Genomic DNA, 115,343 nt, shown 5'->3' with positions numbered 1-115,343 from the left:
ACTTTCTTTGCAACAATTGCAGCGGCTACGCCAATACTCGCACCAATCAGAACATGTTTTAACTTCAACGTGCTGCACCTCCGTATTGCTGTTTTTTCCATTATACAAAACTCGTCCAGCGATGTTAAGAAATCCGAATACTTGAAAGCATATTCAAAATTTCTGGAGAGATACTTGGAAAACCGAAAGAATTCTTATAGTATAAAGTGAGTGTTATTTTTATAGGAATTTATATGGTCATTACATAGAAATGAGGGTAACTGTCAAATGAACGAAGAAACAATGTCGCTTTTCCGAAATTTAACAGAACTACAAGGAACTCCAGGTAATGAGCACCATGTGCGTGCTTTTATGAAAAAGGAACTTGAGAAATATTCCGATGAACTCATACAGGATCGTCTTGGCGGAGTGTTTGGTGTCCGTAAAGGCCCAGAGAACGCGCCGAAGATTATGGTGGCTGGTCATATGGATGAAGTCGGCTTTATGGTGTCATCCATTACGAAAAACGGAATGATTCGTTTTCAAACACTTGGCGGCTGGTGGAGTCAAGTGATGCTTGCGCAGCGTGTGGATGTTCATACGGATCACGGGCCAATTCCGGGCGTTGTATCGAGCACACCTCCTCACCTTCTGACACCAGAACAAAAAAGCAAACCAGTAAAACCGTCAGATATGCTGATTGATATTGGTGCAGACAGTGAAGAAGAAGCGAAAGAGCTTGGTGTTCGCCCAGGGCAGCAAATCGTTCCTGCAACGGTCTTTACCCCAATGGCCAATCCGAAAAAGATTTTAGCCAAAGCTTGGGATAACCGCTATGGGTGCGGACTTGCCATTGAATTATTGAAAGAATTAAAAGACGAAGCTCTTTCATGTCAGCTATATTCAGGCGCCACCGTACAAGAGGAAGTAGGGCTCAGAGGGGCTGAGGTAGCTGCGAATATGATTCAGCCTGATCTGTTCTTTGCTCTAGATGCGAGTCCCGCAAATGATGTGACGGGAGACAAATCACAATTTGGCCAGCTTGGAAAAGGTGCACTTCTTCGTATTTATGATCGCACGATGATTACGCATCGAGGCATGAGAGAATTTGTTCTCGATACAGCCGAAACAAACAATATTCCATATCAATATTTCGTATCGCCAGGCGGTACGGATGCTGGACGTGTCCATATCTCAAATCAAGGTGTACCGTCTGCTGTTATTGGTGTATGTGCGCGTTACATTCATACAAGTCACTCTGTCTTGCATGTGGATGATTATGCAGCGGCAAAAGAATTAATTGTTCGTCTTGTTAAAAATTGTGATCAAAGCACGGTGGATTCGATTTATCAACAAGTGTAAACGATAAGAAAAAGGCTGCCTCTTTTAAGAGCACAGCCTTCAGCGTGTAGACAAATCCTCGCATTCTTTGTCAGTCCTGCGTGCGGGTGCTCACGAATGTCAAATTCGCTCCGCACCGGTACTCGACCTTCCTAGGGCTGCAAAGGTTTTCTATCACGCTGAAAAGAAGAAAAAGGGCTAAAATCAAGTTCATTTTAGCCCTTTTTCTTATTCTTGTTCAAACACGTATGACAACGCCTTAATTGCTTGATTCACTGTTTCGACAGTGATATTTGCTTTGTTTGATAGTTCCTTTAGTGGATGATGTAATTCTTTAGGACGAATCAAAATAAGGGGTTTTCCTTTGGCGATGGCAGAAGAAGCATCCATTGCCGTGTTCCACTGTTTATATTTCTCACCAAAGCGGGCGATGACAACGTCTGCCTTATTTAATAAGAGTTCGGTGCGGAAATTGTTCAAATCAGAAGCCGCATCGTCTTTCAAGATGGCATTTGGCTGCCCGCCTAAAATATCTTCTCCGATGTTATCTGATCGGTCATGATTCTCCATTGGACCAACAAACGTCACTGGCAGTTTCAAAGACTGGCTTTTTTCCTTAATTTCATCACGCCACTGGCTATGAATTTCTCCAGCTAAATAAACCGTTAATTGCATAACAATCTCCTCCTTGTGCACAAACTTAGTAAAGGTTTGCCCTGTTTCTTTTCATGTTACACAAGAAGTGCTTGATAAAGCAAAAAAAATATGATTATGATATTCATGGTAGAGACTATTTTTCATCGTAAGAAGACTACATATGGAAGGACAGGCCTCTTCGTCTTTCCTATGAGAAAGCAGGAAGACGACGTTGATGACTTATTTAAAAAGAAAGGGTATTTCCCTTTCGCCAAAGGTGTATTTTATTGATGCACTCTCTTATATGGCTTTAGGTCTATTTGCTACATTAGTGGTAGGGCTGATTTTAAAAACAGCAGGCGGTCTGTTATCATTTCCTCTCATCGTGGAAATGGGAACGCTCGCAATGGGGCTGATGGGACCAGCAATTGGCGTAGCGGTTGCTTATCGCTTAAACGCTTCTCCTTTAATTATTTTCGCAAGTGTTGTTTCAGGTGCTGCTGGAGCAGAGCTTGGGGGACCTGCTGGAAGCTTCGTGGCTGCTCTCATTGGTGTGGAATTAGGCAAACTGATCAGTGGTGAGACAAGAATTGATATTATTTTAACGCCGCTTGTGACCATTATCACAGGTTTTCTCACTGCTGCTTTCATCGGCCCTGGGATTCAAGCGGTGATGACAGGGCTCGGCAGGCTGATCGTATGGGGGACTGACCAAAGTCCACTCATCATGGGCATGCTGGTTGCAACCATTGTTGGACTTGCTCTTAGCTCACCGATTTCAAGTGCTGCGCTTGCGCTGATGCTTGATTTAAGCGGTCTTGCTGCTGGTGCGGCAACGATTGGCTGCTGCGCGCAGATGGTCGGCTTTGCTGCTGCAGGATTTAGAGAAAATCGTTTTGGCGGTCTTGCTGCGGTAGGCATTGGAACATCAAAACTACAGCTGCCGAACATTGTGAAAAATCCGCTCATTCTCATTCCGCCGACGATTGCAGGACTGATTCTTGCGCCAATTGGTATCATTGGCTTTGGGATGGTCAATAATGCGGCAGGAGCGGGTATGGGAACGAGCGGTCTTGTCGGCCAGCTCATGACACTCACAGTCATGGGATTTCATCCATCTGTTTTCCTTGCAATTGCTCTCTTGCATATCGTTGGCCCGGCAGTGATTAGTTTGGTAGTATCAGAATGGATGAGAAAGAAAGGCTATATACAATTCGGAGATTTAAGTATACAAACTGGAGGAATCAAACATGAAAAAAATTGAATCAAACGAAGAATTACAAAAAGTGATTCAAGAAGACTTAACTGTATTACTATTTTCAGCTGACTGGTGCCCGGACTGCACATTTATTGAGCCGTTTTTGCCAGAGCTAGAAGCAAACTACCCAGAATTTGAATACTTCTATGTGGATAGAGATCAGTTCATCGACACTTGTGCAGAGTGGGAAATTTACGGAATTCCAAGCTTTTTAGTCTTTAAAAACGGACAAGAGATCAACCGTTTTGTCAGCAAAGATCGTAAGACAAAGGAAGAGATTGAAGCATTTTTAACAGATTCTCTTTCTAAATAACGAAAGGAGAGTCTTATCATGGCGAAAATGACATCAAGACAGCTTGCCAATCAATTGAAAAGCCGTCTGACGAACGACAGCTGGACCCACCAGTTCGACAGGGAAAAAGATACGCTTCGTGTGGAAGATAAACATACAGGAAAGGGCATCACGCTTGAGCTCCCGCCGATTATTGCAAAGTGGGAAGTAAAGCCTGATGAAACACTGGATGAGATCGTTTATTATGTGAAAGAGGCGCTCAGCGCAATGAAAGGTGAAGCGCAGCACATCTCAGGCAAAGAGAAGCACATTTATCCGGTCATTCGTTCAACGTCCTTTCCAGAAACATCAAGTGATGAGATTCCGCTCGTTTTTGATGAGCATACAGCAGAGACAAGAATCTACTATGCACTTGACCTTGGAAGCACCTACAGATTAATTGACGAGAAGATGCTGCAAAAGGAAAACTGGACAAAAGAACGAATCAGAGAAACCGCAAGTTTTAACGTCCGTTCACTAAAGACTGTGGTGAAAATGGATGAAGTGGCGGGCAACCGTTTTTATTTCTTCCGTGCAAACGACGGGTACGATGCAAGCAGAATTTTAAATGAATCGATTTTACAAGAATACGCGCAAAAAGTAGAGGGGCAAATGGCCATTTCCGTTCCCCATCAAGATGTGTTCATCATTGCAGATGTACGCAATGAATCAGGCTATGATATTTTAGGGCAAATGTCGATGAGCTTCTTCGCCAGCGGCACGGTTCCGATTACGGCCTTGTCATTTTTATATGACGAAGGCAAGCTTGAACCGATCTTTATTCTTGCAAAAAGCAGACCAAAACAGCAGTAGAAGGGAATTTTGAAGAATGAACGTTTTTTATAATGCAGAAGGTGTCGGCGACACACTCCTTATTTCATTGAAAGATGTAACAAGAGAAGAAGTAGGTCATGAAACGTTTGGAGATGTCGTAAGAATCTTCAATCAAGACACAAAAGAAACAACAGGTTTTAATATTTTCAATGCATCTACTTACATGAAAATTGAAGAAAACGGATCTGTACCGCTTTCTGAAACGCTTGTTCAAGATATCAATGAAATTTTAAACCGCAACGGTGTCAGTGAAACATTAACAGTGGATCTATCACCTAAGTTTGTGGTCGGTTATGTGAAGGAAAAAGAAAAACATCCGAATGCAGATAAACTGAACATTTGCCAAGTAGATGTTGGCGATGAAACCTTACAAATCGTGTGCGGTGCACCAAACGTTGATCAAGGTCAATATGTTGTGGTTGCAAAGGTCGGTGCTGTGATGCCGAGCGGTTTGGTGATCAAAGATGCTGAACTAAGAGGTGTTCCTTCAAGCGGAATGATTTGTTCTGCAAAAGAATTAGATCTTCCGAATGCGCCTGCTGAAAAAGGAATCCTTGTTCTAGAAGGAAGCCGCCAAGCTGGCGAACCATTTGAAGCGTAACCTCCCATAAACGGGTACAAATGAGCGAAGAATGTGTTATACCAAAAGTCACTAAGTACGTACTTAGTGACTTTTTTTCATCTACAGACAGCATGAACAGCAAAGCGTAGCACTTTTCTCGCTTTTCTGCATGAAAAAGCAATGGTATACTAAAAATCGCCCAAGAAAACGTAAGGGGAGTTAAAGTGAGTGATAAATGATGAGTTGGTTAGATAAATTTTTTAGTGTATTTTTAGGAGAAGAAAAAAAAGAAGAAAAAGCTGAGAGGCCTGAAACAGGTCCGATTGCACCAAAGCAGCCAGCTGTTGAACAACATAAAGAATATAAAAAAGTTGAAGATACGAAAGTGTATTATGAATATCCAAAAGGCAATTTCCGCTTTCCTCTCGTTCCAGATGAACCTGCACGTGAGGCAGCAAAGCAACAAGAAAGAAGGCGCACGCGGCCAAGTCAGCCAAAGGCAAAGCAGACGAACTATCAGCCAAAACAAACAGTGCAGCCTGATCTCAATAAAAAGCCTTTTAAACCAGAGCAAATCCCTTCACCTATCTATGGCTACCACCAGGATATGCGTCCAAAACATGCAGCAGCCAAAGAAGACACATCTTCTGTCAAAATGAAATCGGCAGAAGAAACGTCACAGCGTGTCACACTGTTATCAGAAGAAGCAGAGCGTGAACGGAATGTAAGACAGCAAATGAACATCCCGTCTATACGAAAAGAACAACGTATGGAAGACATGATGTCAGCCCAAAGAGCAGAACAAGTAGAGAAGCAATCTGTCACGACGCCGCTTACTTTGCAAGAGGAACTCGATTATCAAGATCACGTTCAATCAACGATGGAACGTTTATATGACGAGCCTTTCAGTGAGACAGAGGATCAAGATCAAGCTTTGTCACAGACCAAAGACGATCGAGAAGCATCCTTACATATGGAGCAAGCTGAAGCATCTAACGAGCCTCTAGAGATGGAGCAAGAACAGGCAGTCACCGTTGAACAAGAAGAGCCGATGATTCCGCTTGAAGATGATGCTGAGAAAAAAGAGAGCTTTACATTTGAAACAGCTTTAAGCGCATCACCAGCACTCGACATGGAGATAGAAAGCCCGGTAGAAGAAACTGCGATGCTGGAAGAGAATGAAGTAGAGGCTATGGAGGAAACAACAGAGGCTGCATGGATAGAAGAAAGTCAAGCAGACGTGTCAGTGGCAGCATTTGAACAAGAAGAACCGGTGATCATACAAGATTCGCAAGATGATGATTCTCTGCCGGAAGAAAAATTAACAGATGATGAAGTCATGCCAGTTGAAGAAGCATCAGATGAATTTGCTGACTCTGGACAAGCAGAGATCGCCGGGGATATGGCAGAAGAGCTTGAGGAAACACCTGAAGAAACGCCTGAAATAAAACGTGAAGAACCAAAACCGTCTTCTCCACAGCCAAAGCGCTCAAGCGGTCAAACCTCCACCGTTCCTTTTAACGTCATGATGTTAAAAAGTGATCAGCGCGTGCAAGGACAGAAGAAAACGGCAGATGCACAAGGATATGTATTTCCGAGTTTAGCCCTTCTAGACGTTCCGCCAGCACAAAAAGAAGAGGACGGAACATGGGTGAAAGAACGGGCAGAACTGCTCAATGCCACACTGAAAAATTTCAATGTCAGAGCAAGTGTTGTTCATGTGACGCAAGGTCCTTCTGTTACAAGATTTGAAGTGCATCCTGAACCAGGCGTGAAAGTGAACAAAATTACAAACCTGTCAGATGATATCAAACTCAGTTTGTCTGCAAAAGATATTCGCATCGAAGCGCCGATTCCTGGGAAGAACACGATTGGAATCGAAGTGCCGAACCTTCACAGTAAAATGGTTTTCTTGAGAGAAATGATCAGAAGCAGTGCCTTCAGAGACAATCCATCTCCATTAACGGCGGCGCTCGGATTGGATATTTCCGGTCAGCCCGTTGTGGTTGATTTGCAAAAAATGCCGCACGGCTTAATTGCCGGAGCAACAGGTTCGGGGAAAAGTGTCTGTATTAATACCATTCTCGTGAGCCTGATGTTTAAAGCCTCACCTGATGAAGTGAAAATGCTGTTAATCGACCCTAAAATGGTCGAACTGGCGCCGTATAATCACATTCCGCATCTTGTGAGCCCAGTTATTACTGATGCCAAGACAGCAACAGCTGCCCTGAAATGGGTAGTAGATGAAATGGAAAGACGCTATGAACTGTTTGCACACTCTGGTGTGAGAGAAATCAAACGATTTAACGAACTGGTGAAAGAAAAACAAATGGGCGAAAAACTGCCATATCTCGTCGTTGTCATTGATGAGCTGGCTGATTTAATGATGGTCGCACCAAATGAAGTCGAAGAAAGCATTTGCCGAATTGCCCAAAAAGCAAGAGCATGCGGGATTCACTTACTCATTGCGACGCAAAGACCTTCTGTTGATGTCATTACAGGCCTCATTAAAGCAAACATCCCAACAAGAATTGCTTTCTCTGTTTCAAGCCAAGTGGATTCAAGAACGATCATTGATATGGCAGGTGCTGAAAAGCTTCTCGGAAAAGGAGACATGCTGTTCTTAGAAAATGGCTCTGGCAAACCGACAAGGCTACAAGGGAACTTTGTATCAGATCGAGAGATTGATGAAGTGGTAGCGCATGTGAGAAAACAGCGCAAACCTGTGTTTCTTTTTGAACAGGAAGAATTGATGCTCCAAGGCTCTGCCATTACAGACGAAGATGAATTGTTTATGGACGCATGCCGATTTGCCATCGAGCAAAATAGTGCAAGTACATCCAGTTTGCAAAGAAGGTTTAGAATTGGCTACAATCGAGCAGCGAGATTGATTGATATGATGGAACGTGAAGGGATGATCTCTGGGGCAAAAGGCAGTAAGCCAAGAGAGGTCCTCATGACACTGAGTGACTTAGAACAATTGATCTAAACAAACCACTTCATTTTTTTGATAAACATGGTATGATAGCACATAGGTGCAATTTTTGAATTGGACGCTTTTCGCATGCCTGTCTGAACGCTTTTTAATGAAAATGAGCGAAAGCAGGTGTTAGAAATGGGAAAGTTGTCGGATACTAATCATAGTTAATATTGATTAGAATAGGAAGATCGGAAAAAAATCTTTATTTGGAGCTGCGATTTGTGATCAGCTAGAGACAAAAATCACAAGTTGCAAATTGAAATGAGCGTCATATACTGTAAGTCAGATAGACGTTTGTTGGAGGTACAATTATGACTGTTTATCATTTTGTTGGAATAAAAGGGACAGGTATGAGTCCACTGGCCCAAATTCTTCATGATACTGGGTATACTGTCCAAGGATCGGATATCGAAAAACATATCTTTACACAAAAAGCATTAGAAGAACGAAATATTAAAATTCTTCCATTTGACCCAGATAATATTCAACCAGGGATGACGGTGATTGCAGGAAATGCATTCCCAGATACACACCCTGAGATTGAGCGTGCTCTTTCTGAAGGGATTCCTGTTATTCGTTATCATAAATTTCTTGGAGAATACATGGATTCATTCACAAACGTTGCAATTACTGGTGCTCATGGTAAAACATCGACAACAGGTCTGCTTGCACATGTGATGCAAGCGGCAAAACCAACTTCCTACTTAATCGGTGATGGATCTGGAATGGGGAAAGAAAACAGCGAGTATTTTGTATTTGAAGCGTGCGAATACCGCAGACATTTCCTCAGCTACCATCCAGACTATGCGATCATGACCAATATTGATTTTGATCACCCTGATTATTTCACGGATATTGATGACGTGTTTGATGCGTTTCAAAACATGGCACTTCAAGTGAAAAAAGCCATTATCGCCTGCGGTGATGATGAGCATCTTCTCAAGATCCAAGCAAAAGTACCTGTTGTGTACTACGGATTCAATGAAGAAAATGATTTCCAAGCACGAAATGTTGTGAAAAACACAGAAGGCACCACATTTGATGTATTTGTACGTAATACGTTTTATGATACCTTCTACATTCCTGCTTACGGAAACCACAATGTCCTTAACTCATTAGCGGTTATTGCATTATGCCACTATGAGGCCATTGATGTAGAGCTCATCAAAGGTGCTTTAACGACATTTGGCGGTGTGAAACGACGCTTTAATGAAAAAGTAGTCGGTGAACAAGTCTTAATTGACGACTATGCGCACCATCCGACTGAAATTGAAGTCACGATCGAAGCAGCTCGCCAGAAGTATCCAGACCGTGATATTGTAGCAGTCTTCCAGCCGCACACTTTCACTCGTACACAGCAATTTTTAAGTGAATTTGCAGACAGTCTGAAAAAAGCGGACTATGTGTACCTCTGTGATATTTTCGGTTCAGCTCGTGAAAACATTGGGAAACTAAGCATTGAAGACTTGCGGGAAAAAATTCCGCAAGCCCAATTGATTGAAGAAGAAGAGACATCTGTGCTGAAAGCACATGAAAATGCGATCTTGGTCTTTATGGGCGCAGGAGATATTCAAAAGTATCTTCGTGCTTATGAGAAAGTCGCAGTATAATTGCCTGTCAAAAAGTGCCGATTCAATCGGCGCTTTTTTATTTTGAATAAAATGTGACAAAGGGGCTAAATGTGACAAGATGTGCCGCTTTTTTTCGTTCGCTGTGGACAGGAATTGGCGAATAAGTGTAGAATTATTATTCAATCGGTCATTCTAGGCGATGTTTGAATGATACAACGAGAGGGTATTGAATTGAATATGCCCGCAGCAAAGGAGGTATCAGATGATTATTATTCTCTATTTAAGCGTTGCACTCATCGCAATCGCTTTCCTCATTCTTGTCATCTACTTGTCCAAAACATTGAAATCCTTACAGCTGACATTAAAGAATGTCGCATCAACTTTAGAAGGTCTTGAAGGACAGATGCAAGGCATCACCACAGAGACAGCACAGTTGCTACATAAGACCAATCAGCTTGCTGAAGATATTCAAGACAAATCGGCAAAACTTAACACAGTTGTGGATGCGGTGCAGGGAATTGGTGGCTCGATCAACCAATTTAATACAAGCATAAAGCAGGCAGCTGGTGCGGTTTCTTCATCCGTTGAACGAAATCAAGAGAAAGTCACGGATGTGGTAAGCTGGAGTAACGCAGCACTTGAAATCTATAAAAAATGGAAACAGCGTAAACAACAATAAACAACCATTTTCGCATAGGAGGAATAATCATGAGCAAAGACGGAATCAATAGCAAAGACTTTTTGATCGGAACACTTATCGGTGGCATTATCGGTGCAACAACGGCATTATTTTTAGCACCAAAGTCAGGGAAAGAGCTTCGCGATGATTTGAACACCCAAGCGAATGCCCTAAAAGAAAAAACAGATCGTCTTACAACAGATGCAAAGGAAAAAGGCACTGAATATGTGACGATTGCGAAAGACAAAACATCTGAATTGTCTCAGCTCGTAGCAGAGCAGTCAAACCAGATTTTAGACAAAGTAAAAGACATAAAAGATCGTACAGCTGGAAAAGCTAAACAAGTAAAAAGCGAAGCAGAAGATGCTGCAGCAAATATTGCAAATGAAGCTTCAGATGTAGCAGATGAAGCAAAAGTAAGAGCACAAGAAGCAAAAGCAGACATTGAAGACGGCATCAAAGATGTCAAAGAAAAAGTAGAACAATCTACGAAAGGCTAACTCGCTGCTTAAGTTAGGAAGGAGCACATCATGTCTAAACAACTCATAGAAACAGAAGAACAGTTTGATCAACTAACGAATCAAGACGGAACCTTTGTCTTTTTTAAGCACAGTTTGACATGTCCAATCAGCCAAGCTGCTTTTCAAGAGTTTGAAGCGTTTGCGTCAGAACATGAGGATGTTCCTGCTTATTTCTTGCAAATTCAAAACACAAGAGAGCTTTCATCCTATGTGACTGAAAAGTCAGGGATCAAGCACGAAAGCCCGCAGGCACTCATCTTTAGCGGTGGCAAAGTAAAGTGGCATGCTTCTCACTCAAGCATTACAAAAGAAGCGCTTGAACATAACATGTAGAAAAACGTCAGCGATTGCTGACGTTCAAGATTGTGGACAAAGGGCTAAAATGAATTTTATTTTAGCCCTTTGTCTTCTTTTCAGCGTGATAGAAAACCTTTGCAGTCTAGGAAGGACGAGCACTGGCACGGAGCGAATTTGTCATTCGTGAGTACCAGCGCGCAGGACTGACAAAGAATGCGAGGGTTTGTCTACCCGCTGAAACGTCAGCGATTGCTGACGTTTTTTTTATAAAAAGGGTTTACTTGCATCAAAAGTATGCTATAATCTTACACATAATACTTTATCGCTTAAAAGCGTTTGGGTAATAAAGAATTTTTTCGTGACAATTCCGAAATCTTTGTTTATAATAAACCCTATTATAAGAGATCAAAAATAAAAAGCGAGAGCGGGCAGAGGAAAGGATGACAAAAATGAGCAACAATGAATTGGAACAATTGAGACAGCAAGCAGATGAACTAAATCTTCAAATCTTAAAACTGATCAATGAAAGAGGAAACATTGTAAAAGAAATTGGAAAGGCAAAAGAAGCGCAAGGTGTCAACCGTTATGACCCTGTCAGAGAGCGCACAATGCTTAATCAAATTCTTGAAGAAAATGATGGCCCATTTGAAAATTCAACGATTCAACATATTTTCAAAGAAATTTTCAAAGCAGGTTTAGAGCTTCAAGAAGATGACCACAGCAAAGCACTTCTTGTTTCTCGTAAGAAAAAACCTGAAAATACAATTGTAAATATCAATGGAGAAGCGATCGGTGACGGAAAACAACGTTTCATCGTTGGGCCATGTGCCGTTGAAAGCTACGAGCAAGTTGCAGAAGTAGCGGCAGCAGCGAAACAGCAGGGACTAAAACTTCTTCGTGGTGGCGCATTTAAGCCTCGCACAAGTCCATACGACTTCCAAGGACTTGGCGTAGACGGTCTAAAAATTCTAAAACGTGTAGCAGATGAATACGGTCTTGCAGTTATTAGTGAAATCGTGAATCCTGCTCATATTGAAGAAGCGATTGAGCATATCGATGTCATCCAAATTGGAGCACGTAACATGCAGAACTTCGAGCTTTTAAAAGAAGCTGGATCAGTGAACAAACCAGTTCTTTTAAAACGCGGTTTAGCAGCAACAATTTCAGAATTCATCAATGCAGCTGAATACATCATCGCACAAGGAAATGACCAAATCATCCTTTGCGAGCGAGGCATCCGCACATACGAAACAGCCACAAGAAATACACTAGATATCTCGGCTGTGCCAATCTTGAAACAAGAGACACATTTACCAGTCTTTGTTGACGTGACACACTCAACAGGACGCAGAGATCTACTTCTTCCAACAGCTAAAGCAGCTCTTGCGATTGGAGCAGACGGTGTGATGGCAGAAGTGCATCCAGATCCATCTGTTGCCCTATCTGATTCAGCGCAGCAAATGGACATTCCACAATTCGAAAAATGGTTAGATGCGTTAAGACCACTTGTCAACATTCACGCGTAACCATAAATAGAAAAGCCGCCGGATGACAGCCCGGCGGTTTTTTCATGAAAAAATACGATCAAGATTGGCAATGAAAGGAAAAGAGCACATTGCAAGCTAAAAATACGCTTGTTCACAATGTTTTCATTTTTAAAATTCGATAGAATCTGCTAAGATCATTGTCATAGCTGACGTTCGCAACGATTTTTGGTGAAATATGATTCAATTTACAGGTAACAAGCTCATTAAAGTTTGTTTAATTTAGTTATAAAAAGAAAGGGAACGTTTTCATATGAAGAAAAAACGTGTATAATTTCATAAAAGAATGTCATTTTGATGTAGATTGAAAAATTATGTGTCTCTTTTCATCGTTTTAATGACAAATAGGATATTATTTTCCTCGTATCTGACATGTCTCTATCCAATTGGTGAATGCTATAGATATGAAGTGTATTTGAAGGAGTGATTTATGTGAATAATGTTACAATATATGATGTAGCAAGAGAAGCAAACGTAAGTATGGCAACGGTATCACGCGTTGTTAATGGTAATCCAAACGTAAAACCAACAACAAGAAAAAAGGTGCTTGAAGCAATTGATCGTCTCGGCTACCGTCCAAACGCAGTCGCACGAGGCCTTGCAAGTAAAAAGACCACAACAGTTGGGGTCATCATCCCTGATATTTCAAGTATCTTCTATTCAGAGCTTGCACGAGGAATTGAAGATATTGCGACGATGTACAAGTACAACATTATTTTGAGCAACTCAGACCAAAATACTGATAAAGAACTGCATTTGTTAAACACAATGCTTGGCAAACAAGTAGATGGAATCGTTTTTATGGGCGGAAACATTACAGATGTGCATGTGGAAGAATTTAAGCGCTCTCCTGTACCCATTGTACTTGCTGCATCTGTTGAAGAGCAGGCACAAACACCATCAGTCAACATTAACTATGAACAAGCCATTTATGATTCAGTTCAGCTATTAGTTGAAAAAGGACATAAACGAATTGCGTTTGTATCTGGACCAATGTCAGAACCAATTAACTCTATGAGAAAGCTTGCTGGTTATAAGCGTGCGCTTGAAGAAGCTGGTATCGCGTTTGACGAAGCGCTTGTTGCTGAAGGAGACTACTCATATGACTCTGGTATTGAAGCGCTCGCTAATCTGCTTGATCAATCTGACAAGCCGACGGCTGTGATTGCAGCTACTGACGAAATGGCGCTAGGTGTCATTCATGGAGCTCAGGACAGAGGCGTATCAATTCCTGAAGATTTAGAAGTGATTGGTTTTGATAACACAAGACTATCCCTCATGGTTCGCCCTCAATTGACAACAGTTGTTCAGCCGACTTACGATATTGGCGCTGTTGCGATGAGACTTTTGACAAAGCTCATGAACAAAGAACAAGTAGAAGATCAAATTGTTGAATTGCCACATAGAATCGAAGAAAGACAATCGACGAAATAAAAAAGAAAGCAGGCTCACTTGATCAGTGGACGCCTGCTTTTTTTTATGCCTTTTTCTTTTCTCGTCGAACAGGCATGAGTGCTTTTTCTACCGTTTGTGCATTTTTTTCTGTAATTTCTGCTCTTCTTGGAATCGGTGGATATAAATCGTCAGGATCTAGCCATGTGGATGGAAGCGGAACAGGCGATTGTTTTTCCCATGCCCGAATCCATTCCTGAGGAAGTGCATCTGGTGGTGTAATGCCTTTCATCTCAAGCCAAATGCGGCTCCATGCTCTTGGGACGACACGCCAAATATCATAGCCGCCTCCGCCCACAGCGATCCATTTTCCATCACAATATTGATGCGCCAGCTCATGGGCAATTCTAGGAATTTCCTCATATATTTTCATGGTAGCAGATAAATGTGTCAAAGGGTCATAATAGTGGGCATCTGCTCCATTTTGCGTCAAAATGACATCTGGTTTAAAAAAAGCAGCAATCTCTGTCACTGCTGTTCGATAGGCTTCTAAAAATGATTCGTCTTCTGTAAATGCGTCAAGCGGGATATTATATGCATAGCCATAGCCTTTATCATGCCCCCTTTCCTGTACTTGTCCAGTTCCAGGGAACAAATAGCGCCCTGTTTCATGAATGGAAACAGTACATACCTCTGGATCATCATAGAAGCTAAACTGTACACCATCGCCATGATGAGCATCTGTATCAATATATAAAATTCTAGCGCCATATGTCTTTTGAATATACTGAATGGCTACAGAGCTGTCATTATAAATACAAAAGCCAGAAGCACGCCCTTTAAATCCATGGTGAAGCCCGCCGCCAAGATTGAGCGCATGCTGCGAATGCCCAAGCATCACTTGATCAACCGCTGTTAATGTCCCGCCAACTAGGAGAGAAGCTGCCTCATGCATCCCTGCAAACATCGGGGTATCCTCAGTGCCAAGACCATAACGTTCCCCCTCTGCGGTGGACAGTTTTCCTTCACTTGCCCGCTGTACTGCTTGAATGTAGTCTGCTGTATGGACAAGCTTTAATTCCTCCAGCGTCGCCATACGAGGTGCGACAATCTCATCATCCGTTAATGCCTTCATTTTTTGAAGAAGATCATAAGTTAAGTAGACGCGAAGCTGATTGAAGGGATGATCTTGGTGAAACTGGTACGTTTGAAAAGATGGTGAAAAAACAAAGGTCGCTTCCTTCATTTGATCGTCTGCTCCATAGGCCAGAGCACTTTATAGCCTTTTGCACGAATCAGCTTCATCACATGATCTACATGCATCGTTTGAAGGCGGAAGACGAGCACTTTAGAGGCTTCATTGGCATGTGGGTACACGAGTACACTCAGCATTTGAATATGCTGCTCTTTTAAAATGGACGTAATGTCTGCAAGACCCTCTGTCACTTGCGCTACTTCAACCTCTAAATGTGATCCAGGCTGATCTGCACCTGTTAGTCTTACAAACGTACGAAGTAAATCTGTTTTTGTGATGATCCCTACAAGCTTGCCACGTCTCACAACGGGAAGACAGCCAATTCCGTGTTCAAAAAAGACACTTGAAATCTCCTCAACGAAATCAAGCGGATGAGCGGTAATCGTCTCTAGCACCATGATGTCTTCAACCGGCCGCTGAATAAAAAGCTGCCTTTTCTCTGTTTCAAAAATACTTGGACTGGCATTTTTAATATCCCGATCTGTCACCATCCCAATGACAGATCCCTGCTCAGATACGATGGGAATATGCCGAATGTGATGTGCACTCATTTTTTGAATGGCCTCTTCAATCGTATCGGTTTTGCGCAGCGTGATCACATCACGCTCCATAATTTGTTCAATCATCATGTTTACCAATCCCCTTTGCCAAAAAACGAATTGAACGTTAATACATAAAGCGCTGATGGAAGCGAAGACGATCGAAACGCTCGATCGAATCAGGACTCACATGTTTTCCAATTCTGGCCATTAAACAATTGGCTGGATGTGAGCTAATCTCTGGCTCGTCTGTTGCAAACCAGACAAGACCGCCTGCGTTCATCATTTTCTCCATCATTTTGCGGTACTCCCACACGTTTTTCTTTGTCCCCTTTAAATCCCAATGCCAGTAATATTCAGTTGTAATGATAATGTAATTCTCCATTTGCTCATCCATCATGCTCACATCCAGTAAATGCTTGCCAAGTGAGCAGCCTCTGAATGGAGGAGCGACTTCAATGGCACCGAGCTCAATTAAATTGTCCATGTTGCCTTCTGACCAGCGTTCAAGCGGATCAGGGTACAAATACGTGACATAGCCTACGACAAGCTCATCCACCCTAGCAATGATAATACGTCCTTCAGGAAGATCTGCTATTTCAACAAGTGCTTGTTTCTGTTCCTCAGGCGTGCGAAATGCCGTTAGTCCTTCATGAAACATATAGTTCGCAAGCTCTGATGCAGGTACCGGTCCTTCAATCAGGATGGAACCTGTTTCTCGCTCAATGGTTTTTGAATAATAAGTTTTAGGATGCTCCACGTATCCACCGCCTCAAATTCTAGTGAGTCGTCTCTATTCTATCTTAAATCTTGCAATAATTAAAACGGTTTCATCAGAAGTTTTTTAAAAATTGAGAAAAAAAGTCATCTATACTATAATGGTCATTGTAAACGTATGCAAAGGGGGACTGTTTGATGAAAGTGGAAACGCTACCATCAGTAAAAGGGGACTATCATTTAAATGATTATGAGCAAGCATACAAAGAATTTTCATGGGAGGAAGCGAGAAAAAATTTCTCTTGGTATGAAACAGGAAAAGTAAATGCAGCTTATGAAGCGATTGACAGACATGCGGACTCGTTTCGTAAAAACAAGGTGGCGCTTCACTACAAAGATTCAGAGCGGGATGAAAAGTATACGTTCAGGGATATGAAAATCAAGACAAACAAAGCAGGAAATCTATTAAGAGAACAGGCACATGTGCAAAAAGGGGATCGCGTGTTTATCTTTATGCCAAGATCACCTGAGCTCTATTTTCTACTGCTTGGTGCTGTCAAAATTGGTGCGATCGTCGGTCCGTTATTTGAGGCATTTATGGAAGGTGCCGTCAAAGATCGTTTAGAAAATAGTGAGGCAAAAGTGATTGTGACAACGCCTGATCTGCTTGAGCGGATTCCGTTTGCAGAACTTCCAAAGCTTGAATCCGTCATCATTGTCGGCGGTGAAAAAGAGGATGCAGGTGATGTGCGGACGATTCACTTTGAAGAAGCATTTGAACAGGCAGCGAAGGAACTTGAAATCGAGTGGATGGATGAAAAAGATGGATACCTGCTTCATTACACGTCAGGGTCCACTGGTACGCCAAAAGGTGTGCTCCATGTTCATGGCGCAATGGTGCAGCAAGGCCAGACGGGTAAATGGGTACTTGATTTGAAAGAAGAAGATGTCTACTGGTGTACAGCTGATCCAGGCTGGGTAACAGGGACGGTGTACGGTATTTTTTCTCCGTGGCTGAATGGAGCGACGAATGTCATTTTAGGCGGCAGGTTCAATCCTGATACGTGGTACGAAACCATTGAATCGCTTGGTGTGACCGTTTGGTACAGTGCACCGACAGCCTTCAGAATGCTGATGGGAGCAGGAGACGATCTCATTCAAAAATATGATCTCAGCTCACTCCGTCATGTGTTAAGTGTAGGAGAGCCACTTAATCCAGAAGTGATTCGCTGGGGAGACGCTGTATTCGGTAAACGAATTCATGACACTTGGTGGATGACAGAAACAGGTGCACAGCTGATTTGTAACTATCCATGCATGGATATCAAACCAGGTTCGATGGGGAAACCAATTCCAGGCGTTGAAGCTGCGATTGTAGATAATGCCGGAAATGAACTTCCGCCATACCGGATGGGGAACCTTGCCATCAAAAAGGGCTGGCCGTCTATGATGCATACGATCTGGAACAATCCTGAAAAATATGAATCTTACTTTATGCCGGGAGATTGGTATGTTTCAGGAGATTCAGCTTATATGGATGAAGATGGATACTTCTGGTTCCAGGGACGTGTCGACGATGTCATTATGACGTCAGGAGAGCGGGTCGGTCCATTTGAGGTAGAAAGTAAATTGGTGGAACATCCGGCCATTGCAGAGGCTGGTGTCATCGGAAAACCAGATCCTGTGCGCGGTGAAATTATTAAAGCATTTATAGCGCTTAGAAGCGGATACGAACCGACAGATGAGCTGAAAGAAGAGATTCGTACGTTTGTGAAAAAAGGACTCGCTGCACATGCAGCACCGAGAGAAATTGAGTTTAAAGACAAACTGCCAAAAACACGAAGCGGTAAAATTATGAGACGTGTGCTAAAAGCGTGGGAACTGAATTTACCTGCTGGCGATCTCTCGACAATGGAAGATTAATCGCTTCCGTCAGTTGACTTGATATCAAAAGTATGTTAAAAATGACTTTAGTTGAATACGAAAAGGTTTTGACTGAGATTCAGTAGAATCATCTTTCCCTGTCCAAGAGAGCTGACGGCTGGTGCGAGTCAGTACAAAGAGATATTCGAATTACCCTCACGAACCGCTTTTACGAAAAGGAGCATGCATGTTGCCTGATTAGTGAAAGAACGGATCTGTCCGTTATCAGTGTAAGTGAAAAGACGTGTTGTTTTGTCTTTTAAGCAGGGTGGTACCGCGATATATATCGTCCCTTCGTTCATTCGAAGGGGCGTTTTTTATGTTGAATTGTAAAAAAAGGAGATTTGGATATGAGTCAATTGATGGAAGAATTATCGTTCAGAGGATTAATTCAGCAACAAACAGATGAAGAAGGTTTAACAAAATTATTAGCAGAAGAAAAAATCAAGCTATACTCCGGCTTTGATCCAACAGCTGACAGCTTGCACATTGGTCACTTACTGCCAATTTTAACATTGCGCAGATTCCAAGAAGCAGGCCATCATCCGATTGCACTTGTTGGCGGCGCAACTGGACTGATTGGTGACCCAAGTTTCAAAAAAGCAGAACGTTCATTAAACCCAGCAGAAATCGTCGAACAGTGGTCAGAGAAAATCAAAGGCCAGCTTTCTCAATTTCTTGATTTTGAAGCAGGCGAGAATCCAGCCGTTATCGTGAATAACTACGACTGGATCAGCCAAATGAATGTGATCACTTTTCTTCGTGATATTGGGAAGAACTTCGGTGTGAACTTCATGCTCGCAAAAGATATCGTCAGCTCCCGTATTGAAACAGGGATTTCGTACACAGAATTCAGCTACGTGATTCTGCAATCGTTAGACTTCTTGAACCTTTACAGAAATGAAAACTGTAAGCTGCAAATCGGCGGAAGTGACCAGTGGGGAAATATCACATCTGGACTTGAGTTGATCCGTAAGTCTGAAGCAGAAGGCGCAAAAGCATTCGGTCTCACAATGCCGCTTGTGACAAAAGCAGACGGCACGAAGTTTGGGAAAACAGAAGGCGGTGCCATCTGGTTAGATAAAGAAAAAACATCACCATATGAATTCTACCAATTCTGGATTAACACAGATGACCGTGATGTCGTGAAATACTTAAAATACTTTACGTTCCTATCAAAAGAAGAGATCGCATCGTACGAAGAAAAAGTGCAAACAGCCCCTGAAAAGCGTGAAGCACAGCGCCGTTTGGCAGAAGAAGTCACAACACTTGTGCATGGCCGTGAATCACTAGAACAGGCTGTCAACATCTCAAATGCGCTATTTAAAGGTGAGATTAAATCTCTTACAGCAGAAGAAGTGAAAGTAGGCTTTAAAGATGTGCCATCAATGGAGAAAGACAGTGCAGAAGAATTAACACTTGTTGATGTTCTTGTCGAATCAAAACTGTCTCCATCAAAACGCCAAGCACGTGAAGATATCACGAATGGCGCAGTTTCCATCAACGGAGAGAGACAAACCGACAAAGACTACGTCCTTTCAGCTGAAGATAGAATTGAAAACCAATTTACCGTCTTAAGAAGAGGGAAAAAGAAATATTTCCTTGTGACGTATAAATAAATCCTTATGAAACAGTAAGTATCATGAAAAGCACCTCAATTGTTCATATACATTGAGGTGCTTTTCTTTTTTATTCAGAAGTAGGAATTAAGCTTTTACAGAGCGGTTTTCTCTCATTTGTCTGTTTCTTATTCAAGAAGTGAATCTTCGTTTGTATAAGCATGTTCTACCTTACAAATTCGGGTTGTATAGGATTCATACCAATCTTTTTTTCCTTTTTTTTGAACACGCTGATGTGCTGTATGTGCTTTCCATTCTTTGATGGCTGCTAATGAATCCCAGTAAGAGACAGTGATTCCAACACCATGTTCATCTCGTACACTTTCTATTCCAAGAAACCCGTCTAGTTCTTTCGCTAATTCTTCCATTTTTTGAGCAGCCACGGCGTATTCTTTCTGCTCGACATTTGTTCGTTTTGATGTGAAAATCACGGCATAATAGGGTAGTGCAGGTGTTTGAGTAAACAGCATCTAGCAGAACCTCCTTTTGTCTATTCACATTATATATGAAAGATAGAGGGGCTCGTAGTCTTTTTGTTTTAATTTAAAAAAGTCCAAGGTGCTTTATGATTATTTATATTTCTGTAAAATCATCTTATAAACATTACCTTGTTCACTTTTCTGACATATTTTTCTTGTATAAAATAGAGTCGAATAAGATGAATAAGGGGGAATGAAAGTGATTCGATTTAAGAAAAAGAGTTTGCAAATTCTTGTTGCCCTTGCCTTAGTGCTAGGTTCAATAGCCTTCATCCAGCCGAAAGAAGCCAAAGCGGCTGAGCATAATCCGGTTGTAATGGTACACGGCATGGGTGGTGCGTCTTATAACTTTGCTTCGATCAAACGATACTTGGTATCACAGGGATGGGATCAAAACCAACTTTTTGCAATCGATTTCATAGACAAAACGGGCAATAACCTGAACAATGGCCCGAGGCTCTCTAGATTCGTCAAAGATGTACTAGCCAAAACGGGCGCCAAAAAAGTAGATATTGTGGCTCATAGTATGGGCGGTGCGAACACGTTATACTATATTAAAAACCTAGACGGCGGAGATAAAATTGAAAACGTCGTCACACTTGGTGGAGCGAACGGACTCGTTTCACTCAGAGCATTACCAGGCACCGATCCAAATCAAAAAATTCTTTACACATCCGTCTATAGCTCAGCCGATCTCATTGTCGTCAACAGCCTTTCGCGTTTAATTGGCGCAAGAAATGTCCTGATCCACGGCGTTGGACATATCGGTCTATTAACCTCAAGCCAAGTCAAAGGCTATGTGAAAGAAGGATTGAATGGCGGAGGACAGAATACGAATTAATATAAAAATGGCCAGCTTCCAATCATGGAAGTTGGTTTTCTTTATTTTCACCAGTAATTATTCTTAATGAAGAAACTGGAGTAACTATTGATTAGTCGATAAATTAAAAGTAATCTGTGTGAATACTCGAAATGATTGTCGATGAAATGAGACTATGGTACGATGAATATATATTAAAAAGTAATTCGTACGAATTACTAAATGAGGGCGGGATATGAAACTTGAACAAATCATAACGATCAAAATGGGGAAAAATCAATCAAGAAAAAACGAACATGATTATGCTGACTTATCTACATATTCTTATGAAGATTTAATGAAAGATTTAGATGGTGCTTATTTAGACTCCATTGTAAATGAAAAAGAAAGCACATTATTAACCGTTGATCCGTACTTAACAACCGTTTGTGATGTAGTCTTCAGCTTTGTTAGTTCTGTTGCGGGCATTGTCAGTATCGAGACTCAAGGTAAAGTCATGAACCAGAACTTTGCCAAACTCATAATTGATACCGATAAGTTAGATAAGCATTATTTATGTTATGTTTTAAATGAATCTCAATTTATGAAAAAACAAATGGCAGTTTCTATGCAAGGAAGTACGGTTCCAAAATTAACACCTGGCATTTTTCGTGGATTAGAAGTGCGGCTTCCTTCTATAGAAAAACAAAAAATGATAGGAAGAGCCTATTTTCATTTTAGAAAGCGTCAAGCGCTTATGAAGAAACAAGCAAAATTAGAAGAACAACTATTTTTAGAAGTATTAAAACAATATGATCAATAAAGAAAAGTGAGGAAATAACGATGGCTGACTTACATACAACATTATTTAGTGCCGCAGATGACCTTAGAAGCAAAATGGATGCTTCAGAGTATAAAAACTATTTATTAGGATTGATCTTCTATAAATATTTATCTGATCGATTATTAGAAAAAGTGGTCGAAGTTGCAGATGAACCACTGGAAAAATATGACACGAAGGATAAACAAGCGCAATTATACAAAGAGTTGTTATCAGATGAGGATATTCAAAAAGACTTAATTGAAACATTAGTCGATACGATAGGGTATGATATCGAACCAACGTATTTATTTAGTGAGTTAGCGAGTCAGGCAAAACAGAATATCTTTCAGTTGAATGATTTGAATAAAGCATTCATTGATTTATCGACGAAATATCTTCAATTTAGTGGCTTGTTTGATGATGTGGATTTGAAATCGAAAAAACTAGGGTCAGATGATCAACAGAGAAATATTACCATTACAGAGGTATTGAAAAAATTAAATGATGTCGATGTTATTGGTCATAATGGAGATGTCATTGGAGATGCTTATGAATATTTAATCAGTCAATTTGCCTCTGAAGCAGGGAAAAAAGCAGGCGAATTCTATACACCACATGAAGTGTCTATCATGATGGCACGTATTGTGGCAATGGGACAAGAGGAGAAAAAATTATTCAGCGTGTATGACCCTACAATGGGTTCGGGTTCTTTAATGTTAAATGTTCGTAATTACATTAAGTATCCAGAAAGTGTGAAATATCATGGGCAAGAACTGAATACGACAACTTTTAATTTAGCAAAAATGAACTTAATTCTGCACGGTGTTGATTACGAGGACATGCGCCTGCGTAACGGGGATACACTAAATAAAGACTGGCCAACCGATGAGCCATATACATTTGATTCAGTTCTAATGAATCCGCCATATTCAGCTAAATGGTCAGCAGACGATACATTTTTAGATGATTCACGCTTTAATCGCTATGGGAAACTAGCACCGAAATCCAAAGCGGACTTTGCTTTTCTTTTGCATGGCTTATATCATTTAAAAGATTCTGGAACTATGGCGATTGTCCTGCCACATGGAGTTCTTTTTAGAGGTGCAGCAGAAGGTGTCATCCGTAAAAAATTACTAGAAGATGGACATATTGATACGGTAATCGGTTTACCGGCAAACTTATTCTTTGGTACTAGTATTCCAACCACTGTCATCATTTTAAAGAAGAACCGTACAACGCGCGATGTACTATTTATTGATGCGAGTAAAGAATTTACCAAAGGAAAAAATCAAAACAAATTATCAACTGACCACATTGATAAAGTAGTAGAGACATATCAAAAACGAGAAGATGTAGAAAAGTATGCACATGTGGCAAGCTTTGAGGAAATCAAAGAAAATGACTTCAACTTAAACATTCCAAGATATGTCGATACATTTGAAGAAGAAGAGCCTGTCGATATGACCGCCATTGGAACAAAAATCCAAGAGATTCGAAAAGAAAAAGAAGAGCTAGAGTCTAATTTATATGACATGATTTCTTCCATGCAGTTTGATGAGAAAGACGCAGAATGGATGAAAGGTGCGTTAGAGGTGTTTAAACGTGGGAAGTAAGAGCGTGCCGGAAGTTAGGTTTAAAGGGTTTAGTGGGGAATGGGACGAATGTAAAATTGTTGACGTGTTGAATATAAACTCGGGCAAGGATTATAAACATTTAAAAAAAGGAAATATACCAGTTTATGGTACTGGTGGGTATATGCATAGTGTTAATGATAAGTTATCAGATGATGATGCTATTGGAATTGGAAGGAAAGGTACTATAAATAAACCGCAGTTGTTATTAGCACCTTTTTGGACGGTAGATACTTTGTTTTATATGACAGTTAAAGGGAAAAATGATTTGTATTTTCTGTACTCACTAGCTAATAGAATTGATTGGAAGAAGTACGATGAATCAACTGGGGTACCTAGCTTATCAAAAATTAGTATTTATAAAATTTCTATTAATGTGCCCCTATTAAGGGAACAAACACGAATCGGAAACTTCTTCAAACAACTAGACGAAATAATTGCTATTCAACAACAAGAACTAGACACCTTAAAACAAACGAAACAAGGATTCTTACAAAAAATGTTTCCGAAAGAAGGAGAATCTGAACCTGAAATTCGTTTTCCTGGGTTTAGTGGGGAGTGGGGAAAGAAAAGATTAAAAGATTTAGCTACTTTTGCTAAAGGAATTGGTTATTCTAAAAGTGATCTAGTAGAAGAAGGAGATCCTATAATTTTATATGGCCGTTTATATACTAAATATCAAACTGTAATAGAAGAAGTCGATACATTTACTAAAGTAAAAGAAAAATCTTTAATTAGTAAAGGTTATGAGGTAATTGTTCCTTCATCTGGTGAAACATCTGATGATATTGCTAGAGCATCTGTAGTAAGAAGACCCAATATTATTTTGGGTGGAGACTTGAATGTTATTTACCCCTGTGACGAAATTAATTCGATTTTTTTAGCACTCACTATCTCAAATGGTAAACAACAAAAAGAACTAAGTAAGAAAGCACAAGGTAAATCAGTTGTTCATCTACATAACTCTGATTTAAAAGAAGTGAATCTATATTATCCAAAAAGAGAAGAACAAACTCAAATAGCGAGCTTTTTCAAACAACTAGACAAAACAATCGCTCTACACGAACAAGAACTAGATATCTTAAAACAAACCAAAAAAGCCTTTTTACAAAAGATGTTTGTCTAAGCAAAAGGGGGAAATAGAATGGAGAAGAATGAACATAGAGATGAAACAGAAATAGAACGTCTTTTAATTGAGGTAATGGGCGAAGGACATAATCAATGGAACTATCGTCCGGATTTAAAATCAGAATCCGACTTATGGCAGAACTTACGAAAGATCATCACACAAAACAACTTATCAGAAATTGGGGAACATCCGATTTCTGATAAGGAATTTGATAAAATTAAAACGGAAATTTTAAATAAAACGCAAACACCTTTTGATGCAGCAAGGTGGCTAAAAGGTGAAAATGGGATTGCTCGCATTACGATTGAACGAGATGATGTGTCCCTAGGTTCGATGTCACTCGTTCTTTATTCAAATCATGATATCGGTGGGGGCATTTCTACATATGAAGTTGTTCATCAAATTGCGAAAAAAAGAGCGAACATTGACGAACGTGACAGGCGTTTTGATGTGACATTATTAATCAATGGGTTACCCATTGTGCAAATTGAATTGAAAAAAGTTACGGCAAAAGATGGTGTGTTTCAAGCATTCAATCAAGTGAAGAAGTATGCAGAGGAAGGGCTATTTCGTAATAATATTTTTTCCACTCTTCAGTTATTTGTCATTTCAAATGAACAAACGACTCGTTATTTTGCCAATGCTCTGCCAAAAGATATGCATAAGAAGTTTGTTTTTAGTTGGCGGACAAAAAATAACAGTAAAGTTAACAATCTCTATGAATTTGTGAAACAAGTATTGAACATTCCAGATGCCCATCGATTGATCGCTCAATATACCGTTGTGAGCGAAGAAAATGATCAAAAAGCGTTAATGGTTTTACATCCATATCAAATACATGCAATTGAAGCATTGTTTACCGCAGCCATGAAGCATGAATCTGGATATGTATGGCATGCAACAGGGTCAGGAAAGACATTAACGAGTTTCGTTGCTACCAAATTATTAGCAAGGAAACCAGGCGTTGACCGGACAATTATGCTCATTGACCGAAAAGATTTAGATAATCAAACCACCACAGAATTTACAAGGTTTGCGTCTGAATTTAATACAGGAATCTCTTCAGATAAGGTAAAGTCTAATAGTTTAATTATTGGAACAAAAAGCGCACGAAAACTTAGTGAAATACTATTAGCGGATGCCAATTCAAATACCATTATTATTACGACTCGTCAAAAACTAGAGAATGCCATCAAATATGCAAAAAAACAAGAAGAGCAGGATGGTAAGAACCGATTTCAAAAACTGATCGGTCAACATATTGTCTTTGTCGTTGATGAATGCCATCGAGCATTAAGTGCGGAGGGCATGGAGTCTGTGAAGAAAACGTTCCCTAATTCTACTTGGTTTGGTTTTACTGGAACACCTATTTTCGATGTTAATAAAAAACAACCAAAAGGACAGTTAGCACGAACGACTCGTGATCAATACGGTGAAGAGCTTCATACATATACGATTAAAAACGCCTTAGATGATGGTGCAGTTCTAGGATTCCAAGTAGAACATGAAGATACGATTGAACCAAACTCTCTTAGCAATCATATTTTTTCTCGGCTTCGTCAAAATGACAAATACGCTCATCTTAGTGATGATGAATTAAATACGTATATTGATCAAATGGATGGGATGGAGAAGGAATCCCATTTGCCATCCACTATCTATGAAAGTGATGAGCATATTCAAAAGGTCATCCATAAGATATTTCGACCGGATAATGCTTATACAAAGTTTGATTTCAAAAACGGACGACCGCAAAAGTCCGCTATTTTGACAACAAACTCTATTGCGATGGCCAAACGATATTATGATGCAATAAAAAGGATGACGAAAGATCCTGATTGGATGGCAAAAGAGTTTGAAGGTCATCCGATTCGTAAAGGGCGAACGATAGAGGATAAGGATTTTCCTAGAATCGCGATCACCTACTCATTAAATGATAATGAAGAAACTTCAAAACTAGATCAAGAAGATATGATAAACATCATCAAAGACTATAATCAATCTTATGATACCGCTTGGTCGATTCAAGATATTGAGCGGTATAATGGGGACATTAACAACAGATTAGCCCGAAAAAAAGCGGAGTTTAAACAATTTGGTAAGCATATAGATTTAGTGATTGTGGTTGATCGCCTTTTAACTGGCTTTGATGCGCCGACCATACAAACTCTTTTTGTGGATCGACTACTAGAGTATGCGGGTTTAATTCAAGCTTTCTCGCGAACAAATCGTACATATCCTGGTAAAACAAAAGGGCTCATCATGACGTTTAGAAAGCCGTGGACGATGGAGTGGAATGTAGAGGAAGCGACCAAGACATACTCTAACGAACAGGAAGAAACGAATCTTGTGTACCCAACTTATGAAGAATCATTGAAACGATTTAAAAAGGCACATAAAACCTTAAAGTCACTTGATATCAATCTTTCTGAATTGGACGAGCATTCGCCAGTAGAGGAACGTGTTGAATTTGTTAAAGCATTCCAAGAGCTGAGTAATGCTTATGAAGCTCTCGTGACGTATGACAATTACAACGATGATATGGAAGCATCAAAAGCCTTGCGAGAACAAGTGATGATGATCGAAGAAAATATCGGTATATACAATACAATCAAAGGCTCACTAGTAGAAGAAGGGACGAAAGAGAAAGAAGAGAAAACACCCAACTTCTCGGATATTGAATTTTATGGTGAGAATTCTGTTAAGCTATACGACATTGACTCTGCCTTTATTGATCAACTGTTAGGAAATTACTCTGCCAATAATCATGATATCCGTCAAGAAATCGAAAAGGCACTTCAAAAATTGAAAAAAGCTGAAGTTGTAAAAGAGGTGTATCGAGCGATCCTCAATGAAATGGACAATAAACAGGTGAATCCAGATGAAGATATATTAGTGGTCAAACGAACATTCTTTACAAAAAAGAAAAATTCCCATATTAAAGAATTTGCTGAAACGTGGTTCGTGGATGAGAACGAACTCCATTTATCATCTATTCAATATATGATAGGAACTGATCCTATTCCGAATATAGGGAACATCATTGATAGTAAACAGTTTGATCAATACAAAGCAATTCATCCGGATGCGAAACCATTAAAATACGGGCCTGAAATGAAACGTGCGTGGAGAAGATTGTTAGATGAAGTGATTGTTCCTCTGGATGATGAATTAAGATAATCTTGATAAGGAGTTTCAAATGACGCAAAAACTCAAACAATATTTCTTAGGCTACTTTCTCTATTTCCCATGTTCATTTCTGATCATCTATATGATCTGGATGGCAATCGTCAAATCAGTGCAATGGGCAGAAGTCATATCTAATTGTACATCCATCATTGGTATCTATTACTTAATAGCCAGTGTGTGGTTTGTCTTTTTACTGCAAAAACAGACAAAACATCGTACATAGCCAAATAAAAACATGTACAAATCAACCGCCATTCCTTACACTACATATAATGAACGAGAATCTTCGGAGGTGGGTATTTGTGCAACAACATCAAAAGGCTTTGATTATGGTCGATGTACAGAAAGCATTCGAGCACGAAAAATGGGGAGAACGGAATAACCTAGATGCAGAGAAGAATATCAGTCGTCTATTGACGTTTTGGAGAGAAAAAGGATGGACAGTCATTCATATTCAGCATACATCGGATCAGCCGCACTCCTTATTTTATCCAGCAAATGAAGGGCACTCCTTCAAAGAGATCGCCAAACCGCTAGATGAAGAAACGGTCATACAAAAGAAAGTCAACAGCAGCTTTATAGGCACAAACTTAGAGGAACAACTAAGATCAAACGAGATCGACACTGTTGTGATTGCTGGACTCACAACACCACACTGCGTATCTACCACAACAAGAATGAGTGGAAACCTAGGCTTTGAGACATACCTCATGTCAGATGCAACAGCCGCTTTTGGTTTAACAGATCAAACCGGTACATACTATGACCCAGAAACGATCCATCGCCTTTCACTTGCAACACTGCATGACGAATTTGCGACTGTCCTGACAACAGAGCAGCTGATCACAAATTGGGCAAGCAAAAGCTCCTAGAAATCATCTCTAGGAGCTTTTTGCTTGTTCATCCAGCGGCTGTTTTCGTTGTTCAATACTTGAGTAGATGAGATCAATTCCAATAAATAAGAAGCTGACAAAGAAAGATAAAATGAGTGTGCCGTGCTCCCAAATGGAGACATTGACTATGTTCATATTAAGTACAAACTTAATTGAGGTATGCACAACGATCCATGAGAGTAAAAATTCAAAGATAAACGTGAACCATTGAGGAAATCTTAGCAAAGAGGAGATTCCTTTACCAATGAATACTAAAAAGATCGACCAAAAAAGAACAATCCCACTGACGAATAGACAGAAGGTCAATAATGAAAGAAATGATGCATAGGTAATATATTCTCCAAAAAGAAAATTCACTCCTAATGAAACAACATAAAGTACAGAACTTGGAATGATGATGACAAAACTAATCGAAAAAAAGATGAGTAAAATGAGGAGAATTTCAGCGATAGCTCCAGGTGCTTCATCGACAACTTTTGTCTTTCTCAAAACCGCATAGATAACAATTGAAATGAGCATAAGTGCTAACATAAATGAAATGATCGACAAATTGTTTTCCTCCTTAACGTTCCTTACATTATTGTTTTAAGTTGTGAGTTATCCAGTAAATGTAATTGTAAGAGGAAAACGAAAAAGAGTAAAGAGTAATCGGTGTTCTAATTTTCTTGTGTGCAAATAAGTTATTTGTAGCTAGAGAGTATCGTACAAAAGACCAAACAAAAAACCCTAGAAATCCTTGAACAATCAAGGTCTCTAGGGTTTGTTTGATCACTCTCTGAGAGAGTCATGAAATTAACGAGAGTAGAACTCAACGATTAGTTGTTCGCTGATTTCAGGCGCTAATTCAGAACGCTCTGGAAGACGAGTGAAAGTTCCTTCAAGCTTTTCAGCATCGAAAGTAAGGTATTCAGGTACGAAGTTGTTCACTTCAACTGATTCTTTCACAACTGCAAGGTTTTGAGATTTCTCACGAAGAGCAATCGTTTGACCTGGTTTCACAGAGAAAGATGGGATGTCTACACGGCTTCCATCAACAAGGATGTGACCATGGTTTACTAGCTGACGAGCTTGGCGGCGCGTACGAGCAAGGCCAAGACGGTATACTAGGTTGTCAAGGCGAGTTTCAAGAAGGATCATGAAGTTTTCACCTTGTTTACCAGGAAGTTTAGCAGCTCTGTCAAATAGTGTACGGAATTGACGTTCGTTGACACCGTACATGTGACGAAGCTTTTGCTTCTCTTGTAATTGTAAACCGTATTCAGATAGTTTTTTGCGTTGTCCTGGACCATGTGGGCCTGGAGCGTAAGGGCGTTTTTCAAGTTCCTTACCTGTTCCGCTTAATGAAATGCCTAAACGGCGGGAAATCTTCCAACTTGGACCTGTATAGCGAGCCATAATGTGACTCCTCCTTATTGTTTTTATTTGTGAAAAATAAAAACCGTCTGTTCTTTGTCTTTTCCGTCATTATGTTTTCATGCATCCTCGCTCCAGCAGCAGGGAGTTACAAGATGCACCTCCATATAGAAGGAACAAAATGATACAAAAAAGCCGAACAAAAAGGCTGCCATATTTCACACAAACTCTATTATATGACGCCAGATAGGAGAAGTCAACCTATTTAAAGAGGAGAATATCAAACGTGGTCGGCATTCATCCGGGAAGAAAGTAAAACAAAAAAGCAGACACATTGTCTGCTTTTCAAGCATCATGACGCATCAGTAGAGGCTGATAACGCATTTTGGAGAACCTCTGTAAATTGAACTAAGTACGTTTCATCCACTTCATTGAATCGATCTTTCACTGGACTGTCAATATCGAGTACCCCAATGATTTGTCCATTTACTTTAAGTGGGATCACAATTTCAGATTGCGATGCTGCATCACATGCAATATGACCAGGGAATGCATGGACATCAGCGATACGCTGTACATCACCTGTCGCAAATGCTGTACCGCAAACCCCTTTTCCAGAAGGAATGCGTACACATGCGGGCAGTCCGTTGAATGGACCAAGCACAAGCTCTCCGTCTTTTGCTAAATAAAATCCTGCCCAATTGACTTCAGGAAGCGAGTGATAAAGCAGCGCCGCAGCATTGGCTAGGTTGGCAATGAGATCAGGTTCACCATCCGTAATCGCTTCTACTTGCTTGATGAGTAATTGATAGTCCTTCGATGGATCACCAGACTGTTTTTCGACATGAAACATGAAAATCTCCTACTTTCTATCTCAAAAATACATAACTTGCGCTTCGCATGTGGGATTTGTCGAGCAATGATTAAAGGAACTTCCGCCTTCACCTTGAAGTATGTACACATGAAGAGGGGTGAGCGGATGAAAACATCAACAACCGTGCAAACAAAAGACCGTATTATTGAAGCTGCCATCAGACTTTTTAACCAAAAGGGATTTTCTGGAACCTCTGTCCGTGAGATTGCGAAGGAAGCAAACGTCAACGTTGCCCATATATCTTATTACTTTCAAGGAAAAGGAGGGCTGCTCGAGCAGCTCGTATCCGATTTTTATGAAGGCTATATTCAGATGATTGAATCGCACATCCAGCACATGGAAACCCGTCATGCAAAAGAATGTTTACTTCATGTGGTTTTTGATATTTTATCTTATCAGCATGAAAATCGTCAATTAACCCGTTTCGTTTATCGAGAGGTGACCATTGATTCAACGCTGATCAGGGAAATCATGTCCACCTATTTAACAAAGGAAAAATACTTGTTTCAGCTCATCATTGAAAAAGGAAAAAGCACCCATGTGATTTGTAAGCAGCTGTCACTCTCATCATTTATGATCCAGCTAAAATCACTTCTGATGATGCCATATTTACAGCCGCAATATTTAACAGAAGTGCTTTATATCAACCCAAACGAGCCTTACTTTTATCAAACGTACTATAAGGAACTGAGCCGATCGCTTCATCATCTGTTAGAACCAAACGAACCCGCACTTGATCCTCACCTGAAACTCATGATGTCTTCAAATTGATCATACGCATACCCGAGATCTTCCGCTTGATGGGCATCAGACCCGAATATGAGCGGAATTTTTTTCTGTTTTGCAAGATCAATCATCCATTGATCTAAATAGATACTTCTGGCATATGTTTTACGAAGACCTGATGTATTAAAATCTAAGGACATGCCTTTTTTTGCCGTTTCTTCAAGACAAAGGGTGACCCTTTGACATAGTTCTGGCGACATTTCGTATGGGAAAAGTTGTTTGAATTTCTGGACAAGGGTGATATGACCGATTCTCTTTGGCTTATATGGACCTAAAGATGATAGAATAGAAGAATGAATTTGGTCATAGTAGCTTTGATAGACGTGTTCGGTGCTGCCATAGATGCTGATCAGCTGCTTGAAGGCGTGCTCATCAAAATCAAGACAAATATAATCATTGCCAGCAGGAAGAAAGTGAACAGATAAAATGCTATCGTCTAGTTCAGGGCCGTAGCAGTCTAAAAAGGCACTTGTTTCCTCTTCATACTCTTTGATATAGTCGACCTCAAGCCCAGTTTTTACTATTAACTGTCCTTTGTATTCCTGTTTCAGCTGATCCAGCTTCGTCAAATAGGCTTCAAGGTCTCGAAGCTTCATGGCGCTATCCTGTTCAGGCGTTGGATCTCGAAACGAAGGAGGCAGCGGGGCATGCTCGGTAAAGGTGATGGAATCAAATCCCTTTTTCATTGCTTTTTCAATATAAGAATGAAAAGGATCAAGCGTACCGTGCGGGCAAAATGGCGTATGTAAATGTGCATCTTGTTTCAACATGTCGTCACCTCTTGTCGATATTTTGAAAAACGTCATGTTTATCAGCGAAAATAATGAAAAATCATGACCAAAAATGCTGGTTACATGGTATCATAATAACAATGAAAACGACAGCTTCCGCATACATAAAAACAGGTCACATCAATACATGTGATCAAATGATAGAAAGCCTGAATGACTTTCTTGAAAAAACATACATAAAACCGTGAATGGATCGTATTGGGAAAAATACAATCCTGCTTATAAAAAACAAATGCAAAGCGGACACGAAAGGGTTCTCAGGTCTACTCGGGACACTACCCTGACATCACTTAGATCACAACAAGGGGGCTCATTATGGAGTTTATCATCGGTTTAATTGTCATTTTGCTTGCTTTGTTTTCAGTCGGTTATTTCCTCAGAAAAAATATATATAAAGAGATTGACCGATTGGAAGCATGGAAAATTGAAATTTTAAACAGATCAATTGTAGAAGAAATTTCAAAAATCAAACATTTAAAAATGACCGGAGAAACAGAGCAGTTTTTTGAAAGATGGCGTGCAGAGTGGGACGATATCGTCACAGCCCATCTTCCAAAGGTAGAGGAGCTATTATATGATGCAGAGGAGTATTCTGATAAATATCGATTCTCCAAAGCGAAGCAAGTTCTTGCACATATAGGAGATCTGCTCACCGCTGCTGATTCAAACATCGAAGACATTTTAAAAGAGATTGCAGACCTTGTCACAAGTGAAGAGCAAAATCGAAAAGACATCGAGAAGGTCAAAGAGCAATATCAAACGGTACGAAAAAATCTACTTGCTTACAGCCATTTATACGGCACCCTTTATGACAAAATGGAGCAGGACTTAGATGAGGCCTGGGAAGGGATTAAGCAGTATGAGGAAGAGACAGAAAACGGAAACTACATGACAGCAAGGAAAATTTTGCTTGAGCAAGACCGCAGACTCGATCAGCTACAATTATATATCAATGATGTACCGAAGCTCATCGCAGACTGCAAACAAACTGTGCCAGGTCAGCTAACGAAGCTGAAAGACGGTTATAAAGAAATGACAGACAAAGGCTACAAGCTAGAGCACATCCAGATCACAAAAGAGCTGGAGAACTTGAATAAACAGCTGACCCGGGCGGAGAAACTGCTGATTGATGAACTCAATTTAGATGAAGCATCAAGCATTCTGCAAATGATTGATGATGCGATTCAGACGCTGTATGATCAGCTAGAAGCAGAAGTAGAAGCAGGTCAGGAAATCAAGAGCAAAATGCCTGAGCTGATCGAGGCATTTGAAAAACTTGAACAAGACCACACGCAGACAAAGGCAGAAACGGCTCTTGTGAAAGAAAGCTATAAGCTGACAGCCGGAGAGCTGGATCAGCAGAAAGCCTTCGAAAAACGATTAGAAGAAATTGAAAAGCTCATGAAGCAAATACGAGAGAAGCTTGATCGTGACCATGTCGCATACACATTATTAATGGATGAAATCAATCAGCTTGAGACCTTTATTGAGGATGCCAAAACGCTTCATGAAGCGTTTAAAGATCACCTTCAATCGTTACGAAAAGAAGAATTACAGGCAAGAGAAACATTGGCTGAACTTAAAACCATGCTGACAGATACAGTGCGCCAGCTGCACAAAAGCAACATTCCAGGTGTACCTGCTGACATCAAAGACCGTGCTGAAAAAGCGCAGGAGATGATTCAGCAAGTGCAGGAGCAGCTAGAGAATTTGCCGCTGAATATGCCAGCAGTGAACCAGCAATTAAAAGAAGCCTCTGAAACAGTCAGACATGTGGTTGATGAAACACATGACATGCTTCGTAAAGTGGATCAAATTGAACGGATTATACAATACGGCAACCGGTTTAGAAGTCAAAACCACATTCTTTCAGAGCAATTAAAAGAGGCAGAACGAAGATTTTATGCCTATGATTATAACGATTCATTTGATGTGGCGGCAGCAGCTGTCGAAAAAGCATCACCTGGAGCCGTTCAGAAGCTTTTAACTCAGCAAGAAAAAGAATATCAGCATCAATAAAAAAGCTGAAGTCCATTTTAGGACTTCAGCTTTTTCCATGTTATGAAGCTTGCTTTTGGCGTTCTTCTGAAGCAGAAGAAGTGAAAAGAGAGATGACAAATCCAATCACGACTCCGAGTATGGCAGGTACAATCCAGCCAATGCCAAGGTCATAGAGCGGCAAGATCGTTTGAAAGAGATCCTTCACAGGACCAATCGGCAGTTTCGCCGCTGCTAACCCGTCAAACAGACTAACGCAGCCAGTTAAAATCAAAGTAAGGACATACACAGGTCTTCTATGACCAACCCATTTGTCAGCAAGTGATAAAACGATAATCACAATCGCTAACGGATAAATCGCAGTTAACACAGGTACTGAAAAAGCGATAATATGAGCAAGTCCAAAATTTGAAATGATAAAACTGAATAATGTGACGAGTGTAACGACCATTTTATAAGAAAGTTTAGGTAATAAATTTGAGAAATACTCTCCGCACGATGTCACGAGACCGATACTTGTGGTTAAACAGGCAACCGTAATCGCCGCGCCTAACACAATATTACCTAAACTACCAAAAAGAAATTGAGAAGACTGAGCCAAGATCTTACTGCCATCTCCAACAAAACCAATGGCGTGTGTACTTGAAGCGCCTAAATAAGCAAGTGATAGATAAACAAATGTTAATCCGCAAGCTGCAATTAGGCCTGCTTTGATACAAGCAGATGTCAGGGCCTTTTTACTTGTCACGCCGCGTCCTTTAATGGCGTTGATGACAACAACCCCAAACACAATAGATGCAAGAGCGTCCATGGTTTTATAGCCTTCTAAAAACCCTTTGAAAAATGATCCATTGCTATAGGACACATCAGGTGTGCCAATGACGCCCATTGGTGTCAAAATGGCTTTAACAATAATAATAAAAATAATCGTAAATTTAATCGGTGTTAACACTTTCCCTACACGATCCACAATTTTCGTTGGATTTAGTGCAAGATAATACGTAATACCAAAAAAGGCCAGTGTAAATAAAAGAAGTGATAGCCAAGCTGGTACACCAGCTAAAAAGGGTAGTGCACCAATTTCATATGAAACCGTTCCTGTACGAGGAATAGCGAAAAGTGGCCCGATAGATAAATATAAAATGACGGTAAACGCTGTTCCAAAAGCTGGGTGAGCTTTATCAGCTAATCCTTTCGCATCTCGACCTGTCAAAGCGATTGCAATAATCCCTAGAAGAGGTAACCCGACACCTGTTAATAAAAATCCGCCCATTGCTTTCCACACATTTTGCCCAGCATATTGCCCAAGCTCTGGTGGATAAATCATATTACCGGCGCCGAAGAATAGAGCAAACAGCATAAAACCTATGATAACCGTATCTTTCGTCGACAAAGTTGCCTTCATTGCATTTAAAGCCTCCATTATTATGTTGAAATATTCTGTTAATTAGTTGCTAGGTAACCGTTCATCATTAACAATCACTAATTATAAAGGATGTACGCCTGATGTCAACATGTGTTTTCGTACAAAAGTCATGAATTTTTCTATTTTAGTATATGAAGAACAATAAAAAAACATCCCCTTCTTCTTTGGAAGGGGATGTTATGGCTTGTGATGTTATGAGGCAAGTTGCTTTGGTGGGCTGGTAAACATGGAAATAAGTACACCAATCAAAGCACCGATAATAGCGGGTATGATCCAGCCAATGCCTAAATCGTAAAACGGAACAATTGATTTCAAGATGCCAGGCAATCCGCCAAGATTCACTTCGGCAGCTAATAATCCATCAATGATGGCAAAGAAACCAGTAAAGATGAGAGAAGTGATATAAATGATTCTTCTGCCGTTAATCCAGCGGTCAAGGAACGATAATAAAATAATGACAATGGCCAGTGGATAGATGGTCACAAGAACTGGAACAGATAGTGAGATGATCTGTGCGAGTCCAAGGTTTGCAACCAGTGTACTAAATAAAGAGACGATCAGAACGACTGTGCGATAAGACAGGCTAGGGAAGAGCTTTGAAAAGTATTCTCCACAAGATGAAATAAGTCCAACACTAGTCGTTAAACAAGCGAATAAAATGGCTGCGCCAAGAACAATGTTACCAGCAGAACCGAATAAAAAGTTGGCAGAAAGTGAAAGCAGTTTGCCGCCATCATTTGCTCCAACCATTCCTGTGGCATCGGGGCTTGAAGCACCCACATAAGCAAGTGAAATGTACACGAGTGCCAGTCCAACAGCTGCTACGAGTCCTGCCTTAATACAAGCTGCTGCAAGAGATTTTCGCTCCGTGATGCCTCTGTCCTTAACAGCTGTCACCACGACGATTCCAAATACGATAGAAGCAAGTGCATCCATTGTTTTATAGCCTTCTAAAAATCCAGTGAAAAGCGGATTTGCCTCATATGTTTTATCTGGAGCACCGATCATTCCCATTGGCGTAGCAATGGCTTTAATGACAATAATAGCAATAACAGTTAATAAGATCGGTGTCAAAATTTTACCAATTCGATCAACCAGCTTTGAAGGATTTAACGCAAGCAAGTATGAAATAGTGAAAAACACTACGGTAAAGATGAATAGTGGTACCCATGAAGTGGATTGGGCACCTGAGAGAAATGGAGCTAATCCTATCTCATACGAAACCGTACCAGTCCGCGGAATGGCGAAAAATGGTCCAATGGATAAATACAGAATAACGGTGAAGATAGTCCCGAATTTAGGGTGTGCTTTATCGGCAAGACCTTTGGCTCCGGTACCTGTAAGGGCGACAGCAATAACCCCTAATAGTGGAAGACCTACGCCTGTAAGTAGGAATCCACCGATGGCAAGCCATACGTTTTCACCAGCATATTGTCCAAGAACAGGCGGGAAAATCATATTTCCTGCGCCAAAGAATAATGCAAAAAGCATTAGTCCAATAGCCAATGTTTCTTTTATACTTAAACTATTTTTCAAAATAGTCCCTCCTCAATCAGTGTATTGTGTCAAATTTAAATATTCTGACAATTTAGGTGTTTATATGACAATTGCACTATGGATGATATAGTGAAAATGAAAAGTTGTCAACTGCCATTTTCAGAAAATTCTCTGTCTGACTTCATTATGGTAACATATAAATGCATTTATTTTTTAAGTTTTTTTGTAAGGAGTTTAAGATATGATTTATCTTGATAATAGTGCCACAACAAAGCCTTATCCAGAGGTTTTACAAGTACATCAGCAAGTGAGTGAGCGTTTTTTTGGGAATCCGTCTTCGCTGCATCAACTTGGAATTGATGCGAGCCGTCTATTAAGTGAAACGCGAAAACAAATCCTTCACTATACAGGTTTTACACAATATGAGATTATTTTTACTTCAGGTGCAACAGAAGCAAATAACATAGCCATCAAAGGGGCTGCTCTTGCCAAGATGAACCGAGGCAGACATATTGTCACAACAGCGATTGAGCATCCATCTGTCATCGAATCGTTTGAACAGCTGAAAACATTATTTGGCTTTGATATTTCCTATATTCCAGTAAATGAGCATGGCCGTGCAGATATGACGCATTTAAAAGAAGTGCTTCGCTCTGATACAGTGCTTGTCAGTCTCATGCATGTAAACAATGAAACAGGCGCGATTCAGCCGATAGAGGAAGCGGCCAGCATCATTCGGAAGTATGCCAAAGAGGCGATTTTTCATGTCGACGGCGTACAAGGAATTGGCAAGGTTCCGCTGCCTAAAGAGATGGATATTGATCTTTTAACGATGTCTGGTCACAAAATTCATGGCTTAAAAGGCACAGGAGCGCTCTTTTTAAAGAAAGGTGTAGTGCTTGCCCCATTTATCACAGGAGGAGAGCAAGAACTTGGCCTTCGCTCAGGGACTGAGAACCCTGCTGGAGCTGTCAGCTTAGCAAAAGCCATAAAGCAATCATTTGAACACTTAAACAAGCATCATGATGAGATGATCGCTTTAAAAACGGAGCTAGAGCAGCAGCTTGGAAAGATAGAAGGCGTCGTCATAAACACACCGCTGACGCATAGTGCACCGCACATAGTGAATTTTTCAGTGCCAGGTATTCAAATCGAAGTCCTTCTGCATATGCTCGAAAAAGAAGGCATTTACGTTTCGACAACGTCTGCTTGTTCTGCTAAGAAAAAGGAACCAAGCCGTGTCCTGCTGGCGATGGGAAAATCAGAAGAAGCAGCCAAAAGCAGCATGAGAATCAGTTTGACATATGGACAAGGACCAGAGCTAGCGCCGCAAATCATCACATCGATCGCACAAAGTGTGAAAAAATTAAAGGGAATGAGATAACAACATGAAGTATGACCATATTTTAGTCCGTTTTGGTGAGATTTCAACAAAAGGGAAAAATAGAAAGAAATTTATCGAAAAACTAAGACAGCATATCCGGTTTGTATTAAAAGACTTTGAAGCATTAAAGTATGCATCTGACAGAGACCGTATTACGATCATGCTAAACGGAGAAGACCCTGAACCGATTTCAGAACAGCTTAAAGGTGTATTTGGCATTCAAAGCTTTAGCCTGGCTGTAAAATGTGAGACAAATCTTGATGCCATCAAAGAAGCGGCACTCTCAGCGGTTCAGGAAGTGTATGAACAAGGAAATACATTTAAGGTCTCAACGAAACGCTCTTATAAACAATTTGAGCTTGATTCAAATGAAATGAACCGAGAAATTGGTGGACATGTTTTAAGGAATACAGACAACTTAACCGTTAATGTGAAACAGCCAGATGTTCACTTGCGAATTGAAATAAGAGAACCTGCGACGTACATTACATTTAAAGATGTAAAAGGTGCAGGCGGACTGCCAGTTGGTTCAAGCGGAAGAGCGATGCTGATGCTCTCTGGCGGCTTTGACAGCCCAGTGGCAGGCTATCAGGCAATGAAAAGAGGCATTCAAATTGAAGCGGTTCATTTCTTTAGCCCGCCTTATACAAGTGAACGTGCCAAGCAAAAGGTCATTGATCTAGCGGAATGCTTAGCTGCCTATGGAGGCGAAGTCAAGCTTCACATCGTTCCTTTTACGAAAATCCAAGAGCTCATTCACAAACAAGTACCAGAAAACTATACGATGACTTCAACGAGAAGAATGATGCTCAAAATTGCAGATAAAATAAGAGACAAGCGTGATGCGCTTGCCATTATTACAGGGGAAAGCCTTGGTCAAGTGGCAAGTCAGACACTTGAAAGCATGTATGCCATTAATCATGTCACAAACACACCGATCATTCGCCCGCTAATTGCCGTGGATAAGAATGACATTATCGAAGAAGCGAGACGAATTGGCACATATGAGACAAGCATTCAGCCATTTGAGGATTGCTGCACGATCTTTACGCCGCCATCTCCAAAAACAAAACCAAAGCTTGAAAAAGTAGAACGCTACGAAAGCTTTGCTGAATTCGAGCCAATGCTTAATGAGGCAGTGGAGCAGATCGAAACAATCGTTGTCACAAATGAAAAGAAAGCAGCTGACAAATTCGCTGATTTATTCTAAATAAAAAATTTCATAATAATTACCATAAAATCAATCGCATGAAGTCATGTGTTTCTACACATTCTATATTCACAAGGAGGTGAGAACACATGGCTCAACAAAACAGACAAAGCAGTTCTAATCAATTAGTCGTTCCAGGCGCTGCACAAGCGATCGACCAAATGAAGTACGAAATCGCTTCAGAATTTGGCGTAAACCTTGGACCAGAAACAACAGCTCGCGCTAACGGATCAGTTGGTGGAGAAATCACTAAGCGTCTTGTATCTTACGCTCAACAACATATGGGTGGCGGATCTTTTTAAGACACACAATTAAAAAGCTATGGCTTATGAGCGGGTTCATCCCCGCTCTTTTTTTTGTACATAAATTGTTAGAATATTTTTAAAAAAGAAGACGAAATGAAAAAATTATGGCATAATACTAGGAGTAGGTCCTAATTCAAGCATTTTTCAGTTATGAGTGTTAGAATAGGTAAATTGAAACATGATTCGTTTCATAGAAAGAGGCTAAAAGGAGCTGTACCATGAAAAGAGAAGACTTAATTGCACCAGAACAATATAACTTAGTCAGTGAGATTGAAGCGTTCAGTCATGACCAGGAGAAAATCGCCCTGCACTGGCAGGACGGAAATGGCCATGAAGCGCATGTGACATATGCAGCATTAGTGGAAGAGGCGAATAAAATTGGTCATGTTCTATTAAATGCAGGCTTTAAAAAAGGCGATAAAATCATTGTGATGGTGCCTCGTATGCTAGAGGCATACAGCATTTATTTAGCCATTTTAAAAACAGGAATGGTTGTAATTCCTTGTTCAGAAATGCTTCGCGCTAAAGATATAGATTACCGAATTGAACATGCAGAAGCAAAAGGAGCGATTGTTTACGCATCATTCATTCAATCGTTTGAAGGAACCAACCAGCCAAAAGATTTCAAAACATTCTCGATTGGTGAGAATGATCATGGCTGGACAAACATTGTTGCGCAAAAGGAAGAGCAGTCAAGCGAGTTGAAATTGGCAGACACAACACGTACGGACATGGCGTTTCTCTCTTATACATCAGGCACAACAGGTAACCCAAAAGGGGTTGTTCATACACACGGCTGGGCGTATGCACATTTACGTACTGCGGCCAAAGCATGGCTCTCCATTAATGAAGGGGATAAAGTATGGGCAACAGCAGGACCAGGCTGGCAAAAATGGGTGTGGAGTCCTCTCTTATCTGTTTTAGGAAGCGGAGCAGAAGGTTTTGTTTATGGAGGGAAATTTAATCCGAATACTTACTTAGAGCTGCTTCAAAAAAATGAAATCAATGTTCTATGCTGTACACCAACAGAATATCGATTTATGGCAAAAGTGGATGACCTCAGTCAGTACGAGCTACCAACATTGCATAGTGCTGTTTCTGCGGGAGAGCCGCTCAACCGTGAAGTCATCGATACGTTCAAAAAACATTTTGATATCGAAGTGCGAGATGGTTACGGGCAAACAGAAAGCACGCTGCTAGTCGGGGTGCTGAAAGGAATGGACATCAAGCCAGGCAGCATGGGCAAACCAACACCTGGCAATGAAGTAGAGATCATTGATGAGAATGGCCAGATCTGTGCTCCAGGAGAAATAGGTGACATTGCCGTTCATCTTGAAACGCCGGCTTTATTCAAGGAATACTACAAAGATGCAGAGCGTACAAAGGCGCAGCGCCGCGGGGATTACTTTATTACCGGTGACCGAGCGAAAAAAGATGAAGACGGGTATTTTTGGTTTGAAAGCCGCAGGGATGACATCATTGTCAGCTCAGGTTATACAATTGGTCCATTTGAAGTCGAAGATGCACTGATTAAACACCCAGCAGTGAAAGAATGTGCGGTTGTGGCAAGTCCAGATGAAATCAGAGGATCAATCGTGAAAGCATACGTCGTCCTGCGTGATGCATCTGCACAAAGCGATGAGCTGATTAAAGAACTGCAAACACACGTGAAAAATACAACAGCACCGTACAAATATCCAAGAGAAATCGAATTCATTGACGAGCTACCAAAAACTCCGTCAGCGAAAATTCGACGTGTCGAGCTGAGAGAAAGAGAGCTTGCACGAAAATCATCATGACAATAAAAACAATAAGCGTCTGGATGGAAAATCATCCAGCGCTTTTTTTATTGGACAAATCAAATATGTAAAATTCGTTCATGATGTTTTATGTTAAAATGTGTAAGGATGACTTGAAAAGGAGAATGTTCTGAAAATGTCGATTGCGATAATTCATGGGATTGTGCTTGCCTTTGGCCTTATTTTACCTTTGGGCGCACAAAATGTATTTGTATTTCAGCAAGGAGCCCTTCAGCCTCGATTATATCGCGTACTGCCTGTGGTCATTACAGCTGCTCTCTGCGACACACTTTTAATTACTTTAGCTGTCATTGGGGTTTCGGTTGTTGTACTCACCATTCCTATCTTGCAAATGGGTCTTTTTATCATTGGATTTTTCTTTTTACTTTATATGGGATGGTCAGTTTGGAACACGAGCTCCGCAACAGGTAATCAAGAAAAGATGGACCTGATGCCTGTGAAAAAACAAATCATATTTGCCTGTTCCGTTTCACTTTTAAATCCTCACGCGATTCTCGATACAATAGGAGTGATAGGAACGAACTCTCTTCAATATCATGGGGCGGAAAAGGTGGCATTTACCGCAGCCTGTATCATCGTCTCGTGGTTATGGTTTATGGGTCTTGCCCTTCTCGGGAAAATGTTAGGAAAGCTAGATACAAACGGCAAGTGGATGAACCGGATCAATAAAGCCTCTGCGGTCATGATCTGGCTAGTTGCATTATATATCGCCTATCAGCTTATTGGATAAAGGATACATAGAGCAAAAGAGACGTGATGCATGAAAATGAGTGCTGAACATGTCATAGGAAAAAGCGTTGGATGGAAAACATCTGGCGCTTTTTTGTTGACTACTATCTCGGGAGAAGCTTTAGTTACATCCTGTTCATTTTTATCAGACATGCTGACGATTCAATTACCTGAAGGAAATGATATCAAGTAGGAGATATGCTACATTATTTATAGTGGTTTTTTTTGGTAAATAAGCCTCTTATGCCATTTTCCATAAAAAGGTATAATTTTTATGGGATTTATTAAAGGAGGCTACATAATGAAAGTAAGGAAGATGCTTGTTGTTTTATTATTCATTTCACTTCTATGCGGACAATATCCTGTGGGGAAAGCTGTTAGCATAGAAGAGGATATGCCTTTTGAAAAGATACAAAACAATAAAGTGGCTGAAAGGCTCATAAAAAAAACAAAAAAGAGCTTTCAATTTTTACAGGCAAAAGAAATAGCCTACAAAAAAGGGTATCAATTAAATGGAGAAAGTGTAGCAGTTCATTTGAATGATGCTAAAGCGAATGTTGTTTATTTTTATCTAACAAAGAAGAAAGCAGATAATCGGCTAGTAAGCACAGCATCATTTATTTCAATTTCACTAAGTCAGATAAAGTCCCATTATATTCAACTTGCGGAATACGATGAGCAAGGTAATTTACACTCATATTTCATTCAAAATGGAAAGTTGAAGAATGAGTTTCATATCAATCCAAATGGGGAGTTTTTAAAAGGATCTTTTACCTATGGTGAAAACGGTGCGAAAAAAGATATGATGGAATTAAATAGAAAAATTATGAATGCTGAAGATTCGGAAATTCAAACGAGCTTTAATTGGAACAAATTTTGGAGTTGTTTAAAAAAGAAAAGTGGCCCGAATGAATCTCTTCCGCTTCGTTCAATGGTTCTTGGGGCTTGTTATTATGTTTGTTTAACAGGACCTGTTGGTTGTATAGCATGTACAGTCATTAATGCAGGAATATCGGCTGGGATAGCAGGTTATTGTGTGAAAAAAGTTTGGTGAATTGGAGGTTTTCAAATGGCTCATAAAGAACAGCGTAAAGGGGCAGTGCTTGCTGTCTTTGATACATTGACGTTTGGTGTACCAGTCTTGTTGTGGAATTTATATAAGAATACGAATAAAACATTGAAGCTGATGATCCCGATTATTCCAATAGTAGGTTTCATCACGTATCTTTTGGCATCTCTTTAATGTGTTCAAAAATCATTTGCATGAGCGATACGCTCATGCTTTTTTCATTCGATCATTTTTTGAAGATGGTTTGATTTAATAGACGGAGAGCTTGTACGATATCATCCATTTGATTTTGGTCAGAGGAAGAAAGGCTGTCCATGAGCATGGATTCAATTTGTTGAAATGCTTTGTCCATACACGCACGGCCTTTTTTAGACAGCATAATGACATGTTTTCGCTTGTCATCTTTATCTGCTTGTCTATCAATGAATTGTTTTTCGTGAAGCTTTTTCAATTCTCTGCTGACATTCGGAAGAGACATGTGCTGACAATCGGCGATTTCACTAGGTGTTAGCGGCTCACTGACGGCTAACTGCTCCAGAATCAAATATTGTAGAGTGGTTAGATCAGATGGTTTGATCTTGCTCATCATAGCATGTTTCAGCTCAGAAAAAGTAGAAGCAAATGTGACAAACTCTTTGAAAAAATGTGGGTTTTTCATCATTTTTCACCTCCTACGTACCATACCAAATTTGTTATCAAAAAACAATTATCATTTGACAACTAAAAAAGAGGGGTGTATGCTTTTTGTTATCAAATGATAACTAAAGGAGACAAGCCATGAATGTACTCATTATTTATACTCACCCCCATCACAATAGTTTAAATGGTGCTTTTTTAAAAGAAATCCTAAAGGGCAGTGAAGAAAATCCAAACGTTCAAGAAGTGAGAATCATAGATTTATACCAAGACAAATTTGATCCTGTACTTATTTTTAATGAAGAGAAAAAAAGACGTGATATGCATAAGGACCCTGAGATTCAAGAATATCAAGAGAAAATCAAATGGGCAGACAACATCGTGTTTGTTTATCCGATTTGGTGGGGGAGGCCGCCAGCCATGCTACTTGGTTTTATTGATCGCATGTTTGCAGCGAATTTTGCTTACCGTCAAACAGGCGGGCTGCTTCCAGAAGGCTTGTTAAAAGGAAAGAGGGCTGTATGTGTATCGACAATGCAAGGACCGACCCACTACCCTTTCTTCTTTTTGCAAAATGCCCACAAGGTGTTAATGAAACGAGCTCTTTTACAATATGTCGGGATTAAGCCGGTGAAGTTCTTTGAATTTGGCATGATGGAAAGTCCGAAAGGGAAGCATGACGTGAAATTAAAACGGATATACAACTATTTTCGGAATAGCAGCTCATAAAACCACATTCCTTGAGTCACTTTTCTTCTAATTTGAACCTGTTATGTTTTAAAATGACAGAGAGAGTGAGTGACTCATTCTCTTTATTTGAAAAGGGGGATATGGATGAAGAAAACATTGTTTAAAGATGCGGCTCTTATCACACTTGATCCATCTTTAGGTTTTCTGGAGAAGGGAGATCTATTAATTGAAGGGGCACATATTTTAGAAGTCGGACCTTCGATTGAAGTAAGCGGTGCTGATGTTGTTGATGCGTCTGACATGGTCATCATGCCAGGGCTTGTGGATACCCATCGTCATGTGTGGCAGTCTGTCATACGGGGAATCGGAACAGATTGGTCTTTGCAAACGTATTTGAGCAAAATTTATTATGGCAACTATGGGGCGATGAGACGTCCATCAGATGATCGAATTGCTAATTATTTAGGCGCATTAGAGGCATTAGATGCAGGAGTAACCACGTTTTTCGACTGGACGATGATCAATTCTATGGATCATACAGAAGAACTCATTGGAGGTTTAAAAGATGCGGGTATTCGAGCGGTCTTTGGTTTTGGTACCTCTGGAGATGCAGCGTATTGGGACAGAGAGAGTACGCTCACGAATATGGAAGACGCAGCCCGCGTGAAACAAAAACATTTTCAATCATCGGATCAGCTGTTGACGATGGGACTTGCCATTCGTGGACCTGAATTTTCTTCATGGGAGACGACCGTCTTTGAAATTGAAACAGCGAGATCACTAGATGCATTATGCAGTATGCACATTGGCTTTGGAAATTGGGGAGCGGCGGATCGATCGATTGAGCGGCTTCATCAAGCAGGGCTGCTCGGGCCTGATTTGAATATGGTGCATATCAATGCAATTGATGCAGATCAAATGAAGATGTTAGCTGACAGCGGAAGCTCCATCTCTATTACACCTGAGATTGAAATGATGATGGGACACGGATATCCTGTCACAGGGCTCGCCATTGAAAATGGCGTTCTGCCAACGCTTGGTGTAGATGTGGTGACAGCGACAGGCGGAGATTTATTTACTCAAATGAAATTCGGACTACAGGCGGAACGAGCGATTCAAAATCAATCTTTATTGATGGAAGGGACGATGCCAGGGCCTGAACTTGGATTGTCTGCACAGCAAATGCTTGAAGCAGCCACAATAAACGGGGCTCGTGCCTTGAAGCTTGATGACAAAATCGGCTCACTCACACCTGGAAAAGAAGCTGACTTTATCTTGATCGATCGGACAAGCATGAATCTTCTTCCGATGACAGATCCAGCTGGGGCAGTTGTGCAAACGGCACACCCTTCAAATGTTGATTCTGTCTATGTGGCTGGAAAAGCAGTGAAACAAAATGGGAAGCTAGTTGGAGTGAACGTAGAAGAGATCAAACAAAAAGCTTATGCGGCAAGAGATCATATTTTATCGCATCAGTTTGAATCAACAAAATGACGTGCAATATCCCCATAGGCCACTGCCTATGGGGAATACTTTACAACGATTCTTTAATGACTTTTTTATAATATTGGACAGATAGGAATCCGAAGACGGAGTATAAAACGGTATAAATCGCCATGACAATTAGCATAGGTGTCCACAGTTCGCTGCCAAATAAAAACCAGCCAGATTGTACAGCAAAGTAGCTGTGCAAGAGCCCGACGAGAAGCGGAATGCCAAAGTTGAAAAGCTGTTTGAGCCGAATGCCTTTTAAGAGATCTGTCTCCGTAAAACCAAGCTTACGCAGAATCGTGTATGAGCTTTGTTCCTCTTCGCTCTCATTCATCTGTTTGAAGTATAAAATACAGCCTGATGTCACAAGGAAGCTGAGACCTAAAAATCCAACTACAAACATCATCAGTCCGATGGTTTGTTTTTGCTGCTGAGTGGTAGCAAATCTAGACATGCTTTCATCACTCAATTTCGCAGACATAAAGACGTCATTGGCTTGTTCAACTTTTCCCTCATCTTTGATATTGATCGCAATATATTGGTTATTCTCAAGCTGCAGTTTAGGGTCTTTGTTTTGATCGAGCTGCTCAAAGACGTTTTGACTGACGACAGCAACAGGTAGGCCGCCAGAAGTAAACTGGTAAGAGATTAAATGATCCTTTTTCATATCAATTACTTTTAAATCAATTGGTTTTTTTATTAAAAGTTTCACATCACCAGAGCTTTTAATCGGCATGAATTTTTTCAATAAATCATTGTAGCCGCTTAACATGACTTCGTTGTTCTCCACATGAATATTTGGTACGTTTTTCTCGCTGATCACAGGTAGTGTTAAGACTCCTGGAGCTTTATTCACACTGCTTAACTTCGTATCGATGATCTGATTTGCATCAAAATCGGCTTGAATGACCTCGAACTGCTTTTTCTCATAGGCAATATGCTGATTAGAAAGTGCACGAGTGAAAGTGCCAGCATCTTTCTCTGGTCCCATGACAAAATGTGCTGGAATTTGCTGTTCAGCTGTTTTTTCTGCTGAGTAGTAGGAAATATAGCTGAGTGATAACAAACCGATGGCAAGTGCAGATACGGTAGTAATAATCGTTAACAGCAATGCATTTGATTTTAAACGGAACATGATCGACGATAAAGACAAGACTTCATGAATGGCAAGGTAGCCATTTTTTCTTTTTCGTACGATATTGGCAATGAATGAAACAGAGCCTTTATAGAACAGAAAAGTACCAATAATGACAGAACCTAAAATATAGATCATGGCTAAAAATAACGAAAACATCGATGTGTATGAGCCACTAAAAAGCTGAGAAGAAATGTAATAGCCTGAGCTGATAAAGGCAATGCCTAGAACCCCGATGATGATTTCAAAGACAGAGATTTTTTTAATACGCTGCTCTGTAGAAGAGGTTGTTCTAAATAAAGCTAAGATCGTTTGCTTCTGAATAAAACGTCTATTTCTTAGCATGATGACAACATAAATCAAGAGAAACACGATGATTGTTTGCAAAAGAGCCGTGCCAGAAAAATGAAGATTGGCAATTGCATGAACACCTGTCACTTTAAATAGAACCATCAGCATCAGCTTTGAACCGATAAATCCGGCCAATATTCCAATAGCCATCGAAATCATATAGAGGATAAAATTTTCTGCATGGAGCAGCTTGGCAATTTTTTGTTTCGTCATTCCAATGAGCTGCAAGAGACCGATTTCTTTTCCTTTACGTTTGATGAAAATGCTATTTGCATATAAAAGGAAGATGCCGACGATGGCGATCAGCAGAATAGAAGCGGCTTTAATGGATGCACCGCCTTTAATAGACCCTTTCACATCATCAAGTGCTGGTGAATACTGCAAGGTGACAAAGGAAAAATAGAGCGCCACACTAAATACAAGTGCAAACACGTATAAATAGTAATTTTTTAAGTTTTTCTTCAGATTGCGGAAGACGAGCTGATTAATGTTCATGCTTCACACCGCCTAAAACACCTTGCGTTTTCATAATATCCTCGAAAAACATCTTTCTCTCTAATGCGCCTTTATTCAATTGTGTATAGATCTGTCCATCTTTGATAAAAATCACTCGTCTTGAATAACTGGCTGCAACAGGGTCATGCGTCACCACGACAATGGTTGCTTTGCGCTTGTGATTGAATTCTTGCAGCTTGTTCAGTAAGTCAGACGCAGATTTGGAATCAAGTGCTCCGGTTGGTTCATCAGCAAAAATGAGGCTTGGTTCATGAATAAAGGCACGTACCGCAGATGTCCGTTGCTTTTGTCCACCAGACAATTCATTTGGATATTTGTCTCTTAGTTCATAAATCCCCATATCCTCTGCAAGCTGTTGAAAGCGTTCAAAAGCTTCTTTTTTAGGCGTTTTGGAGATGGATAATGGCAAGAGGATGTTCTCTTTAACCGTGAGTGTATCAAGTAAGTTATAATCCTGAAAAACAAAGCCAAGCTGTTTCTTTCTAAATTCAGCGAGCTGCTGATCTTTCATTTGCGTCATTTCTGCATCTGCGATCCGAATCGATCCGCTGGACACATGATCAATCGATGACAATACGTTCAAAAGGGTCGTTTTCCCCGAGCCTGATGGCCCCATGATGCTGACAAATTCTCCAGCTTCTATCGTCAAATCAATGCCTTTCAGCACCTCTTGTTTATTGAATTTATTTCCATAGCTTTTATATAATTTACGAGCTTCTAAAATGTTCATCTGTCGAACCCCTTTTTTATTTAATTGATATCTCTAGTATAAAAAGAAGCCGATCAGACTTCCTGCGATTTGGCGAACAAAACAGACGAGCATGTGACATTGTTGTCACATGCTCGCAATATGAACAAAATCATTCTTTTTCGGAAAGATAAAGGTGAAAGTTGTCCCTTGATCTAATGTGGAGTTGACCTCGATTGTGATATGAAGAGCGTCAGCTCCCTTTTTTGTTAAATAGAGCCCCATGCCTGTGGAGGCCGTGTCATTGTGATGTCTTGTGGAGGTAAAGCCTTTTTCAAAAATACGGGACACGTCTCTTTGGTCAATTCCTCTGCCTTGATCTGTGATGGTGAGCACCACTTGTTCGTTCATTTGTTTGCTTTCGATGATAATGTCAGATGATTGGCTGTACTTGACGGCGTTTGTCAGCACTTGTCTGATCATAAAGGATAACCATTTTGTGTCACTTAATACGTCTCGCTCTTCTAATAAAAGGTCAAAGCCAATTCCTTTTTGCATACACCACGATTGGAGCGCTTTGATTTCTTTCGTTAGCATGTTTTGGAGATCTAGTTTTTCAATAAATAAATCATTTTCAATATGTTGGATCCTGCTTTGATGCAGCTGTGCATCAAGGAGTAAATGTATTCTAAGCCATTCATATGTCATATTTGATTTGAGCGGCTGTTCTGTTATGCGGTCAATCATTAAGTGCATCGCCGTGAGCGGCGTTTTCACCTCATGTATCCATGAGAGCAGTTCATCTTTTTCTTCTTCCAGCGCAGTCTTTTGCTTAGCCGTCATCTGGCGGTATCGGTCGATTTGCTCTGACGTTGCCTCCTGTACAATTTGTTCAAAGGGGGAAGAGGGTTTGAGACGTATTTGATGGTCTATGTTTTCATCCCATTCTTTCAGTTGCATGTAATAAGCAGTTTCTTTCCGATAACGAAAAAAAAGAAAAACAATGAAGAGTAATGTAGACAAAAGCACGATATAAAAAAGAGAAGCGAGTGGAATCGTTGTATCCAAATATGCAACAAAGAGAATGAGAAGCTGCAAACTAAGAAAGAACAAGATCCAGCTTCGTCGTTCTTTTAGAAATGCTTGCAGCATCATTGATCATCCTTTTCCTTTGCAAGATAACCTTGACCCACTTTTGTTTCAATGAAGGCGCCAAGGGAGATTTCGTCTAGTTTTTTTCTAAGGCGGTTGACGTTTACAGTGAGTGTATTGTCACTCACGAATCGTTCATCGTCCCATAAAGCTTGGATGAGAGATTCCCTTTTGACGATATGGTTTTTATGTTGAATCAATTCTTTGAGAATAAAAAACTCATTTTTTGTTAATTCAACCTCACCGTTTTCATTTGTCACTGTATTATTTTCGAGATCAAGGGTAGCGCCGCACCAAACTTTTAAGTTGGCTGGTTCCGCATTATAATCATGGACTCGGCGAAGAACAGCACTTACTTTGGCGATGAGAACGTCAAAGTGAAAGGGCTTTTGTACAAAATCATCAGCTCCAAGCTGCATCGACATGACCATATCAGCAGGATGATCACGAGAGGAAAGAAAGATGATGGGCACATTAGAATGATGCCGAATCATCCGGCACCAATGAAATCCATCGTACTTTGGCAGCTGAATATCAATAATGACTAAATCAGGCTGGATGGAAGTGAACTCCTGCATGACCTGTTGAAAATTGTTGATCCCATACACATCATAAGACCAGTTGACTAAACGTTCTTTGATTTCTTGGAAGAGGGTTGTATCATCCTCAATCAGCAAAATTTTAAACAAAACGAGCACCACACTTTTTGAATTACTTGTACATCATTGTAGCGGAAAACAGGCACTCCCGCTAGAAGCAGACAGCAAAAAAGCAAGGGAAGAGATCCCTTGCTTCGGTTTATTTACCTAAAAAGTGCTTTTTAAAGAATGATAATTGATATTCAAGTGTGAGTGGGTCATTAAAGTAAAACTCTTCCGCATTTGCTTCATACACACGATGTTTTTTCACAGCAGGAATAGACTTATAGATTTCACTGTTTTGATAGGAATTGTCCATCTCGCTGTTTTTGCTAATGATCATATAGTCTCCGGCAAATTCAGGGATGACCTCTTGTGATACCGCATAATAGCCAGCTTTTAATGCTTTTTCTTTTACTTTTTCCGGCATTTTTAGTTTCATTGCTTGGTAGAGGATTTCTGTTCCGCGTCCCCACGCATCTCCAAAGACGTAAAGATCTTTTGTGCCGCTTTCAAAGACAGATACGGTTGCATCTTCACCAATTTTTGCTTTGATTTCTTTGCCAGCTTCAGCTGCACGCTGTTTGAAATCCTTGACCCATGCTTTTGCTTCTTTTTCTTTGTTTAAGACTTTTCCAATTTCAATATGCTGCTGAAGGTAATCGACTTTGTTATACGTGAATAAAACGGTAGGGGCGATTTTTTTCAGTTTTTCTACATTTTTTGCACCGCTTAAACCGATGATGACATCAGGCTTTAGCTTCATGATTTTTTCTACATTTTCATCGGATACTTCTTCCACATTTTTTAATTTCTTTTGGAAACGTGGATTCTTTTTTGACCAAGAGTCAACGCCCACAAGGTTCACACCAAGTGACAAGACATTTCCTGTATAAGAGGCGAGAACAACAACACGTTTTGGATTTGCTGGCAGCTTCACAGGTCCATTTTCAGATTGATATGTAATCGTGTCTGATGACGTTGATTGCTTTCCTTTATTTGAGGAAGAGTTGCTGCTATTGCCACATGCGCTCAACGCAAGTACGAAGATGAGCATCAGAGGGAACAATATTTTCTTCATGAATGTAAACTCCTTTGAAATCGGCACATCAGCCGTGTATTTGGTTGTATGAGTGATAATGATAATTATTATCACTCAGATATCATACCATAGAAGTGAGGTTTGTTGTCAATGATATTTTAGCAGTGGATAGAGGAATAATGATAGAAAGAAAAAAAGATCAAGGCAGTGTATGACCTGATCTTTTTTCTTATTTAAACCAGCCTTTTTCTTTGGAACGAGTGATGGCTTCAATTCGGTTTTTGACTTCTAGTTTATCTAAAATAACGGATATGTAGTTTCGCACAGTGCCGCTTTTTATGCTGAGTTCCTTGGCGATTTCTTTTGTGTTTTTTCCGTCTGCGACGAGTTCTAGAACAGACTTTTCTCGTTCAGTTAAAGGATTTTCGTCGCTGTACAAGTCTTCCATTAATTCAGGGGCGTACACCTTTTTCCCTTTCATCACGCTGCGGATGGCACTTGCCAAATCTTCGCTTGGGCTGTCTTTTAACATGTAGCCGCTAACGCCAGCTTTCAGTGCTCTTTGAAAATAGCCAGAACGGGCAAAGGTTGTTAAAATGATGATCTTCACATCAGACTTTTTGAGTTCTTCAGCGGCATCGAGACCAGATTTCCCGGGCATTTCAATATCCATTAAACAAATATCGACCGGATGTTTTTGAGCAAAATCAATGGCGTCCTGGCCGTTTGTGCCTTTTCCAACAACCGTCATATCGTCTTCTAAATCAAGAAGCGATCCAAGAGCACCGAGCAGCATTTGCTGATCCTCTGCGATAAAGATGTTAATCATTTTATTTCCTCCTTATCTTTCGCTGCTGAATCATTTGGAATACTCATGATCAGCTTCGTCCCGTCTTTTGTTTCAATGTGCAGGCGTCCATTTGCAAATTCCAATCTTTCTCTAATCCCTAAAAGGCCATGTCCCTTTGTTTGAGAGGATGGATCACCGCCTTTAAATGTGCCGTTATCCTCAACTGTAATGACAACTTCCTTTGACTTTTGATGAATGGTGATTTGACAGACAGTGGCATCGCTATGTTTGACGACATTCGTTACGGCTTCTTTAATGCACATGCTCACAATGTTTTCGTTCAGAAGAGAGACGTGTTTCGGCGCTTCCTTTTCATCATAAATCATGTCAATATCGGCGGCTTCAAGGATTTGCTTGATGTTCAATATCTCATCTTTGATCCGAATGCCTTTCATGGAAGAAACAATTTTCCGCACTTCATTTAGAGACGTTCTAGCTGTCTGCTGAACACTCTTTAGTTCGGCACGAGCCTGTTCAGGATCTTTATACACGAGCTTACGGGCAAGGTCACTCTTTAAACCAATAAGAGAGAGTTTTTGTCCAAGTGTATCATGCAGGTCACGAGCAATGCGCTGTCTTTCTTCAAGTTTGACAAGATCGGCGATCCGTTCATTGGCATTTTCTAATTTCTCTTCAAGGCGTTCACGTTCTTTTCGGCTTCGAATGCTGAGAGGGAGCAGAATGGCACTAATAAGTGTGATCACAACAAAAGGAATTTGTGTGAGAAACCATCCCTTTTTTAAAATCAAGCTAAAGTTCACTGCTACGGCGGCGCTCCCTAGATGAATATAGTATAAGATATAAAAAGGGACTTTTCTTTTAATGTGCCCATTGAAATAGGCGATACAAAAAGCAAAATAAATGTAGCTGTAGAGCATCACATAGCCTGTAGAAATCGCAATCAATAAAAGACCGAAGACATATAAAGACCAGCCTTTTGCGACAAAGGCAAAACGATACACTCCGAAAAAAACCACGTTCAAAATAATGCCAATGACAATACCTAAAGTCGTAGGCGTCTTTAAAATAAAATAGAAGGGCAGGATGAAAAAAATGGCCCATATATAGGGGGAAATCCCATGCAATTTTTGAATTTTAAACTGTTTTTTCATCCGTGTGCCACCTTTTCCGTTTTCGTTCTTTCCTTACTTTATCAAATTCAACTTACGGTTGCATCCTGTAAATGGCAACAAGCTCCTTCTAGAGTAAGAAAGAGCTTGCACCAATTATGCATTTTTCTTCAGAATGTCTCCTTTAATGACAGGTGCGGGCATCTTCTTAGATTGCCGTGCTTCTTTAAAGGTAACGAATGCTTTCGTTTCTTCATCCCAAAGTCTAAATTTCATTGATTCGATACTTGTTTTTAAAGTGATGGTTGGAACATTTTGAAGCGGCTCACTATGATCATGTGCATGCTCCAAGTGATAATTCGGTACCCTCGGACTTAAATGATGAACATGGTGATAGCCGATATTGCCTGTTAACCATTGAAGAAGCTTTGGCAATTTGTAAAAAGAACTGCCTTCTACTGCCGCCTGCACATAATTCCAATGTTCATCTTCTTCAAAGTAAGAATCTTCAAATGTATGCTGCACATAAAACAGCCATACGCCGATTGATCCTGAGATCAGGAAGATTGGACCTTGGACAAGCAGGAACTCCTGCCAGCCAAAAAGAAGACACGTTGCAGCTGCTAGTGCAATGATGCTCACGTTTGTGAAATACGTGTTCCAGCGCTCTTTTTTACGAGCATTTTTGACGTTGAAACGGTTTTTTAAAAGAAAAACAAAGATCGGTCCTAAAATAAACATCACAAAAGGATTACGGTAAAATCTGTAGCGAAACTTCGTCCAAGCTGATGCTTCTTGATATTCTTTGACTGTCAGGAGCCAAATGTCGCCAGTACCTCGTTTGTCTAGATTACTGCTTGTGGCATGGTGAATTGAATGATCTCTTTGCCATTGAAGATAAGGGAAAAGGGTGAGTACGCCCGTTACAAAACCGAACAGGTGATTCAGCGGCTTCTGTTTAAAAAAGGATTGATGGCAGCAGTCGTGAAAAATAATAAAGACACGTACTAAAAAACCAGCTGCAATCACCGCAAAGAAGAGGGTTAAAAGGTAGGAGATGTTCAGGCTATAATAGGCAAGAAACCAAAGCCCCAAAAATGGAATGAATGTATTAAAGAGTTGAATGATACTTTTTTTCGAATTAGCACCAGAGAATTGGCCAACTTGTTTTCTTAAAGTGGCTTGCTGCTGTGTGTTTGTTGAAGTCGTCATGAACGTTCAAGTCCTTTCCGTTTCTTTCTACTTCAAAGTATAGAAGGAAAGGTGTCATGCTCATAGTAGCACCCATCATGTATTCAATATGACATTTGTCATGTTGGACGCGGGAAAGGCTGATGGTTCAAGGGTTGTAAGCTTATTTTATTTTAAATAAAAAAAGTAAAGGCGCTTAGCCTTCACTTTTTATGCACGTGCTTCATGTACTTTTAACTGCTTGCCTTTAATCGTTGTGTGGCGCATGGCATTTAGCACAAGAGGGCCTTTGCCATTTAAAATATCTACATATGTTTTCGTTTCCTGAATGGTAATAATCCCAATGTCATCAAAAGCAACGCCTTCTATTTTGGCGATCGTTCCAACGAAATCCACAGCCCGGAGTTTCTTTTTCTTCCCGCCGTTAAAATACAGCTTCATAATATCCTTCTCTACGCCGGCCTGTTTATTTTCCTTTTGAATAGGGGTTTCAATCTTCTCTTCAAAGCTTGCCACGTGCTGCTCTGCTTCTTCTTTTGTAGGATAAGGCTGAGTCTGAAAATGAATACCAGCTTCCTCTTTTAATTCTTCAATGAGCGGCTGCCCGTGCCTTGTCATAAACGCAATCGTTTTCCCGCTTTTACCCGCTCTGCCAGTTCTTCCGGTCCGATGAATATAGCGTTCTTTTTCATATGGCAAGTCGTAATGAATGACATGTGTCATATCACTGACATCAATTCCTCGGGCTGCAATATCTGTTGCGATCAAATAACGGAATTCTCCGTTTTTGAATTCATCCATGACAGCAAAGCGGTCTTCCTGCCTCATCCCGCCATGAATCTTATCGCAAGGAACATCCCACTCATCCAGCTTCATCGTCAGCTCATTCACTCGCTCCTGCGTATTGCAAAAAATAATACAGCTATCTGGATTTTCAATGACAATTGTTCGTTGAAGTAATGAAAACTTGCCTTCTTCCTCGGTTTCAATCAAGGTGTGGGTGATATGCTGCTTCGTCGTTTCCTCCCGAGCAATCTCTATCACTTTTGGCGATTGTAAAAACTGCTCACTCAAATCCTTCATTTCATCAGACATCGTCGCTGAAAATAACATCGACATCCGCTTTGGCGGCAGATGCTGAATAATAGAAGAGACTTGATCAATAAATCCCATGTTCAGCATTTCGTCTGCTTCATCTAACACGAAAAATGACAGATTGTCTAAAGAAAGTGTCCCTTTCTCAAGGTGATCCAAGACTCGTCCCGGTGTTCCGCACACAATGTGGTTTTTTTGTGCAAGCTCTATTTTTTGTGCTTGAAATGGAGCTTTTCCATAAATGGCGGCCGCTTTGATTCGTTTAAATCGTCCGAGGCTGGTCAGATCCTGTTTGACCTGCATGGCAAGTTCTCTTGTTGGGACGAGGATGAGGGCTTGAGGTTTATTTTCAGCCCAATCGACCATTTCACAAATCGGCAGACCATAGGCTGCCGTCTTGCCGCTGCCAGTTTGAGATTTGACGATCAGATCCTGTTTTGAAAAAGCAACGGATAATGTCTCGTGCTGGACGGGTGTAGGTGTATGGAAATGAAGCGCTTCTAGCGCTTGTTTCAATTCATCGCTTAATGGATATTGATCAAAATGTTGTAATGGCATCGTGTTCTCCTTTTCGTACATGTATACTTGTGACATCATACCATATCTTTTCAAAGACACCATGACCTTGAATGAAAAGGCATGAAAAAAAGCCCCGTAAAGGAGCTTTCAGCGTGTAGACAAACCCTCGCATTCGGTGTCAGATTTGCGCTCCGGTACTCACGAATGTCAAATTCGCTCCGTTCCGGTGCTCACTCTTCCTAGACTTCAAAGGTTTTCTATCACGCTGAAAAGAAAACAAAAGCCCCTTAAAGGAGCTTTTTGATTAAAGGAATCTGCGTTTTACTTTTTCCCAATAGGAGTTATCTTTTAATTTGACCGTTTTGATCACTTTACCAGAAAGGCCAATATCAATTTGTTTGACATGTTTTGTACCTAGCGCTTCGTTATCAAGACCGATAATCGGATGGTCGTTACCGTCCTGAACAACCTTTAGTGTCAGCTTGCGGTCACTGCTTAAAATGAAAGGAGCTCCAAGTGTACGGTATGAGTTGTTATTCAGCGATGCCAGCTCGGTTACTTGCATACACGGAAGCATCGGATCCACCACGGCGCCGTTGACCGATTTATTGTAGGCCGTTGAACCGGTTGGAGTAGAAATAATCATCCCGTCGCCTCTAAAGGTCTCAAAATGGAAATCATCTATATACACATCGATGACAAATGTTTTAATGATGCTAGAGCGGATCGACAGTTCGTTTAAGCAATGGAACTGGTTAGTACTGTCAACGCTTACATCGATGATCGGATATTTTCTCACTTCAATCTGTTCAGTGTTCATGGCATCAATCATTTTATCAAAATGTTCTAACGAAAAATCGCAGTATAGGTGCGAATTCTCTGTTTTTGATACCCCTACATACAAGCAGTCATCCCGGAAGTTCGTTTTGCGAACCGCTTGAAGAAATGTACCATCTCCGCCAATTGAAGCAATGATATGGGCATCTTCTGCACGCTTTACGACGTGAAAGCCTTGATCGGTAGCGAGCTTCTCCAGAGAAGAAATGTGTCCATCCAATTCATGATCTTTTTTGTAAAAGAAAAATACATTGCGACGATTGTCTGTCATTGACGTTCTCCCCTTTGTTGTCAAAAATAGATTTCGAGTAGTAAAGGGCTTACATAGAAAACCCTTGCTCACATTTTACACTTTTTTCATATGAAAGTAAAAATATTAGAAAGACGCTTCATCATGATAGAGGCTTCCATTTGAGAAATGAGTCATTGTAAGTGATTAGACAACGCTGACTTTGAGCATAATTTAATAGCTCATTTTGGAGGATAGAGAGGTCTGGGCGTTTCGTTGTGGAGATGATCTGATCTATTAGATGTAGGGAGAGGAAAAAATTACCAATTTTTCGTCATGATGAGCAAATGATAGAAGATGTAAAGTTGATCGTCATTTCACATCGGTGCTATCATATGTTGAAATGAAATGTAAAAAAACCACAGTTCCTGTGAAACATTTCATGTGTGTATTCGTATGAACGAAGTGAGACAAAAAGGAGGAGAAAGAAATGAATGCGAAAAGATGGGTAGCCTTAATCATTGCACTTGGTGTTTTCGGCTTTTCGATTGTGATTAGTATCACGACGGCCTTGTATGAAAGCTTCAATGATAATAAGATGAGCTATCAATTCGGGGACGAAATCGAAGAAAAGGTACTAGAAGATGGCAGCGGTGCGAGTAAAATTGCTGTACTTGAGATTAATGGCACGATTCAAGATAACGGCGGTGCATCCAGCCTTCTAGGCGGGGAAGCATATGATCATCGTGCGTTCTTAAAAGAATTAGATAAAGCAAAAGACGATGCGTCTGTGAAAGGTGTCTTGCTGCGCGTCAACTCTCCTGGCGGCGGTGTCTATGAAAGTGCTGAAATACATAAAAAATTAGAAGAAGTAAAGAAAGCGAAGAAGCCAATTTATGTTTCCATGGGTTCAATGGCGGCTTCTGGCGGCTATTATGTATCCACTCCAGCGAAAAAAATCTTTGCTTCACCTGAAACGTTAACAGGGTCTCTCGGGGTCATCATGCAAAGTTTGAATTATGCAAAGCTGGCAGATAATTTAGGCATCAAATATGAAACCATTAAAAGTGGAAAATTCAAAGACATCATGTCCCCAAATCGTGATATGACAAAAGATGAGCGAGACATCATGCAAAGCATGGTTGACAACTCTTATGAAGGCTTTGTGAAAGTCATCTCAGAAGGACGTGGCATGTCTAAGCAGGACGTCAAGAAAATTGCTGACGGCCGAATCTATGACGGAACACAGGCGAAATCGAACGGATTAGTGGATGAGCTTGGGTACTATGAAGATGCTCTAAAAGCAATGAAGAAAAATGAAAAAGGGTTAAAAGGAGCGACAGTGATCAGCTATTCTCAAAGCTTCGGCTGGAACTCTCTTTTCAATATGAGTGCAAGTAAGCTCTTTAAAAGCGAAATTGATTTTCTGAACTTAAAAGAAACACTGGCTGGCTCAAATGGGTCTAAACCGATGTATCTCTATTCAAAATAAAGGAGGGATCATAGATGGATTCTACATTCGATGAAGTAACGGAAAGTCGCAGCCAAGAGGGAGAATCAAGGCCGACTCTTGCGAAGCGCACTTCAATTGAAGCGCAGGCCTTTGCAGGTTTCTGGATTAGATTCTGGGCATTTATCCTAGATTGGCTCGTCGTATGGGGTATTAACCATTTGACGGTTTCTCCAATCTTTAGTCTCTTTGGCTGGTCAAAAGGTGGAGGCTGGTTTTCCCCATTTTCCGTCACAACCACAATTGTCTTTCTGCTTTATTTTGCGATCATGACGAAGGTTTTCCAACAAACACTTGGAAAGATGGTGTTTGGAATCAAAGTCGTCTCACTTCAGCCGGAGAAGAAGCTGTCATGGGATGTCATTTTCTTTAGAGAAATTGTGGGGCGATATATTAATACGCTTTTTGTTCTCTATGCTGTGGTTGGGTTCACGCCGAAAAAGCAAGGGGTTCATGACTACTTTGCAGATACAGTGGTTGTTCATGAACATTTATATGAAAAAACAGAATCAAACGCATAATCAAAGAGAGTTTGGCCGGGTACCGGTCAAACTCTTTTTTTTGGTGATTGGGTATAAAATCCAGAAGGAGAGCCATAATCGTAGAGGAAGCATCATTTGTTATGGAGGAAGTGAGCACAGTGCTGTACGTTTGGATTGCAGCTTTTTTGTTCCTTGTGATCTTATTGATCTTTATGAAAGTGACCATTTCACTGGACTATTCACATGCAAATGACAATGACCATATTGCGGTGAAGATCATCACCTTATATGGAATCGTCAGACTGAAGAAAGACATTCCGATGGTGAAAGTGAATACGGAAGATCAAACGATTGATATTCGTGAAAAGAAAATGGCCAGCACCAAAACGCCTAATCAAGAAAAAGAAACCATGCATAAAAAAGTGGGAAAACGTGATGTAAAGGAGATCCTTCATCAAATGGAGCGTATTACAAAAGAAATTGTCGATCTAAACCGGATCATGCGAACGTTTTTCATTCATATAAAAATCGTCTCATTTCACTGGTCCACATGGATTGGTTTTCATGACGCAGCTTTAACAGGTGTAGCAGCCGGTGGTGTGTGGTCAGTCAAAGGAGCACTTCTTGCCTTTATGCAGGAGCACCTCACCTTTAAGCACAAACCCGTCTATGAAGTGATTCCCGCTTTTCAGCACAAAGTATCACAGACACACTTTGCATGTATAGCTTATTTTCGGATTGGACATGCTATGCTTGCAGCCATTCGATTACTTGTCCATTGGTTAAAAGGGAGAAAGGCGAGAAAAAATGCCTCTCTTCAAGCAACGAAGAATGAATCATCTGTTTAAGGAGGAACCCGAACATGGCAGATCATCCAATCCAAGGTCTGATGAAGACAGCGATGGAAAACTTAAAAGAAATGATTGATGTGAACACGATCATCGGCGATCCAGTCGAAACCCCTGACGGCAGTGTCATTCTCACTGTGTCAAAGGTTGGTTTTGGATTTGCAGCCGGCGGCAGTGAATTCAACGGTAACCAAAAGAAAGAAAAACGGTCTGATGAACAAGAACGGAAAGAACCGAGACTCCCATTTGGAGGCGGAAGCGGTGGGGGAGTATCGATTACACCAATCGCCTTTTTAATTGTGGGAACAAATGGCGTACGAATGCTTCATTTGGATGAACACACACATCTGCTCGATAAAATATTGGATTCTGCTCCTCAAGCAATTGAACGTCTTCAGCACATGTTTAAGAAGGATGAACGGGAGCATCGTCACAAAGAACGAAAACTAGATGACATAGACCTTTAAAAAGTTAGCTGCCCTGCAGTTAACTTTTTTTCAAAATGGACGATTAGGCTTTGCAGTTTTTTGCTTTCTCTACTATGATAGAACCATACATTTGATAAGGGAGGAATTGTTTTGGCATCGATCACATTTAAAGGGAGCCCAGTAACGCTTGTAGGAAATGAAGTGAAAGTAGGCGAGCAGGCTCCAGATTTCACGGTATTAACGAACTCACTAGGGGAAGTTTCACTTTCTGATTTAACAGGAAAAGTGACGATTATCTCAGTGATTCCTTCTATTGATACAGGTGTGTGTGACGCACAAACAAGACGTTTCAATGAAGAGGCAGCCGGTTTAGGTCCGGTCAATATCTATACCATTAGTGCAGACCTACCATTTGCACAAGCACGCTGGTGCGGAGCAAACGGAATTGAAAATGTCGAAACATTATCTGATCATAGAAATATGTCATTTGGTGAAGCGTTTGGTTTATATATGAAAGAATTGCGTTTATTGGCGCGTGCGGTCTTCGTATTAGACCCAAGCGGAAAAGTGGTTTACACTGAGTACGTAAGCGAAGCAACCAATCATCCAAATTATGAAAAAGCCATTGAGGCTGCGAAATCACTGTTATAAAAGCAGCATCGACAAGAGCTCCGGCTTCATACTGGGGCTCTTTTCAATGAGAACATATAGCTTTTAACAAAGCGAGGAGAGAAAAGCATTGCAGAAAGATCAAGTGAGTACGATTTTTGAGCTGCTCGATACAGCTTCAATTCGTTTAAAAAAGGAACAGAACATTTCCTATATTGAAGCATTGGCAGAAGCAGGAGAAGCCTTTTTCCAGGCAAATGATCGAAACGGTTTACTAAAAGATTTAATAGAGAAAGCAGATTTCACCTCTTATGATCATGAGCAGATTCGTAAAGCGTTTCAGCTCGCCGTATTAAAAGGACAAAAGGATATTTCACATCCAAACCGGCAGATGACACCTGATACAATTGGTCTGTTTGTCAGCTATTTGGTCAATAAATTTTTAGAAGGACAAAAAGAGCTGGTTGTCTTTGATCCAGCAGCGGGAACAGGGAATTTACTGCTTGCGGTCCTCAACAATGTAACAGCAGAAACAACACGCGGTTTTGCCTCTGAAATTGATGACGTGCTCATTAAAATTGCGTGGGCACAAGCGAACTTAGAAGAAAAAGAAGTAGAGCTATTCCACCAGGACAGCTTAGAGCCGCTTCTTATCTCACCAGCAGATGTTGCTGTATGTAGTCTTCCTGTCGGGTTTTATCCAAATGATGAGCGCGCTAAAGACTATGAATTAAAGGCAAAAGAAGGTCATTCCTTTGCGCATTATTTATTCATTGAGCAAAGTCTTCGTTATACGAAAGAAGGCGGCTTCTTATTCTTCATCATTCCAAATGATTTGTTTGAAGGAAAAGAAAGCGTACAATTAAAGGATTTCATCAAAGAACATGCATATATGAATGCGTTAATTCAGCTGCCAGTCTCTATGTTCAAAGACAAAAAGCATGCCAAAAGCTTATTTGTGATGCAAAAGAAAAAAGAGGGGCTCGAAGCACCGAAACGTATGCTATTTGCCAATCTGCCATCTTTCTCACAGAAGGAAGCGATGGTTGGCGTCATGAGAAAATTAGACCAATGGTTTATAGAAGAAAAAGAAACGAAAGAATAGCCAGAGTGATGTCTGGCTATTTTATTATTCAGAAAATAACGACTTATTGATGTAAGCGGTAACAGTTCGAAGGTGTACTTGAAATGCAAAGTTTTCAATGTTTAAATGAAAAAGTCAGATATTTTTCGGACTTATCGTTAAACTATAAAAGACCCGTTCAAACAGGTTGAATATAGCACCGAAAAAACGTGAAATTTTATATAACAACTGAGTAAAAGGAGCGACAGTAATGTCCAAAATTATTGCAATCAACGCAGGAAGCTCATCTCTTAAATTCCAATTGTTCGACATGCCAGAAGAAACCGTTTTAACAAAAGGTCTTGTTGAAAGAATCGGAATGGACAACAGTATCTTCACGATTTCTGTAGATGGAGAAAAGAAAACAGAAGTCACAGATATTCCAGATCATGCAGTAGCGGTTAAAATGCTGCTTGAAAAACTAATTGAATTTAACATCATCAAAGACTTTAATGAAATTGATGGCGTAGGACACCGCGTCGTTCACGGCGGAGAAAAATTCAGCGATTCTGTTGTTTTAACAGATGAAGTCATCAAAGACATTGATCAGCTTTCAGAGCTTGCACCACTTCACAACCCTGCAAACGTTGTAGGAATCAAAGCATTCAAACAAATTCTGCCTGACGTACCAGCGATTGCTGTGTTCGATACAGCGTTCCACCAAACAATGCCAGAGCAGTCTTACCTATACAGCCTTCCGTACGACTACTACAAAAACTTTGGTATTCGTAAATACGGATTCCACGGGACAAGCCATAAGTTCGTAACAGAGCGTGCAGCAGAGCTATTAGGCCGTCCTCTTGAAGAGCTTCGTTTGATTTCTTGCCACCTTGGAAATGGTGCAAGTATCGCAGCAGTTGAAGGCGGAAAATCAATCGATACGTCAATGGGCTTCACACCACTTGCGGGTGTTGCAATGGGAACACGTTCAGGTAACATTGACCCTGCCCTTATTCCATTTATTATGGAGAAAACAGGACATACAGCTGAAGAAGTACTTTCTACTTTGAATAAGAAGAGTGGTCTTTTAGGTGTGTCTGGTCTTTCAAGTGACCTTCGTGATATCGAAGAAGCGACAGAAGAAGGAAACGACCGTGCTGAAGTAGCACTAGATATTTTTGCAAGCCGTATTCATAAATACATCGGTTCTTATGCAGCGAGAATGAATGGTGTAGATGCCATCATCTTCACAGCTGGAATCGGTGAAAACAGCTCAGAAGTGAGAGCGCGTGTACTTCGTGGTCTAGAATTCATGGGCGTATATTGGGATCCATCTCTTAACAACATGAGAGGCGAAGAAGCATTCATCAGCTACCCGCACTCTCCTGTAAAAGTGATCGTGATTCCAACGAACGAAGAAGTTATGATTGCAAGAGACGTTATGCGTTTAGCGTAACATCCTTTTGAAGCTCTTTTCCTCAGCGGAAAAGGGCTTTTTTCTATTGAAATCAGCATGCTATAATGTGAGGCAATATGAAAGGAGCGGTGTGAAGATATGAGCGTCGAAGAACATAAACGCGAAGCGAAAACGAGGCTTCATGTAAAAGTCATTACCGTCAGTGATACAAGGACAAAAGAAACAGATAAAAGCGGCCGTCTGATGATTGATTTGCTCAAAGAACAAGGGCACCTTATTCTTGCATACGATATTGTGAAAGATCACATTGGAGCGATTCAAGATGCCGTTTTAGAAGGAACAAGTGAAGCGAAGATTGATGCCGTCTTGTTAAACGGGGGAACTGGTATTGCAGCAAGGGACGTCACGATTGAATCCATTACTCCTCTTTTCTCAAAAGAGATGCCGGGCTTTGGAGAAATTTTTCGCATGCTGAGCTATACAGAAGATATTGGATCAGCCGCTATCTTATCTAGAGCGACGGCAGGGGTGATTAACCAAAAAGCCGTTTTTGCCACGCCAGGCTCTACCGGAGCAGTTCGGTTAGCCATGACCAAACTCATTATTCCAGAGCTTCCTCATGTCTTGCGAGAGCTTGAAAAAGATCAAAAATAGCCCAAAATGACTCTGCCAAGAAAATTTGGCAGAGTTTTTTTCATAAAGGGGTTGAAAAAACAATTTTTCCTTGTTACAGTGTATACATACTAAATGCATGTTTATAAATTAAAACTTATTTTTATGCAAAAAAACATTCACAGAATCAAAACAAGCGAGAGGAGCTTTTCAAACATGTCACAAAATAAAAAAGTCGTATTAGCATATTCCGGAGGTCTTGATACCTCTGTTGCAGTTAAATGGTTACAGGAGCAAGGTTACGAAGTTGTTGCTTGCTGCCTGGACGTAGGTGAAGGAAAAGATTTAGCATTCGTACAACAAAAAGCACTTCAAGTCGGAGCTGTTCAATCTTACATGATCGACGCAAAAGAAGAGTTTGCTGAAGAATTTGCACTTGCTGCACTGCAAGCACACACGATGTACGAAGGGAAATATCCACTCGTGTCTGCACTATCTCGTCCGCTCATTGCCAAAAAGTTAGTGGAAGTCGCAGAGAAAGAAAATGCCGTAGCCGTTGCACACGGATGTACAGGTAAAGGAAACGACCAAGTTCGTTTTGAAGTATCAATCAAAGCATTGAATCCAGACCTAGAAGTTCTTGCACCAGTGCGTGAATGGAAATGGTCTCGTGATGAAGAAATCGACTATGCACAAAAGCACGGTATTCCAATTCCGATTAACTTAGACAGCCCATATTCAATTGACCAAAACCTTTGGGGCAGAAGTAACGAATGTGGTATTTTAGAAGATCCTTGGGCAGCGCCGCCAGAAGGTGCTTATGATCTGACAAATCCACTTGAAAAAACACCTGACACACCTGAAATCATTGAAATCACGTTTGAAAAAGGAAAACCAACAGCCATTGACGGAATCCAGTATTCATTATCTGATCTGATCCTTCATTTAAATGAAGTTGCTGGCCAGCATGGTGTAGGCAGAATCGATCATGTGGAAAACCGTCTTGTTGGAATCAAATCTCGTGAAGTGTATGAGTGCCCAGGTGCAGTTACATTGTTAAAAGCACACAAAGAACTTGAAGACTTAACGCTTGTCAAAGAAGTAGCACACTTTAAGCCAATCGTTGAACAAAAAATGGCCGAATTAATATACAACGGCTTATGGTTCTCACCACTTAAAGGAGCACTAGATGCATTCTTACAAGAAACGCAAAAGAACGTAACAGGTGTTGTACGTGTGAAACTATTTAAAGGCCATGCCATTGTAGAAGGACGTAAATCACCATATTCACTTTATGATGAAAATCTAGCAACTTACACAAAAGCAGATGAATTCGATCATGATGCAGCTGTAGGATTTATTAACCTTTGGGGCTTACCAACAAAAGTAAACAGCATCGTGAACAAAAAGGAGCAGGTTAAAGCATGAAAAAGCTTTGGGGAGGCCGATTTCAAAAAACACCAGAAAAATGGGTCGATGAGTTTGGTGCATCCATTCATTTCGACAAACAATTAGTCAAAGAAGATCTGACCGGCTCCCTTGCCCATGCAAGTATGCTGAATAAATGCGGTATCATCGGTGATGAGGAGGCCGCTGCAATCAAAGACGGACTGAATACGCTCATGAAAAAGGCAGAGGCGGATGAACTCGATTTCTCAGTAGATTATGAGGACATTCATTTAAACCTTGAAAAAATGCTCATTGATGAGATTGGTCCGCTTGGTGGCAAATTGCACACAGCGAGAAGCCGGAATGATCAGGTCGCAACCGATATGCATTTATATTTGAATAACCAAGTAGAGCATATCATTGAGCTGATCTCTTCTTTTCAAACAGTGCTTGTAGAAAAAGCTGAACAGCACGTTGAAACGATTTTTCCAGGATATACGCACTTACAGCGTGCACAGCCTATCTCCTTTGCTCATCATATGCTCGCCTACTTTTGGATGCTTGAGCGGGACAAAGCGCGTTTTCAAGATTCATTGAAGCGGATTAATGTGTCACCACTTGGATGCGGGGCGTTAGCAGGAACGACATTCCCGATTGATCGTGAATATACAGCAGAGCTTCTGGGCTTTGACCATATTTACGAGAACAGCCTTGATGGTGTGAGTGATCGTGATTTCATTTTAGAGTTCTTGTCTAATAGCAGTCTTGTGATGATGCACCTCTCACGTCTTTGTGAAGAAATCATTTTATGGTGCTCTCAAGAATTCAAATTCATTGAACTTGATGACACGTACGCAACAGGCAGCAGCATGATGCCGCAAAAGAAAAACCCGGATATGGCTGAATTGATCCGCGGAAAAACAGGCAGGGTATATGGCAACCTGATGGGGCTGCTCACGATTATGAAAGGCTTACCGCTTACGTATAACAAAGACTTGCAAGAAGATAAAGAAGGCATGTTTGATACGGTGAAAACGATCGCTGGCAGCCTGCAAATCTTCACAGGCATGATTCAAACGATGACAGTGAACGAAGATGTCATGAAAAAAGCAACAAAAGAAGATTTCTCAAATGCGACCGAAGTGGCTGACTACCTTGCGAAAAAAGGTATGCCATTCCGTGAAGCACACGAAATCGTTGGGAAGCTTGTGTATACATGCATTCAAAAAGGCATCTATTTAAGTGACCTTCCATTTGAAACATTTACAGAAGCAAGCGGCCTCTTTGAACAAGACATTTACACTGTTCTTGATCCGTATGTTGCTGTTGAAAAAAGAACAAGTGCAGGTGGAACTGGATTCAAACAAATTCAGCTCGCTTTAGAAAAAGCAAAAGCCTGCCTAGCATAATTCGCCAAAACCATTCGTTTATACGGATGGTTTTTTTCATGGGAAAAAGGAGATTGATCTTCACTGGAGAAAATGAAAGCATACCAGTGTCAAGCTGAATAAGGAGTGACAACAGTTCATGAAGAAAACGCTTCAGGCTTTGTTTGATCAGCCTATCGTATCAGTGAAAACGTTAGGAGAACCATACGACGGCCGGGCTAATGATGTGTGGCTGATTTCCTTACAAGACCAGACGGAATATGTAGTGAAATCTCCTAAAACTGCAAAAGAAGAAAGTGAATTTGTGTATGGGATCAACATGATTTATGGAGTAGATGCCCGTACTGTACAGGAGCATCTTGATGAAATCAATGAAAAGCTGGCTCATACGAATTCCTTTCATATTCCGAAAGTTGTTCGTAAAGTGAAGAAGGCGGGGAAACACTTTTATGTCATGGAAAAAGTAGAAGGAATCCCTTTAACATCTTTTGAGGGCCGTTCAGCACAATTCTATAGGGATTACGGGAGGAAACTAGCGCATCTTCATTCATATCAAACAAATTTTTTCGGTGCAGTATACGGGGGAGAAAAGAGACATTTGAGAGAATTCCATGCGCTGTTAAAAAAGGCAGTTTCCAAACTCATCAGCCACTATTACGCTGATCAGCCTGAATATCAGAATTATGCAGAAAAGGTGCAGCAAAAGCTTGAAAAGCTAAGTCCTCCTGATGCAGCCAGTCTCATTTTAATTGATTTAGACCCATCGCAATATATTGAAGACGATGATCAAGTGACGAGTCTAGTTGATACGGAATATGTTGTATTTGGACCAGCTGCGTTTGATTTGATTGCACTAGAATATCTTTTGACAAAAGAAGCTACACAAGCTGTTCAATTGGGCTATGAAGAGATTTGCCCGCTTCCTCGCCAGCTTCATGAGGTGAGAGAATGCTATCGGTTTGTTTCGCTGCTTCTCGATATCCATGGCTCATGGGATATGAAAAAGTGGATGAATCACCCTATACGTTTTTCCCCTCACTGTTAAAGGGTTCAAAAGTGCGAAGGGAGCCGGTTTATAGTAAAGTAAAGATAACAAAAGAAACACATGAACTTGCAACCTTTGCTTTAGGAGGAGATTGTGTGCGACACGCATTAATAACAGCGGGTTCTAAAGGACTTGGCAGGAAAGTCACCGAGTCTTTACTGAATATGGGGTATTCTGTGACAGTCAATTATCGAAGTGATGATGAAGCTGTCCGGCAGATGAAAGAAGAACTGCAAGAATACGAAGAAAAGCTTCAATTTGTCCAAGGCGATGTGACAAACAAAGAAGATTTAAAAAACATGGTCGAGCTGGCAGCAGAGCGATTTGGGCGGATTGATGCCTTGATCAATAATGCTGGACCTTATATTTTTGAACGAAAAAAACTCGCGGATTACTCTGAAGACGAATGGTATCAAATGATGGAAGGCAACCTATCCGCAGTGTTCCATTTGTTCCGAATGGTGATCCCTATGATGAGAAAACAAGGCTTTGGCCGGATTATCACATATGGCTTCCAAGGAGCAGACCATGCGCCAGGCTGGATGCACAGATCAGCTTTCGGAGCGGCAAAAGTGGGTCTTGCGTCATTGACGAAAACCATTGCGATTGAAGAAGCAGAAAACGGCATCACCGCTAATATGGTGTGTCCAGGCAAAATCGTTGGAGACATGAAAGAATCAACGATAGAGGAAGCACGTCAGATAAAAGACGATGAAACACCGATTGGTCGGTCTGGGACAGGTGAGGATATCGGTCGTATCATTTCATTTCTATGTGATGACCGTTCAGACCTCATTACAGGAACCGTCATTGAAGCAACAGGTGGTCTTAATGTAATTCACAGGCACTAAGTTTTTCAGCTTTTTATAGAGGGAATAGACAAAATGAGATCAAATTCGAAAGGTGGATATATTTACATGAAAGCTACATATCATGGACATTCAGTTGTACACATTGAAACAAACGGATACCATATTTGGATTGATCCATTTTTAAATGGAAATAAGCACACGGATATCAAACCGCAAGATGTCAAAGCAGATGTGATTTTGCTCACGCACGGGCATGGAGATCACGTCGGAGACACGATTGAAATCGCTAAAAACAATGACGCACTCGTGATTGCGCCATTCGAACTTGCCACTTATTTAGGCTGGCAAGGGGTGAAAACACACCCGCTTTCTATTGGCGGCGGACGTGAATTTGAATTTGGTAAAGTCAAGCTGACGCAAGCGTTCCATGGCTCAGCGGTCATTGATGAAGAATCCAAAACGATTACGTATACAGGGATGCCATCCGGTATTTTATTTACTGCTGAAGGCAAAACAATTTATCATGCTGGAGACACGGCTCTCTTCTCGGATATGAAACTCATTGGGGAGCTGAATCATATTGAGCTCGCCTTCCTGCCAATAGGTGATAACTTCACAATGGGACCAGACGATGCGAGAATCGCAGCAGAATGGCTTCGTGCAAAACAAGTCGTACCAATTCATTACAGTACATTCCCGCCGATTGAGCAAGATCCTCACGCGTTTGCAGACAGCTTGCATGGCGGCGTGGGTCACGTATTAAACAGCGGAGAATCCATCGACATTTAATCATGATAAACAAAAGCCGGCACTCTACCGGCTTTTTTATTTGCCTGTATCGTGCTCGTGTAAAAGACAAATTGCTATTAAAAGCCTCCTGCCTTTATAATGAAATATAGATGAAAACGCTGAAAACAAAAAGGGTGAACGGGATTGGCGACAAAGCATGAGCAAATTTTATCGTATATTGATTCATTGGATGTCGGAGAGAAAATTTCTGTCCGGCGTATAGCGAAAGAAATGAAAGTCAGTGAAGGCACGGCTTACCGGGCTATTAAGGATGCTGAAAATAAAGGGTTCGTGAGCACCATTGAACGAGTCGGTACCATTCGAATTGAACAGAAGAAAAAAGAAAATATTGAAAAGCTGACATATGCGGAAGTCGTCAATGTCATTGATGGTCAGGTACTTGGCGGACGAGCCGGCTTACATAAAACGTTAAATAAATTTGTCATCGGTGCAATGGAACTGGATGCGATGATGCGATACACAGCAGCAGGCAACCTGTTAATCGTCGGAAACCGAATCAATGCTCACCGGCAAGCATTAGAGGCGGGAGCGGCTGTGCTGGTCACGGGCGGATTCTCAACAGATGATGAAATTATTCAGCTCGCAGATGAGCTTGAGCTGCCCATTTTATCAACAAGCTACGATACATTTACCGTAGCGGCTCTCATTAACCGGGCCATTTATGACCAGTTGATTAAAAAAGAAATTGTGCTTGTGGAGGATATTTTAACGCCGATAGAACGGACCGTCTATTTATCGCCAGAAGACAAACTTGAGAAATGGTATGAAAAGAATTATGAAACTGGGCACGGCCGGTTCCCGGTAGCAGACGATCAAATGAAAATTCACGGCATTTTGACCTCAAAGGATATTGCAGGCCATGACCGTTCTACACCGATTGAAAAGGTGATGACAAAAAATCCGCTGACCGTTATTGGCAAAACATCTGTCGCTTCAGCTGCACAAATGATGGTGTGGGAAGGTATTGAGGTACTGCCAGTGGTAAATGATCATGCGAAGCTGATTGGGATGATTAGCCGTCAGGACGTGCTGAAGGCGCTGCAAATGATTCAAAAGCAGCCGCAGGTCGGTGAAAAGTTGGATGATGTCGTGTCACGAGGGTTTAAGGAGACTGAGACAGAAAAACCAAAAACAGATGCGGTGTACCAATATGAAGTCTCACCACAAATGACAAATCAGCTCGGCAATATTTCGTACGGTGTGTTTACACAAATTTTAATCGAATCAGCCAACCGCTTCTTAAAGTCTCATAAAAAAGGTGAACTAATTGTAGAAAGTCTTTCTGTCTATTTCTTAAAACCAGTTCAAATGGAATCCACGATACAGATCAAACCGAATATTTTAGAAGTTGGGCGCAAGTTTGGAAAGCTGGAAGTGGAAGTTTACCATCAGTCAAATATTGTAGGCAAAGCGATGTTGATGGTGCAGCTGATGGAGAGAGGATAAATGGCAAAAAAGGGCGGCATGAATGCGCCCTTTCAGCGTGTAAACAAACCCTCGTATTCTTTATCAGTCCTGCGTGCTGGTGCTCACGAATGACAAATTCGCTCCGTAAAAGTAGCTGTCCTTCCTAGACTGCAAAGGTTTTCTAACACGCTGAAAAGAAGAGAAAGGGCTAAAATCAAGTTCATTTTAGCCCTTTCTCTATTATGCGTGGTCTTTTTCGCCTTCCTTTAAAAAGAGCGGAAGATAGTGCTTATAGGCTTTATATCCGGCCCATGTACTGCCGATACCAACTGCAACAAAAATAAACCCAATGACAAATGCGAGTGACGAGCGGTTTAAAAATAATTGATTCACACCGAAGAGCAGGACAAAGCAGCCAAGTGCCATACTTGATTTGGCAGACCAGAATTTCTTTTCGACCGGCCGGTTCGTACGGACATTCTTTGCTTTGTAGTATAAATAAAACATGGCAGAACAAATAATAAACACAATCAAAACAAGCATGTGCCAAGCCTCCATTGTAAGTGGTTACAACCCTATTTTAAACGTAAATAGGCTTGCTTACTAGAATAAATTGTCTATTCCTCACTTTTCTGTCTGGGTAGATTATGATTTAATAATAAAAAGAGTATCGCATAAGAAGGAGTATTTATGAAAAAAGAACTGATTAGAACCATATCATTATATGACACCATCATCATTCATAGACATGTAAGACCCGATCCAGACGCCTATGGATCGCAGTGCGGCCTTACGGAAATCTTGCGTGCCACCTATCCAGAAAAAAATATTTATGCAACAGGAACCCCTGAGCCATCCCTTTCATTTTTATATGAATTAGATGACGTGCCGGATGAAGTGTACAAAGGTGCCCTTGTCATTGTCTGTGACACTGCGAATCAAGCAAGAATTGATGATCAGCGCTATTCAATGGGCGATAAGCTGATGAAAATTGATCATCATCCGAATGAAGATCCGTATGGTGATTTGCTTTGGGTTGATACAGAAGCAAGCTCTGTCAGTGAAATGATTTATGAGCTGTATTTAGAGGGGAAAGAAGAAGGATATCAGCTGAATACAAAGGCGGCAGAACTCATTTATGCCGGCATTGTAGGAGACACAGGCCGTTTCCTTTTCCCAAACACAACGAAAAAGACACTCAAATATGCGGGTGAACTCATCGAATATCCGTTTTCATCATCAGACCTTTTCAATCAATTGTATGAGACAGATTTGAATGTCGTGAAATTAAATGGCTATATTTTTCAACATATCTCTTTATCAGAGAATGGCGTAGCTTCTGTTTTTATTAAACGTGACATTTTGGAGTCGTTCCAAACAACAGCGCAGCAAGCCTCACAGCTTGTTGGGACACTTGGAAATATTGCAGGGATTAAGGCATGGGTCTTTTTTGTGGAAGAGAACGATCAGATTCGTGTGAGATTCCGCTCAAAAGGCGTCGTCATTAACACCATTGCTAAAAAATATCATGGCGGAGGTCACCCGCTTGCAGCCGGTGCGTCCATATATGATTGGGCAGTTGCAGATGAGATTTTGCGTGATTTAGAAGAAGTATGTAAATCATCATCGTGAGAGAGGGGCTTCAAGTCCCCCTCTCTTTTTTTGAGCTTTGAGAAAAGGGTTACTTGGATACAGGGATAAACCAGCAGCCGATGTCAGTTGAATCTTCATAGGCTTGGAGATTTTGATGCTTTAATTCTTTTTTAATTAAATGGGCCATCATTTCTGTCTCAGCATAAGCACACATGCCGTCTTTAATCCGGCTTGCTTTGTCTCGTGCCATTTGACGATAGCTGTAAACCTCCATTGTTCTCACCTCTTTCTTATAATCATCTCGTTCTTCTTTTAGTGTATAAAAATAACAAGTGAAAAGCGATCATTGAGTGCAGAAATTCATAAAAATTCCACATCATCTATTATTCAGCAAAGGAAATACGCACTTCAAGCGAAAGCTTTGTATAGATGGTCAGTTCGGTGACTTTGGCCCGGTATGCCTTTTCTCTAATCGTATATTCTTTATTTTCCACGGTCCGTTTTAAGAGCTCTTTTGTTTTATAGACACTTTCAATATCCTTTGTGATCACCTCTGAGATATCTTCTTTCACCTGATCTTCAAATTTCAAGGTATCTGGCTCCGGGATTTTGTACTGCTCACGGTTGACGAGGTGAACGTCTACGCTCTGAATAAGCAGACGCTGCTTATTGTCTTCATTTAATTTATGCAAATCTTCCCGATAGAGTGTGATTTGTTCTTTCAGACTGTCCATATGGTGCTGCTGGCTTCTGAGCAGTGTCACCTGCTTCTCCTGAAAGGTGCCATACGTAAAGAGAAAAATCAGCCAGCTGATAATTGCGCCGAACATCATCCCAGCAAAAAAACGCTGCCAGCCTGGACGTTTATACAGCTCAGGCACCCTCATGATGACACATGCTCCTGAGTGAGCCATGTAATCAGGAGATACCCCGTTTGCGCACCGCCCATAGCAGAGATAATGAGCAAGATCTGCTTGAAAATATCACGTGTGTTCCCTTCGAAAATCCCTCTTTCAAAACTATAGACCGCATCAAAAGTTCCACCGATTGCCGCAACAAGTGCCCAAATTTTTAAGCGGTTGGCAAGACTTGAAATAATTGATAGCGGTGGCTGACCAGATAAATATGCACCTACCCCGCCTATAATGGCACCGCCCAAAATAACCCCTAGTGCGATAAAATAACAGCTAATAAAGTTTGGAATAAAGGCTTCCTTCACATCCATTTTTCCCACCTCACTCTATTCAATATATGGCGAATGCTGGACAAGTATGAACGAGCGGAAAAGAAAGAACATTTGTTTCTCACCGCATCGCGTTTTATAATGAAAGAATGAATTTAGACGAAAGGAGTGGATTAAGCATGTCCTATGTTCATCTTCAGGTCCACAGTGGATACAGCTTGTTGAGCAGTGCAGCGAAGGTCAAGGAGCTCGTATTAAAGGCGAAAGAACTTGGCTATCAAGCGCTCGCTCTTACCGATGACCATGTGATGTATGGAACGGTTGAATTTTATAAGGAATGTAAAACACATGGCATCAAGCCGATTATCGGTTTAACAGCTTCTGTCTTCATAGATGAACAAGAGACAGAGGCTTATCCTTTGATCCTCCTTGCCAAAAACAATGAAGGCTATCAAAACTTGATCAAAATTAGCAGTGTCTTGAAATCAAAGTCAAAAACCGGCCTGAAAGAGAAATGGCTGAAAGCATATCATCATGGCCTTATTGCCATCACACCAGGCGTATCCGGCTATATTGAAACGCTGCTGCAACATGATCAGCTAGATGAAGCAAGGGATGCAGCCAGCCATTTAAAAGATCTTTTTGGTGAGGAACATGTGTATTTAGCCGTTCAGCCGTTTCAGCAGGACGAAGAGCTGTCTCATAAGCTCAGGGAACTCTCAAAAAGGGCGAACATCCCGCTTGTGGCAACAGGTGACGTCCACTATATCCATCAAGAGGACAAAACCGCATATACATGTTTAAAAGCCATTAAAGCAGGCCAGCAGTTATCAGAAATTGAGGAAGACCAAGGAGACAAGCATTTCAGATCGATCGAAGAAATGATGAAGTGGTATGGTGATGATCCAGAATTGCTGGCAAGAACGGTTGAGATTGCAAACCGCTGCGAGGTCGATTTAAATCTTGGCCAGACGAAACTGCCAACCTATCCGACGCCCGATCAATCAACAGCTGATCAATTTTTACGAAGAGTGTGCCAAGAAGGCATGAAACGAAGACAGATTGCTTCAAATGACACATATATCAAAAGGCTTGAGTATGAGCTGAGCATCATTCAAAAAATGAATTTCAGTGATTATTTCCTCATTGTGTGGGATTTTATGAAGTATGCTCATGATCATGGCATTGTCACAGGTCCTGGCCGGGGATCAGCAGCAGGCTCTTTAGTTGCGTATGTTCTGTTTATTACAGATGTCGATCCGATCCGTCACGGGCTTTTATTTGAGCGTTTTTTAAATCCTGAACGCATCAGCATGCCAGATATAGATATCGATTTTCCTGACACGAGAAGAGATGAAATCATTTCATATGTAAAAGATAAATATGGGGATATGCATGTGGCGCAAATTGTCACGTTTGGAACACTTGCCGCAAAGGCAGCTTTAAGAGATGTCGGACGTGTGATGGGAATTGATTCAAAAGCAGCAGACCGCCTTGCAAAGCTCATCCCATCAAAGCCAGGGACGACACTGAAAGAAGCGGTGACAGTCTCCTCAGAATTAAAAACACTGCTCCAGCAATCTGAAGAGCTGCAAAGAGTGTTTCAAACCGCTTTAAAGGTAGAAGGATTACCAAGACATACGTCAACACATGCAGCCGGCGTTGTCCTAAGTGAGGAGCCGCTCACACAAGTCGTGCCTATTCAAGAAGGGCATGATGGAGTGTATTTGACGCAATATGCGATGAATTATTTAGAAGATCTCGGTCTTTTAAAAATGGATTTTTTAGGTTTGAGAAACTTAACATTAATTGAATCCATTAAAAACCAGATTGAAAGACAGGAAAACGTCCACATTAACTTTAGTGACATTTCATATGAAGATCAAAAAACGTTTGATTTGTTATCAGCGGGAGATACAACGGGGATTTTCCAGCTGGAGTCACAAGGTATGCGTCAGGTGCTGAGACGACTGAAACCTTCTAGTCTAGAAGATATCGTGGCTGTCAATGCCTTATACCGCCCGGGACCGATGGAGAATATCCCGCTCTTTATCGACCGAAAGCATGGCAGAGTGAAAGTCTCCTACCCGCATCCAGATTTGTATGACATCTTAAAGGATACATATGGGGTCATCGTCTATCAGGAGCAAATCATGCTGATTGCAGCAAAGATGGCAGGCTTTAAGCTGGGCGAGGCCGATCTACTAAGAAGAGCCGTTTCAAAGAAGGATAAAAAGGTGCTTGATGAAGAGCGAAGCCATTTTGTTGAAGGATGCCTAAAAAAGGAGTATCCTGTTAACATTGCAAATGACGTTTATGACCTAATCGTCAAATTTGCAAACTATGGTTTTAATAGAAGCCATGCTGTTGCATATAGCATGATCGGCTTTCAGCTTGCTTATTTAAAAGCGCATTATCCGTTATATTTTATGTGCGGTCTTTTAACGAGTGTGATTGGAAATGAAGACAAAGTGGCTCAATATTTCTATGAGGCAAAGGAAAAAGGGATATCGGTGTTGAAGCCTTCTATTAATAAGAGCGAATTTCCATTCACGGTTGAAAAAGGGGAGATCCGCTACAGCTTAAGAGCGATTAAAAATGTCGGAGTGTCAGCTGTAAAGGATATATACAGAGCAAGACAGGAAAGGCCATTTGAAGATTTATTTGATTTTTGCGCAAGGGTATCAACAAAGAGTGTCAACCGAAAAACGATTGAAGCCCTCATTTTCTCAGGGGCAATGGATGAGCTTCATCCAAATCGTGCTTCGTTATTAGCATCGATAGATATTGCGTTAGACCATGTGTCATTTTTAACACCTGAGGATCAACTGGACTTTCTTGGGGATACAACGTTCTCCATTAAGCCAAAATATGCGGAGATAGACGAACTGCCGCTTGTTGATCTCCTGCAATTTGAAAAAGAGGCACTCGGGTTATATTTATCAAATCACCCTGTACAAGCGTATCGAGATCGCTTAAGAGAGAATGGTGCAGTGGAAATCATCAGACTTTCTTCCTATATAAAGCGGAAGATCTCAATGGGTGGTCTTTTGACAAAGGTGAAATCGATTCGGACAAAAAACGGACAATCGATGGCATTTGTCACATTCGGGGATGAAACGGGAGAAATGGAAGGTGTCGTCTTTCCAGAGCAATTTAGAAAGCTGTCCCCCTTACTTGAGGAGGGCGCAATGCTTTATGTTGAAGGCAGAATAGATGTCAGAAATGAGAGCAGTCAAATCATCGTACAAGAAGCTGTTCTACTGGAAGAGATGGGCTCTAAAAGAAAAGAATCTGTCTACATTCGAGTCAAAGAAGAGAACCATACGCAGGAGCTGCTAGAACAAGTGAAGCGAGTAATCTCCATGCACAGGGGAGAAGCAGATGTCTATTTGTATTATGAAAAGCAAAAAAAGACGATGAGACTTCCAGATGCATACAAAGTTCATGCAGATCATGCGGTCATTTTCCAGTTAAAAGAGCTGCTAGGTGAACAAAACGTTGTGATTAAATGATGACAAATCGTCTGAATATGTTTTACAATTTCACCTATTGTGTTATCATTTTAAAGATTCTGTGTATTTAAACTGCCAAGTATGTGCTTATCAACTTAGCAATTCATTAAATCATTTTCCACTTGAAGGAGTGTTCATCACATGTCATTAAGAGAAGAAGCATTACATATGCACAAAGAGAATCAAGGCAAACTCGAATCAAAATCAAAGGTACAAGTGAAAAATGCGAAAGACTTGAGCTTGGCTTACTCACCAGGTGTGGCAGAGCCATGTAAAGATATTTATGACGACACAAGCAAAGTGTATGATTATACAATGAAAGGCAATATGGTCGCTGTTGTCACAGACGGAAGTGCTGTGTTAGGGCTTGGAAACATTGGGGCAGAAGCATCTCTTCCAGTAATGGAAGGAAAAGCTGTCTTATTCAAAAGCTTTGCAGGTGTTGATGCATTCCCAATCGCACTTGCAACAAACGATGTAGACAAAATCGTTGAAACAGTGAAGCTTCTTGAGCCGACGTTTGGCGGCGTGAACCTTGAAGATATTGCAGCACCAAACTGCTTTATCATTGAAGAGCGTTTGAAAAAAGAGACAAACATTCCTGTTTTCCACGATGATCAGCACGGGACAGCGATTGTAACAGTGGCAGGACTTGTGAATGCACTGAAGCTGTCTGGAAAATCAATGTCTTCAATTAAAGTGGTTGCAAACGGCGCTGGAGCAGCAGGAATTGCGATTATCAAACTTCTTTATCATTTCGGTGTACGTGATATCATCATGTGTGATACAAAAGGCGCTATTTATGAAGGCCGTCCGAATGGTATGAATGCAGTGAAAAATGAAGTAGCTAAATTCACGAACCAAGATCGTAAAGAAGGTTCTTTAGAAGAAGTGATTGAAGGCGCAGATGTCTTTATCGGCGTTTCAGTAGCAGGTGCTTTAACTAAAGAAATGGTTGGAAAAATGGCAAAAGATCCTGTCATCTTCGCAATGGCGAATCCAAACCCAGAGATCATGCCAGAAGATGCACATGCAGCAGGTGCAAGTGTTGTAGGAACTGGCCGTTCTGACTTCCCGAACCAAGTGAACAACGTCCTTGCATTCCCTGGTATTTTCCGTGGAGCGCTTGATGTACGTGCGACACACATTAACGAAGAAATGAAAATTGCAGCTGTTGAAGCGATTGCTTCCCTTGTATCAGATGAAGAATTGTCAGCGGAATACGTTATCCCTGCACCATTTGATGCACGAGTAGCGCCAGCGGTAGCCAAAGCAGTGGCAAAAGCAGCAATGGAAACGGGCGTTTCAAGAATCAAAGTAGACCCAGAAGCTGTTGCAGAAAAAACAAGAAAATTAACGATTATCGGCGAGTAATCGAATTGGAAAAGTGTGCACGTTCTTTCTGAATTTGGAGGAAAAACGTGCACCATTTCCTCTCTTACACGAAATTTTTTTCATCCTAAATGAGATTTTTTTGTAGACGTTCACAATTCACATATACCAACTACTCAGCGCCCCAAACCTATACTCATTTCTCATCAATTCCCCACTGAAAAAATTGAATGAAGGATGACAGCGTTTGACAAAAAAAGTACAATAGTTTCGGTACAGTTATGACATGTCCTATAATAGTGGATGTGCGTGTAAAGAAAAAACCCTTCAAAAAGGGAGGTAGTCATTTGTCAATCAAGAATATTTTCAGTAAAAAGAAAAAATATGCATCTGTACCCTCTGAACAGGCAAGTCAAGATGTGCCTGAAGGCATCATGACCAAATGTCCGCAATGTAAAAAAATAATGCTCACCAAAGAACTAGATAAAAATTTACGTGTTTGCATGAATTGCGGCAGACATTTGCAAATGAATGCAAAACAACGTATTGAAAGCCTTGTAGACGAAGGCACATTTGAAGAATTTAACGGTCACCTCATTTCTGAGAACCCGCTCGGTTTTCCAGGCTACGAAGAAAAGCTTCAGAAAGACAGAGAAAAAACATCTTTGAATGAAGCCATCGTAACAGGAAAAGGTGAAATTAAAGGTCAAAGTGCTGTCATTGCTGTCATGGATGCCACGTTCCGTATGGGCAGCATGGGCTCAGTCGTTGGTGAAAAGATTACATTAGCTATTGAGAAAGCAAAAGCGGACAAGGTGCCATTTATCATCTTCACTGCATCTGGAGGAGCAAGAATGCAAGAGGGGATTCTTAGTCTGATGCAGATGGCAAAAACAAGTTCAGCATTAAAGCTGTTCAGCGAGGATCAAGGTCTGATTATCTCTGTGATGACCAATCCGACAACTGGCGGTGTATCAGCTAGTTTCGCGTCTCTCGGTGATTACAACTTTGCAGAGCCTGGTGCATTAATTGGTTTTGCTGGTCGCAGAATCATTGAACAAACCATTCGTGAAGACCTACCAGAGGACTTCCAAACGGCTGAATTTTTAATGAAGCATGGTCAGCTAGATGCTGTGATTCACCGTGCAGAAATGAAAGAAACATTAGGCCAAATCTTAGCATTACACAGCACAGGAGGTGAACGAGAGTGGCTGGAGAACTAGAATTTGAAAAACCTGTCATTGAACTTCGAGCGAAAATTGATGAATTGAAAAAGTTCACACAAAACTCAGAGATGGATTTAAGTGCGGAAATTGAGCGCCTTGAAACGCGTCTGAGTAAGCTTGAAGCAGACATTTATACAAATTTAAAGCCGTGGGACAGAGTACAAATTGCTCGTCATGCGATGCGCCCAACAACTCTCGATTACATTCAAGAGCTGTTTGATAACTTTTTCGAATGTCACGGTGACCGTTTTTATGGCGACGATGAAGCCATCGTTGGAGGAATTGCCACGTTTAAAGGACTTCCTGTCACAGTCATTGGTCATCAGCGCGGAAAAGACACAAAAGAAAACTTGCGCCGTAATTTCGGGATGCCGCATCCAGAAGGTTACCGTAAAGCATTGCGCTTGATGAAACAAGCAGATAAATTTAATCGTCCAATCATTTGCTTTATTGATACAAAAGGAGCTTATCCTGGTAAAGCAGCTGAAGAACGCGGGCAAAGTGAAGCAATTGCGAAAAACCTTTTCGAAATGGCAGGACTTCGTGTACCGGTTGTCTGTATTGTCATTGGAGAAGGCGGAAGTGGTGGAGCACTAGGCTTAGGCGTAGGAAACCACCTATTTATGCTAGAGAACTCAACATATTCAGTGATTTCACCTGAAGGTGCAGCAGCATTGCTCTGGAAGGACTCATCACTTGCGAAAAAAGCTGCAGAATCAATGAAAATTACCGCTCCAGACCTAAAAGAATTAGATATTATAGATGATGTTATTAAAGAAGTGCAAGGTGGAGCACACCGAGACGTGAAACAACAAGCAGCCTACATTGAAAAAACATTAAAACAGTCACTTACATCTTTGCTCAAACAATCGCCTGAAGAATTAGTCGAACAAAGATATCAAAAATACAAAGCAATCGGCAAAGTATCGATTGAAAATCAATATATTGGGGTAAACTAAATAAACGTACAGCCTTTTGGCTGGCGTTTATTTTTTTCGTCTTTTTTCATCAAAACGATCTGATGTAAGCGCTATTTGAAAATAATTTTCTTTTGTTTTCATAAAATTTGAAACGTCTGAAAACGTTGATTTGACAAGGTTTAGAGCACTTGAATCAACTGTTTTTTGAACAAAGTGCTTTCATGACTTTCTTAACTTTTGTTTAAAAACATTTTATTTAATTGTATAATAAGTACGGTTTTAGAAATTCGTATTGAAAACATCCGGTTTTGCTCATGATTGTTTTCAAGCAGTGGAAATGGTATGTTTAATTCATATATGGTCTCTGAGGTGAAAAAGATGAAGCGTATAGGAGTTTTAACGAGCGGTGGGGATTCCCCAGGAATGAATGCAGCTGTGCGCGCAGTTGTAAGGAAAGCAATTTACCATAATGTAGAAGTTTACGGTATTTATAATGGATATTCAGGTCTAATTAACGGTAAAATTGAGAAACTCGAAATAGGTTCAGTAGGCGATATCATTCATCGTGGAGGAACAAAACTTTACACGGCAAGATGTCCTGAATTCAAGACAGTTGAAGGTCGTGAAAAAGGGATTGAGAACTTAAAAAAATTCGGTATTGAAGGACTTGTTGTCATCGGTGGAGATGGCTCATTCATGGGAGCGAAGAAATTAACAGAGCTCGGTTTTCCATGTGTAGGTGTCCCTGGCACGATTGACAATGACATTCCTGGTACTGATTTCACTATTGGCTTTGATACAGCACTAAATACAGTCATTGACGCCATTGATAAAATTCGTGATACAGCCACATCTCATGAACGTACATACGTAGTGGAAGTAATGGGAAGACATGCTGGTGATATTGCTCTTTGGTCAGGTCTTGCAGGCGGAGCCGAATCAATTTTGATTCCTGAAGCAGACTATGACATGGATGAAATTATTGCGAGATTAAGAAGAGGACATGAGCGCGGCAAGAAGCACAGTATCATCATCGTCGCAGAAGGCGTAGGCAGCGGTGTCGAATTTGGTAAGAGAATTGAAGAGGAGACAAGCCTTGAAACGCGTGTATCTGTCTTAGGACATATTCAACGTGGAGGTTCTCCAAGTGCGTTTGACCGAGTGCTCGCAAGTCGCCTAGGAGCGTATGCAGTAGAACTTCTTCTTGAAGGAAGAGGCGGACGTTGTGTAGGTATTCAAAGCAACGAACTCGTTCATCACGATATTTTAGACATCTTAGATAAAAAGCATACAGTCGATCAAAATATGTACCGACTTTCACAAGAGCTCTCTATATAAAACGAGAAGACCTTAGGAGGAACAGTAATGAGAAAGACAAAAATCGTTTGTACAATCGGTCCAGCAAGTGAAAGCATTGAAAAGCTGACTGAATTGATTGAAGCAGGAATGAATGTAGCCAGACTAAACTTCTCTCATGGAGATTTTGAAGAGCATGGTGCACGTATTGAAAACATTCGCAAAGCAGGTAAAACTTTAGGCAAGGACATTGCGATCCTTCTTGATACAAAAGGTCCAGAGATCCGTACACGCACAGTTGAAAACGGCTCAATTGAGTTAGTTGCTGGTGCTGATCTTATCGTGAGTATGGAAGACATTGTGGGAAACACTGAAAAAATCAGTGTGACGTACGAAGATTTAATTCATGATGTAGAAGTGGGCTCAACCATCTTATTAGATGATGGTCTGATTGGTCTAGAAGTAAAAGAATTAAATAAGGACCGAAAAGAAATCGTCACAAAAGTGATGAATACAGGTACACTGAAAAACAAAAAAGGTGTCAACGTACCAGGTGTGAGTGTGAGCTTGCCGGGTATTACAGAAAAGGATGCCAATGATATTCTGTTTGGAATTGAACAAGGTGTCGATTTCATCGCAGCTTCTTTTGTGAGACGAGCTTCTGATGTTCTTGAAATTCGTGAGCTACTTGAAAAGAACAACGCAGCTGACATTCAAATCATTCCGAAGATTGAAAACCAAGAGGGCGTGGATAACATCGATGAAATCCTTGAGGTATCAGATGGACTAATGGTCGCGCGTGGAGATCTTGGTGTAGAGATTCCGGCAGAAGAAGTACCACTTGTTCAAAAAATGCTGATCAAAAAATGCAACCGTTTAGGCAAGCCTGTCATCACAGCAACTCAAATGCTGGATAGCATGCAGCGTAACCCGCGTCCAACACGTGCGGAAGCAAGTGACGTGGCAAATGCTATTTTTGACGGTACAGATGCGATCATGCTATCTGGTGAAACAGCAGCAGGAACATATCCAGTTGAAGCTGTGCAAACGATGCACAACATTGCCTCACGTTCGGAGGAAGCACTTAACTATAAAGCAATCCTTTCTCGCAGAAGCGAAGAAGTAGAGGTCAGTATTACAGATGCAATCGGTCAGTCTGTTGCGCACACTGCTATGAAGCTTGATGTGGCAGCGATTGTGACACCTACTGAGAGTGGTCATACAGCAAGAATGATTTCAAAATATAGACCTAAAGCACCAATCGTTGCAGTCACAGCAAACGAATCAGTAGCAAGAAAGCTATCTCTCGTATTCGGTGTATTTGCGAAGAGTGGATCAAATACGTCATCTACTGATGAAATGCTAGAGAATGCAGTAGAAAAATCTATTGAATCTGGCTATGTAAGACATGGCGACTTGATTGTCATTACAGCTGGTGTGCCGGTTGGGGAAGCTGGTACAACGAACTTAATGAAAGTGTATGTTGTCGGTGACATCATTGCGAAGGGTCAAGGAATTGGCCGTAAATCTGCATTTGGACCGGTTGTTATTGCACAAAGCGGAAAAGAAGCTGAGGAAAAAATGTACGATGGTGCGATACTTGTCGCAAACTGCACAGATCGTGATATGATGGGTGCTTTAGAAAAAGCGTCTGCCCTTATCACGGAAGAAGGCGGTTTAACAAGCCATGCAGCAGTCGTTGGGCTTAGTCTTGGAATTCCAGTCATTGTCGGTCTTGACAGTGCCACAACACTTCTAAAAGAAGGCGAAGAGATTACAGTAGATCCAGCACGCGGAGCGATCTACAAAGGCCGTGCAAGCGTCCTTTAAATCACACACGAGGGGAGTTATCTGACTCCTCTCTTTTTTTATGTTACACTAAAAAAAGTAAACAGCTTTCGATGAAAGAGACCCCATGAGGTGATATGGCTTGAAAAAATATTTTCTACTATTATTGATTCTGTTCCCGGCAGTGGAAATTAGTTTATTTCTAATCTCAAGTAACATCATTGGTATTTTACCAACGATGCTATTCATTGTGCTAACTAGCGCATTAGGTGCTTACTTTGCAAGAAAACAAGGAATAGAAGCATTTCAGAAAGTGCAGCGAGATTTACAGTATGGCAAAATGCCAGGGGCCACCATTGTCGATGGCTTCTGCATTCTGATCGGTGGTTTGCTGCTGCTCATACCTGGATTCCTTTCTGATCTGATTGGGGCTGTGCTGCTCATTCCCATGACAAGAAAACGGATCAAACCGCTCTTTGAGCGCTGGCTTAGAAACATGTCCAATCGCAAACGCTATACGATTATACGATAAAGAGACCTTCGCATCAGGTCTCTTTTACTTTTGCGCACCATACCGAATGTACTGATAAAGGTCTCTGAAAACCCCTGCATTACGAAACGCCTGCCAAACGACAAGAGAAGCGGGACCGAGTGCAAGTCCAAGAAAACCAAAGCATTTTAACCCGACAAACAGTGCCACAAGTGTTGCTAAAGGATTAAGACCGATTGATTTACTTAAGACTTTTGGCTCTGATATTTGTCTTTGAATGAGCACCACAATATACAAAATGCCCAGTCCAATGGCGAGTGAAAGATTTCCTGTCATCGCGGAGTAAATGATCCACGGAAGAAAAACCGTGCCACTCCCGATGTAAGGAAGTAAATCAACTAGACCAATACATAGAGCGATCACAATCGCATGCTCGACCTTTAAGATGAAAAGTCCAATCAGCACGATCCCAATGGTCATGGCAACAAGGAGAAGCTGGGCTTTCATAAAGCCAGAAATGGCTTTTTTGATTTCAGATAAAATGGCACGTGTATGAAGCATCCATTTGGCGGGAAAGATACGAGAACCATATTTTTTTAACGTAAACCAATCTTTTGTGATAAAAAAAGTCGCTAGTGCGGAAAATAAAAGCGTCGCTGCTGCATCAGGCAAAAGACCTAAAAAAGCTGGAATGAGTTCAAGAGTTTTTGAAAGGAAAGTCCCGATTTTTGCCGCTGCTTCGTCACCAAGTGCTTGGATTTGTCCTAAAATCGATTCCTTTTGACCTGCTTGAAGTGTATTAAATTGAGCAGTCAAATCATGATATAAAGGCAAAATCTGATCTGTGAAAAAACGTTCCACGATCCCAATCAGTTGATCAAGATGACCTGGCAGTACCTTTGCTAAATAAGCACTTCCTGAAATGATTTCCGCTACTAAAAGTGTCATGAATCCAGCTGCTGCCACTAAAAAGAGTAATAGCACAATGATGACAACAAAACCTCTTGGCATCCCGGTCATGTTTTCAATTTTGCATACGGCTGGATGAATCAAACACGACACGGCAAATGCAATCCAAAATGGATATAAAAACGGAAAAGACTGATATAAAAAAACAACCGCACAAACGGCGATGCTGAAAATCATCAAACTTCGCAAAAAAATGCCCACATAAGTGTGATTCACACAATCCCCTCCAAAAAACAAGCATGTCCGATACTTCATTTTATTCAAAAAGATTAGTAATATGAAAAGGTCACAATAAAAAGAAAGAAAGGAGCGGCGTATGTTTACTCAAGCAAATTTGTTTTTGGTTCTTTTACTCGTTATTGCACTTATTGCAAAAAACAATTCGTTAATTTTAGCGGTCTCTGTGCTGATTGCCATTAAGCTGATTGGCCTGGATCAAAAAATATTCCCGGTTCTGCAATCAAAAGGTATCAATTGGGGTGTGACGGTCATCACGATCGCTGTGCTTGTACCGATCGCAACAGGGGACATTGGATTTAAACAGCTTGGAGAAGCGATGAAATCTTCCTATGCTTGGATAGCTCTTGGAGCGGGTATATTAGTAGCATTAATTGCAAAAAACGGCATTGTGCTACTCGAAAACGATCCGCATATCACAGCAGCACTTGTATTCGGTACGATTTTGGCAGTCAGCTTATTCAAAGGTGTGGCTGTTGGCCCGCTGATTGGTGCTGGAATTGCCTATTTAGCGATGCAAGCAGTGAAATTTTTCAGCGGTTAAAAAGAGAGTGGCTCATGCCACTTTCTTTTGATTTTTTTCTGGCGTGAGCTTTTGCAAAAAAACATAATTAAATATATTAAAAGAAGCAAAATCCCTTTATTCCATGCCCGAACCGGAAGGCTGGAAAAAAAAATATCAAAAAAAATTATAGTTAAACATTTAACAAATGTCTGATTATTGTTTATAATGGGAATAGGCTTAATTTTGAACTCATTGATCAAATACGAGATATGAGGCTAAAAGCGCTCTAACCGTATAGGTAAATGTAAGCATTTTCTTTTCTAAACCTGCCAGCCTATTTTGGTTGGATAGCGCTTTCAAAAAGCGAGAATTTTGCAACGAAGGGGAATCTTTTTAAAAAGGGGAGATTGAACATGACAGCAACAAGAGGTCTTGAAGGTATCGTGGCAACAACTTCATCCGTAAGCTCAATTATTGATGATACTCTTACTTATGTAGGGTACAATATCGATGATTTAACTGAAAAAGCGACTTTCGAAGAAATTGTCTACCTGTTATGGCACTTAAAGCTGCCGAATGAGCAGGAGCTAAGCGAGTTAAAGCAGCAGCTCAATGAAAATGCTCATATTCCGCAAGAGATCATTGAGCACTTTAAATCTTATTCGCTGGATGGGGTTCATCCAATGTCTGCGATTCGTACAGCGGTATCCTTATTAGGTTTACTTGATGACGAATCAGAGATTATGGACAAAGAAGCGAATTACAGAAAAGCCATTCGCTTACAAGCGAAAATTTCTGGACTTGTCGCTGCATTCTCACGTATTCGAAAGGGACTTGAGCCTGTACAGCCAAAAGAAGAATACAGCTATGCTGCAAACTTCTTATATATGCTAAACGGCGAAGAGCCTTCACCAGTAGAAATTGAAGCGATTGATAAAGCGCTCATTCTACATGCGGATCACGAATTAAACGCATCGACATTTACAGCACGTGTATGTGTTGCTACACTATCAGATATCTACTCTGGTGTAACAGCGGCTATCGGCGCATTGAAAGGACCACTTCATGGCGGCGCGAATGAAGGCGTAATGAAGATGCTCTCAGAAATTGGCGAAGTTGAAAACGTAGATTCCTATATTCATGGTAAGCTAGAGAAGAAAGAGAAAATTATGGGCTTTGGCCACCGCGTTTACCGCCAGGGTGACCCGCGTGCAAAACATTTAAAAGAAATGAGCCAGCGCTTAACAAATCTCACGGGCGAGCCAAAATGGTATGAAATGTCTGTGCGCGCAGAGGAAATCGTGACATCAGAGAAAAATCTTCCACCAAATGTTGATTTTTATTCTGCTTCTGTCTATCACAGTCTTGGGATTGATCATGACTTGTTTACACCAATTTTCGTGATCAGCCGATTCTCTGGATGGATTGCTCACATTTTAGAGCAATATGACAACAACCGTCTGATCCGTCCAAGAGCTGACTATATTGGACCTGATCTTCAAACGTTTGTTCCGATCAGTGAAAGAGACTAATGTTTATAGAATAGCGGAGGCTGATCCATCTAAACCAATCAGCCTCCATATCAACAAAAAACGAATCACGTGAAAAACTTCTTGGCTTGCAGACATCAAGCTTGGAAGTTTCAAATATTCACTACATAACCTGGGAGGTAATATCATTGTCACAAGGCGAAAAAATTACAGTTACTGGCGGCGTATTGAATGTACCAAATAATCCAATTATCCCGTTTATCGAAGGGGACGGAATCGGTCCTGACATTTGGAAAGCAGCATCAAGAGTTCTTGAAGCAGCTGTAGAAAAAGCATATAAAGGTGAAAAGCAAATCACTTGGAAAGAAGTATATGCAGGTGAAAAAGCTTACAATAAAACTGGCGAGTGGCTTCCAGAGCAAACACTTGAAGACATTCGTGAATATTTAATCGCGATCAAAGGACCACTGACAACACCAATTGGCGGAGGAATCCGTTCATTGAACGTGGCACTAAGACAAGAGCTTGATTTATTCACATGCTTACGCCCAGTTCGCTGGTTCAAAGGTGTACCATCTCCTGTGAAACGTCCAGAAGACACAGACATGGTCATCTTCCGTGAAAACACTGAAGATATCTATGCAGGAATCGAGTATGCAAAAGGATCAGACGAAGTGAAGAAGTTAATCGACTTCTTGAAAAACGAATTAGGTGTGAATAAAATCCGTTTCCCAGAAACATCAGGTATCGGAATCAAACCAGTTTCTGAAGAAGGAACATCTCGTCTTGTCAGAGCAGCGATCCAATATGCGATTGACCAAGGCCGTAAATCTGTGACGCTTGTTCACAAAGGAAACATCATGAAATTTACAGAAGGAGCCTTCAAAAACTGGGGCTACGAAGTGGCTGAAAAAGAGTTTGGCGACAAAGTCTTTACATGGGCACAATATGATCGTATTGTAGAACAAGATGGAAAAGATGCGGCAAACAAAGCGCAAAGTGAAGCAGAAGCTGCTGGCAAAATCATTGTCAAAGACAGCATTGCAGATATTTTCCTTCAACAAATTTTAACTCGTCCAGCTGAGTTCGATGTTGTCGCAACAATGAACTTAAACGGAGACTACATCTCTGATGCACTTGCAGCACAAGTTGGTGGAATTGGTATCGCACCTGGTGCAAATATCAACTACGAAACAGGACACGCTATTTTTGAAGCGACTCACGGAACAGCACCGAAATATGCTGGTCTTGATAAAGTGAATCCATCTTCTGTTCTTCTATCAGGCGTGCTTTTACTTGAGCACCTTGGATGGCAAGAAGCTGCTGATCTAGTGATTCAATCTGTTGAAAAAACAATTGCATCTAAAGTCGTCACGTACGATTTTGCTAGATTAATGGATGGTGCAACAGAAGTGAAATGTTCTGAGTTTGCTGACGAGCTCATCAAAAACTTGTCTTGATTCTTAAACTTTAAAGTTAAAGGGGAAAAAGGAAATGGCAAACAAGCGTAAAAAAGTATCTGTCATCGGAGCAGGCTTTACTGGAGCAACTACAGCATTTCTAACAGCTCAAAAAGAATTAGCGGATGTCGTATTAGTGGATATCCCTCAGCTTGAGAACCCGACAAAAGGGAAAGCACTTGACATGCTGGAAGCAAGCCCTGTTCAAGGCTTCGATGCGAATATTACAGGAACTTCTAACTACGAAGATACAGCCGGTTCTGATGTCGTGGTCATTACGGCAGGAATTGCAAGAAAGCCGGGAATGAGCCGTGACGACCTCGTGTCAACAAATGAAAAAATCATGCGCAGTGTGACACGTGAAATCGTTAAATATTCTCCAGAAGCGATCATTGTTGTGTTAACAAACCCTGTTGATGCAATGACATATGCAGTTTATAAAGAATCAGGATTACCAAAAGAAAAAGTCATCGGACAATCAGGAATTCTTGATACAGCACGTTTCCGTACGTTCGTTGCTCAAGAATTAAACCTATCTGTGAAAGATGTGACGGGCTTTGTTCTTGGCGGACATGGGGACGACATGGTTCCTCTTGTACGTTACTCTTATGCAGGCGGTATCCCGCTGGAAACATTAATTCCTAAAGATCGAATTGATGCAATTGTTGAAAGAACAAGAAAAGGCGGCGGTGAAATCGTCAACCTATTAGGTAACGGTAGTGCGTATTATGCACCTGCTGCTTCACTCGTTGAAATGGTTGAGGCGATCTTAAAAGATCAACGCCGCGTCATGCCGACGATTGCATACCTTGAAGGTGAATATGGCTACGAAGGCATTTACCTTGGAGTTCCAACAATCGTAGGTGGAAACGGCCTTGAGCAGATCATCGAGCTTGAGCTGACAGAAGAAGAAAGAAGTCAGCTTGACCGTTCTGTTGAATCTGTAAAGAACGTCATGAAAGTATTGTCTTAATAAGAATAAAAAAGAAGGCTTCTCGTATGAGGAGTCTTCTTTTTGTTTACAAAGCCAATCTTGTCGAAATTTTAAATTGTTCTCTTGTTAAGCTTTCGTTAAAATGAAAGAGAAAGCATGACTTCTCGCTTTTCACATAAGATACAAAAAACCGGATGCAGGGGAAATCACTAATTGGAGGCACAACATGAATAAAAAAATATTAGTTGTGGATGATGAAGAATCAATTGTAACACTTCTAAGCTATAACCTTGAAAGGGCGGGCTACGATGTCGTCACAGCAAGAGACGGAGAAGAAGCGCTTGAAAAAGCAGCAAGTGAACAGCCTGATCTGATCGTGCTTGATTTAATGCTTCCGAAAATGGACGGCATTGAAGTGTGCAAACAACTGAGAATTCAAAAAATGATGTTCCCTATTTTAATGCTGACAGCAAAGGACGATGAATTTGATAAGGTGCTCGGTCTTGAACTTGGAGCCGATGATTACATGACAAAACCTTTCAGTCCTAGAGAAGTGGGTGCTCGGGTAAAAGCCATTTTGAGAAGAGCACAGCAATCTCAGCCGGCTCCCGTGCAAGAAGAGAAGGAAGAGATCATTGCAGACCAAATCAAAATTGGAGACCTGCGCATTTTACCTGAACATTACGAAGTCTATTTCCAAGAAGAACGTCTAGAGCTCACGCCAAAGGAATTTGAACTGCTTCTTTATTTGGCTAAGCATAAAGGCCGTGTCCTTACGCGTGATCTATTGTTAAGTGCGGTTTGGAATTATGACTTTGCAGGTGATACTCGTATTGTGGATGTGCATATCAGCCACTTGCGGGACAAAATTGAAAAGAACACGAAAAAACCAACATATATTAAAACCATTCGAGGCTTAGGCTACAAATTGGAGGAGCCAAAGCCAAATGAGTAAAGTGAGAACCCGCCTTTTTTCTGGGCTCATTTTTCTCCTGTTTATTGTGTTTGTTGCGCTTGGTCTTTTCTTGGATCATATGTTTCATATTTTCTATGAAACAAAATTAACCGAACGAATGGAAAAGGAATCGAGTTTTCTCCTTTCTTCTATGAATGTTGAAGATTTGAATGCGGAGCAAAACAAGAAGATTCTCAATCAAGCAAAGCAGCATCTCGATATGAATGCGTCGATTGTGGACGTGAAGGGGAATATCATACATACAACGGGTCAAGCAGAACAAAGGGCTGTCATTTTAAACACACTGAAAAGTGAGCAGCTCCAAACAAAAGGAACGTTCATTGAGGATGAGAAGGATGCGCTGTTTCATTATGCAGTCCCAATGATGAAACAAAACGAACCGGCGGGATATTTATTTCTTCATGCTTCATTCCAGCCTTTGAATGAGATTGATGGTCAGCTCTGGCTTGCATTAGCCTTTTGTCTTGGTTCGGCTATCATTATCATCGTCTTTTTTGGCTATCGCATGTCGATGAAGTATGTAAAGCCGATTGATTATGCCACAAAGGTGGCCAAACAGCTTGAACGAGGGAACTATGATACAAATAACTATGAAGAGCTGATCATTGAAACAAGTGAACTCAATACATCAATGAAGCGTCTGGCAGAAAGTCTTCAAGACATGACAAGCGCTGGCGAAATGCAGCGAGATCGTCTGCAAACAGTCATTGAAAACATTGGAGCGGGGATCATTTTGATTGATAAAATGGGCTATATCCACTTAGTCAATCGAACATTCCGCAAGCAATTCAAAGTGCAAAAACATATTTACATGCACAAGCTGTATCATGAAGCCTTTACCCATGAAGAGATTATTGAGTTAATAGACGAAATTTTCATGACAGAAACCAAGGTCCGAAAGTTTTTACGTCTCGCTGTTGACATCGAGCGCCGTTATTTCCAAGTCGATGGTGTCCCGATCTTAAGTACAGACGATGAATGGAAAGGAATTGTTCTTGTCTTTCATGATGTGACAGAAACAAAGCAGCTAGAACAGATGCGAAAAGACTTTGTCGCTAACGTGTCACATGAATTAAAGACACCGATCACGTCAATTAAAGGCTTTTCTGAAACACTTCTGGATGGTGCCATTGACGACAAAGAAGCGCTGACACAATTTTTGTCCATCATCCTAAAAGAGAGTATTCGTTTAGAAACGCTCATCCAAGACTTACTTGATCTCTCGAAAATTGAACAGCAGCATTTTAAGCTGAATATTCAAGAAGCCAATGCGACAGAAATCATTCAAGAGATTGAAGTGCTGCTAAAACAAAAGGCTGCTGAAAAAGGCATTGACCTACAAGTGCGTGTCCCGAAAGAGCCGGTCTATGTCATGGCAGATCCGCTGAGATTAAAACAAATTTTCCTCAACCTGATCAATAATGCCCTCACCTATACACCAGAGGGGGGAAGTGTCACGATCACAGCAAGACAGAGGAAAGACAGCTATGAATTTGATGTAGCAGATACAGGGATCGGTATGAAAAAGAGTGAGATTCCAAGAATATTCGAGAGGTTTTATCGAATTGATAAAGATAGAAGTAGAAACTCAGGCGGTACAGGGCTTGGTCTTGCCATTGTCAAACACCTTGTCGAAGCACATGAAGGAACGATTTCTGTTCATAGCAAACAAGGCAAAGGGACGACGTTTACCGTGAGTTTAAAGTCAAAATAGAGAAGAATGGAAAGTGGCGTTAAAATTTACATGATCTTTACAATGAATTCATGTTTTGTTAATCAATCATTGGTAGGATGAATAGGAACCCCTTCATCCAAGGAGCCAATTTTGGAAGGACGAAAACACTTGTTGTTTTCGTCCCTTTTTTATGCAGGCTCGTCTATTTTCTTTTCAAAATAAACTTTGATAAAATGAACATACAATGTGCGAAAGAGACGGCTGAGCCGGCTCAGTCGATGGAGGATTAAAAGATGACAGATCAAAAGAAATTAGTACTTGTGGATGGAAACAGTCTCGCTTATCGAGCCTTTTTTGCTTTGCCGCTATTATCCAATGATAAAGGCGTACATACAAATGCCATTTATGGCTTTGCGATGATCTTAATGAAGATGCTGGAAGACGAGAAGCCGACTCATATGCTCGTAGCATTTGATGCGGGTAAAACCACCTTCCGTCACGAGACCTTTAAGGAATATAAAGGCGGAAGACAAAAAACTCCGCCAGAACTATCAGAACAAATGCCGTTCATCCGTGAGCTATTAGATGCTTATCAAGTGAAAAGGTACGAGCTTCCGCAATACGAGGCGGATGACATTATCGGCACACTGGCTGTAGAGGCAGAAAAGGACGGCTTTGAGGTCAAAATCTTCTCAGGAGATAAAGACTTAACGCAGCTTTCAACAGACCATACAACAGTAGCCATTACGAAAAAAGGCATCACAGAAGTAGAATATTACACACCGGCCCATATTGAAGAGAAATACGGCCTCAGACCAGATCAAATCATCGACATGAAAGGGCTGATGGGAGACTCATCAGACAATATCCCTGGCGTGCCTGGTGTCGGTGAAAAAACAGCGATCAAATTACTAAAGCAGTTTGAAACGGTTGAAAATCTGCTTGATCATATTGACGAAGTCAGCGGGAAAAAGCTAAAAGAAAAGCTTGAAGAATATAAAGAACAAGCGGTGATGAGTAAAAAGCTGGCGACGATTCTCGTAGAAGCACCAATAGATGTGTCAAGCAAAGAGCTCGCCTATGAAGGTCCTCACATGGAGCAGGTCATCTCGCTTTATAAAGAACTGGGCTTTCAAACGCTGCTAGAGCGTTTAGGAGAAGCGCCAGAATCAGATGAACCAGTAGAAATAGACGAACTAGACGTGAAGAAAATGACAGATGTCACGGAGGACATGCTGACAGATCACGCTGCACTTGTGGTAGAACAGCTAGGAGACAATTATCACGAAGCCGATTTGATAGGGTTTGCGATCCATAATGAGAACGGTGCATTTTTTATGACAAAAGAAGATGCTCTGCAATCTGAAGCGTTTAAACAATGGGTACAGGATGAAACGAAGAAGAAATGGGTCTTTGATTCCAAAAGAGCGGTTGTTGCGCTCAGATGGCATGATGTTGATCTTAAAGGTGTCGATAACGATGTCCTGCTCGCTTCCTATGTGGTCAATCCGCAGAAATCCTATGAGGACGTTGCAAGTGTGGCGAAGGAATATGGCCTGAACATAGCCCTTTCCGATGAAAAAGTTTACGGAAAAGGAGCGAAACAGGCGATTCCACCTGAAGAAGAGCTAAAAGACCATCTTGGAAGAAAAGCAGCAGCGATCTCTGCGCTGCATGATTTGACCCTTGAAGCGTTAGAAAAGAATGATCAGCATGAGCTGTATGAAGATTTAGAGTTGCCACTTGCCCTCATCTTAGGTGAAATGGAATCTCTTGGGGTAAAAGTGGATGTTGAACGTCTTCAGAAAATGGGTGAAGAACTCACGAAGAAGCTGAAGGAATATGAAGAAACCATTCATCGGTTAGCAGGAGAAACATTTAACATCAATTCACCGAAGCAACTTGGTGTGATTTTATTTGAAAAATTAGGACTGCCGGTTATCAAAAAGACCAAAACAGGCTACTCTACGTCTGCGGATGTCCTTGAAAAGCTTGAAGATAAGCACGAAATTATTCGGTCCATTCTGCATTACCGTCAAATAGGAAAGCTGCAATCCACTTATGTGGAAGGCTTAATGAAAGTGACGCGCAAAGATACGCATAAAGTGCACACAAGATTTAATCAGGCACTTACACAAACAGGAAGACTAAGCTCAACAGACCCAAACCTTCAAAACATCCCGATTCGTTTAGAAGAAGGCCGAAAAATTCGTCAAGCGTTCGTTCCGTCAAAAGAAGGCTGGGTCATGTTTGCAGCTGACTATTCTCAAATTGAGCTGCGTGTACTTGCGCACATTTCTCAAGATGAGAACTTGATTGAAGCCTTTACGCAAGATATGGATATTCACACGAAAACAGCCATGGATGTGTTCCATGTCTCAGAAGAAGAAGTGACTTCCTCTATGAGAAGACAAGCCAAAGCTGTCAACTTCGGAATCGTATATGGAATTAGTGATTATGGACTGTCTCAAAACCTTGGGATTACAAGAAAAGAAGCAGCGGCCTTCATTGAACGTTATTTAACAAGCTTTAAAGGCGTGAAAACCTATATGGAGGACATCGTGCAGGAAGCAAAACAAAAAGGATATGTGACCACTCTTCTTAAACGCAGACGATATATCCCAGATATCACAAGCCGTAATTTTAATGTGAAAAGCTTTGCGGAAAGAACGGCAATGAACACACCGATCCAAGGCAGTGCTGCCGATATCATCAAAAAAGCGATGATTGATATGGCACGAAAGTTAAAAGAAGAGAATCTGCAGGCAAATCTGTTATTGCAAGTGCACGATGAACTGATCTTTGAAGCGCCAAAAGAAGAAATCGCCATATTAGAAAAAATCGTCCCTGAAGTCATGGAAAACGCACTTCAGCTCGATGTGCCGCTAAAAGTCGATTTCGCTTCAGGTCCATCTTGGTACGACGCAAAATAAAGAGAGAGAAAAAGGAGCGAGGAGCATGCCGGAATTACCAGAGGTTGAGACCGTCCGGCGCACTCTTCAGCGGTTAGTCAAAGGAAAAACGATTGAAACGGTCGATATCAAATGGCCAAATATCATCAAACGTCCTGGGGAACCGGAAGAGTTCGCTAGAAGGATGGTAGGAGAAACCATTCAAACCATTGAAAGAAGAGGGAAGTTTCTACTCTTTCATTTAGACCACTATGTGATGGTCTCCCATTTAAGAATGGAAGGGAAATACCGTGTACATGAAACTGGTGAGCCTTATGATAAACATGTACACGTCGTCTTTACGTTCACAGATGGTACCGAACTTCGGTACCATGATGTCCGTAAATTTGGGACGATGCATCTATTTCAGCCAGGCGAAGAAGAAAAAGAACTTCCGCTATCACAGCTGGGATATGAACCTTTTTCAGACTCATTTACTCCAGACTATTTATGGGAGCAATTAAAGAAAACCTCCCGCGTGGTCAAAACGGCTTTACTTGATCAAAAAATCGTGGTTGGCCTTGGTAATATTTATGTAGATGAAGTGCTGTTTAAATCAGGTATTCATCCAGAAACAAAAGCGAATCAGCTAAGTCTTGCATCTTGCAAGGTGCTCCACAAACATATTATTGACACGCTTCAAGTGGCTGTTGATGCAGGAGGCAGCACCATTCGCTCCTACATCAATTCACAAGGTGATATTGGGACTTTTCAATTACAGCTTCTTGTATATGACCGGCGGGGAGAACCTTGTCAGACGTGCGGCAGTATCATAGAGAAAACAGTGGTGGGAGGGCGCGGCACTCATTTTTGTGTGACCTGCCAAAAACGCCCTTCATAAAGGTAAGCCGTCAGCATGCTTCCTTTTTGCCATGCATACGATAAAAAACATTCTTTTTTCAGCAAGGTGTAGACTGACACACAGCCCACCTGCTCTTCATATAGTGAAGAAGAGTCTAAGGACGCCTAGAGACTCTTGATCATCGTTGCATGAACAGAAAGGAAGAGTACAGGTATGATTTCGTTTTCGCTTCTGTTTTTAGCTATTGCCGTCAGCATTGACAGCTTTTCTGTAGGTTTTACGTATGGTCTTCGCAAGATGAGGATTCCATTTAAAGCCATCGTTATTATTGCTTGCTGTTCAGGAATTGTGTTGCTCATTTCCATGCTGATTGGCAGCCTGCTCACGACATTCCTCCCTGTCTCAGTGACAGATAAACTGGGTGGAGGCATCTTAATTGCCATCGGACTTTGGGTTCTGTATCAATTTTATAAACCAGCGAAAGAGCGTGATTTGCTCCTTCATGAAAAAACACTTCTCAATGTAGAAGTGCAGTCTCTTGGGCTTGTCATTCATATTTTGCGAAAGCCTACAAGTGCAGATATTGACCGCTCTGGCACCATTAATGGAATGGAAGCGGTGCTTCTTGGAATTGCTTTATCCATCGATGCATTTGGTGCAGGGATTGGTGCTGCGATTCTTGGTTTTTCTCCAATTGTCATGAGCATCACGGTCGCTGTGATGAGTTCTCTTTTTGTATGCATCGGACTGCGTGCAGGTCATTATTTGGCCAATTGGCGCTGGATCGATAAACTCGCATGCTTACCAGGGCTGTTGCTCATTTTAATTGGGGTGTGGAAGCTGTAAAGGAGGAAACGAATTGACGCTCGTCATTGGATTAACAGGCGGGATTGCTAGCGGAAAAAGCACAGTCTCGCAGATGATAAAAGAGAAAGGCATTCGGGTGGTGGATGCTGATGTCATTGCAAAAGAAGCGGTTTCTAAAGGATCGGCTGCCCTTCATCAAATCGTTCAAACTTTTGGTGAAGAGGTTCTTCTGCCAAATGGTGAACTGAACCGGCAGCAGCTTGGTGCGATCATTTTTTCTGATGAAGAGAAAAGAAAACAGCTCAATGCCATCGTTCATCCTGAAGTCAGAAAGGAAATGCTCGAGCAGCGTGATGAAGGGGTGAGCAACAATGAAACATTTGTTGTGCTTGATATCCCGCTCCTATTCGAGAGCAAGCTGGAAGGGCTAGTCGACCGCATCATCGTTGTGTACACGACGCCTGAATTGCAGCTGTCGCGGCTCATGAATCGAAACGACCTGAGCGAGGAAGAAGCACTGAATCGCATTCACTCCCAGCAGCCTCTTGAGGAAAAATGCCAAAAAGCAGACCGCGTGATAGAAAACACAAAAGATCTTGCTTTTATTAGAAAGCAATTAGAGAACATATTAAACGAATGGGAACATACAGATAAGTAAGAGTACATACAGTACTCTTCTTTTTTTATGCTTTTTTCGTCAATTTCATTGCAAAGAACAGCCCTTTTTTGAAAATATACGTTTATATACTGGCAATTACATTCTAATGTGATATACTAATTTCATAAATAAATTTATTGAGTATAACACATAATAGAGGAGTGACCTGTTCATGAAGGTAAAAGCAGCGATCAATGGGTTTGGCAGAATTGGACGCATGGTCTTCAGAAAAGCAATGCTTGATGATCAAATTCAAATTGTAGCGGTGAACGCAAGCTATCCTGCCGAAACGCTAGCACATTTAATTAAATATGACACAAATCATGGACGTTACGAATGCGATGTGACAGCAGAAGATGACGCGTTGATTGTCAATGGCAAAAGAGTGCTTTTGCTCAATAATAGAGACCCAAAGCAGCTTCCATGGGGAGAGCTTGGGATTGATATCGTGATCGAAGCAACAGGGAAATTTAATTCAAAAGATCAAGCGATGGGCCATATAGATGCCGGAGCGAAAAAGGTCGTACTTACAGCTCCAGGTAAAAATGAAGACGTTACAATTGTAATGGGTGTCAATGAGGATGATCTTGATCCTGAAAAGCACGTCGTTATTTCAAACGCATCTTGTACAACAAACTGTTTAGCGCCAGTTGTCAAATTGTTAGATGATGAATTTGGCATCGACAACGGCTTAATGACAACGGTTCATGCTTATACAAATGATCAAAAAAATATCGACAACCCCCACAAGGATTTGCGCCGGGCAAGAGCATGTGCCCAGTCCATCATTCCAACGACGACGGGTGCCGCTAAAGCGCTTTCTTTAGTGCTGCCGCACATGAAAGGGAAATTACATGGACTTGCACTTCGAGTGCCAGTTTCTAATGTATCGATGGTTGATCTTGTGGTCGACTTGAAAAAAGATGTTACAGCAGAAGAGGTAAATGCTGCCTTTGCAACGGCTTCAAAAACATCTCTTGCTGGCATATTAGACTACACAGATGAACCACTTGTCTCCACAGACTTTAACACAAACCCTTATTCTGCTGTCGTTGATGGACTTACAACGATGGTGATGGAAGGCAGAAAAGTAAAAGTTCTTGCATGGTATGACAATGAATGGGGCTATTCTTGCAGAGTGGTTGATCTTGTAAAGTTTGTTGGTTCCCAGATGAAAGAGCTTTCAGCTGTTTGAAATGAAGAAGACTGAACGTCCCTTTTCAAGAAATGAGAGAAAATCCCACTAAAAACACAGCTTGCAAAATGGGTCTAAACAAAGTATACTATTTTTCGTGAACTTCTTGTTCGCAGACTCATTCGGGTATACTTAAAGGGTTAGGACCTCTTTGGACTAACTTTCCCCCGTGGTATATGTCCGGTCCGGCTGCTTAGAACTTCACTCTTTCATTCTTGTTTAAGGGGGGTCCATGATGGAAACAATCGGACGTCACGTTATCTCCGAGTTATGGGGATGCGACTGTGATAAACTGAACGACATGGATTTTATTGAAAAAACGTTTGTAAATGCAGCTTTGAAATCAGGAGCTGAAGTAAGAGAGGTTGCTTTTCACAAATTTGCACCTCAAGGAGTAAGTGGAGTTGTCATTATTTCTGAATCTCATCTGACAATTCACAGCTTTCCTGAACATGGTTATGCGAGCATAGATGTTTATACTTGCGGCGATCTAGATCCGAATATTGCAGCAGATCATATCGGAGATGAACTAGGTGCTGAAACAAGAGAAAACATCGAAATTCCTCGAGGCATGGGACCTGTACAAGTGAAACAGGCGCAAGCCAAAGCACTGTAAACATAAAAAAGATTGCAATGGGAGCTGGCCAAAAGCATTAAATGCCTTTGTGTTATGCTCCTTTTTATATTTGTTCCATACACGACATCCAGCATGATCCAACCTGTCTATACTTTTGTTCTAGGAAAACAAAGGTTTTTTTTATAAAATAAAGAAGAGGGTTTATGTCAAAGGGGATACGTGTATGACTTTAGGACAAAAGCTCAAACGATTCATTTCAAATCATACAGAAACATCTGACCATCATCCAGTGTCAGAGCTGAAAAGCCATTACTACAAATCGACACAAACTCAAGCTTCCCAAACGGTAGAAGCCGTTCTTTCAAGAAACGATTCCTATCAAGTGACATCTGTTTCAGCAGAACGAGGTGAAATCAACGCAAACATACGAACGCCGAAAAAAGCTTTTCTCGTGGCGACTGTCATTTCAATTCGTCCTTTTGAAACAGCTGTCGATTTTAATGTGACAACAGAAACAGCACTGCCAACAGACTTTGGCTACAGTCAAAAGGCTGTTTTGTCCCTCTATAAAGAACTAGACAAACAACTTCCAAGAAGAGATCGGAGCTGATGAAATGAAATGTCCCACATGTCAGCACCTTGGCACAAGGGTGCTTGATTCAAGACCAGTAGATGAAGGGAAGTCCATCCGTCGGAGAAGAGAGTGTGAAAGCTGTCAATATCGCTTCACGACGTTTGAAAAATTAGAAGAATTGCCATTGATTGTGGTGAAAAAAGAAGGAATTCGAGAAGAATTCAGCCGGGAAAAGATGCTGAGAGGCCTCATCAAAGCGTGTGAAAAACGTCCTGTCGCTTTAAAACAGCTCGAGGATGTCTGCTTTAACATCGAGAAGGAATTGCGTAACCAAGGCATGTCAGAGGTGAAAAGCGAGCTTGTTGGGGAAATGGTGATGGACGAGCTGGCGAAAATTGATGAAGTGTCTTACGTCAGGTTTGCCTCGGTTTACCGTCAGTTTAAAGATATCAATGTATTTATTGATGAATTAAAAGATTTATTAAAGAAAGAACGCTAAAAAAGAGCTGAAGATTCTTCATGCTCTTTTTCCTGCGTAAAGCGTAAAACGCAAAAAGAGTGTACAATGAAGACAACCGTATTAAGGGAGGATCAGCATATGACAGAGCATTGGAAGGAAGTGCTAGCCGTCGATCCGTATGTCGTCAAAAGCGCTTCATTGCTCGGTGACATCGATAGACAGCTTATTACTCTTTTATATCAGCCGCTTATTGGCATGTCCGCTTTCAGTTTATACATGACGCTGTGGGGAGAGCTGGAACAAAATCGAATGTGGGGGAAACCCGCACCTCACCGTCAGCTGATGGTGATGCTGCAAACGAATTTAAATGATATTTTTGAGGAGCGCTTAAAGCTTGAAGCGATCGGATTACTCCGCACATATGAACAGGAAACGGAAGAAGGCAGACTGTTTACATATGAGCTCGTGCCGCCGCTGAGACCGGATGAATTTTTCCAAGACGGTATGCTGAATGTCCTTTTGTATCATCGGGTAGAGAAAGCAAAATATATGCAGCTTCGTGATTATTTTTCTTATCCAGGAGTTCCTGCTGATGCAAAGAACATCTCCCGATCGTTTGAAGAAGTGTTTCACGTCTTGCAGCCAGGAGAGCGCAAGATGACAGAGGAAATCAATCAGGCGTCATCGCTTGACGAGGGTTACGAATATGTGACAGTTGGCTCAAGTCAGCCTGCACCGCTTTCAGATGAATCTTTTGATTTTGATCTATTGTTAGCAGGCATGTCGGACATGATGATTCCAAGAAAAGCTTTGACAAAGCAAGTGAAAGAGACAATTAAGAAGTTAGCGGTCGTCTATGGCATCACCCCGCTGCAAATGCAAAATATTGTCGCAGGTGCCTGTGGTTCAGATCAGATGATATCAACTGAGGATCTGCGAAAAGCAGCGAGAGACTGGTATCAAATTGAATACAGAGGCGAACAGCCGAAGCTGATTGATCAAAAACAGCCAAGACATTTACGTCACAATGTCACGCAGAATTCAGGTGCAGATGCACCTGATGCGAAATTGATTGAAAAGCTTGATCATATTTCGCCTAGAGAGCTTCTAAAAGATATGGCAGATGGCATTGAGCCGACGTATGCAGACTTAAGAATTGTTGAAGATATTATGCTTGAGCAGCAGCTAGAGCCTGGGGTCATGAATGTCCTGATCTACTATACACTGCTAAAAACCGATATGAAACTGTCCAAAACATATATGCAGAAAATCGCCGCCCACTGGGTGCGAAAGAAAATTAAAACCGTGGCAGCTGCTATGAAAATTGCCAAAGAAGAGAATAGGCAAATGACAGAATGGGCGCAGCAAAAAAATAAACGTCAATCATATGGATCAGGAAAAGTGATCCGCGAGGAGAAACTGCCTGACTGGATGAAGGAAGCTGAAACGAAAGAACAGCCAAAAGAACAGACAGATAACTTGTCTACAGAGGACCTCGAACGAGAAAAAGAAAAATTGTTAGATCAGTTTAATAATATGAAAAAGTACAATGCACATTAATGTGAGGTGAGATGGAGATGAAACCGATCGGTCGTTCATTTGATCAGCTAAAAGGGCGGGTAGATTTTCGCGTGAGATACAATCAGATTAAAGAAAGTGTCCTAGCTGATGAAGATGTAAAAGCTTTTTTAAAGGAGCATCAAGAGGACATCCAAGAAGACATGATCAATCGCAGCTTGAACAGGCTCTTTGAATATGTACAACAATCAAAGGGCTGTTCTTACTGCTTAGAGGAAGAGAATGTAAATGTCATTTTAGACGGGTATCACCCGAAGCTTGTGATCAAAGGTCAGAGCATTGATATTGAATATTCCCCTTGTCCTGTCAAACTGCGGCTTGATAGACAGAAAAAACAGCAAGAACTTATGAAAAGTATGTATATTCCACAGAATGTTCTTCAAGCGACGTTTGCTGATTTAAATGTGGTTGGAAGACAAGAAGTCATTCAAAAAGTAGGTCAATTCCTGCAAAGTTATGATGAAACAGGTAAGGGAAAAGGCCTCTATTTACATGGAAAGTTTGGGGTCGGAAAAACATTTATTCTGGCAGCAATTGCGCAGCAGCTAGCGGTAAAAGAGTATCCATCTCTCCTTGTATACGTGCCTGAATTTGTGAGAGAGTTAAAGAATTCGTTAGCTGATCATACACTCGAAGAGAAGCTGAATATGGTCAAATCAACACCAATTTTAATGCTTGATGATATTGGAGCAGAGTCGATGACAAGCTGGGTACGAGATGAACTTTTAGGAACAATCTTGCAATACCGCATGGCAGAGCAGCTGCCGACTTTTTTCTCTTCTAATTTCTCACCGAATGAGTTAAAGCATCACTTTACGTACTCACAGCGCGGGGAAAAAGAAGAGGTGAAGGCAGCTCGATTAATGGAACGTATTCTCTACCTAGCTGAACCAGTTCTGCTTGAAGGAGAAAATCGCCGTCATTTATAAAAAGATAGGTCACGTGAAGGGGAGCGGATGAAATGAATAAAAGAAAATGGCTGCTTTTCCTCGTGATTGGGGTTCTAGCTGCTGTGCTATGGTGGCTCAACAAACAGCATCTTCAACTGTCGCCGAAAGATGTGAAGAATTGGATTCTTCAATTTGGGATGTTGGCTCCCTTTGTCTTTCTTTTCTTATCACTTTTTCGTCCATTTGTGCTTGTCCCTCTCACCGTCTTTTCGCTAGCAGCAGGTTTGGCATTCGGCAGTGTCCTTGGGACCATTTATGCCTTAGCTGGCGCGACAGCAGGTGCAACAGGATCTTTCCTGCTTGCCTCAACCTTCCGTTCAAACAAGCAGGAAACCGAATCAAGCAATCGGAAGCTAAAAGCGGTGACGTCCCGTATTCAAGAGCATGGATTTCTTTATATCCTCTTATTACGCATTGCGCCCATTCACTTTGATTTTGTCAGTTATGCCGCAGCAGCTTCACGTGCGAATTATCGTGCATTTACGGCAGCGACTTTTTTAGGATTAATACCTGGTACTGTGGCGTTAAATGTCCTTGGATCAAGCTTTGTGAGCGGAAATTATGCCGCCTTAGCGATTGTTTGTTTGATTTATTTGATCTTTATCTCAGTGCCACTGATTTTAAAAAGAAAGATGCCTGATTTATTTTAGGCGTCTATTTTTTATGTTCTCCCCATATATATGTAACAGATGTCGTTAGGGGGGACAAACATGCTTGAAATAATCTTTGAAGATGAATATGATACCGCCGCTTTTTTACATCTTGCTGAACACTTGGACAGTCGGCATCACATTTCGATTCAACAAGGGAAAGACCGGCTTCTCATAGAAGCGAAGAAATCAGGAGAAGCCATAGAGCACATTGTGCGGACATTACTGATTCACTTTTTTTTGGAATGCAAAGAAAATGAACGCATGCGTAGCATCCTTGAAAACACATACTTATTTAAAGATCCAGAAGAGCAGCACCAAATTCTTTCGATCGCCCATAGCATCATGAAAGGGGATCTAGATGATATTCCTGGAATTCATCAAGACCCACCGAGGGAGGATCTGTTAAAAAAAGAGCTTGAGACGATTTCTTTACAGAAAGGTGTTTTTTCCATTGGTTCATTTATGACATTTAGGCTCTCAGCGTATGACAGAAGGCTGAAGAACTATGTTGAAGTATCCATCGAAGAATATAAAATGGAACAAGAATATCAAAACTTTATTCAATCCCTTCGAGACTATGTGATGTCAAGAGAACCTAAGCTTGAAAAAGTACATGTTGTGCATCAGGACCGCCTGATGATTTGGGAATTTCGGTACGCTTCTGAGCGTGATCAAAAACAATACATAGACAGACAGTTTGTAAGAGAGCATCCAATGTATATTGATTCGCAGTTGATTGCACCGCTTGTATCCATTGCGCCACAAAAGATTGACCTATTTACAGATGATACAGGTCACTCGATGGTGCAAACCATTCAAAATATTTTTCAAGAAAGAGTTGAGGTATTCCCGCCTCATTCGTTTCAGGAACAGCATGTTCAATTTGTTCCTAGTCATTTGGAAAAGAAAAGTGAAAAGCTTTCTTGATTTTCACGAAAAAACGTTTTATAATACGGTGTAACTTCATACAGAGACCGTATTGATAAGGACATGAACAAATGAACACCCGCTTAAAGAGAGGGAAGCCGTGGCTGAAAGCTTCCTAGCAGAGGACCATTTGCTTTACCACCTTTGAACATCAGCTGTGAACTGTTTAGTAATAGCTGACGGGAATTCCCGTTATTGAACCACAAGCCGTATTTGCTTTTGACAAAGCAAGCTGCAAATACGGGAAAAAGGGTGGAACCACGATTCCGTTTATTCAACCTCGTCCCTTTCCAGGGGGCGGGGTTTTTATATTGCCAAAAAAAGGAGTGACTAGAGATGTCAGAACAAATTCAACTTACATTTCCAGATGGAGCAGTCAAGGAGTTTGACAAAACAGCTACAACAGAAGACATCGCGGCATCAATTAGCCCAGGCCTAAAGAAAAAAGCGCTTGCCGGTAAATTGAACGGCAAAGAAATAGATCTGCGTACGCCGCTGTTAGAAAGTGGAACAATCGAGATCATCACAGATAAGAGTGAAGAAGCGCTCGATATTATGCGACACAGCACAGCGCATTTGCTTGCACAGGCAATCAAACGCATTTATGGAAAAGAGCATCACGTCCAGTTTGGCGTAGGCCCTGTCATCGAAAATGGCTTTTACTATGATGTCGATATCGATGTAGCGATTACACCTGAAGATTTACCAAAGATTGAAAAAGAAATGAAAAAAATCATTAACAGCAATTTGCCGATTGAGCGCATTGAAGTTTCTAGAGAAGAAGCGAAAGCACGCTTTGAAGCAATTGGTGATGAATTGAAGCTAGAGCTGTTAGAAGCAATCCCAGAAGGCGAAGCCGTCACAATTTATGAGCAAGGTGAATTCTTCGATCTATGCCGTGGTATTCACTTGCCGTCTACAGGGAAAATCAAAGAATTCAAGCTGTTAAGCCTTGCAGGTGCTTACTGGAGAGGCGACAGTAACAACCAAATGCTTCAGCGTATTTACGGAACAGCTTTCTTCAGCAAAGAAGAATTAAACGAGCATTTACGTCTGCTTGAAGAAGCAAAAGAGCGTGATCACCGTAAACTAGGCAAAGAATTGAAACTGTTTGCGAACTCTCAAAAGGTGGGCCAAGGTCTTCCGCTCTGGCTGCCAAAAGGGGCCACAATTCGCCGCGTCATTGAGCGTTATATTGTTGATAAAGAAGTACGCCTTGGTTATGAGCATGTGTATACACCCGTTCTTGCGAGTGTAGAATTGTATAAAACATCAGGCCACTGGGCGCATTATCAAGAAGACATGTTCCCTGTGATGGAAATGGACAATGAAGATCTTGTTCTCCGTCCAATGAACTGTCCGCACCATATGATGATTTACAAAAATGAACCGCATAGCTATCGTGAACTACCAATTCGGATTGCAGAGCTTGGTACAATGCACCGTTATGAAATGTCAGGTGCTTTATCCGGCCTTCAACGTGTTCGCGGGATGACATTAAACGATGCCCATATCTTTGTTCGTCCAGATCAAATCAAAGACGAATTCATTCGTACAGTTCGCCTAATTGAAGAAGTGTATCAAGACTTCGGCTTAAATGATTATACGTTCCGCTTATCTTACCGTGATCCAGAAGATACTGAGAAGTATTTTGACGATGATGCAATGTGGAATAAAGCACAGTCTATGCTGAAAGATGCAATGGACGAGCTTGGACATGACTACTATGAAGCAGAAGGCGAAGCGGCATTTTATGGTCCGAAGCTTGACGTCCAAGTAAAGACAGCTCTCGGAAAAGAAGAGACTTTGTCTACTGTACAGCTAGACTTCTTACTTCCAGAGCGTTTCGATCTCACATATATCGGAGAAGATGGAAAACACCATCGTCCAGTTGTCATTCATAGAGGAGTTGTGTCCACAATGGAACGCTTCGTTGCCTTCTTAATTGAAGAATACAAAGGAGCTCTTCCAACATGGCTGGCACCTGTACAATTCCAAGTCATCCCGGTTTCACCATCTGTCCATCTAGATTACGCGAAAAAAGTGCAAGAACGTTTGCAGCTTGAAGGACTGCGTGTAGAACTAGACAGTCGTGATGAAAAAATAGGATACAAAATTAGAGAAGCGCAAATGCAAAAGATTCCGTACATGCTGGTTGTCGGTGATCAAGAAGCAGAAAATGGCGCGGTCAATGTAAGAAAATATGGGGAACAAGATTCAGAAACAATGGACCTCGAAGCTTTTGTGAAACATGCAGTCGCAGAAGCAAAAAAATAATGAAGGCGAACGAAACAGTCAGTGATCTCATCTATTGAGGTTGCTGGCTTTTTTCTTATGGAAAAAAATTCTCCACTAGTGATCCAATTGCGCAAATGATACGTTTAGATAGTACGAAAGTATGGGTAAGTATGTACTATTAGAGAGAGGCAAATTGGGGGAATGTAAGCGATGATTCAAACAACAAATACTGTATCAACACAGGTATTGGAGCAATCAGCCGTTCTTCGAGCGTTAGAACACTCACTGGCGATGATTGAATTTGATGTCACCGGCGAGGTATTATGGGTCAATGATATTTTTGCAAAAGCCATGAAGTATTCAAAGGAAGAAATGATTGGTTTAAAGCATAGACAGTTTTGTCCTCCGTATATTGCAGAAGACGCAAGTTATCAAATGTTTTGGAAGCGTTTGAAGAATGGTCAAGTGTTTCAGGAAAAGGTGCAGCGGATCACGAAGTACGGTGACACCTTATGGCTTGAAGCGACGTATACACCAGTGCTCGATGAAGAGGGGAATGTAGTGGCTGTCGTCAAAGTGGCAACAGATATTACGGAGAGAGAAAACACAATGAAGCAGGTAGTAGAAGACTTAAAGGATATGTCTGCAAAATTAATGGAGCGAGCGGAAATCGGCATCCAGCATAGTCAAAGTGTAAATGCTTCTTTTGAACATATCGCGAGTGAAACTGATCAAAACATGAGTTTGCTAGAAGGGTTAACAGAGCAGGTGGAGTCGATCAGCTCAATTGCTACAATCGCTTCCCAAACGCAGCTGCTCGCATTAAATGCGGCCATAGAAGCTGCGCATGCGGGTTCCTATGGAAATGGCTTTAGTGTCGTCGCGGCAGAAATCCGTAAGCTTGCGACAGATTCAAAGGAAGCGATCGTAAAGGTGGATCGTTATGTGAAGGCGATCCATTTAGAAGTTGAAAAGGTCAGCACCGGAACAAGCCGTGCAAAGACAAGCGTGTTTACAAACCGGGATCTTGTCAAGCAGGCAAGCGAGGAATTCATGAATGTAGGAGAAGCAGCACGCGGCTTAGATCGTCAAGCACAAAGTTTAGCAGCAATTGTATAGCCGAAAACGAAAAAGCACCCAATCTCGATCAGGAGAAGGGTGTTTTTCCTATGGTTTATTTTAAAATATCAAACAATTCGTGTAAGTCTTTAATTTCATAATCTGGTGTCACATCTGTTTCATTTTTCTTGCCATGACGATTGATCCAAACGGTTTGGATGCCAACGCGAGATGCCCCGAGAATATCTGTTTTTGGATTATCTCCTACCATGATGACATCATCTTTTGTGAGATTTAACAGCTGAAGGCAGTGCTCAAAGATGCCAGGATCAGGCTTTCCTTTTCCGTAATCTCCTGAAATCACAATTTCATTAAAGTAAGGGGCAAGTTCCGGAACACCAGCAAGCTTTTCTTTCTGCAGACTAGGATCTCCATTTGTTAAAAGGAGTAATTCATAGGTGCCCTTCAGGCGCTCTAAAACAGGATACGTTTCTTCATAGACATACGGGCGTTTTCTGCGCTCTGCTGCAAAGAAATCTGCTAAGTATTGACCAAATGCTTCATCGTCAATTCCTGCCTCTTTTAAGCCGTTCGTCCATGCGTTTTTGCGATACTCTGGTGCAAGGGCGTTCAGCTTTTGAAAGCCTTCGCTAATCGGCTCACTAAAATTAGACCACAGTCCTTCAAAAGGATTAATGCCAATCATAACAGTATAATCATATGTTTCATAAGAAGAGTACAGCTTTCTTGCTTCTTCACGCACAATCTGTTCAAACGATTCTGGATCAAGTCCATATTTCTTTTCCGCTTCCCTGCATGTTTCCTGAAAAGTGGTATGAATGCTTTTTTCATCCCAAAGCAAAGTATCATCTAAATCGAAAAATACGGCTTTCATGATCTTCTCCCTTGTTATGTATGTAGTTACCCTCAATTGCATGTGACAGGCTCATGTTCATTTTACAATAGAAGGAGAGGGCAATAAAGAAAAGATTTGAGAGATTTTTGTGCATTGACCGTGCATGATAGAATAGATAGACAGTAGATATCACATACATCAATTGAGGTGGCCGGTTTGCTTCATTTAATTATTATGATGATTGAGCGTGTAGGAATCATCGTTATTTTGGGATTTGTGCTTGCCCATGTCAAGGGCTTTCGCAATCTCTTACTACATAATCAAGGGTTTCGAAAAAAGGCAATCCTTGTCTTTATCTTTGCTTCTTTTAGTATCATCAGCAATTACACTGGAATTGAAATCCAGCAGCAGATTGTGATGAACCACGAATTTTCATATCACTTAGGCTCATCAAGTTCTATCGCCAATACGAGAATTATGGGGATCGAAATGGGCGGCTTAATAGGGGGGCCGTTTGTAGGGATTGGTGCTGGGCTTTTAGCTGGCATTCATCGCTATTCACTAGGAGGGAGCACCGCGCTTAGCTGTGCAATTTCTTCCATTTTAGCCGGTGTGATTGCAGGCTATGTCGGCAGGCGATTTAAGCGGAAGAATCGAATGGTCACACCGCGACAAGCAGCGATTTTTGGTGTAGCGATGGAATCTTTACAAATGGTCATTATCCTTCTGTTTGCGAAGCCATTTGCTGATGCTTGGGGCCTTGTGAGTATTATTGCGCTGCCGATGATCTTTGTGAATGGAATCGGGAGTTTTATCTTTTTATCTATTTTACAGTCAGTAATTCGCCAAGAAGAGCAGGCGAAAGCAATGCAGACGCATCGAGTATTTTCTATCGCAGATCAAACACTTCCTTATTTCCGGCAAGGGCTAAACGAACAATCATGTAAAAGTGTGGCAGAAATCATTCATCGTTTAACAGAAACAGATGCTGTCTCCTTAACAGATACGGAAAAGATTTTAGCACATGTCGGTGATGGAACAGATCATCATATTCCATCGAAAAGCCTGATTACAGGACTGTCTAAGCAAGTGTTGATAAGTGGGAAGATTATGAAGGCGCACTCAAAAGATGAAATCAATTGTTCAGTCGCCCACTGCCCGCTTGAAGCAGCCATAGTGCTTCCACTCACGTCTAATGGTCAAACAATTGGAACATTAAAAATGTATTTCAATTCTCCAGTCGGATTAAGCAGAGTAGAAGAGGAGCTTGCAGAAGGTTTGGCGATGCTCTTTTCCACACAGCTTGAGCTTGGGGAGGCTGAGACCCAAAGCCGTCTGCTGAAAGATGCAGAGATCAAGGCGCTTCAGGCCCAGGTGAATCCGCACTTTTTATTTAACGCCATTAACACCATCTCCGTTTTGTGTAGAACGAATGTAGAGATGGCAAGGAAGTTGCTACTACAGCTGAGTATTTATTTTCGATCAAATTTACAAGGTGCTCGCCAGCTGCTTATTCCAATGCATAAAGAAATTCAGCATGTGGAGGCTTATTTATCACTGGAGCAAGCGAGATTTCCAAATAAATATCTAGTGACCTTTCAAATTGAAAAAGAGCTGGAACAGGTCATGATCCCTCCCTTTGTGCTTCAAGTGCTTGTTGAAAATGCAGTGAGACATGCTTTTCCTAAACATCAAACAAATTGTGAAGTCATCGTATCCGCTTTGATAAAAGATGGGCATGTCTATATGAAAGTCACAGATAATGGCCAGGGGATTGAAGACGACAAGATGGCTCAATTATTAAAATCGCCAGTTGAATCAAAAGAAGGAACAGGTACAGCACTTTATAATTTAGACCAGCGGCTAAGAGGAATTTTTGGCCAGCCAGCTGCTTTATCCATTCATAGCGGCAATGGCACTGACATCTCATTTCGCATTCCAATGGATTATGTAAAAAAGGATGATTCTCGTTGATAAAGGTATTGATTGTAGATGATGAAGTTTTAGCAAGAGACGAATTAAAATATTTGTTACAAAGAACAAAAGAGAATGTTCAAATAGAGGAAGCGGAAAATATAGAATCTGCTTTTGACCGGATGGTCGATCATAAGCCCGATTTGCTCTTTTTAGATATCGATTTATCAGGTGAGAATGGATTTGATATTGCCAAAAGACTCAACCGAATGTCTGATCCGCCGGCGATTGTATTTGCTACAGCATTTGATCAATATGCGCTGAAGGCGTTTGAGGTGAGTGCACTAGATTACTTAACAAAGCCTTTTGATGAAGAGCGGCTGTTGCAAACGATGCAAAAGTTTAAGAAGTGGAAAGCTATTGAGACGCAGGAGCCGTCTCTTTCAGAAGACAAATTTTCTCACAACCAAAAATTAGCGATCTCTGTCGATGAGTCTATTGTGATCTTGCAGGTTGACGAGATTATGTATATAGGGCTTAGTGAAGGAAAAAAGGTTGTGAAAACAAGAGATCAAATGTATGAGGTGACAGAACCGCTTGTGGTCATTGAAAAGAAATTACCTGAGGCTTATTTTATGAGAGTTCACCGAAGCTATATCGTCAACACGTCTCATATGAAAGAAGTGCAGCCTTGGTTTAATTCAACGTATAATCTTCATATGACAGATGGGTCTATCGTCCCTGTTAGCCGAACATATGCGAAAGAACTAAAGAAGTCGCTCCTATTAGAATAGGGCGGCTTTTTTCATTTGCATTTCAATCCTCATTTTTTGCATTTCAGTCAGGATATTAGGTGAGTTTTATTGTAAACGCTTCATTTGTTTGTTTCATGCCATATACTAAGGGCAGTCGAAGAAAGAGGTGAAAGGGCATGAGTGCCACAAAAGTATATGGATTTCTATCTCAAGCATTTATCTTTGCAACGGTAATGTTCGTTTCTAATCTCATTTCAATGTATTTACCGATTCCGATGCCAGCATCTGTTATTGGTTTGGTTCTATTATTTATTTTATTAACAACAAAGATTGTGAAACTAGAGCAAGTAGAGCAATTAGGTAGCTCATTGACAGGTCTTATTAGTTTTCTATTTGTTCCTTCTGGTATCTCAGTCATTCAATCATTAGGTGTCATGCAAGAAGTAGGGGTACAGGTAGTGGGTGTGATTATCATTGCAACCATTATGTTACTTGCCGCCACTGGGCTGTTCTCTCAGCTTCTGATGCAGTTATCAGAAAGACCACAGCGTCAAAAGACAAAGGAGAGCAAATCCACTCCTTCTCATTCAAATAAACCAGCTTCAACTACGCATTAAAGGAGAGGTGTAAGATGGGTACAAGTACTATGAGTCCTTATTTTGGCATTGTCGTCTCATTAGTGGCCTTTGGAATTGGCACATTTTTATTTAAAAAGTCTAAAGGTTTCTTCTTATTCACCCCGCTATTTGTTGCCATGGTGTTAGGCATTTTGTTTTTGAAAATTGGCGGTTTTTCCTATGCAGATTATAATGAAGGCGGTAAGATTATCAAGTTTTTCTTAGAGCCTGCGACCATCGCGTTTGCGATTCCTCTTTATAAACAGCGAGCACTGCTGAAGAAATACTGGTGGCAAATTCTATCCGCTATTTTTGTCGGCTCACTTTGTTCTATTACGATTGTTTATGTAGTAGCAAAAGGGATTCATCTTGATGCTGCTGTTATGAAAAGCATGCTCCCACAAGCAGCGACGACAGCGATTGCTTTGCCAATTGCAAAAGATATTGGCGGAATTGCAGATATTACAGCCTTTGCAGTCATTTTTAATGCTGTGATTGTCTATGCGCTAGGTGCCTTCTTCTTAAAACTGTTTCGGATTAAAAACCCAGTGGCCAAAGGCCTTGCACTTGGTACTTCTGGACATGCGCTTGGCGTTTCTGTTGGGATTGAGATGGGGGAAGTGGAAGCGGCAATGGCGAGTATCGCTGTGGTGGTAGTAGGGGTTGTCACCGTAATTGTCATCCCAATCTTCTTGCAATTGATACTTTAATCGCAGCATTGTTTGAAAAAGTCTTGCCCAAATCGTTTCGTCATGCTAAAATGAAAAAGTTGTTTCAAGAGTTCGGTTACTTGACGGACAAATGAAAATTGTGTAGAATAGTTAACGAATTGAATAGATATCACAAGCAGAAGCACCCGCTTCTCACCTGATTGACACATGTTTGTAGTTGACAGGTTGACCGTACATTTATTTTTTCATGCAAATGTTCGCAGTGTGGGTGTTTTATATGCCCACACTTTTTGTTTGCCTGTAAAACATACAACGAAATGGTCAAAATGAATTGTGAACTCAATTCAAAATCTCATGGAGGTGGCTCACTATTAGCAAAGATCAATTAGTTAATGAAGGTATTCGTGCGCGTGAAGTTCGTTTGATCGGACAAAATGGCGATCAGCTGGGGATTAAAACCCGCCAGGAAGCTCTGGAAATTGCTACGAAAGCCAATCTTGACCTTGTGTTAGTTGCTGCAAATGCAAAACCACCTGTTTGCCGAATCATGGACTACGGTAAGTTCCGATTCGAACAACAGAAGAAGGAAAAAGAGGCACGTAAGAATCAAAAAATCATTAGCTTAAAAGAAGTTCGGTTGAGCCCGACAATCGATGAACATGATTTTAACACGAAGCTCCGTAATGCAATCAAATTCCTTGAAAAGGGAGATAAAGTGAAAGCTTCTATCCGTTTTAAAGGCCGTGCGATTACGCATAAAGAAATCGGACAGCGCGTGTTAGAACGTTTCTCTGAAGCTTGCGCTAAAGTAGCAACAGTAGAAACAAAACCTAAGATGGACGGACGCAGCATGTTCCTCATGCTTGCACCAAAAGTCGAAAAGTAAAAGTAACAGAGGGAGGAAACATCCAATGCCAAAAATGAAAACTCACCGCGGATCTGCTAAACGTTTCAAAAAAACAGGTTCTGGTAAACTTAAACGTTCTCATGCGTACACAAGTCACTTGTTCGCTAACAAATCTACAAAGCAAAAACGTAAATTGCGTAAGAGCGCAATCGTAAGTGCTGGAGATTTCAAACGTATCAAACAACAACTTGCAAACATCAAGTAATCTGGAATAGGAAACATAGGAGGGAATTACAATGCCAAGAGTAAAAGGCGGAACTGTGTCGCGTCAGCGTCGTAAAAAGGTTCTTAAATTAGCAAAAGGTTATTTCGGTTCAAAACATAGATTATATAAAGTAGCAAACCAACAGGTGATGAAATCTGGAAACTACGCTTTCCGTGACCGTCGTCAGAAAAAACGTGACTTCCGTAAACTATGGATCACTCGTATCAATGCTGCAGCTCGTATGAACGGTCTTTCTTACAGCCGTTTAATGCATGGCTTAAAGCTTT

General features: G+C 41.1%; 109 protein-coding genes, 2 pseudogenes and 3 other annotated features (2 of these 114 running past the window's edge). Of the genes and pseudogenes, 82 read left to right on the top strand and 29 right to left on the bottom strand.

What is annotated here, in order from left to right:
* Window positions 1-68, bottom strand: the 5' end (the start) of a protein-coding gene (locus M2353_RS13915) for a PepSY domain-containing protein (protein WP_003217759.1). Its footprint begins 247 nt before the window's first position; the window shows 68 of its 315 coding nt (coding positions 1-68); its start codon is at window positions 66-68; its stop codon lies off the left edge, out of view.
* A gap of 199 nt (window positions 69-267) precedes the next feature.
* On the opposite strand from M2353_RS13915, the gene M2353_RS13910 reads away from it, so the two are divergent.
* Window positions 268-1,341, top strand: coding sequence for a M42 family metallopeptidase (locus M2353_RS13910; RefSeq protein ID WP_017358321.1), 1,074 nt, complete (start codon window positions 268-270; stop codon window positions 1,339-1,341).
* A gap of 207 nt (window positions 1,342-1,548) precedes the next feature.
* On the opposite strand, the gene M2353_RS13905 is transcribed toward M2353_RS13910, so the two are convergent.
* Window positions 1,549-1,995, bottom strand: a complete 447-nt coding sequence (locus M2353_RS13905; RefSeq protein WP_007501817.1) for a YtoQ family protein — start codon at window positions 1,993-1,995, stop codon at window positions 1,549-1,551.
* A gap of 196 nt (window positions 1,996-2,191) precedes the next feature.
* Here M2353_RS13905 and M2353_RS13900 point away from each other — a divergent pair, with 196 nt between their 5' ends.
* The 11 genes from M2353_RS13900 to ccpA all read left to right on the top strand — a co-directional run bounded on the left by M2353_RS13900 (window position 2,192) and on the right by ccpA (window position 13,967).
* Window positions 2,192-3,220 (top strand): PTS sugar transporter subunit IIC, encoded by a 1,029-nt coding sequence (locus M2353_RS13900; protein ID WP_019743715.1) that lies wholly within the window; start codon window positions 2,192-2,194, stop codon window positions 3,218-3,220.
* Window positions 3,207-3,527 (top strand): thioredoxin family protein, encoded by a 321-nt coding sequence (locus M2353_RS13895; RefSeq protein WP_003217665.1) that lies wholly within the window; start codon window positions 3,207-3,209, stop codon window positions 3,525-3,527. Before M2353_RS13900 ends, M2353_RS13895 begins: the two co-directional genes overlap by 14 nt.
* Window positions 3,528-3,545: 18 nt before the next feature.
* A complete protein-coding gene (locus tag M2353_RS13890) occupies window positions 3,546-4,358 on the top strand; it encodes a DUF1444 domain-containing protein (RefSeq protein ID WP_008343044.1) in 813 nt (270 codons plus the stop codon).
* A 16-nt stretch (window positions 4,359-4,374) separates the two neighbouring features.
* Window positions 4,375-4,980: a YtpR family tRNA-binding protein gene (ytpR, locus tag M2353_RS13885; protein WP_007501813.1), complete on the top strand. Its 606-nt coding sequence runs from the start codon at window positions 4,375-4,377 to the stop codon at window positions 4,978-4,980.
* Between the two features lie 196 nt (window positions 4,981-5,176).
* On the top strand, window positions 5,177-7,930 hold the full coding sequence (locus M2353_RS13880) for a DNA translocase FtsK (protein ID WP_284725594.1): 2,754 nt from the start codon (window positions 5,177-5,179) through the stop codon (window positions 7,928-7,930).
* A 302-nt stretch (window positions 7,931-8,232) separates the two neighbouring features.
* On the top strand, window positions 8,233-9,531 hold the full coding sequence (gene murC, locus M2353_RS13875; protein ID WP_008343047.1) for a UDP-N-acetylmuramate--L-alanine ligase: 1,299 nt from the start codon (window positions 8,233-8,235) through the stop codon (window positions 9,529-9,531).
* A 223-nt stretch (window positions 9,532-9,754) separates the two neighbouring features.
* The gene (locus M2353_RS13870; RefSeq protein WP_017367864.1) at window positions 9,755-10,171 is read left to right on the top strand and encodes a DUF948 domain-containing protein; all 417 of its coding nucleotides are present in this window, start codon (window positions 9,755-9,757) and stop codon (window positions 10,169-10,171) included.
* Between the two features lie 29 nt (window positions 10,172-10,200).
* A complete protein-coding gene (locus tag M2353_RS13865; protein WP_007501807.1) occupies window positions 10,201-10,671 on the top strand; it encodes a YtxH domain-containing protein in 471 nt (156 codons plus the stop codon).
* Window positions 10,672-10,701: 30 nt separating this feature from the next.
* On the top strand, window positions 10,702-11,025 hold the full coding sequence (gene ytxJ / locus M2353_RS13860; RefSeq protein WP_007501805.1) for a bacillithiol system redox-active protein YtxJ: 324 nt from the start codon (window positions 10,702-10,704) through the stop codon (window positions 11,023-11,025).
* Between the two features lie 413 nt (window positions 11,026-11,438).
* Window positions 11,439-12,515 carry a bifunctional 3-deoxy-7-phosphoheptulonate synthase/chorismate mutase gene (locus M2353_RS13855; protein WP_017358315.1) on the top strand — a complete coding sequence of 359 codons (1,077 nt, stop codon included), beginning with the start codon at window positions 11,439-11,441 and terminating at the stop codon, window positions 12,513-12,515.
* 450 nt (window positions 12,516-12,965) lie between these two features.
* Entirely contained in the window at window positions 12,966-13,967 is a 1,002-nt protein-coding gene (ccpA, locus tag M2353_RS13850) for a catabolite control protein A (RefSeq protein WP_039168428.1), read from the top strand.
* Between the two features lie 43 nt (window positions 13,968-14,010).
* Here the strand turns inward: ccpA and M2353_RS13845 are convergent, their stop codons facing one another.
* From M2353_RS13845 to M2353_RS13835, 3 genes are read right to left on the bottom strand one after another with little or no spacing between them, the layout of a single operon-like run.
* The gene (locus M2353_RS13845) at window positions 14,011-15,171 is read right to left on the bottom strand and encodes an acetoin utilization protein AcuC (RefSeq protein ID WP_024718705.1); all 1,161 of its coding nucleotides are present in this window, start codon (window positions 15,169-15,171) and stop codon (window positions 14,011-14,013) included.
* Window positions 15,168-15,809 carry a CBS and ACT domain-containing protein gene (locus M2353_RS13840; protein WP_268417968.1) on the bottom strand — a complete coding sequence of 214 codons (642 nt, stop codon included), beginning with the start codon at window positions 15,807-15,809 and terminating at the stop codon, window positions 15,168-15,170. Before M2353_RS13840 ends, M2353_RS13845 begins: the two co-directional genes overlap by 4 nt.
* 37 nt (window positions 15,810-15,846) lie before the next feature.
* On the bottom strand, window positions 15,847-16,479 hold the full coding sequence (locus tag M2353_RS13835; protein ID WP_047945276.1) for a GNAT family N-acetyltransferase: 633 nt from the start codon (window positions 16,477-16,479) through the stop codon (window positions 15,847-15,849).
* Between the two features lie 155 nt (window positions 16,480-16,634).
* On the opposite strand from M2353_RS13835, the gene acsA reads away from it, so the two are divergent.
* Window positions 16,635-18,359 carry an acetate--CoA ligase gene (gene acsA / locus M2353_RS13830; protein ID WP_024718703.1) on the top strand — a complete coding sequence of 575 codons (1,725 nt, stop codon included), beginning with the start codon at window positions 16,635-16,637 and terminating at the stop codon, window positions 18,357-18,359.
* 59 nt (window positions 18,360-18,418) lie between these two features.
* Window positions 18,419-18,656, top strand: a binding site (T-box leader).
* 53 nt (window positions 18,657-18,709) lie between these two features.
* Window positions 18,710-19,978, top strand: coding sequence for a tyrosine--tRNA ligase (tyrS, locus tag M2353_RS13825; RefSeq protein ID WP_072368447.1), 1,269 nt, complete (start codon window positions 18,710-18,712; stop codon window positions 19,976-19,978).
* 128 nt (window positions 19,979-20,106) lie between these two features.
* On the opposite strand, the gene M2353_RS13820 is transcribed toward tyrS, so the two are convergent.
* Complete coding sequence (locus M2353_RS13820) at window positions 20,107-20,448, bottom strand: antibiotic biosynthesis monooxygenase family protein (protein WP_039170277.1); 342 nt, start codon at window positions 20,446-20,448, stop codon at window positions 20,107-20,109.
* 202 nt (window positions 20,449-20,650) lie between these two features.
* On the opposite strand from M2353_RS13820, the gene M2353_RS13815 reads away from it, so the two are divergent.
* The 7 genes from M2353_RS13815 (at window position 20,651) to M2353_RS13785 (ending at window position 28,900) form a co-directional block, all read left to right on the top strand.
* Window positions 20,651-21,298 carry an esterase/lipase family protein gene (locus M2353_RS13815; RefSeq protein ID WP_041092577.1) on the top strand — a complete coding sequence of 216 codons (648 nt, stop codon included), beginning with the start codon at window positions 20,651-20,653 and terminating at the stop codon, window positions 21,296-21,298.
* A gap of 214 nt (window positions 21,299-21,512) precedes the next feature.
* On the top strand, window positions 21,513-22,079 hold the full coding sequence (locus M2353_RS13810) for a restriction endonuclease subunit S (protein ID WP_284725593.1): 567 nt from the start codon (window positions 21,513-21,515) through the stop codon (window positions 22,077-22,079).
* A gap of 20 nt (window positions 22,080-22,099) precedes the next feature.
* Window positions 22,100-23,692 carry a type I restriction-modification system subunit M gene (locus M2353_RS13805; protein WP_284725592.1) on the top strand — a complete coding sequence of 531 codons (1,593 nt, stop codon included), beginning with the start codon at window positions 22,100-22,102 and terminating at the stop codon, window positions 23,690-23,692.
* A complete protein-coding gene (locus tag M2353_RS13800) occupies window positions 23,682-24,836 on the top strand; it encodes a restriction endonuclease subunit S (protein WP_284725591.1) in 1,155 nt (384 codons plus the stop codon). Before M2353_RS13805 ends, M2353_RS13800 begins: the two co-directional genes overlap by 11 nt.
* 18 nt (window positions 24,837-24,854) lie before the next feature.
* Window positions 24,855-28,019, top strand: coding sequence for a type I restriction endonuclease subunit R (locus M2353_RS13795; RefSeq protein WP_284725590.1), 3,165 nt, complete (start codon window positions 24,855-24,857; stop codon window positions 28,017-28,019).
* Between the two features lie 19 nt (window positions 28,020-28,038).
* Entirely contained in the window at window positions 28,039-28,251 is a 213-nt protein-coding gene (locus M2353_RS13790; RefSeq protein ID WP_035702043.1) for a hypothetical protein, read from the top strand.
* 49 nt (window positions 28,252-28,300) lie between these two features.
* Window positions 28,301-28,900: a cysteine hydrolase family protein gene (locus M2353_RS13785; protein WP_284725589.1), complete on the top strand. Its 600-nt coding sequence runs from the start codon at window positions 28,301-28,303 to the stop codon at window positions 28,898-28,900.
* 9 nt (window positions 28,901-28,909) lie between these two features.
* Here the strand turns inward: M2353_RS13785 and M2353_RS13780 are convergent, their stop codons facing one another.
* The 3 genes from M2353_RS13780 to M2353_RS13770 form a co-directional block, all read right to left on the bottom strand.
* The gene (locus M2353_RS13780; protein ID WP_284725588.1) at window positions 28,910-29,470 is read right to left on the bottom strand and encodes a hypothetical protein; all 561 of its coding nucleotides are present in this window, start codon (window positions 29,468-29,470) and stop codon (window positions 28,910-28,912) included.
* Window positions 29,471-29,713: 243 nt separating this feature from the next.
* Window positions 29,714-30,316, bottom strand: a complete 603-nt coding sequence (gene rpsD, locus M2353_RS13775) for a 30S ribosomal protein S4 (protein ID WP_007501777.1) — start codon at window positions 30,314-30,316, stop codon at window positions 29,714-29,716.
* 310 nt (window positions 30,317-30,626) lie between these two features.
* A complete protein-coding gene (locus tag M2353_RS13770; protein ID WP_039170268.1) occupies window positions 30,627-31,127 on the bottom strand; it encodes a GAF domain-containing protein in 501 nt (166 codons plus the stop codon).
* 126 nt (window positions 31,128-31,253) lie between these two features.
* Here M2353_RS13770 and refZ point away from each other — a divergent pair, with 126 nt between their 5' ends.
* On the top strand, window positions 31,254-31,919 hold the full coding sequence (refZ, locus tag M2353_RS13765; RefSeq protein WP_008343081.1) for a forespore capture DNA-binding protein RefZ: 666 nt from the start codon (window positions 31,254-31,256) through the stop codon (window positions 31,917-31,919).
* On the opposite strand, the gene hisJ is transcribed toward refZ, so the two are convergent.
* Window positions 31,889-32,704: a histidinol-phosphatase HisJ gene (gene hisJ / locus M2353_RS13760; protein WP_047945281.1), complete on the bottom strand. Its 816-nt coding sequence runs from the start codon at window positions 32,702-32,704 to the stop codon at window positions 31,889-31,891. The two genes, refZ and hisJ, sit on opposite strands and share 31 nt — an antisense overlap.
* 336 nt (window positions 32,705-33,040) lie before the next feature.
* On the opposite strand from hisJ, the gene ezrA reads away from it, so the two are divergent.
* A complete protein-coding gene (gene ezrA, locus M2353_RS13755) occupies window positions 33,041-34,744 on the top strand; it encodes a septation ring formation regulator EzrA (RefSeq protein ID WP_284725587.1) in 1,704 nt (567 codons plus the stop codon).
* 40 nt (window positions 34,745-34,784) lie between these two features.
* Here the strand turns inward: ezrA and brnQ (M2353_RS13750) are convergent, their stop codons facing one another.
* Together brnQ (M2353_RS13750) and brnQ (M2353_RS13745) are read right to left on the bottom strand one after the other, a co-directional pair.
* On the bottom strand, window positions 34,785-36,128 hold the full coding sequence (gene brnQ, locus M2353_RS13750) for a branched-chain amino acid transport system II carrier protein (RefSeq protein ID WP_249855652.1): 1,344 nt from the start codon (window positions 36,126-36,128) through the stop codon (window positions 34,785-34,787).
* Window positions 36,129-36,341: 213 nt separating this feature from the next.
* A complete protein-coding gene (gene brnQ, locus M2353_RS13745) occupies window positions 36,342-37,685 on the bottom strand; it encodes a branched-chain amino acid transport system II carrier protein (RefSeq protein ID WP_284725586.1) in 1,344 nt (447 codons plus the stop codon).
* 202 nt (window positions 37,686-37,887) lie between these two features.
* Between brnQ (M2353_RS13745) and M2353_RS13740 the strand changes: the two genes are divergently transcribed.
* The 7 genes from M2353_RS13740 to M2353_RS13710 all read left to right on the top strand — a co-directional run bounded on the left by M2353_RS13740 (window position 37,888) and on the right by M2353_RS13710 (window position 44,337).
* Entirely contained in the window at window positions 37,888-39,030 is a 1,143-nt protein-coding gene (locus tag M2353_RS13740) for a cysteine desulfurase family protein (RefSeq protein ID WP_045034165.1), read from the top strand.
* A gap of 4 nt (window positions 39,031-39,034) precedes the next feature.
* Window positions 39,035-40,240: a tRNA uracil 4-sulfurtransferase ThiI gene (thiI, locus tag M2353_RS13735; RefSeq protein ID WP_284725585.1), complete on the top strand. Its 1,206-nt coding sequence runs from the start codon at window positions 39,035-39,037 to the stop codon at window positions 40,238-40,240.
* An 89-nt stretch (window positions 40,241-40,329) separates the two neighbouring features.
* A complete protein-coding gene (locus M2353_RS13730) occupies window positions 40,330-40,542 on the top strand; it encodes an alpha/beta-type small acid-soluble spore protein (protein WP_003216385.1) in 213 nt (70 codons plus the stop codon).
* A 221-nt stretch (window positions 40,543-40,763) separates the two neighbouring features.
* Entirely contained in the window at window positions 40,764-42,344 is a 1,581-nt protein-coding gene (mbcS, locus tag M2353_RS13725) for an acyl-CoA synthetase MbcS (RefSeq protein WP_047945286.1), read from the top strand.
* A gap of 136 nt (window positions 42,345-42,480) precedes the next feature.
* Window positions 42,481-43,095: a LysE/ArgO family amino acid transporter gene (locus M2353_RS13720; protein WP_217967913.1), complete on the top strand. Its 615-nt coding sequence runs from the start codon at window positions 42,481-42,483 to the stop codon at window positions 43,093-43,095.
* Window positions 43,096-43,395: 300 nt separating this feature from the next.
* Window positions 43,396-44,148, top strand: coding sequence for a hypothetical protein (locus tag M2353_RS13715; protein WP_284725584.1), 753 nt, complete (start codon window positions 43,396-43,398; stop codon window positions 44,146-44,148).
* 15 nt (window positions 44,149-44,163) lie between these two features.
* Window positions 44,164-44,337, top strand: coding sequence for a hypothetical protein (locus M2353_RS13710; protein ID WP_284725583.1), 174 nt, complete (start codon window positions 44,164-44,166; stop codon window positions 44,335-44,337).
* Between the two features lie 52 nt (window positions 44,338-44,389).
* Here M2353_RS13710 and M2353_RS13705 read toward each other — a convergent pair whose 3' ends face one another.
* Window positions 44,390-44,821, bottom strand: coding sequence for a MarR family winged helix-turn-helix transcriptional regulator (locus M2353_RS13705; RefSeq protein ID WP_144680059.1), 432 nt, complete (start codon window positions 44,819-44,821; stop codon window positions 44,390-44,392).
* 119 nt (window positions 44,822-44,940) lie between these two features.
* Here M2353_RS13705 and M2353_RS13700 point away from each other — a divergent pair, with 119 nt between their 5' ends.
* Together M2353_RS13700 and M2353_RS13695 are read left to right on the top strand one after the other, a co-directional pair.
* Window positions 44,941-45,528, top strand: coding sequence for an NAD(P)H-dependent oxidoreductase (locus M2353_RS13700; RefSeq protein ID WP_284725582.1), 588 nt, complete (start codon window positions 44,941-44,943; stop codon window positions 45,526-45,528).
* A gap of 105 nt (window positions 45,529-45,633) precedes the next feature.
* Window positions 45,634-46,983 (top strand): amidohydrolase family protein, encoded by a 1,350-nt coding sequence (locus tag M2353_RS13695; protein ID WP_025207791.1) that lies wholly within the window; start codon window positions 45,634-45,636, stop codon window positions 46,981-46,983.
* A gap of 40 nt (window positions 46,984-47,023) precedes the next feature.
* Here the strand turns inward: M2353_RS13695 and M2353_RS13690 are convergent, their stop codons facing one another.
* The 10 genes from M2353_RS13690 to M2353_RS13645 all read right to left on the bottom strand — a co-directional run bounded on the left by M2353_RS13690 (window position 47,024) and on the right by M2353_RS13645 (window position 58,335).
* Window positions 47,024-48,961 (bottom strand): FtsX-like permease family protein, encoded by a 1,938-nt coding sequence (locus tag M2353_RS13690; protein WP_284725581.1) that lies wholly within the window; start codon window positions 48,959-48,961, stop codon window positions 47,024-47,026.
* Complete coding sequence (locus tag M2353_RS13685) at window positions 48,951-49,712, bottom strand: ABC transporter ATP-binding protein (protein ID WP_284725580.1); 762 nt, start codon at window positions 49,710-49,712, stop codon at window positions 48,951-48,953. The genes M2353_RS13690 and M2353_RS13685 overlap by 11 nt, the downstream gene beginning before the upstream one ends.
* 105 nt (window positions 49,713-49,817) lie before the next feature.
* Window positions 49,818-50,822 carry a sensor histidine kinase gene (locus M2353_RS13680; protein WP_284725579.1) on the bottom strand — a complete coding sequence of 335 codons (1,005 nt, stop codon included), beginning with the start codon at window positions 50,820-50,822 and terminating at the stop codon, window positions 49,818-49,820.
* Window positions 50,822-51,511 carry a response regulator transcription factor gene (locus tag M2353_RS13675; RefSeq protein ID WP_047945292.1) on the bottom strand — a complete coding sequence of 230 codons (690 nt, stop codon included), beginning with the start codon at window positions 51,509-51,511 and terminating at the stop codon, window positions 50,822-50,824. Before M2353_RS13675 ends, M2353_RS13680 begins: the two co-directional genes overlap by 1 nt.
* 109 nt (window positions 51,512-51,620) lie before the next feature.
* Window positions 51,621-52,541: an iron-hydroxamate ABC transporter substrate-binding protein gene (locus M2353_RS13670; RefSeq protein WP_041506723.1), complete on the bottom strand. Its 921-nt coding sequence runs from the start codon at window positions 52,539-52,541 to the stop codon at window positions 51,621-51,623.
* Between the two features lie 190 nt (window positions 52,542-52,731).
* The gene (locus M2353_RS13665; RefSeq protein ID WP_007501749.1) at window positions 52,732-53,331 is read right to left on the bottom strand and encodes a response regulator transcription factor; all 600 of its coding nucleotides are present in this window, start codon (window positions 53,329-53,331) and stop codon (window positions 52,732-52,734) included.
* Window positions 53,328-54,464, bottom strand: coding sequence for a sensor histidine kinase (locus M2353_RS13660; protein WP_284725578.1), 1,137 nt, complete (start codon window positions 54,462-54,464; stop codon window positions 53,328-53,330). Before M2353_RS13660 ends, M2353_RS13665 begins: the two co-directional genes overlap by 4 nt.
* 114 nt (window positions 54,465-54,578) lie before the next feature.
* Window positions 54,579-55,634: a Delta(5) desaturase DesA gene (desA, locus tag M2353_RS13655; RefSeq protein ID WP_169056760.1), complete on the bottom strand. Its 1,056-nt coding sequence runs from the start codon at window positions 55,632-55,634 to the stop codon at window positions 54,579-54,581.
* A 189-nt stretch (window positions 55,635-55,823) separates the two neighbouring features.
* A complete protein-coding gene (locus M2353_RS13650) occupies window positions 55,824-57,266 on the bottom strand; it encodes a DEAD/DEAH box helicase (RefSeq protein WP_284725577.1) in 1,443 nt (480 codons plus the stop codon).
* A gap of 265 nt (window positions 57,267-57,531) precedes the next feature.
* Entirely contained in the window at window positions 57,532-58,335 is an 804-nt protein-coding gene (locus M2353_RS13645) for an NAD kinase (protein WP_008343132.1), read from the bottom strand.
* Window positions 58,336-58,783: 448 nt separating this feature from the next.
* Here M2353_RS13645 and sppA point away from each other — a divergent pair, with 448 nt between their 5' ends.
* The 14 genes from sppA (at window position 58,784) to M2353_RS13575 (ending at window position 72,152) form a co-directional block, all read left to right on the top strand.
* A complete protein-coding gene (gene sppA, locus M2353_RS13640; RefSeq protein ID WP_024718673.1) occupies window positions 58,784-59,785 on the top strand; it encodes a signal peptide peptidase SppA in 1,002 nt (333 codons plus the stop codon).
* Between the two features lie 14 nt (window positions 59,786-59,799).
* Window positions 59,800-60,324, top strand: a complete 525-nt coding sequence (locus M2353_RS13635) for an RDD family protein (RefSeq protein ID WP_284725576.1) — start codon at window positions 59,800-59,802, stop codon at window positions 60,322-60,324.
* Window positions 60,325-60,425: 101 nt separating this feature from the next.
* A complete protein-coding gene (locus tag M2353_RS13630; RefSeq protein ID WP_034647385.1) occupies window positions 60,426-61,133 on the top strand; it encodes a DUF2953 domain-containing protein in 708 nt (235 codons plus the stop codon).
* A gap of 14 nt (window positions 61,134-61,147) precedes the next feature.
* On the top strand, window positions 61,148-61,600 hold the full coding sequence (gene ytfJ, locus M2353_RS13625; RefSeq protein ID WP_007501733.1) for a GerW family sporulation protein: 453 nt from the start codon (window positions 61,148-61,150) through the stop codon (window positions 61,598-61,600).
* Between the two features lie 111 nt (window positions 61,601-61,711).
* A complete protein-coding gene (gene tpx, locus M2353_RS13620) occupies window positions 61,712-62,212 on the top strand; it encodes a thiol peroxidase (RefSeq protein WP_284725575.1) in 501 nt (166 codons plus the stop codon).
* Window positions 62,213-62,300: 88 nt separating this feature from the next.
* Window positions 62,301-63,275 (top strand): class I SAM-dependent methyltransferase, encoded by a 975-nt coding sequence (locus M2353_RS13615; RefSeq protein WP_226650676.1) that lies wholly within the window; start codon window positions 62,301-62,303, stop codon window positions 63,273-63,275.
* Between the two features lie 229 nt (window positions 63,276-63,504).
* Window positions 63,505-64,689, top strand: coding sequence for an acetate kinase (locus M2353_RS13610; protein WP_024718669.1), 1,185 nt, complete (start codon window positions 63,505-63,507; stop codon window positions 64,687-64,689).
* Between the two features lie 99 nt (window positions 64,690-64,788).
* Complete coding sequence (locus tag M2353_RS13605) at window positions 64,789-65,304, top strand: MogA/MoaB family molybdenum cofactor biosynthesis protein (protein WP_061419888.1); 516 nt, start codon at window positions 64,789-64,791, stop codon at window positions 65,302-65,304.
* Window positions 65,305-65,478: 174 nt separating this feature from the next.
* Window positions 65,479-66,690 carry an argininosuccinate synthase gene (locus tag M2353_RS13600; RefSeq protein ID WP_017358278.1) on the top strand — a complete coding sequence of 404 codons (1,212 nt, stop codon included), beginning with the start codon at window positions 65,479-65,481 and terminating at the stop codon, window positions 66,688-66,690.
* Window positions 66,687-68,060, top strand: coding sequence for an argininosuccinate lyase (gene argH, locus M2353_RS13595; RefSeq protein ID WP_008343150.1), 1,374 nt, complete (start codon window positions 66,687-66,689; stop codon window positions 68,058-68,060). The genes M2353_RS13600 and argH overlap by 4 nt, the downstream gene beginning before the upstream one ends.
* Before the next feature lie 118 nt (window positions 68,061-68,178).
* Window positions 68,179-69,084: a phosphotransferase gene (locus M2353_RS13590; RefSeq protein ID WP_284725574.1), complete on the top strand. Its 906-nt coding sequence runs from the start codon at window positions 68,179-68,181 to the stop codon at window positions 69,082-69,084.
* Between the two features lie 95 nt (window positions 69,085-69,179).
* Entirely contained in the window at window positions 69,180-69,935 is a 756-nt protein-coding gene (locus M2353_RS13585; RefSeq protein WP_008343153.1) for an SDR family oxidoreductase, read from the top strand.
* A 66-nt stretch (window positions 69,936-70,001) separates the two neighbouring features.
* Window positions 70,002-70,685: a metal-dependent hydrolase gene (locus M2353_RS13580; protein WP_035391153.1), complete on the top strand. Its 684-nt coding sequence runs from the start codon at window positions 70,002-70,004 to the stop codon at window positions 70,683-70,685.
* A 144-nt stretch (window positions 70,686-70,829) separates the two neighbouring features.
* On the top strand, window positions 70,830-72,152 hold the full coding sequence (locus M2353_RS13575) for a CBS domain-containing protein (RefSeq protein ID WP_017358275.1): 1,323 nt from the start codon (window positions 70,830-70,832) through the stop codon (window positions 72,150-72,152).
* Window positions 72,153-72,353: 201 nt separating this feature from the next.
* Here M2353_RS13575 and M2353_RS13570 read toward each other — a convergent pair whose 3' ends face one another.
* On the bottom strand, window positions 72,354-72,656 hold the full coding sequence (locus M2353_RS13570) for a YtpI family protein (protein ID WP_003216665.1): 303 nt from the start codon (window positions 72,654-72,656) through the stop codon (window positions 72,354-72,356).
* A gap of 147 nt (window positions 72,657-72,803) precedes the next feature.
* On the opposite strand from M2353_RS13570, the gene M2353_RS13565 reads away from it, so the two are divergent.
* On the top strand, window positions 72,804-73,745 hold the full coding sequence (locus M2353_RS13565; protein ID WP_025207776.1) for a DHH family phosphoesterase: 942 nt from the start codon (window positions 72,804-72,806) through the stop codon (window positions 73,743-73,745).
* Window positions 73,746-73,794: 49 nt separating this feature from the next.
* On the opposite strand, the gene M2353_RS13560 is transcribed toward M2353_RS13565, so the two are convergent.
* From M2353_RS13560 to ytrH, 3 genes are all read right to left on the bottom strand, one after another.
* Window positions 73,795-73,980, bottom strand: a complete 186-nt coding sequence (locus tag M2353_RS13560; RefSeq protein WP_008346082.1) for a YtzJ family protein — start codon at window positions 73,978-73,980, stop codon at window positions 73,795-73,797.
* Between the two features lie 109 nt (window positions 73,981-74,089).
* On the bottom strand, window positions 74,090-74,593 hold the full coding sequence (gene ytrI, locus M2353_RS13555) for a sporulation membrane protein YtrI (RefSeq protein WP_007501718.1): 504 nt from the start codon (window positions 74,591-74,593) through the stop codon (window positions 74,090-74,092).
* The gene (ytrH, locus tag M2353_RS13550) at window positions 74,590-74,931 is read right to left on the bottom strand and encodes a sporulation membrane protein YtrH (protein ID WP_007501717.1); all 342 of its coding nucleotides are present in this window, start codon (window positions 74,929-74,931) and stop codon (window positions 74,590-74,592) included. Before ytrH ends, ytrI begins: the two co-directional genes overlap by 4 nt.
* 137 nt (window positions 74,932-75,068) lie before the next feature.
* Between ytrH and dnaE the strand changes: the two genes are divergently transcribed.
* From dnaE to M2353_RS13515, 7 genes are all read left to right on the top strand, one after another.
* Window positions 75,069-78,404, top strand: a complete 3,336-nt coding sequence (gene dnaE / locus M2353_RS13545; protein WP_274660675.1) for a DNA polymerase III subunit alpha — start codon at window positions 75,069-75,071, stop codon at window positions 78,402-78,404.
* Between the two features lie 141 nt (window positions 78,405-78,545).
* Entirely contained in the window at window positions 78,546-79,778 is a 1,233-nt protein-coding gene (ystJ, locus tag M2353_RS13540) for an NADP-dependent malic enzyme (protein WP_007501712.1), read from the top strand.
* 305 nt (window positions 79,779-80,083) lie between these two features.
* On the top strand, window positions 80,084-80,959 hold the full coding sequence (gene accD / locus M2353_RS13535; RefSeq protein WP_008346077.1) for an acetyl-CoA carboxylase, carboxyltransferase subunit beta: 876 nt from the start codon (window positions 80,084-80,086) through the stop codon (window positions 80,957-80,959).
* A complete protein-coding gene (gene accA / locus M2353_RS13530; protein WP_284725573.1) occupies window positions 80,944-81,921 on the top strand; it encodes an acetyl-CoA carboxylase carboxyl transferase subunit alpha in 978 nt (325 codons plus the stop codon). The genes accD and accA overlap by 16 nt, the downstream gene beginning before the upstream one ends.
* 339 nt (window positions 81,922-82,260) lie before the next feature.
* Window positions 82,261-83,220, top strand: a complete 960-nt coding sequence (pfkA, locus tag M2353_RS13525) for a 6-phosphofructokinase (protein WP_017358271.1) — start codon at window positions 82,261-82,263, stop codon at window positions 83,218-83,220.
* Window positions 83,221-83,247: 27 nt separating this feature from the next.
* A complete protein-coding gene (gene pyk / locus M2353_RS13520; protein WP_284725572.1) occupies window positions 83,248-85,008 on the top strand; it encodes a pyruvate kinase in 1,761 nt (586 codons plus the stop codon).
* Between the two features lie 100 nt (window positions 85,009-85,108).
* Window positions 85,109-85,498, top strand: a complete 390-nt coding sequence (locus M2353_RS13515) for an FxsA family protein (protein WP_061419875.1) — start codon at window positions 85,109-85,111, stop codon at window positions 85,496-85,498.
* Between the two features lie 24 nt (window positions 85,499-85,522).
* Here M2353_RS13515 and ytvI read toward each other — a convergent pair whose 3' ends face one another.
* The gene (gene ytvI, locus M2353_RS13510) at window positions 85,523-86,641 is read right to left on the bottom strand and encodes a sporulation integral membrane protein YtvI (RefSeq protein WP_135009389.1); all 1,119 of its coding nucleotides are present in this window, start codon (window positions 86,639-86,641) and stop codon (window positions 85,523-85,525) included.
* A 100-nt stretch (window positions 86,642-86,741) separates the two neighbouring features.
* Between ytvI and M2353_RS13505 the strand changes: the two genes are divergently transcribed.
* The 21 genes and pseudogenes from M2353_RS13505 to M2353_RS20250 all read left to right on the top strand — a co-directional run.
* The gene (locus M2353_RS13505; protein ID WP_007501699.1) at window positions 86,742-87,206 is read left to right on the top strand and encodes a DUF441 domain-containing protein; all 465 of its coding nucleotides are present in this window, start codon (window positions 86,742-86,744) and stop codon (window positions 87,204-87,206) included.
* Window positions 87,207-87,580: 374 nt separating this feature from the next.
* Window positions 87,581-88,699 (top strand): citrate synthase, encoded by a 1,119-nt coding sequence (gene citZ / locus M2353_RS13500; protein ID WP_008346063.1) that lies wholly within the window; start codon window positions 87,581-87,583, stop codon window positions 88,697-88,699.
* Window positions 88,700-88,845: 146 nt separating this feature from the next.
* Window positions 88,846-90,117, top strand: coding sequence for an NADP-dependent isocitrate dehydrogenase (gene icd, locus M2353_RS13495; protein ID WP_024424789.1), 1,272 nt, complete (start codon window positions 88,846-88,848; stop codon window positions 90,115-90,117).
* Window positions 90,118-90,151: 34 nt separating this feature from the next.
* A complete protein-coding gene (gene mdh, locus M2353_RS13490) occupies window positions 90,152-91,090 on the top strand; it encodes a malate dehydrogenase (RefSeq protein WP_034320949.1) in 939 nt (312 codons plus the stop codon).
* Between the two features lie 187 nt (window positions 91,091-91,277).
* The gene (locus M2353_RS13485; protein WP_007501691.1) at window positions 91,278-92,006 is read left to right on the top strand and encodes a response regulator transcription factor; all 729 of its coding nucleotides are present in this window, start codon (window positions 91,278-91,280) and stop codon (window positions 92,004-92,006) included.
* A complete protein-coding gene (pnpS, locus tag M2353_RS13480; RefSeq protein ID WP_017358268.1) occupies window positions 91,999-93,741 on the top strand; it encodes a two-component system histidine kinase PnpS in 1,743 nt (580 codons plus the stop codon). The genes M2353_RS13485 and pnpS overlap by 8 nt, the downstream gene beginning before the upstream one ends.
* Before the next feature lie 254 nt (window positions 93,742-93,995).
* Window positions 93,996-96,635, top strand: a complete 2,640-nt coding sequence (gene polA, locus M2353_RS13475) for a DNA polymerase I (RefSeq protein WP_284725571.1) — start codon at window positions 93,996-93,998, stop codon at window positions 96,633-96,635.
* 25 nt (window positions 96,636-96,660) lie between these two features.
* Window positions 96,661-97,494 carry a DNA-formamidopyrimidine glycosylase gene (mutM, locus tag M2353_RS13470; RefSeq protein WP_007501686.1) on the top strand — a complete coding sequence of 278 codons (834 nt, stop codon included), beginning with the start codon at window positions 96,661-96,663 and terminating at the stop codon, window positions 97,492-97,494.
* A 174-nt stretch (window positions 97,495-97,668) separates the two neighbouring features.
* Window positions 97,669-98,301, top strand: a complete 633-nt coding sequence (gene ytaF, locus M2353_RS13465) for a sporulation membrane protein YtaF (RefSeq protein ID WP_007501684.1) — start codon at window positions 97,669-97,671, stop codon at window positions 98,299-98,301.
* A 13-nt stretch (window positions 98,302-98,314) separates the two neighbouring features.
* Window positions 98,315-98,920, top strand: a complete 606-nt coding sequence (gene coaE, locus M2353_RS13460) for a dephospho-CoA kinase (RefSeq protein ID WP_110487342.1) — start codon at window positions 98,315-98,317, stop codon at window positions 98,918-98,920.
* Between the two features lie 172 nt (window positions 98,921-99,092).
* Entirely contained in the window at window positions 99,093-100,115 is a 1,023-nt protein-coding gene (locus M2353_RS13455) for a glyceraldehyde-3-phosphate dehydrogenase (RefSeq protein ID WP_008346043.1), read from the top strand.
* Between the two features lie 235 nt (window positions 100,116-100,350).
* Window positions 100,351-100,731: an adenosylmethionine decarboxylase gene (speD, locus tag M2353_RS13450; RefSeq protein ID WP_003216492.1), complete on the top strand. Its 381-nt coding sequence runs from the start codon at window positions 100,351-100,353 to the stop codon at window positions 100,729-100,731.
* A gap of 184 nt (window positions 100,732-100,915) precedes the next feature.
* Window positions 100,916-101,302: a cytosolic protein gene (locus tag M2353_RS13445; protein ID WP_284725570.1), complete on the top strand. Its 387-nt coding sequence runs from the start codon at window positions 100,916-100,918 to the stop codon at window positions 101,300-101,302.
* A 4-nt stretch (window positions 101,303-101,306) separates the two neighbouring features.
* Window positions 101,307-101,765: a transcriptional regulator NrdR gene (gene nrdR, locus M2353_RS13440; RefSeq protein ID WP_003216720.1), complete on the top strand. Its 459-nt coding sequence runs from the start codon at window positions 101,307-101,309 to the stop codon at window positions 101,763-101,765.
* A gap of 99 nt (window positions 101,766-101,864) precedes the next feature.
* On the top strand, window positions 101,865-103,286 hold the full coding sequence (gene dnaB / locus M2353_RS13435; protein WP_017367826.1) for a replicative helicase loading/DNA remodeling protein DnaB: 1,422 nt from the start codon (window positions 101,865-101,867) through the stop codon (window positions 103,284-103,286).
* Between the two features lie 17 nt (window positions 103,287-103,303).
* Window positions 103,304-104,233: a primosomal protein DnaI gene (dnaI, locus tag M2353_RS13430; RefSeq protein WP_008346034.1), complete on the top strand. Its 930-nt coding sequence runs from the start codon at window positions 103,304-103,306 to the stop codon at window positions 104,231-104,233.
* Window positions 104,234-104,265: 32 nt separating this feature from the next.
* A complete protein-coding gene (locus M2353_RS13425; RefSeq protein ID WP_284725569.1) occupies window positions 104,266-104,904 on the top strand; it encodes a TVP38/TMEM64 family protein in 639 nt (212 codons plus the stop codon).
* 60 nt (window positions 104,905-104,964) lie between these two features.
* Complete coding sequence (gene ytxC, locus M2353_RS13420) at window positions 104,965-105,834, top strand: putative sporulation protein YtxC (RefSeq protein WP_008346029.1); 870 nt, start codon at window positions 104,965-104,967, stop codon at window positions 105,832-105,834.
* A gap of 43 nt (window positions 105,835-105,877) precedes the next feature.
* Window positions 105,878-106,125, top strand: a binding site (T-box leader).
* A gap of 45 nt (window positions 106,126-106,170) precedes the next feature.
* Window positions 106,171-108,111, top strand: a complete 1,941-nt coding sequence (thrS, locus tag M2353_RS13415) for a threonine--tRNA ligase (RefSeq protein WP_007501674.1) — start codon at window positions 106,171-106,173, stop codon at window positions 108,109-108,111.
* 171 nt (window positions 108,112-108,282) lie between these two features.
* Window positions 108,283-108,672: pseudogene (locus tag M2353_RS20255) on the top strand (PAS domain-containing protein); the annotation flags it as partial.
* Between the two features lie 174 nt (window positions 108,673-108,846).
* A pseudogene (locus M2353_RS20250) lies at window positions 108,847-109,191 on the top strand (methyl-accepting chemotaxis protein); the annotation flags it as partial.
* 55 nt (window positions 109,192-109,246) lie between these two features.
* Here M2353_RS20250 and M2353_RS13405 read toward each other — a convergent pair.
* Window positions 109,247-110,026 carry an HAD family hydrolase gene (locus tag M2353_RS13405; protein WP_039168868.1) on the bottom strand — a complete coding sequence of 260 codons (780 nt, stop codon included), beginning with the start codon at window positions 110,024-110,026 and terminating at the stop codon, window positions 109,247-109,249.
* Between the two features lie 177 nt (window positions 110,027-110,203).
* Here M2353_RS13405 and M2353_RS13400 point away from each other — a divergent pair, with 177 nt between their 5' ends.
* The 7 genes from M2353_RS13400 to rplT form a co-directional block, all read left to right on the top strand.
* Window positions 110,204-111,961: a sensor histidine kinase gene (locus M2353_RS13400; protein WP_100325131.1), complete on the top strand. Its 1,758-nt coding sequence runs from the start codon at window positions 110,204-110,206 to the stop codon at window positions 111,959-111,961.
* The gene (locus tag M2353_RS13395; RefSeq protein ID WP_100325132.1) at window positions 111,958-112,695 is read left to right on the top strand and encodes a LytR/AlgR family response regulator transcription factor; all 738 of its coding nucleotides are present in this window, start codon (window positions 111,958-111,960) and stop codon (window positions 112,693-112,695) included. Before M2353_RS13400 ends, M2353_RS13395 begins: the two co-directional genes overlap by 4 nt.
* Before the next feature lie 137 nt (window positions 112,696-112,832).
* Window positions 112,833-113,273 carry an antiholin-like murein hydrolase modulator LrgA gene (lrgA, locus tag M2353_RS13390; protein WP_041092522.1) on the top strand — a complete coding sequence of 147 codons (441 nt, stop codon included), beginning with the start codon at window positions 112,833-112,835 and terminating at the stop codon, window positions 113,271-113,273.
* Window positions 113,274-113,287: 14 nt separating this feature from the next.
* Window positions 113,288-113,983 (top strand): antiholin-like protein LrgB, encoded by a 696-nt coding sequence (gene lrgB, locus M2353_RS13385; RefSeq protein WP_172673019.1) that lies wholly within the window; start codon window positions 113,288-113,290, stop codon window positions 113,981-113,983.
* A 128-nt stretch (window positions 113,984-114,111) separates the two neighbouring features.
* Window positions 114,112-114,243 (top strand) — a sequence feature (ribosomal protein L20 leader region).
* 71 nt (window positions 114,244-114,314) lie between these two features.
* Window positions 114,315-114,830 carry a translation initiation factor IF-3 gene (gene infC / locus M2353_RS13380; RefSeq protein WP_284726008.1) on the top strand — a complete coding sequence of 172 codons (516 nt, stop codon included), beginning with the start codon at window positions 114,315-114,317 and terminating at the stop codon, window positions 114,828-114,830.
* 25 nt (window positions 114,831-114,855) lie between these two features.
* On the top strand, window positions 114,856-115,056 hold the full coding sequence (gene rpmI / locus M2353_RS13375) for a 50S ribosomal protein L35 (RefSeq protein ID WP_003216324.1): 201 nt from the start codon (window positions 114,856-114,858) through the stop codon (window positions 115,054-115,056).
* A 31-nt stretch (window positions 115,057-115,087) separates the two neighbouring features.
* Window positions 115,088-115,343 carry the 5' portion of a 50S ribosomal protein L20 gene (rplT, locus tag M2353_RS13370; RefSeq protein WP_007501659.1) on the top strand. Its footprint extends 104 nt past the window's final position, so only the first 256 of its 360 coding nucleotides appear in the window; its start codon is at window positions 115,088-115,090; the stop codon falls past the right edge of the window.

The sequence above is a fragment of the Bacillus aerius genome, from assembly GCF_029894105.1.
GTDB classification, from domain to species: Bacteria; Bacillota; Bacilli; order Bacillales; family Bacillaceae; genus Bacillus; species Bacillus altitudinis.
This window is presented reverse-complemented; position numbering and strand designations above follow the sequence as displayed.

Coding starts and splice junctions, on each gene's coding strand:
- M2353_RS13910 (WP_017358321.1), top strand. CDS start 268: ATGAACGAAGAAACAATGTCGCTTTTCCGAAATTTAACAGAACTACAA.
- M2353_RS13905 (WP_007501817.1), bottom strand. CDS start 1,995: ATGCAATTAACGGTTTATTTAGCTGGAGAAATTCATAGCCAGTGGCGT.
- M2353_RS13900 (WP_019743715.1), top strand. CDS start 2,192: ATGACTTATTTAAAAAGAAAGGGTATTTCCCTTTCGCCAAAGGTGTAT.
- M2353_RS13895 (WP_003217665.1), top strand. CDS start 3,207: ATGAAAAAAATTGAATCAAACGAAGAATTACAAAAAGTGATTCAAGAA.
- M2353_RS13890 (WP_008343044.1), top strand. CDS start 3,546: ATGGCGAAAATGACATCAAGACAGCTTGCCAATCAATTGAAAAGCCGT.
- ytpR (WP_007501813.1), top strand. CDS start 4,375: ATGAACGTTTTTTATAATGCAGAAGGTGTCGGCGACACACTCCTTATT.
- M2353_RS13880 (WP_284725594.1), top strand. CDS start 5,177: ATGATGAGTTGGTTAGATAAATTTTTTAGTGTATTTTTAGGAGAAGAA.
- murC (WP_008343047.1), top strand. CDS start 8,233: ATGACTGTTTATCATTTTGTTGGAATAAAAGGGACAGGTATGAGTCCA.
- M2353_RS13870 (WP_017367864.1), top strand. CDS start 9,755: ATGATTATTATTCTCTATTTAAGCGTTGCACTCATCGCAATCGCTTTC.
- M2353_RS13865 (WP_007501807.1), top strand. CDS start 10,201: ATGAGCAAAGACGGAATCAATAGCAAAGACTTTTTGATCGGAACACTT.
- ytxJ (WP_007501805.1), top strand. CDS start 10,702: ATGTCTAAACAACTCATAGAAACAGAAGAACAGTTTGATCAACTAACG.
- M2353_RS13855 (WP_017358315.1), top strand. CDS start 11,439: ATGAGCAACAATGAATTGGAACAATTGAGACAGCAAGCAGATGAACTA.
- M2353_RS13845 (WP_024718705.1), bottom strand. CDS start 15,171: ATGAAGGAAGCGACCTTTGTTTTTTCACCATCTTTTCAAACGTACCAG.
- M2353_RS13840 (WP_268417968.1), bottom strand. CDS start 15,809: ATGATGATTGAACAAATTATGGAGCGTGATGTGATCACGCTGCGCAAA.
- acsA (WP_024718703.1), top strand. CDS start 16,635: ATGAAAGTGGAAACGCTACCATCAGTAAAAGGGGACTATCATTTAAAT.
- tyrS (WP_072368447.1), top strand. CDS start 18,710: ATGAGTCAATTGATGGAAGAATTATCGTTCAGAGGATTAATTCAGCAA.
- M2353_RS13820 (WP_039170277.1), bottom strand. CDS start 20,448: ATGCTGTTTACTCAAACACCTGCACTACCCTATTATGCCGTGATTTTC.
- M2353_RS13815 (WP_041092577.1), top strand. CDS start 20,651: ATGAAAGTGATTCGATTTAAGAAAAAGAGTTTGCAAATTCTTGTTGCC.
- M2353_RS13810 (WP_284725593.1), top strand. CDS start 21,513: ATGAAACTTGAACAAATCATAACGATCAAAATGGGGAAAAATCAATCA.
- M2353_RS13805 (WP_284725592.1), top strand. CDS start 22,100: ATGGCTGACTTACATACAACATTATTTAGTGCCGCAGATGACCTTAGA.
- M2353_RS13795 (WP_284725590.1), top strand. CDS start 24,855: ATGGAGAAGAATGAACATAGAGATGAAACAGAAATAGAACGTCTTTTA.
- M2353_RS13790 (WP_035702043.1), top strand. CDS start 28,039: ATGACGCAAAAACTCAAACAATATTTCTTAGGCTACTTTCTCTATTTC.
- M2353_RS13785 (WP_284725589.1), top strand. CDS start 28,301: ATGAACGAGAATCTTCGGAGGTGGGTATTTGTGCAACAACATCAAAAG.
- rpsD (WP_007501777.1), bottom strand. CDS start 30,316: ATGGCTCGCTATACAGGTCCAAGTTGGAAGATTTCCCGCCGTTTAGGC.
- M2353_RS13770 (WP_039170268.1), bottom strand. CDS start 31,127: ATGTTTCATGTCGAAAAACAGTCTGGTGATCCATCGAAGGACTATCAA.
- refZ (WP_008343081.1), top strand. CDS start 31,254: ATGAAAACATCAACAACCGTGCAAACAAAAGACCGTATTATTGAAGCT.
- hisJ (WP_047945281.1), bottom strand. CDS start 32,704: ATGTTGAAACAAGATGCACATTTACATACGCCATTTTGCCCGCACGGT.
- ezrA (WP_284725587.1), top strand. CDS start 33,041: ATGGAGTTTATCATCGGTTTAATTGTCATTTTGCTTGCTTTGTTTTCA.
- brnQ (WP_249855652.1), bottom strand. CDS start 36,128: ATGAAGGCAACTTTGTCGACGAAAGATACGGTTATCATAGGTTTTATG.
- M2353_RS13740 (WP_045034165.1), top strand. CDS start 37,888: ATGATTTATCTTGATAATAGTGCCACAACAAAGCCTTATCCAGAGGTT.
- thiI (WP_284725585.1), top strand. CDS start 39,035: ATGAAGTATGACCATATTTTAGTCCGTTTTGGTGAGATTTCAACAAAA.
- M2353_RS13730 (WP_003216385.1), top strand. CDS start 40,330: ATGGCTCAACAAAACAGACAAAGCAGTTCTAATCAATTAGTCGTTCCA.
- mbcS (WP_047945286.1), top strand. CDS start 40,764: ATGAAAAGAGAAGACTTAATTGCACCAGAACAATATAACTTAGTCAGT.
- M2353_RS13720 (WP_217967913.1), top strand. CDS start 42,481: ATGTCGATTGCGATAATTCATGGGATTGTGCTTGCCTTTGGCCTTATT.
- M2353_RS13715 (WP_284725584.1), top strand. CDS start 43,396: ATGAAAGTAAGGAAGATGCTTGTTGTTTTATTATTCATTTCACTTCTA.
- M2353_RS13710 (WP_284725583.1), top strand. CDS start 44,164: ATGGCTCATAAAGAACAGCGTAAAGGGGCAGTGCTTGCTGTCTTTGAT.
- M2353_RS13705 (WP_144680059.1), bottom strand. CDS start 44,821: ATGAAAAACCCACATTTTTTCAAAGAGTTTGTCACATTTGCTTCTACT.
- M2353_RS13700 (WP_284725582.1), top strand. CDS start 44,941: ATGAATGTACTCATTATTTATACTCACCCCCATCACAATAGTTTAAAT.
- M2353_RS13695 (WP_025207791.1), top strand. CDS start 45,634: ATGAAGAAAACATTGTTTAAAGATGCGGCTCTTATCACACTTGATCCA.
- M2353_RS13690 (WP_284725581.1), bottom strand. CDS start 48,961: ATGAACATTAATCAGCTCGTCTTCCGCAATCTGAAGAAAAACTTAAAA.
- M2353_RS13685 (WP_284725580.1), bottom strand. CDS start 49,712: ATGAACATTTTAGAAGCTCGTAAATTATATAAAAGCTATGGAAATAAA.
- M2353_RS13680 (WP_284725579.1), bottom strand. CDS start 50,822: ATGCTGCAAGCATTTCTAAAAGAACGACGAAGCTGGATCTTGTTCTTT.
- M2353_RS13670 (WP_041506723.1), bottom strand. CDS start 52,541: ATGAAGAAAATATTGTTCCCTCTGATGCTCATCTTCGTACTTGCGTTG.
- M2353_RS13665 (WP_007501749.1), bottom strand. CDS start 53,331: ATGATTAACATCTTTATCGCAGAGGATCAGCAAATGCTGCTCGGTGCT.
- M2353_RS13660 (WP_284725578.1), bottom strand. CDS start 54,464: ATGAAAAAACAGTTTAAAATTCAAAAATTGCATGGGATTTCCCCCTAT.
- desA (WP_169056760.1), bottom strand. CDS start 55,634: ATGACGACTTCAACAAACACACAGCAGCAAGCCACTTTAAGAAAACAA.
- M2353_RS13650 (WP_284725577.1), bottom strand. CDS start 57,266: ATGCCATTACAACATTTTGATCAATATCCATTAAGCGATGAATTGAAA.
- M2353_RS13645 (WP_008343132.1), bottom strand. CDS start 58,335: ATGACAGACAATCGTCGCAATGTATTTTTCTTTTACAAAAAAGATCAT.
- sppA (WP_024718673.1), top strand. CDS start 58,784: ATGAATGCGAAAAGATGGGTAGCCTTAATCATTGCACTTGGTGTTTTC.
- M2353_RS13635 (WP_284725576.1), top strand. CDS start 59,800: ATGGATTCTACATTCGATGAAGTAACGGAAAGTCGCAGCCAAGAGGGA.
- M2353_RS13630 (WP_034647385.1), top strand. CDS start 60,426: ATGGAGGAAGTGAGCACAGTGCTGTACGTTTGGATTGCAGCTTTTTTG.
- ytfJ (WP_007501733.1), top strand. CDS start 61,148: ATGGCAGATCATCCAATCCAAGGTCTGATGAAGACAGCGATGGAAAAC.
- M2353_RS13610 (WP_024718669.1), top strand. CDS start 63,505: ATGTCCAAAATTATTGCAATCAACGCAGGAAGCTCATCTCTTAAATTC.
- M2353_RS13605 (WP_061419888.1), top strand. CDS start 64,789: ATGAGCGTCGAAGAACATAAACGCGAAGCGAAAACGAGGCTTCATGTA.
- M2353_RS13600 (WP_017358278.1), top strand. CDS start 65,479: ATGTCACAAAATAAAAAAGTCGTATTAGCATATTCCGGAGGTCTTGAT.
- argH (WP_008343150.1), top strand. CDS start 66,687: ATGAAAAAGCTTTGGGGAGGCCGATTTCAAAAAACACCAGAAAAATGG.
- M2353_RS13590 (WP_284725574.1), top strand. CDS start 68,179: ATGAAGAAAACGCTTCAGGCTTTGTTTGATCAGCCTATCGTATCAGTG.
- M2353_RS13580 (WP_035391153.1), top strand. CDS start 70,002: ATGAAAGCTACATATCATGGACATTCAGTTGTACACATTGAAACAAAC.
- M2353_RS13570 (WP_003216665.1), bottom strand. CDS start 72,656: ATGCTTGTTTTGATTGTGTTTATTATTTGTTCTGCCATGTTTTATTTA.
- M2353_RS13565 (WP_025207776.1), top strand. CDS start 72,804: ATGAAAAAAGAACTGATTAGAACCATATCATTATATGACACCATCATC.
- M2353_RS13560 (WP_008346082.1), bottom strand. CDS start 73,980: ATGGAGGTTTACAGCTATCGTCAAATGGCACGAGACAAAGCAAGCCGG.
- ytrI (WP_007501718.1), bottom strand. CDS start 74,593: ATGAGGGTGCCTGAGCTGTATAAACGTCCAGGCTGGCAGCGTTTTTTT.
- ytrH (WP_007501717.1), bottom strand. CDS start 74,931: ATGGATGTGAAGGAAGCCTTTATTCCAAACTTTATTAGCTGTTATTTT.
- dnaE (WP_274660675.1), top strand. CDS start 75,069: ATGTCCTATGTTCATCTTCAGGTCCACAGTGGATACAGCTTGTTGAGC.
- ystJ (WP_007501712.1), top strand. CDS start 78,546: ATGTCATTAAGAGAAGAAGCATTACATATGCACAAAGAGAATCAAGGC.
- pfkA (WP_017358271.1), top strand. CDS start 82,261: ATGAAGCGTATAGGAGTTTTAACGAGCGGTGGGGATTCCCCAGGAATG.
- pyk (WP_284725572.1), top strand. CDS start 83,248: ATGAGAAAGACAAAAATCGTTTGTACAATCGGTCCAGCAAGTGAAAGC.
- M2353_RS13505 (WP_007501699.1), top strand. CDS start 86,742: ATGTTTACTCAAGCAAATTTGTTTTTGGTTCTTTTACTCGTTATTGCA.
- citZ (WP_008346063.1), top strand. CDS start 87,581: ATGACAGCAACAAGAGGTCTTGAAGGTATCGTGGCAACAACTTCATCC.
- mdh (WP_034320949.1), top strand. CDS start 90,152: ATGGCAAACAAGCGTAAAAAAGTATCTGTCATCGGAGCAGGCTTTACT.
- M2353_RS13485 (WP_007501691.1), top strand. CDS start 91,278: ATGAATAAAAAAATATTAGTTGTGGATGATGAAGAATCAATTGTAACA.
- pnpS (WP_017358268.1), top strand. CDS start 91,999: ATGAGTAAAGTGAGAACCCGCCTTTTTTCTGGGCTCATTTTTCTCCTG.
- polA (WP_284725571.1), top strand. CDS start 93,996: ATGACAGATCAAAAGAAATTAGTACTTGTGGATGGAAACAGTCTCGCT.
- mutM (WP_007501686.1), top strand. CDS start 96,661: ATGCCGGAATTACCAGAGGTTGAGACCGTCCGGCGCACTCTTCAGCGG.
- ytaF (WP_007501684.1), top strand. CDS start 97,669: ATGATTTCGTTTTCGCTTCTGTTTTTAGCTATTGCCGTCAGCATTGAC.
- M2353_RS13455 (WP_008346043.1), top strand. CDS start 99,093: ATGAAGGTAAAAGCAGCGATCAATGGGTTTGGCAGAATTGGACGCATG.
- speD (WP_003216492.1), top strand. CDS start 100,351: ATGGAAACAATCGGACGTCACGTTATCTCCGAGTTATGGGGATGCGAC.
- M2353_RS13445 (WP_284725570.1), top strand. CDS start 100,916: ATGACTTTAGGACAAAAGCTCAAACGATTCATTTCAAATCATACAGAA.
- nrdR (WP_003216720.1), top strand. CDS start 101,307: ATGAAATGTCCCACATGTCAGCACCTTGGCACAAGGGTGCTTGATTCA.
- dnaB (WP_017367826.1), top strand. CDS start 101,865: ATGACAGAGCATTGGAAGGAAGTGCTAGCCGTCGATCCGTATGTCGTC.
- dnaI (WP_008346034.1), top strand. CDS start 103,304: ATGAAACCGATCGGTCGTTCATTTGATCAGCTAAAAGGGCGGGTAGAT.
- M2353_RS13425 (WP_284725569.1), top strand. CDS start 104,266: ATGAATAAAAGAAAATGGCTGCTTTTCCTCGTGATTGGGGTTCTAGCT.
- ytxC (WP_008346029.1), top strand. CDS start 104,965: ATGCTTGAAATAATCTTTGAAGATGAATATGATACCGCCGCTTTTTTA.
- thrS (WP_007501674.1), top strand. CDS start 106,171: ATGTCAGAACAAATTCAACTTACATTTCCAGATGGAGCAGTCAAGGAG.
- M2353_RS13405 (WP_039168868.1), bottom strand. CDS start 110,026: ATGAAAGCCGTATTTTTCGATTTAGATGATACTTTGCTTTGGGATGAA.
- lrgA (WP_041092522.1), top strand. CDS start 112,833: ATGAGTGCCACAAAAGTATATGGATTTCTATCTCAAGCATTTATCTTT.
- lrgB (WP_172673019.1), top strand. CDS start 113,288: ATGGGTACAAGTACTATGAGTCCTTATTTTGGCATTGTCGTCTCATTA.
- rpmI (WP_003216324.1), top strand. CDS start 114,856: ATGCCAAAAATGAAAACTCACCGCGGATCTGCTAAACGTTTCAAAAAA.